The organism is Aliivibrio friggae, assembly GCF_057368515.1.
In genome coordinates, this window is the sequence record NZ_CM170649.1 from 461,371 (window position 1) to 576,713 (window position 115,343).

The window sequence follows — 115,343 nt, forward strand, 5'->3', positions numbered from 1 at the left end:
ATAAAGCAGTTGAAAATAATTTTTTTGCCTCAAATAATGATGAGTTTATTGGTCCTCTAGATAACGCTTCATACCCTACAAGATTTTGTTTTTTGGTATCATATATACCTTGTAAATATGGAGTTATTAATCTATTATCTATAATCTTTTTTAATTCACCAGTGGCTTTAGATTTAGAGCGTGAGAACTTAGATTTTTTTATATTCAAATCCTGCATTGTTAGGTTTTCGTCAAAATTATATTTGTATTCATAACTAATTAATTCTATATTTGTTAACCTGAAAATTGATAGACTAAATTTATCTTGAAAAAATTTAGACACAGAATTATGAATATTTAATTCGACGTCTTCAATGTTATTAGTCTTATTAGTTAAAAATAATTCTCCAGCATCATATACCTGTTTTTGTAAAAAACCTCCAGTAATCGATGGTATACAGATAGCTAAATCTTTCCATACTTTTCGACAGTAGGAATCACCCAGAAGGTCTATAATTAAAGGCCAGTTAGTTAGCTTTATTTTTGTTGTTATTTTCATGTTTTCCTTATTAAATCCAAATGATTAGTAAGATATTTCAATCTTAGTTATCGTTTAGTAATATTTTCATTATGAGTTACATTTAATGAAAATACATCGCATTAAGTGCAACAAATACCGTTTTATATGCAAACAATGTTGCGTATAAGGTTGTTGAGTTACTATGTATGAACTATGAGAAAATAATCTAGCATCGTGATTATTTAGTAAGTACATAAATGCCGAACTATGCCTATGAGAAATCAAATCATGAAAGTATGATTACCTCTCATTTATTGAAACGATAATTTAATGTTTTGGCACGGTGATGCCACTTACATTTGGATTGGTACAAGGTGGACTTATTTAGCTGTTTTTACGAAAATTGACTGTGTGGTTATTATGACTTTCACCAGATAGTAATCTTATAAATAAAGAATTTTCAATAGCTTGATAATGACGAAGAAAATCCATTAAAAATACCAATGTATTAATTTTGTTTTAAGCCTAAGAGGCAAGTCATTAAAGAGGGGAATATTCTGAAATATCTTATAAAAAAGAGCGACTCTCAGTTGGAGTCGCTCTTTCATTTGTGTATTAATTAAAGTCGGTAATTAACGAGTCAAATATGCCGCAACAAAGCGCGTAATGTCTACCATATCTGATACTTTAATGAACTCTTCCGTAGTATGAACTTTCGCCATACCTGTAGAAAGGTTAACCGTTGTTAAGCCCCTTTCATTAAATACGTTTGCATCAGAGCCACCACCTGTTGGTTTAGTAAATGGGTCGATGTTAATGCTTTCAAACGCTTCTTTAATGCTAGCTACGTGTGGGTTTTCATCTGCAATTTTGTATGCGTTGTATGCTCGAGTTGAAATGATTTCAATTTCAGCACCGTGTTTATCTGCCGCTGCTTTAAAGGTTGATTCCATGTGCTCAACTTGTTTCGCGAGCTTTTCATCATCTAGAGAGCGAGCTTCACCTTCAATGTACAGTTCAGGCATAACAATGTTTGTCGCTTGACCACCACGAACCACACCAATGTTAGCTGTTGTTTCTTCGTCAATGCGAGACAGTGTCATGTTAGTAATGGCATCTGCAGCAACCGTTAGGGCATTGATGCCTTCTTCTGGTGCTAAACCTGCGTGTGCTGGACGACCTGTGATGGTTACTTTTAGGTTTTGTTGACCAGGAGCAGAAGTAATAATAGTCCCGATAGGGCCACCTGAATCTAATACGATAGCGTGGTTAGATTGAATGTAACTCATATCAAAGTTTTTAGAACCGTGTAAACCGCCTTCTTCATAAACCGTAAATGCAAGCTCTAGTGTTTTGTGTGCTTGATTGTTTTCTTTAATCACACGTACCGCTTCCATTACAGCAGCAATACCTGATTTATCATCACCGCCAAGGATAGTGTTACCTTTAGAGCGGATCACACCATCTTCAATAATTGGCTCAATACCGTTACCCGGAGTAACTGTGTCCATGTGAGAGCTAAATACAATGCTGCCCTCTAATGAGCCTTCTAATTTTGCGTAAATATTAAAGCCATTTGATACATGCTCAGGTACTGGTAGCTTTGATACCGTAAAGCCTAATTCCCCTAATTGCTCTGCTAATGCTTCTGCAATCGCTTTTTCATTTTTTGATTCGCTGTCGATCTGAATAATATCTAGGAAGTGATTTACTAAACGTTCTTGATTTACTTGAGTCATGACTTCTCTTCTTTCATTGATAGGGAATAATAAGATCACTCTAACTAAAGAAAGTGCAGAAAAAGATGCACTGAATCAATAAATCGTCCGACTTATCTAGCATAGCCATGCGTTATATCTTAATAATTAAAAGTTATAACACATAATTAATAATTGATAACATTTTGCAACTTTCTAGATTCATATCACTCTGATAACTATATTAATAAGAAACCATAAAAGAGGTTGCTATGAAATTACGATTAAAAATCACAACAGTTGCTCTACTGTTCGCTTCATTTTTTGCTGTTATAACAAGTTTCTTTTCTACCGCTGAAGACATGACTCAGCCAATGAAAGGGGACTATGAGGTTGCCACTCTCGCAGGAGGATGCTTTTGGTGTACTGAATCTGATTTAGAAAAATTAGATGGGGTGGTGGATGTCGTTTCAGGCTATTCAGGGGGAGATCTTGAAAATCCAACCTATAAGCAAGTGTCATCAGGAAAGTCAGGCCACATTGAAGTGATTCAAGTGACGTTTGATCCAAAGATCGTAAGTTATGAGCAAGTGCTTGATCAGCTATTTAGGCATATGGACCCAACAGATAACCAAGGCTCATTTGTTGATAGAGGTCCACAGTATCGCCCTGCTATCTTTTTCCATAATGAAAGTCAGCAAGTAATTGCTCAAGAGTTTATGAATGCGATTGATGCAGCGAAAGTCTATCCAAAGCCTTTAGCTACAGAATTAATTGAGTTTAAAAAGTTTTGGCCAGCAGAAGATTACCATCAAGATTATTACAAACGTAATCCAATTCGTTATAAGTATTATCGTAATGGTTCAGGCCGTGATAAATATCTAGATTCGGTATTTGGTGAAGACAGAGAAGATAAACCAAAAACATTACGTCAGTACATTGATGAGCAAAAAATGGCTCAAAATGTTAAGCCATATGCCAAACCATCAGAATCAGAAATTAAGAAGATGCTGACTGAACAACAATATTACGTAACACAAAAAGAAGGGACAGAACGTCCATTTGATAATGCGTATTGGGACAATAAAGCCGAAGGGATTTATGTTGATATCGTCAGTGGTGAGCCGTTATTCTCATCAACAGACAAATATAAATCAGGAACGGGTTGGCCAAGTTTTACCAAACCAATCAATAAAGCGTACATTACCGAAGAAGATGATTTTGCATTATTCAGTAAACGCACCGAGATCCGCAGTAAATTTGCAGATTCACACTTAGGCCATGTATTTAGTGATGGACCTAAACCAACAGGACTACGTTACTGTATGAACTCAGCTGCAATGCGTTTTGTTCCAAAAGCAGATTTAGAAAAAGAAGGCTATGGAGAATACCTTCCATTATTTGAGTCTTAATAAATACAGAAAATAGTAATAAAAATCCGGGTCATTCAGTGGGTGATCCGGATTTTTTATTTAGCAGTTATAAATAGGAATAAACTTATTTATTTTGCGCTGCAATGTGAGTAGCAATTGCATCCATTAACGCTGGAGATAGGCAATCGTAAGTTGGAAGGCCTAGTTCAACAAAGCGAGCACGGATAGCATCCATGTCTTTAGGATCAGTGCCTGTTTCGATAATAGATGAAACAAATGCAGCGAATTGTGGCGCAGAGAAACCTGCATCTTCAGACAATTCAGTGTGAACGAAATCTAAACCAAAGAATGGGTGATCTTGGTTATCAATACGGCCGTACATGTGAGTACCACATTCTTTACAAGCGTGACGTTTGATTGTTGCTGCTTCATCAATAACCACTAATTTTTCAGCGTTTGCAATCACTTCAACGTTATCACGTGAAATTACCGCTACTTGAGAGAAGATCGCGCCTTCTGGTTTCCAGCATTTAGAACAGCCACATGCGTGGTTATGTGCAGTTTGAGCTGTTAGCTTAACGGCTACTTTATTTTCTTTACATTGACAGTGTAATGTTCCGCCTTGGAAGTTTTCATTAGTAGCTGCGAAGCCGTTATCAATAGCTGGGTGTAGTTTTGTAATAGTCATTTTATCTCTCTTAATTAATTTTAATATTTTTGTTATTTGTTTATTCAAGCAGCTTGTAGCCATGGAAATCTCTTAATTAGTTTGATGATTTGATTGCTCAAACGATGGGAGGCATTTTTCGCCTTTCTTGCTCTTCAAACAATACTAAAAACAGTAAATGATTATTACTGCATTGTAATAATGACGTTTTTATTTAGTGCTTAGTTGTAATTTATGTAATCATAAATCAGGTTGAATTATTGAATAACTTATTAATATTTAATGATAAAAATATTTTATGTGTGGCTTTTAGGCTGAGAGAACTGGAAAGAAAAGGAGAATAAAAAATAGATCTTGCAGTGAAATATGTTTCATCAAATGAAGACGGATAAGTAGAAAGTTATTTCGTTTGGAATAAATATTATAACTTTCTGTTTATTAAACCTTTTCATTTAAAGGTTCAATCTATTCTTTGCTGAAAGGTAAGTTATAAATCGAGTTTATGATGTAAATCTAATTTTTGATAGGTTTTATAAATCACAGCTATAAGTACAAGCGATTATCTCTTATTCTCTAAAGTGTTTATTCTATCCCCACAGTATTTTAGGGGTTAAAGAGAGAGTATAGTGAAGAGTGTATTAGTCGTAGAAGGCGGAGCAATGCGTGGCATTTTTGCTAGCGGTGTTTTGGACACTTTTATGAAGAAAGAATTTATGCCTTATGATTTCGCCATTGGAGTCTCTGCCGGAGCATCGAATCTAATAGGGTATCTTTCTTATGCTCCTCAACGTAGCTTTGATGTCATTACGAAACTTGCAACCCACAAACGCTTTTTTAATCCAGCACGATTTGCTCGCGGTGGTGATCTTGTTGATGTTAAATGGTTAATTGAGGAGTCGAACAGAAGACATCCCTTAGATTCTGAACGTTTATTTTCTTCTATTCCTATGTATGCGGCAGTAACTAATATTGATAGTGGTAACGCCGATTATTATCAAGTAAAAGAAAGTAATTTAAATAATGTTCTTGAAGCAACAACCGCTTTACCTATCGCTTATAAATCAACACCTTGTTTCTCTGGCGGTTGTTATACCGATGGTGGCGTAGCTGACTCTATTCCGGTAAAAGAGGCTTATCGTCGAGGGGCGAGAGATATTACGGTGATCTTATCTCACCCTTTAAGTTATGAGATGAAACCTGCACGTTCACCTTGGTTAATGACTAAACTATTAGCGCGATATCCTCAAATAGCACAAGCAATGTTAGTTCGTGCTGAAAATTACAATCAATCATTGGAATTTATTCGCAATCCCCCTGAAGGAACGATGATTCGAGTGATAGCACCACCTGAAGATTTTGCTGTTAAGCGTCTTTCTATGAAATCTCCTACACTGATTGCAGGATATGAAATGGGAGTGTCCGCAGGCGTTGATCATTTATCCAGCCGTGAGGGAACTTTTGGATTAGATATAGAAAACTGTCACTTTTGCTTATAACCCTATTTTATAACAGTTTTTTCGTGAGCTTTATTACTATATTAAGGAATGAATAATGAGTAAAAAATTAACTACAGCAGCAGGTTGTCCTGTTGCACATAACCAAAATGTTCAAACTGCGGGTAAACGTGGCCCTCAATTATTGCAAGATGTGTGGTTTTTAGAAAAACTGGCGCATTTTGATCGTGAAGTGATTCCAGAGCGTCGTATGCACGCAAAAGGGTCTGGTGCTTACGGTACATTTACGGTTACTCATGACATTACAAAGTACACAAAAGCCAAATTGTTCTCTGAAATTGGTAAACAAACTGAGCTATTTGCACGTTTTACTACCGTAGCTGGTGAGCGTGGCGCAGCAGATGCAGAGCGTGATATCCGTGGTTTTGCGCTAAAATTCTACACAGAAGAGGGTAACTGGGATTTAGTGGGTAACAACACACCCGTATTCTTCCTGCGTGATCCTCTTAAATTCCCTGATTTAAACCACGCGGTTAAACGTGATCCTCGCACAAATATGCGAAGCGCGAAAAATAACTGGGATTTCTGGACATCATTACCTGAAGCGCTTCACCAAGTAACGATCGTGATGAGTGATCGTGGTATTCCTGCTACTTACCGTCATATGCATGGTTTTGGTAGCCACACGTTTAGCTTTATCAACAGTGATAACGAGCGTTACTGGGTGAAATTCCACTTTGTATCTCAGCAAGGCATTAAAAACTTATCAGATGCTGAAGCGGGTGCAGTGATTGGTAATGATCGTGAAAGTCATCAACGTGATTTGTTAGAAAGCATTGATAACCAAGATTTCCCTAAATGGACATTGAAAGTTCAGATCATGCCAGAAGCAGAAGCGGCGACGGTTTCTTATAACCCATTTGATTTAACCAAAGTATGGCCACATAAAGATTACCCATTAATTGAAGTGGGTGAATTTGAGTTAAACCGTAATCCACAAAACTTCTTCGCAGAAGTAGAGCAGTCGGCATTTAACCCTGCAAACGTGGTTCCGGGTATCAGCTTCTCTCCAGATAAAATGCTACAAGGTCGTTTATTTGCGTATGGTGATGCTCAGCGTTACCGTTTAGGTGTAAACCACCAACACATCCCAGTGAACGCACCTCGTTGTCCTGTACATAGTTACCACCGCGATGGCGCAATGCGTGTTGATGGTAACTTTGGTAGCACATTAGGTTATGAACCAAATAATGAAGGTCAATGGGCAGAGCAGCCAGATTTTTCTGAGCCACCACTAAACTTAGATGGCGCAGCAGCACATTGGGATCACCGTGAAGATGAAGATTATTTCTCACAACCGGGCGATCTATTCCGTCTAATGACCGCTGAGAAACAAGCTATCTTATTTGATAACACAGCGCGTAACTTAAACGGTGTGCCAAAAGAAATTCAACTTCGTCACTTAAGACATTGTTATAAAGCCGATCCTGCTTATGGCGAAGGTATCGGTAAATTACTTGATATTGATGTGAGTGAATTTAACTCGTAATTTATCCTATTAAGTAACTATAAATCAAAGCGTTGAGTATTACATTCAGCGCTTTTTTTATGTCTGTTTACATTGTAAATTTTAGCTCTCTTGCTATTTGAAAGGTGATTATTTTATTATTTGATTCAATTTGGTTAGAAAAACCACAAAAACTGTCGGTATTTGTGTCGATAGACCTCCGTTATACTCCCCGCACTATTATAAGCCGCTAAGGCAAATACTCATTGCTCTGGATTTACGATCCAGCCTCGCAAAAAAGGAAAGTTACCCATGTCTCAATATATCGTTTGTGCGTTATACAAATTTGTTTCATTAGAAAATTACACCGATATTCGTCAACCATTAACTCAGGTATTAGAAGATAATAATATTCGCGGCACATTGCTGCTAGCAAGTGAAGGTATTAATGGCACGGTTGCTGGCTCTCGTGAAGCGATTAATACGCTACTTGCTTGGTTTAAAAAAGATGCTCGATTAGCAGATGTCGTTTACAAAGAATCAATTAATGACGTACAGCCGTTTAACCGTACCAAAGTAAAGTTAAAAAAAGAAATCGTTACTATGGGCGTAGAAGGTATTGATCCCCTTCATGTGGTGGGTACGTATGTTAAACCTGCTGATTGGAATGCACTTATTTCTGATCCAGACGTGCTATTGGTTGATACTCGAAATGATTATGAAGTAGATATCGGCACATTCAAACATGCTGTTAACCCAAAGACAGAAACGTTCCGCGATTTTCCTCAATACGTTGCTGATAATTTAGACCCTGAAAAACATAAAAAAGTAGCGATGTTCTGTACTGGTGGTATTCGTTGTGAAAAATCGACAGCGTATATGAAAGAGCAAGGATTTGATGAGGTCTACCATCTTGAAGGCGGCATCTTAAAGTACCTTGAAGAAGTACCAGAAGAAAACAGCTTATGGGAAGGCGATTGTTATGTATTTGATGGCCGAGTTGCCGTTAATCACCAATTAGAGAAGAGCCATTACGACGTGTGTAATGCGTGCCGTTTGCCAATCACAGATGAAGACAAACAATCTGATGCGTTTGAAAAAGGCGTTAGCTGCCCTAAATGTATTGATCAACACAGTGATGAGCAAAAATCTCGTTTTCGTGAGCGAGAAAAACAAGTGCAACTTGCGGACGAAAGAGGTGAAACTCACGTAGGTGGAGATGCAGCCAAACTCATTGAGCAACGTAAGCAAGAAAAGAAAGAGAGAAAGCAGCAACAAAGAAGTACTAAGTAACTCAGATTTTATGGTGATAGGAGTTATAAATAATGAACTGACTCGAAAGAATATAATGTGTTTTCATTTAACTCATTATTAGATGGAAAGCAGATAACAAATGCGTAAATAAAGCGCTTATTTGTTTCTATTTTTATCGTCAATTCATCAATCCTTGCTAATTTTATAAACGAAAGTGGGGCGTTAATCGCCTCATTTTTATTGTTTATAAACAAGGATGAAATCATGAAAAATAAAATAAAAATCAGTTCGTTCACTATTGCCTTTGTTGGTACATTATCATCAATGGGAGCGCAGGCTCATGGCTGGGTCGAGTACCCGAGTGCAAGACAAAATACGTGTTATTTAGATGGAGGATTTTGGGATAACACTATTCCAAATCAGGCATGTCAGGCGGCATATGATGAATCAGGAGCGTTTCCTTTTGTTCAACGTAATGAGGTTGCGGCTAATGTTCCAAACTATAAAGACATGGCACACGTTCAAGCCATTGTTCGTGATGGTAACTTATGTTCAGCAGGGGATAATGCAAAAGCAGGCTTAAACGTAGGTTCTTCTCATTGGCAAAAAACGGCGGTTACCTTAGATGAGAATAATCAGATTGAACTTATCTTTAATGCAACAGCACCTCACAACCCTTCTTACTGGCAATTCTATTTATCTAATTCTAATTACGATCCAACCGTTCCATTAACATGGGGTGACTTAGATCTAATTGATACCGCAGGCAATGTGCCTGTAGGGGAAGATAAGAAATACCGTATTAATATTACTCTTCCTGCAGATAGAGCAGATTCGGCCGTCCTTTATACTCGCTGGCAGCGTGAAGATGCTGCTGGTGAAGGCTTTTATAACTGTAGCGATATTTCATTTGATGGAACGGGAACTGCACCTCCAGGACCGACAGATCCAGTCGACCCACCACCATCATATTCTGATTTAGGTTATTACATTAGCCAAGGATTTGGGCCAGTAGAATCAGGCGATACGGTTCGGTTCCGAACGTTTGATGCGACAGGGGCGGAAACAACAGACATCAGTTTAGCCATTAATGTGAATAATACGGCTACATGGTCAGCGGAACTGGCAGGGCAATTTAATCAGTTAAAAAATAAAGAATGGTTTATTGGTATTTGGCATCAAGAAATGAATCATTATATGTACGATACCAATAATATTTACGCAAACCGAGTTTTTGCACCAAGTGCAGATCTTAGTTATCAACTTTCTTTAATTAAAGCGGATACAACACCACCGGTAGAGCCGCCAGTTGAACCAACAAACGTATGGAAATCAGCTTCAACTTATAATACTGGAGATATAGTTAGCCATAATAATAGAGAATGGATAGCACAGTGGTGGACAAAAGGGGAAGAACCAGGAACAACCGGAGAATGGGGTGTTTGGCGTTAACAGAAGATAACAAATGGATACTCACTTAAACTGGTATTTATAGTATTTAAGCCCTAAATCTAATTTAGGGCTTTTTTGTGATAAGTAACACTTATAAATGTAATAACGAGAGCTGTTTAGTCTTAATACACTTAATTTCATATTATTTACTCAACGACTAAGAACACGAATTCATGGATGAAATCATTATTATTATTTTAAATGAGAGTAATTATGAAACTAGTACTAAAAACCCTTCTTGCAGCTTCACTGTTATCTTCAACTGCCCTTTATGCTAATGTTTTAGAAGGTCATCGAATTGGATTAGGCTTTAATTCAACCAGTATTGATGATATTGCTTTTGATAGTAAATATTCAACAAGCGGCTTTACTTTGGCTTATGGTTACGACATTAACGACATTGTTGGTATTAATGTTTCTTTAAATAAAGGCAGTGGTACGGATTCTCCTTTTGATATTGATACATCAACTTTTAAGCTAGATACTGATATTGGTTATACGTTCCATATGCAAAATGCATCGATTAAGCCTTATGGTGTATTAGGTTTTGCAAAATTTAAAGAAGAAATTAGTGTTTTTGGGTTAGATGCTGGGAAGTGGGATGACTCAACTATTTTTGTAGGTATTGGTACAAGGGCCACGTTCAACCAGCATTTCTATACCGACTTAAGATTGGATTTTATTAACTTAAAAGAGAGTGGTGATGATATTTTTGCTGATCAATTCTCTTTCACTGTCGGTTATAAATTCTAATTAATGGTTCTTTTTTAGCATCACTACGACGTTAAATACCATCATAAAGCTCTGGATTTCTCTGGGGCTTTTTTATTGGGTATTAAAACATCATATTCCTCGACATTGTGATCAAGATCTCTGTATAATCCGCGGCTAGATTTTCTCATTCATCATACTTTCGTCCTTCATCTTGTGGCTTTCTATAGCCAAATCATGACTTGTCAGTAAACCCTAGGAATTATTTCGTTGATACAATCAAACAACATCACAATGCAATTTGGCGCAGAGCCTTTATTTGAAAACATTTCAGCAAAATTTGGCAACGGCAACCGTTATGGTTTGATCGGTGCGAATGGTTGCGGAAAATCAACGTTCATGAAGATTCTTAGTGGTGCATTAACTCCTAGTTCAGGCAACGTATCAATGACGCCAGGACAGAAGTTAGGCGTATTGAGTCAAGATCAGTTTGCGTTTGAAAAATACAACGTAGTTGATGTTGTTATCATGGGTGACAAAAAACTATGGGAAATCAAACAAGAGCGTGATCGTATCTATTCACTACCAGAAATGAGTGAAGAAGATGGCATGAAAGTAGCCGAGCTTGAAAGCGAATTCGCTGAAATGGATGGCTACAGTGCAGAAAGCCGTGCTGGTGATCTCCTAATTCAAGCTGGTATTGATGAATCACTTCATTTTGGTTTAATGCAGCAAGTTGCTCCTGGTTGGAAACTGCGTGTGTTACTAGCACAAGCACTGTTTGCAAACCCAGATATTTTGCTACTTGATGAACCAACCAACAACTTGGACATTAATACGATCAACTGGTTAGCAGAAGAGCTAAACAAGCGTAAATGTACAATGATCATCATTTCGCATGACAGACACTTCTTAAATTCTGTATGTACCCACATGGCAGATATCGATTACGGTGAATTGCGTATTTACCCAGGTAACTATGAGTACTTCTTAGAAGCATCAAGCCTGATCCGTGATCAACTACTAGCAGGCAACGCGAAAAAAGAAGCTGAGATTAGTGAGCTACAAGACTTCGTAAACCGTTTTGGTGCTAACGCATCTAAAGCGAAACAAGCAAGTTCACGAGCAAAGAAAATGGACAAAATTTCACTGGATGAAGTGAAATCATCAAGTCGTATGAGCCCATCAATTAACTTTGGTGAAGGCAAAAAACTGCATCGCCAGGCACTAGAGCTTGAGAACTTAGGTCACGGCTTTGATGGTGAAGTTCTGTTTGAAGGCGGTAATTTATTACTAGAGGCTGGCACTCGTCTTGCTGTTATCGGTGAGAATGGTGTGGGTAAAACGACATTCTTACGTTGTTTAGTGAATGACCTAGAGCAAAACGAAGGTATTGTTAAGTGGTCTGAAAATGCATCTTTTGGTTACTGCCCACAAGACAGCACAGCTGATTTTGATAATGATCTAAGCATCTTTGATTGGATTTCTCAGTGGCGCACAGTGAAGCATGATGACTTGATGGTTCGTGGTATTTTGGGTCGTCTACTATTCACAGCTGATGATACAAACAAACAAGCTAAAAACTGTTCTGGTGGTGAGAAAAACCGTCTGTTATTTGGCAAGTTAATGATGCAAGACATCAACGTACTTGTTATGGATGAACCAACGAACCACATGGATATGGAAGCGATTGAAGCATTGAACGAAGCATTAAAAGTGTACACTGGCACATTAATCTTTGTAAGCCATGACCGTGAGTTTGTTTCTTCTCTAGCGACACAAATTATTGATGTTAAAGATAAGAAAATAGTGAACTTCCAAGGTACTTATGAAGAGTACTTAGATCACCAAGTTAAAATGCTTCAGGTTAATATCGCTAAATAAGCGTATTTCTAAGCAATAAAATAATAAGCATATTTCAAAACGCGAGACTGGTTATCAGCTCGCGTTTTTTGATCGAAGTCTATATGCTTTGTTCCATTACGATTAATCTCTCTCACTTCTTATTTATTATTTGGAAATCATTTGTGTCAGTAATTAGCGCTAAAAAAACAGCCCCAGCAAATACCGTCGTTGTACTCGATTTCGAAACCACAGGCTTATCACCAAACCAAGGCGATCGTGCAATAGAAATTGGTGCGGTTAAATTAGAAAACGGCGTGGTAGTTGATCGTTTTCAAGGTTTGATGAATCCGGGCTTTAGAGTGAGTTCGTTCATCGAGAACTACACTGGTATTTCAAATCGAATGCTAGTTGATGCAGCTAGCTGTGATGTTGTTATGCATGAGTTTGCTGACTTTATCCAAGGCTGTAATTTAGTCGCTCACAATGCCTCATTTGATAAACGTTTTTTAGATGCCGAACTCGAGTTGATTCAGCGTGGTTATGAAGGTGATTTTGCTTGTTCATTACTGGTATCAAGACGATTAACTCAAGAGGTTTCATCGCATAAACTGGGTGACTTAGTGGCGTATCATCAAATCGATAATGATGGTGTATTTCACCGAGCGTTAGCCGATGCCGAAGTAACCGCTTCACTATGGTTAGTGCAACTAGAAGCGTTAGAGCGTGATCATGGCATCACTAACCCAAGTTTTGAGTTGATGATGAAAATAGGAAAAACACCAAAAGCAACAATTGAGAATTTCTTGAAAAAGAGCCGTTAATAAGAAGATTAGCGTTCTGTTTTAAAAACAGACGGCTTACAATTGTGTGATAAATGGATCGTAATTTACTGAGTGGTAAAATAATGGACTTAAATTTACTCAAAACCTTTGATGTAGTGATGAACACGCTCAGTGTTAATGAAGCGGCGGAAACATTAGGAGTCACGGCTCCTGCTGTGAGTCACACCTTAAATCGTTTACGTGAGCAGTATCAGGATCCATTATTTGTGCGTCAAGGAAGAGGAATAGCACCGACGAACTTTGCGACAGAGCTACACGCTGAAATTCAAGAGCCACTTACTCGACTATTAAATGGCGCGAAATCTCGTCAAGCATTTGATCCAAAAACCAGCAAGCGAACCTTTCGTATATCGAGCCATAAAGATTTAGATTTAATGGTCGTCCCCCCGCTAATCTCTTATCGAGATCAATATGCGCCAAATGTAAAATTTAAAGCGGATATTGAACACTTAAATGAGCAAGATAGACAAACAGATTTGAGAATGCGTAAGGTTGATATAATTCTTGCGACAGTGCCATTGGAAGATCACGGCTATCATAATAAATTGCTATTTGAACAACAGTTAGTGGTGGTGTGTAGAAAAGATCATCCAAGAATTAAAGACAGTATTACTCAAGCTCAATTCTTTGCAGAGCAGCACTTATTGTGGCAAACCCAAAGAATGAATAAATACACAATGGAATCTGTAGTAAAAGAGAAACTGCCAAAAAGAAAAGAAGCATATACAACCGATTCAATTTGTAACTCACTTATGATGGCAGCTCAAACGGATTGGTTATGCGTTACCAGTGTTTGGCATGCCAAGATGCTGTCTCAAATGCTTCCTTTAACTATCCTTCCATTGCCTTTTGAATCACAACCATTTCCCGTTTATATGACATGGCATCACTCACAACAATCGGATACAGGGCATCAATGGCTCAAAACTGTCTTTGAACAGGTCACGCAAAACTTAACCGACTTAGAACTATAAAAATAAATCCAATTATAATGTGGATTAAATAAAGCTAAATCCACTTTTAAAAGTGACGCTATCGATCGTTTAACTGGCTCACCTTATTATTTCTCTATCGACGAACAAGATGAGTTGTTCGCACTTATAGAGAGATGAGTTATGTTATTTAAAAAAACCATAGTATCACTTGCGGTAATTACAACATTGGCTCCAGCGCTTGTATTTGCTGCACCAACAACTAACCAACCAAAAGATGCAACGGAATTCACCGTTCAAAAAAACGATCAGCTAAAACAATATCTAGATTTTGATAATAAAGCAGATTTTGAAAATGCCTCCCGTGGTTTTATTGCTACTTGGCCAGAAAAAACCATTAAAGATGCACAAGGCAACGTGATTTGGGACTTCTCAAAATTTGATTTTATTAATCAAGATAATGGGGTAGAAACCATTAACCCATCGCTTCTTCGTCAAGCTAAATTAAATAATATCAATGGCCTATTTAAAGTAAAAGACGGGGTATATCAAGTTCGTGGATTTGATTTATCAGTCATGTCGTTTATTCGTGGTGACGATGGTTGGATAGTTATTGATCCTCTTATTTCTCCAGAGACGGCTGCTGCTGGTCTTAAGCTGTTAAAAGAGAAAGTGGCAGATGTACCAGTGACTGGCGTTATTTTCACTCACTCTCATGTCGACCATTTTGGTGGGATATTAGGTGTGACAACGCAAGCAGACATCGACAATGGTGATGTAACGATTGCTGCCCCAGAAGGCTTCTTTTCGCACTCAATTGCAGAGAACTTAATGGCAGGCACAACCATGTCGCGTCGCTCATCTTATATGTATGGCAATCTTCTTGATGCTAATAATAAAGGGATGGTTGATGGTGGTTTAGGTAAAACGACCTCATCTGGCTCGCCAGGTATTGTGAAGCCAACAGAAATTGCAAATCACACTGGTCAAGAAATGACAATTGATGGTGTTGATTTAGAAGTTATGATGGCTCAAGAGTCAGAAGCACCTTCTGAGTTTATGTTCTATTTCCCTCAATATAAAACCATGATGGCTGCAGAGGTGATGACTCATACTATTCACAATATCTCGACCTTACGTGGTGCAAAAACTCGTGATGCTTCTTCATGGGCGACTTATGTTGATCAAGCTCTACACACTTATGGAGATAAGGCAGATACGATGATCGCTTCTCACCACTGGCCAACATGGGGCCAAGAGAACATCAAAGGCCAGCTAGCGAAAACTCGTGATATGTATAAGTATGTACACGATCAAACGTTACGCTTAGCAAATAAAGGTTATACGCCTAACGAGATCTCAGCGACCATTAAACTGCCGGATTCATTAGGCAAAGAGTGGTACAACCGCGGCTATTACGGCACCGTTTCACACAATGCTCGTGCAACCTATGATTACTACTTTGGCGCATGGTGGGATGGTAACCCTGCAAACCTAAACCCATTAACGCCAACAGAAGAGGGCACCAAATACGTTGAAGCGATGGGCGGCGAGAAAAAAGTGGTTGAACTTGCAGAAGCGGCGATCAAAAAAGGTGAATATCGTTGGGCTGTGACACTGCTTAATAACGTCACTTTCTCTAATCCTAAAAATATGGATGCGCGTTATTTAGAAGCTGATGCGATGGAACAACTTGGCTATCAATCTGAATCAGGCCCTTGGAGAAACTATTACTTAGGCGGTGCTAAAGAGCTACGTAATGGGATTAAACCGGTAGCAACACCAAATACCGCAGCGATTGCAGTGAACATGCCATTCAATCAATTCATGAAGTATCTTGGAGTGACAGTGAAGCCTGATGTTGCGAAAGGTATGAACATGAAGGTAAATATCGATGTGAAAGGCGATGGTAAATACTCAATGGATTTAAGTAATTCAGTATTGAAGTCTTACACAGATACTCAATTTGAAAATGCAGATTTAAACATTACTTTGTCTCGTCAGGCATTTGAAAACATGATGACCAAGAAAGCAACATTGAAAGATGAAATGAAAACGGGTGAGTTTAGTGTGTCCGATCAAGCGAAGTTCCAGCAACTAATGTCGATATTTGATCAGTTTAATCTATGGTTTGGTGTAGTAACTCCATAGCAAAAAGATGAAATAATGATAGGACAAGCCCCGTTGAATTAAGGGATTCAATGGGGCTTTTTTCTAGGTATCTCTTGGAATAAAAACACTAGTGCTAGCAGTCATCAGTTTCAATAATAACTATTGGGCCTGTAGACGGAGTAGGAGGAGTAGATTCAGGGTTCTCATAACGAATGTGACACTTGAACCTAACGCCTTTATTATCATAATCTGAAGTGAAAAAGATAAATATTTGATTGTTTCTTGTTGATTTATCAGTAAAAAAAGGAGCTGCATTTCTATCTTTACGTGCGGTATTTCTATCAACAGAATCTATATCTAACCAAGCTTTAACTTGCTGATTAATTTTTACAAAGTTATCGCTACCACGCACAGAGGGATAGCCATTGTATAAAGGTACTTCTACACCATTAATAATAATTGTAGTGTTACCATGCTCTTTATTTTCAATGGCTGCTTGTGAATTGAGGAGCATTAATGCACTTTTCATTGCCGCTCCTACACCTTGAAGGCTTTGATTTTTTGAATCAGTTTTCAAAGATAAGAACTTAGGGGCTACGAAAATAGAAAGAATGGCAAGCAGCACAATCGCGACAATGAGTTCAATCAGTGTAAATCCTTTACTTTTTGTTTGAATCATTATTATCCCATCCAGAGATTAAACTTATAATTAGAATGACATACTATCATTGATATGGGAATACTAATTTAGTACTAATTCACTGTTGATAATTTTTTTTGTAGAGGGCTAAATTTTAATTATTACTGTCTCTTATTACTGTCTCTTATTACTTGCAACTAGGCAGAATTGCTTCATACATTGTTTTAAACCCTTTAAGCGAAAGGGTAATTTTCTCTGTGCTGTTAGTATCACCAAGTAAAGTGACGGATAACGAATTGCCGTTAATAAATTCTTCCGATTTTACTCGAGATATAGTGTTGGTATTCATCTAATATCGTAGGCATAACTTATTGCTAGAGAAAATGGCACCTTTTCATGGCATCAATCAATTTTTTTTATCGTGATGACAAGACAAAATTGTTTTACATGAATAAAAGTGAGGCCTATTTTATACATTTGAACTGCTATGATTCGTAAGTGTCTTTATTACGACAGAGATCGACTAGAATAATTGCTACCAAGATCTTAAAACGATAATAATTATCTCAAAGTTAAAAGTATTATGGCTAATTATCCAATAGAAAATGCTACTATCCTCGTGTTTAGATTGGAAGCTAAAATACAATAAATTCAATTGAATAAAGAGTGTTTACTATTAATGTTTCGCGATTTGAAAGTTATGTCATGAAGTCACATTGGCATCATTAATAGTAAACAATCTACCATATGTATGGAGCAACAAATGAGTGAGCAAATTCTCACACTATCACAACTAGGCTGGCGTCCTTATTTTCAACAACAACTGACTCTAGATGATTTAACTGACTTACAAACAGGTCGAATTATCGAGCAGCACCGAAGCAGTATTATTGTTTTGAGTGAACAGGGCCAAGTAAGCTTATTACCACCATCAGGCGATGATCGTGTTTGTGTAGGTGATTGGGTATTGTTTGATGAAAATCTACGAATTCAACGCGTATTGGATAGACAATCTCTGTTTGATCGCAAAGCACCAGGGTCAAAAGTTGCAACGCAATTAATTGCAGCGAACGTAGATAGCGTCATGATTGTATGTTCATTAAATAATGACTTTAATTTGAGTCGTATTGAACGTTACCTTGCTATTGCAAAAGAAGCCGAAGTAGAACCAGTTGTAGTACTAACTAAAGCGGACTTATGTGACGATACAGATGATAAGCAAGACCAAGTTCAGAAACTGAATCGTATGATGAGTGTTTACAGTGTAAATGCCCTTGATACCAATGATTTAGTTGCTCTACATAGCTATTGTAAAAACGGACAAACGATCGCTTTCTTAGGTTCATCAGGTGTAGGTAAATCAACACTGGTAAACGGCTTACTTGGTTTTGAAGCGTTGAAAACGGGTGATATCCGTGAAGATGACAGCAAAGGTCGCCACACGACGACACACCGAGCACTTAAATTGATGCCACAAGGCGGTCTATTAATGGACACTCCGGGAATGCGTGAGCTTCAATTAAGTGATTGTGAGCAAGGCGTAAGCGCAACGTTTAGTGAGATTACTGATCTTGCTGAAAAATGTCGCTTTGGTGATTGTACTCATATTTCAGAGCCAGGCTGTGCCGTATTAAAAGCGGTAGAATCAGGTGAGTTAGAAGAGCGCCGCTTAGTGAGTTACCAAAAATTAATGCGCGAACAAGCGATTAATGGTGCGACGTTGGCAGAGCAACGTGCAAAAGACAAAGCATTTGGAAAAATGGTGCATGGCGCTATTGCTGATGCTCGTTCTCGTAAAAAAGACTATGAGTCAAACGCCTACTAATTTAGCGATATAACATCAAGTTCATGTAATAAGCCGCCCGTCTTTGATTGGCGGTTTTTTTGCGCTTGTTATTAAGCGATTTCCCTGCGTAATAAATAGATTATCTAATTAATTTCATTGGTATAAACTAAAAGCAGCTCTTACTTTTTAGTAAGGGCTGTTTTTTTATCTGTAATAGCATGTATAAAGGTAAAGTTAACTTAATATTTATACAGAGTCAGGGAGTGAAAAATGTTGAATGAAAAAACACTACTAACCATTGGTTCACTATCTGAGCGAAGTGGCGTAGCACACTCTGCCTTGCGTTTTTATGAAACAAAAGAACTCATAGCCTCTATTCGAACTTCTGGTAATCAACGTCGTTATCACCCCTCAATGCTTCGTCGAATTGCTTTGATTCAAGTGGCACAACTTGTTGGTTTTACATTAGAAGAAATAGCCAAAGAGCTTGAAGAGTTACCAATGAAAAAGACGGCCACGAAACGTGATTGGGAAAAGGTCGCTAATAAATGGCAAAAGGATCTCGATGCTAAATTACAGCAAATTAAATTACTCAAAGAGAACCTAACAGGCTGTATAGGCTGTGGTTGTTTGAGCATGGAAAAATGTCAGTTATTGAATCCAGATGACATTTTGCATGAAGAGGGTAGTGGAGCCCAGCGAATTTTACCTGAATAATAACGGGATAGATTTTAATGAAGTGGTTGTGAATAATAAATACGTAGGCAAATTAGTATTAAGAAGATTAAAACCGGAGTGACTTTGCTTGCTGATAAATTCAAGTTTCAATTTTCTCTGAATCTAGTTAAAGTAGCGCCCATAGAAACGGCGTAGCCAAATTGTTTAGTTTAGTAAGAGAATACAAATATGACGCAAGAATTAGAGATGATCACCAACTTAGAAGATCTAGAAACATTTATCGTTGCCGCTGAAAATGGTGGTTTCGGTTTAACTAATGTTGCAGGCATTGCAATGGCAACAAATAATAAAGATGGTCGTCGCTTTGTTGCCGTACTGGATGATAAACACCAACTATTATTATCTCGTTGGGTAACAGAAGAAGTATTCCAAACAGGGCAAGATTTAGTGCGTAATGGCTCAAGCCGTACCACCCACTAATTCAATTGTATTAACTCTATTGTTTCTAATTAGATATTTGCTTTTAAACTATAATTAGGAACAATAGAGATAAATTATTCCGCAGATAAATAAAAGAAATGTCACCCCTTCTACAATCCATTCTTTGTCATCCCAACCAAGCATCTTAATTTCTGATTGAGTGAAATTCATTTCTAAATCTTCAAAATCATCATTCAAATCGCACATAAACAATCTTTCATCTGAGTAAGTTGAGGTAAAGTTATCGTGATTCAATGTTTAGTTAAATTGAATAATATAAAACAAGCGTTTAATTTTTCTGTCCATATGTCAATGATGTTTACGGTAATACTACATTCAGGTGCTTGATATACTTCTCGATAAAGTAAGGTGGTATAACAAAGACGATAAGATAGAAAGATTGCTCTAAGAAGGTTGATGCAATCTGTGTCTCTTGATTTACGTAAGCAAATAAAGCAAAGATATTTAATAGAACATAAAGTGCAACTAAAGCCGTTAAAGCAACTAAGATCAAACCAAGAAGGTCTTTTTGAAATACTTTTGATATAGTCATTTTTATTCCCTCAAAAACGTAATGTACATTTTAATCTACGCCTAATTAGCAGGTGCTTTTTTGAGCTATATCAATGTTTGGTTTGGGAGAAGATGAAAAGTAATATTTACAATTTAATCATTAAAAGTAAAAAGGGCTAAGATACTTTTTATAAAAAGATCTTAACCCTTTTGGTTTTCTATAAGAAATAAAGGTTTCTAATTTAGAATATTAATTAATGATTGTGTTCAGCATTGTCACAATGTTTAGCGTCATAGTGTTTTGCTAATACTCTTGGTGCATTATCCATTGGTTGTGTTATTGAGCGTTCAAGTTTATTTCCACCTTGCAGGGTATAGATTGGCTCAAGTGTTGGTTTACTTATCGCTATCGAGTTAAGCTCCTTGCCATCACACACAACAGAGGCAGATACTGGGTTTTCAGAGCGAGCAACGTTCACATGAAATTTGTTCATATTATCTGCATTACGACGGTTGTTCTTCAAAGCAAATTTCTGAATCTCACCATTCTTCATGTTTACTTCTAATGCACAGCTATTTGCGATTAAGCTTGCTGAGTCATCAGGATAAACATAACCATAAGAACCGTGCATTGCAGGGAAAATATAACTATTTAATGTGTTTTGAGGATCGTAATAGCCTACTAATGTCGTTACCGGAACACCAAATAAACTAGGACGAATAACTTTGTTTTGTTCATACTCGCCATTTTGGATCCAAGTTTCCCCGTTAGAGACAAATACCAAACGGCTACCGTAGTTAACAACAATATTTTCACCATTGATGGCTAAGTTAGAGTTGTAACCTGCATCAGAATTAAAGGTAAAGATCTTACCCTTGTTCGCTGATGATGCAGTAGGTACTGACATATCTCGTGCCCAATGACCGTTAAATGTTGAAAGTTCCACTTTATCGTAATGGCTCAATAACGTATCAATATGGTTCGCATTCGCTTCCCATGGATTAACTGATGTGATTTCTAAAACATCGATAGAGTGTGTGTACTCAACCATTGTTTCTGTTGCTTCATCCCACTTTCTAAAGCCTGTTGATGAGGTTTCATCAAAGACGGCTTTGCTTTCTAAATTCTTTTGAATGAAGTGCATTGAATAAGGTGTATATAGCGTGAATCGTTGCGCGCCATACATTGCTCCCCCGCTCGCCATTGAATCAAAACCAAAGCTGAACATGCCATTAAATGATTCAACACATTGACCTTCAAAACAGCTTTCCACGCCGTTACTTACCGGTGAAAAGTTTGGAATAAAGACATCACGCTCAGAATCCCAACCCCAAGTAGAGTTAGTCATGTTTGAAGGTTTGTGAATAGAGCCTTCAAATCCCCCAGGGTAGTGACCTAAACCGTAGTTATGACCAACTTCATGGCTAAATTCGTTCCCGATTGAGCTATCAAGTGTCACCATACCTGCGCCACCAGAACCACCATGAACTTGCACGCCGTTATTGTAGTTTCCGCGAGTATTATGAGCCGTTAATTGAGCCGCTAAATATGGATTTTCACCTTCACCAACGCCAGCCGTTGAATGGATACCATAGTTTGCGTTATTAATACCGATAGAGAATAATTCTTTACCAATTCGCTGACGCATAGTCCCCGAATGCCAACCGCCGTCACTTGGGTCAAGATCGGTTAGCAACGTGCCATCTGGCAGCATTACTTCTGTTAAGTGTACTGGTTCATACTCACTCACGATCATTTTACTAATTGGAGCTGTCTCAAAATATTCGCGTTGTGCTTCTTTATCTGTTTGGAAATGGAATGCATTGCGAGGCTCAACAAGCATACCTACATCAATGGTGTGAAGTAATAATTCAGTAGGTGCGCCTACTTTTATTTGTGTTAATGTCCCCGTGTTTCCTTGATTTTCAAACGATAGTTGTAGGCCCGCATTCAGCCACTCTTTCGGTAACTCTGCTGACCAGAAACCGTCGGCATAACCGATCTCATTAAAAATCAAATCGTCTTGAAGGACCCATGTTCCTTTAACGTTTTTAAATACAGTTGAGGTTCCATTTACAATCGTTTTAGAGCGTAGTGGGTAGTAACTTACATTTGAGTTATAACCAGCGCTTGAGGTAAAGATAACTGTTTTCCCATCAAGTTTAGGGTTATTTTGTTCAAGAGCGAAATCTCTGTTCCAATGGCCATCACTCGTGCGAAGTTGTACTACATTGTGGTCAGTAAGGGCGTCTGAAATAGCGTCACTTGATACTTCACGGACATTAAATACCGCTTCAGGATCATAACTGAAATCAATATTGCTATCGGTGATCTCAGAAATAGCCATGACATTACGCGCTAATTCATCAGGGCGTTTCATCTCTATTGATCCTAGCATTTTTCCATCACGATCCGTTGCTGTTACCCTGACTTCAGAGTACGAAGGAAAGGCTTCTGTCGGTTTAAACATGACTTTTGTGGCACGCTGAGCCACCAGATGCATGCGTTTTTCTTGCGATTCTGTTTTTGCTGGAATGATGTGTGCTTGAGCAAATAACACGCCACCAGACAATTTACCAATAAGCATATTGTCTAATTGATTGGTATTAAATACGATGCTTGGCTTTTGGACTATATCCGTACAAGCAGAGGTATCTAAATGGGTCGTCATGTCACGTTCCCATATATAATTGCCTTCGTTATCTTTCGAGCCTCTCATTGCTGAGTAAAGACCGAAAGTACATTTTTCAGCGGTATAGAAACCTTCAGGGAAAATATCGAAACCACCGTCGTACGAATATTTTTCCCATGTCTTAGGAAGAAAATCAAATACGGTTTCAAATTCAGATTCAAAATCCATGAAATCAAATAAAATATTACCGTCATAATTGATTCTTAATTTTTTATCTTTATACACTAGATAGCTGTATTCGAACTCTCCCTTACTTTCTACGATTACATTGTTTGGGTTCGTGGCGAGCACTGCCAGTTCCGCCATTTTTTTTGTAATTTGAAGACTGGCGTCTTCTAGCGGATGCGGTGTTGCATATGCATTTGCTGCTAGTGTTGCTCCAATGATCACGCCTAATATTTTCTTTTTCATATAACTCTCACTGTTTTATTATTATTTTTAATAAGCAAGGGTACGATAGCTCGCCCTCTCATTTTTAAAGCTTATAAATTAAAGCTTAAAATAAGATATTTAAATAAATTGAAAGTAAGAGATCTATTCCAAATATCAATATAGAAAATGAAATATTAGGCAGCAATATCGCTATTTATTCCCTTTAATCCTCGCCACAATAAAATCAACCGCCGCCTTCACCTTAGGGGTTGAATACGCTAATTTTTGATACAACATATATACCCCAAGTGTTTGGTTTTGTGTGATATTTAATGGCTCATTAAAGTGTAACTCAATGAGTTCATTACGCTCAAAATAAGGCTGTAAAACCCAGCGGGGCATCATGATTATTCCATCGCCCTTTATCGCTTTATCTGCCAACCACTGACCATTATTTGTTGTGAGTAAACTTGGTGCAGAGACGTCTTGCCACTCACCGTTTATTTCACTTAACCAAGGCGTGGGACCGTGCGGCGTTTTGAAGAACAAGCCTTTGTGATTAGGTAACTCTTTTGTGCTCTTAGGGTGACCATATTGCTTAAGATAAGAGGAAGCAGCAGCAGGAATAAACTGATTATCCATAAGATGAATCGCAACCACACGCTCATCTGGAGCAAAACCACCACGAATAGCGATATCTACGTCGTCCCTATCTAACTTAGAGAGTTGATCGTTTAGCTCTACATCTAAAACAATATCCGGATAGCGAAGGGTAAATTCATCCAAAATCGGGGCAAGAATACGCTCACCAAAACCCACCATTGAGCTGATTTTAAGCGTGCCTGTTGGAATGGTTTGGTAATCTTTGACTGCTTTATCGCATTGCTCTAATTGCTGAATTAGTGTCGTGACTTGATTGTAGTATTGCAAGCCAACCTCAGTGAGAGAGACGGTTCGAGTGGTTCGTTTCAATAATTGAGCACCGAGTGACGCCTCTAGATCGGCAATGCGACGCGAGACAGAAGAAGCAGGAACATCAAACTTTTTTGCCGCCGCTGAGAAGTTACCAGCCTCCACCGTAGCGGTGAAATATTTTAACGCACGTAATTGATCCATAATTTCATTATTGCCTTTTTAACAATAGACTTTCCTATATTACCCCCCTATATCTAATGAAAAACATAAGTAATACTGTAATCACTCGCACAAATACTAACAACAAAAAGGAAATGTTATGAGTCAGTACACTGAAATTCAATTGAGCCAACGTCCAGATGGAAACCCAATCGGCCCACAGCTGTTTGAGGTGGTAAAAAAAGAGATCCCAATGGCTGGCCCAGGACAAATTCTGATCAAGCAAACTTATATGTCTTTAGATCCTGCAATGATGGGTTGGATGAGCCCTGACACCAATAGCTACATTCCGCGTGTCGAGTTAGGTCAAGTGATGCGCTCAAGCGGTTTTGGTGAAATCGTTGAATCAAATCATCCTGATTTTGTTGTTGGTGATTCCGTCATGGGGATGATGGGCTGGACAGAATATTTAGTAACCAATGGGCAAGGCATTAATAAAGTTCAAGCAGGTGTAAGTGCTGAGATGGCACTGGCTGTGTTCGCACTTCCGGGTTTAACAGCAACACAAGGCTTGTTTAATATTGCTAAGCCACAAGCGGGTGAAACCTTAGTTGTTACTGGCGCAGCAGGCTCTGTTGGTTCAATTGTGGGTCAATTAGCCAAAGCAGATGGTTTACGTGTCATTGGTGTTGTAGGCAGTGATGAAAAAGCCGATTGGATAGTGAATGAATTGGGCTTTGATGGCGCTATCAACTACAAAACAGATGATTTAGAAGCAAAATTGGCAGAACTTACGCCAGAGGGTGTAGACGTGTTTTTTGAAAATACAGGTGGCCCAATTCAACACCATATTTTTAATCGTATGAACACGCACGGACGAATCGTTGTATGCGGTATGATAGCGGATTACACCGCAACAGAGCCGGCACCAGGACCAAACTGGATTAACCTGATTAAGAAACGCGTGATGATCCAAGGCTTCGCTATGCCAGATCATCTAGGCAATGTTCCTGCGCTATTAGAAAAGTTAACTCCATATGTGATGCAAGGAAAAGTGAAATACCGAACTCACCAATTGGATGGCTTAGAAAGCGCAATGTCTGGTTTGAATATGTTCTTTACGGGTGAAAATAAAGGCAAATTGCTCGTTAAACTGTAAGACAACCGTTATCTTATTTGAATAAAAAATCCGAGAGTGATTATGCTCTCGGATTTTTTATAGCGATATAAACGTAAATATAGAAGAACAAGTGATTTTCCTGCGTAATAAATAGAACACCTAATTGATTACATTGGTATAACAAATTGATGTGGTTGAGTTTTCACTATGATTACAAACAACAAAAACCTTACTATTTATAGGGTAAAAGTCTGGTTTCATCAAATGGAAGTGGTAGCATTATCTTGTATGTTATTTAAGGAACAGAAAAATGGTTACTACCACTCCAACGCGTTTTAAGGTGAAAGTGAACACACATAAAGGAAGTTCTTATTGGACACTTAGCGGTTCCACAACCATTTTTGAAGATGCGGTTGTATTTACTATGGAATCCATGCCTGACTTCTTTAGGCAATCACTTAATCAGGATTCTATTGAGTTACTACCTGTTGAGTAAAATCGTGTGAATCTAAATTGAATATCAGTAATAACCTTGTTCGTTTTTTCTGATTAATTAAGGGCATTTAGCATCTCAGAACATTGCTTTGGCATAACGGGTGCAGATGCTCTTTTTTTCTTTGGTGTTGGGTTCAATCGCCAGCTTTGCGCCTCGTGTCCACAACCATCCCCTTCTGGTGGCTCAGCTTGGTTAATACAGCTTTTATCCTCTTTAGGACAATTAAGGCGCACATGCATATGAGCACTGTGTCCCCACCAAGGACGCACCTTGCGTAACCATTCTGTATTCTTACTTTCTTCTTCACACAGTTTTTCTTTGATTGCAGAGTTAACAAATATACGAGCTACTCTTTCATCTTTTGCTGCCATTTTAATTAATTCAAAGTGTTCTGGTTGCCAGTATTGCTCTTTAATTGTTGTCGTTGGTTTATCTACCAGACTAATCGAGTAGGGCTTTTTCAGCTCTTTTTGGGTCAACGGTGTATTTAATAAGCGTAGCCAAATATCAACATCAAGTCCTGTCTGATGGCTGGAATGGCCGTGAGAAAATCGCCCTCCTTGCGGTAAAGACATATCAGCAATTAACAACTGTTTATTGAGATCCTTTTCTGAAGAGATAGCGAGATCTTGAATAAAATGGATGGTATCTGAATGAGCGAAATAACGCTTACGTTCACTGCGAACCACTTGATAACCTTTTCCGCTTAAAGGCAAAGCGTTTGCACCTTCAAGACAACCATTGGCATAACTACCAATAGATTCAATTGCTTGATTAGTTGGGGATTGCATTGATTCCCAAGATGTCGCATTTACCGAAAAGCTATAGCAGATAACATAAAAAGTAATGAGGTAGTAACGCATTGGTTTATCCCTAAACTACATTGTAATTTACAATATATTAACCTAAATAAAGCGAGCATACTCATGGTAATTTCTTTCTTAACTACTCTTAGAATTCATTGAGAAATAAATGGCTACATAATTACTTACACGTAGTTGATAAGGCCGCTATTTTATATTTATTGGAAATATAGACCTATAATTAACACTTATATTAGTTAATTTGGCTTCAGATCTCATTCTGGAAAAGAGAACTTCTTAACTCGGCGGTTTGAGACTTGCGTATCAAATGGAGAAGTGACCAGATGATATAAAGACCAAAATACACCTACAAAAAGTAGGTGTTAATGATGTCATTATGATTCTGGAGTAGTAGTATGCAAGACAGTAATGCACGATTTCCCACGATAGCTAAAATTCTCATTCTTAGACAATTTTTATGGGGTGCCGCCTTTTATGGTGCCTTTGTTCTCTTAACTAAGTTCTTCCTTAATGATCTTAATTACAGTGAAGCCGACACTATTATGATGATGGGGGCGTTTGGTGCAGTTGGGCCTGTATTTTCAGCGGTTGGTGGTTTTTTAGCGGATAAATTTATTGGTGCGTTTCGTGCGGTTTATATTGGTTATGCGACCTATTTAGCGGGTTTTTTACTGCTAGGGGTGGGAGCAAGTCAATTGAATATACCAATGAGTATTTTAGCCATCGCTTTAATTGGCTTTGCTCGCGGTTTATCGGCAACTTGTCCAACAGTACTGTTTGGTAACTCTTATTCAGAGACGAACCGTGAAGCTTTCCAGCAAGGTCTTACGGTTAACTATTCAATTAATAACCTTGGTTCTTTTTCTGCTAAATACCTTTTTCCTTTTTTAATCACTTATCTGGCATACCAAGGTGTTTTCTTCGTATCGGCTATCTTAATGGCTCTGAATTTATTGATGTTTTATAAGTATCGTAAAGAGTTGGCAAGTGTGGGTAATGATTTAGATAAAGCGCCATTATCATTAAAAACGTGGGCTCTATTTTTTGCAGGCTCTGCGGCAATGCTTGCTTTAATATTCTGGATTTTCTCGAATCTTGATACTGGTAAATACATTCTTTATGCATTAGGTTTTGGGGCTATTGGTTACTTCATTTATGAAATTACAAAAGCGACGCGTGCATTCCAATATAAAATGGTGGCAGTGCTGATCACCGTTTGTATCTTAATCGTGTTCTATTTTTTCTATGGTCAAATGTTTACCTCAATGAACATGTATGCCATCAATTTAATGGATGACACCTTACTTGGCTTTATTCCAATTCACCCTGAATCAAATATGGCGTTCAACCCGCTGTGGTGTTTTGTGCTTGGTGGACCAATGATCCAACTTTATGCATGGTTAGATCGTAAAGGCTACTCACCAACTATTCCAACTAAAATTGCAGGGGCATTTATGCTCACGACTATTGCGTTTGGTTTATTAGGGTTCTCGGCAGGCACAATGGGCGAAAATGGAAAAATCTCAGCAGACTGGATTTTATTTGTTCACTTTTTCCAATCAGGTGCAGAGCTTATCGTTGGAGCACTAGGTGCTGGATTTATTTTTGAAATGGTGCCACGTTACCTTGCTGCATTCTCGATTGGATTACGTGCTGTGGCTATCTCATTAAGTGGTATCTTAGCTGCGGTAATAGCAACAAAAATCGCGTTGCCTAAAGATATCGTATTTACACCAGAAGTGGTTGAAACGGTATATACCAGTTATTTTTATATGCTAGCGCAAGTGGCTGCATTTATGGCGGTATTGACGTTAGGGTTATCTAAAGTGATTCAAAGATTAATCGCTCGTGGAGAAGCGTTAGAAGCCGAAGAAAAAGCTGAAGCAACAATGAAACCCAAAGTGATTTAATGAACATCACTCTCTAATTTTTGATAAAAGAAAAGGGCTATTATGGCCCTTTTCTTATTTTTCAATTATAAAGAATGAGGTTGTTTAATTTCCTTTGCGTACTTAACAATTTGCTCTTCTGATTTAGGTTGATACATACGTAAGATCCCTGTCCATCCAGCTTCTACATCAATGTTATTTATTGCTGTATCGCCACAATTAAAGTTTACCGTGTACGAACCATCTTTATTGGCTTGTAATTCATCCTTACGACTTGATAACGCAAAGTTCTCAGTATGAACATAGGCATCAGAACCATAGGTTGTAATGGAGAAAAAGCCTTTTTCTGTTAGCGGTGGAGTGTTGAAAGTCATCGTTTGGCAAACGCCGCTTCGGTCATCAGCAAGTAATACTTTGTAGAAAGCATGTTCGCTTGATAAACCACCAAAGCCCATTGATGTTAACCCACGAGCATGAAATAGCTCTACTTGACGATCTTTAAGATTTTGAACGGGTTTAATCGCCTTCTCTTCTGGTGCGCCCATTGCTTTGGTAAAATCGAGTTTTAGTACATCATCTTCAAGTGATAATCGTACGTTTTCTCTTGTTACCTGATCAAACCCCTTTGGTATATAAAGATTATCTGAGTTCGCAGTGCCCTTGATCATATCTTGTTTTTTGTTGCCGTCTTCTATTGCTCTCGGTGTATTTGAGTCCACCTGAGTTCGAGCTATCGTCCAGACATGTTGGCCAGAGCTGAGCATATCAGGAGTGATAGTAATTTTGTTTTTACCTTCTTCAGCATAAAGAACGGCGATGCTACGATGGTTCTCATCAATGACTTGTAATGTTTGGTATGTATCAAGAATTGGAAGCTCAAAAGTTACGCCTCCAGATGTATCCCAAATTGACTTAGAATATAGTGTATCTCTGTTTTGACGAACAACGGTTTGCGTATCCATTGTTAGTAGAATGCGATCATGAGTGAAATGATTAATACCTGACTTTTCTTGTTGCTCAAAGAAGTATTTATCAGACTCTGCAGCAATAAAATTATCTTTAGTTACTTGAATCGTTCCGCCATTTTCAAGCTGTAGAGCCGTTGGTTGCCCTTTCTTTGGTAAGTTATCACCAAGGTCATGAGCTGATACAAAACCTGAAAAAAGACCCGTTGCAAGAATCGCTGAAAGAATAATATTTCGTTTCATAATAAACCTCTAATACGTAAAAATAATTTTTTGTGACGCCACTGTTTGTGTCGATAGAATAAGGATAGGTATAAATGAATCTCTTTATTGATAAAAGATAAGTTCATTTTTGAGGTTGGTACTGTTTCAGAGTAATGAGTAGAATAAAACTAGAGGTATGTAACGTTCGTTGGGAGTGTTGAAAACTATTTGGTGGGACGATTAATTAAACTATATCTTAAACACCGAGTGAGGTATTTGTGCAATTAGAATAAAAGGGCGAATCTCGCCCTTTGATCTACCATTAAAATCGTCCAAGATAAGCTTTACCAATAAGGTCGTTATCTTTCTTTAGTAAATGGTTGTTAATATGAGGCAATGTGCTTGATTTAATCTCATGTAATGTCCCTTTCATTGATAATAAATTTGAGCCATGCGTGCTATCAATCAACAAACTGTCATTGTCTAAAGTTTCTAATAAAAGTTTCAACTCTTCTAGAAGTTCATAAGGGTCGAGCAGTTTGAAATCGCCCTTAGTGACTTGTCTAAACAGTGCCGTTCCTTCCATCGGTACTGTAGTTAATAAACCCAATAAATACGGGTTCATTTGGTTAATCAACTGAGCGGTTTCTAACGCATGACGTTTGGATAGTTCAGGGCTACCACCAAGACCAATCATCACCATAGCAACCAGTTTAATGCCAGCTTCTACAATATTTTGACCTGCTGCGAGCATTTCTGCCGAGTTAACCCCTTTACGAACCGCTTTTAAAACCTCATCAGAGCCAGATTCAACACCAAGGTAAGTCATGCTTAACCCTGCTTTTTTCAGTTGTTTGAATTCATCTAATGTTTTATCAAGCGTGCTTTGTGGCCCTGCGTAGGTACTTACATGTGTCAACTTTGGAAAAGCCGAATAAAGTTCCGATAAAATCTCTAACAGCATCTCTGTTGGTAATGAAATCGCATCACCATCACTTAAGAATACTTTTTCGATTTTATTCCCGAATGCCGCTTTCGCCATACGGATATCTTCTTTTAAGTCCTCAATAGGACGAACTCTATAACGAACATCTTTGTACATTGAGCAATAGGTACATTTATTGTAAGAACAACCAATCGTACATTGCAAAATATAAGCATCAGCCTCTGGCGGCGGACGATAAATATCACCTTCGTATCTCATGAGTTACCTTCACAGTATTATTTTAGTGGTCAACTATAATTAGCCGCCAATACGACGGCTAATAATGGAGTGATTTAATTTTATTTAGACAGTTCAGCCGCCGTATCAACAAAAATACCTTGAATGTCTTTTGCTTCACGCTCTGTTTGTCCGCCATGTTTTAAAAATGCAGAGATAATAGCGGCTGTTTTTTGCTCTTTAGCACGTTCTAAAAAGTAACGTAACTCTAACTCTGCACCCGCGTCTTCATCTTTAATTGATGCAGCAATGATCTCTTTGTACATCACAATATCACGCACTTCTAATGTACTAATCACACCTAAAGTCATTGCTAAAAAGTTATCCATTTCCGCTTTAGGTACAAATTGAGTAATGATATTTAAGTTCTCAGCTTGTTGCGCTGTGAAATCGTTACCCAATAATAGAGCTTGTAATGCTTTGTTTTTGCCCATTCTTCTTGCGAACTGAACCGCACCTTGGCCGCCAGTAGGAATATTCACATGAACTTCTGGTTGAGCAAATGCTGCATTTTCAGTGCCGTAAGCAAGGTCACACGCCATAACAAACTCATTACCGCCCCCACGAGCCACACCATCAACCAAAGCAACAGACACTTGTTTCATCGCCTTGATGTTCATGATCATGTGATTGAACTCAATAGACGCTGCTTGGCCGCCTTGCGTGCCGTTAATCACATTCAGATCAAGATGCGCTAAAAAGAAGGTTTCATGCAGTGATTTAAACACCACAACTTTAGTTTCTCGGTCATCTTTTAAAGAAAGTACATATTCATTAATTTCGTTGATTAGATTAATGGTTAATACATTCACTGGTGGATTGTTGATAGCAACCGTTGCGATACCATTTTGGTTAGTGATTGATAATGTTTTCATAATGTACTTCCTCTAAATCGCCTATTGGCTAGTTAAATATAATTACGTTGAGAGGACGTCCTCTCCGTCAGTGAGATAACTATAAGCAATCCATTAGGTGATAAAAATACCGTTAATGGCATAAGATTGATGCTAATATTGCACCAATGCTGTTTTTATTTATTCTCATGAGGCTCATATGGACTTTTCTAATCGCTTACTTTTATTGTTGGAAGTTACTGAACTAGGCTCTTTTACTAATGTTGCCGAGCAAAAGAACCTAGATCGCTCTGTTATTTCAAAGCAGATAAGTCGCTTAGAAGAAGAGTTAGGGGTTCGTTTACTTAACCGCACCACGCGCTCGTTATCATTAACAGCAGCAGGCAATGAAATGGTGAGCCAAGCAAAACTGTTACGTGACTTATTGAATAACACGCACCGTTTAGCGCAAAACTACCATTCAGAGCCTAGAGGGATATTAAAGATCACCAGCTCAATGATGTTTGGCCGTCAGTACGTTCAAGATGCGATCTCTGTTTTTCAGAAGCAATACCCAGATGTGAAATGCGAACTGAGATTAGAAGATAGAGTGGTTGATATTGTGCAGGAAGGCTTTGATATTGGTTTTCGTATTGGTAGACCAAAGAACTCCAGTTTGATCTCTCGTAAGATTGCTCGAAGTCGTTTATTAATCGTCGCCTCTCCAGATTTCATTCAGGAACACGGTCAGATAGAGACAATTGAAACGCTGGAATCACTTCCAGCGACGATTTATGCCGCGCCTGGATTGTTCATCAATAAATTCAATTATCTCGATGAGAACAATATTGAACAGCAATTTCAACTTAATGTTGCTTATAAAGTGAATGATGTTGAGATGGTAGTAAAAAGCGCGGTGGCTGGTAATACGCTTGCTGTGGTAACTGCTCAAATGATTGAGAATGAAATCACTGAAGGGAAGCTAATCCCGATCATGACGCATTTGAATCTTGAAGATTTTGGGACTTTTTATGCCGTATACCCACATCGAGATGCGCCTATCAAAACCAAGTTATTTATTGATGTATTAAAGTCGATCATTGGAGAAAGCTCCCCTATTTGGGAGCAGAATATACCAGGTTTCGCCAAATTATACGGCGGTACGAAGTAGTTTGTCGGTTTAGCTTTGAGCTGTTTTTAAGTGTTAAGGTTTCTCGCCATCTTCTCTGCAATACGCTTAAATTCAGCGATCTCTTCATTAGAGAGATCCATCGACACCTTTTCAAACATACTTTTATCAATCCCCGAGATTTTTTTTATGATCTCTTTGCCACCTTCAGTGATACGAAGGCATTGGCTGCGCTTATCTTCAGGATTAGGCTCTTTAATGATGAGATCTTGTGTAAGTAAACTGCTTAAAAGGCGTGTGACTTGAGCTTTATCTCTATGTAAATAATTAGCAATATCAACGGCTGTGCAATGTGGTTTGTGGTTAATGATCTTGATAACACGCACATGCATAGGCGTGATCCCAAGCGCTAACTCTTCAATTTGGTCATGCAAATTACGCTTTAACGTATGTACTAACGTGAACAAGCTATCTAATGATTTTCTATCAGACATAAATATTACCATTTAAAAGTGGTTGACATTATCAACTAAAAATATATAGTTGATATTATCAACTTAATTGAGCGTTCTTTCAAGAGGAAGTTCAAATTGGTTTGCTGTTGAATATGATGTCATCAAGACTATTAGAAGGTAGAACTATGATCCCTAAAATTAGAAAAGATAAGTGTTACCGAGTGACCATTGAAGAGATAACACCAGAGCAAGAAATAGCTCAAACATTGGCGTTTGAATTTCAAGATCGTGAAGATGTATTTAATATTGTCGATAAACTAAAACAAAAGAGTGGCTTAGAGCCAGAGATTGCAACAAAGGTAGGTGTTGCATTGCGTTTATTAGGTCCAGTGATGATGGCAAACCGTAAACATGAATTGTTTGTTGATTTTATGCCGCACTTTAAAACCTTTATGCAAAACTTGAAGAGTAAAGTGAAAGGCAAATAAAAAAGTAATACTTTAAGAACATATTGAAAACCTAAAGCCGAGTGAGGAATACACTCGGCTTTTCTGTGACTGAGTAAAGCCTAGATGAGCTGTATATTCTCTTCATAACTTCCTTCAATTAAACCGATTTAAATCCATTTTTATCTCTTAGAATACTCACCTCATACTGAAAGAGAGTTGTTCTAAAAACACGAGTAAATTTTGTTTTTAATATTACCTGCACAGCATTATTAAAATTACACCGAACTTTGACAAAGTATATGGTAGTAAGAGATAGTTTATAGAGTTGATTTTAAGTCATGCTAAGTATTCGTTAATGTGATTTTTAATCATAACTGTGTCACCTTATAGTTAATTCATCAAAGACAAAATGAGTAATCAAAGATGAATGAGATGAACCCTAAGAGAGAAATTATGAGTCTTAATATTGTTGAAGTGTCAGCAGGACATGATAAAGAGTTAAGCTGTGTTATCAAGCGTGTAGGAGCAGAATACGGTGCAGTAGGTGAGGGCTTTGGTCCATCAGATGCCGAAGTTGATGAGATGAGTGCCTATTACACCAAAGAAAATCGCAGTCATTATTTGGTCGCGTTACTGGATGGAAAAGTCGTAGGAGGTTGCGGTCTTGCTCCTTTTGGTAATGACACAAATACCTGTGAATTAAAAAAACTGTTCTTGCTTGAAGAAAGCAGAGGGTTAGGCCTTGGAAAGCAACTTGCTGTTGCGTGTTTAGCGTTTGGGAAAGAGCAGGGATTTACTCAATGTTATCTTGATACGCTTTCTAATATGGTTGCGGCAGTGCGATTGTACGAAAAACTAGGCTTTGAACATTTACCACAACCACTTGAAGAAACACTTCATGGGGCATGTGATGTTTGGATGCTAAAACAATTGTAAATAAGAACTCAAGGATGAGGTATGAATAACTACAAACTGCTACGCCCGTTATACACCTTGCTACAAACACGAAGTTTGACAGGATCAGCGAAACGCCTAAACGTAACACAATCAGCAATGAGTAGAACCTTAACTCAAATTAGAACCGCCTTTAATGATCCTATTTTGATCCGAGAGGGGAACCAGTTTGTGGTCAGTGCAAAAGGTGAGGCATTACTGAAAAAACTGCCATCAATATTGGCGACTCTTGATGACTTATATGACGTAGAGGTATTCTCTCCTAAAGAATGCAGCCGAGAGTTTACACTGGCTTACACCGCCTTTCTTTCGGAAGCCATTGTTCCCGTTATTTGCAAAGAAATAGTGGCTCAAGCACCTAATGCCTCGTTATATAGTCAGCTTTGGCAAGAGCAACACATTCAAGCGCTGTCTGAGAATAAGATTGAGCTTGTGGCCTCAACATTGGATTATTTCCCTGAGAATATTTATGGGAAAAAATTGATTGATGATGAGTACGTTATCATCATGGCTGATTCACATCCCTTAGCTAATCAAGCGGTGAGCCAAGACGTTTACTTTGAATCAAAGCACGTATTGGTTCATGGATTACGAGAAATGAAGCAGTATGTAGGAGATCTATTTCAGCAACATAAGAAAAAAAGAAAAGTACTCGCAAAGACCCCTTCATTTACTTCAGCCATAGAGCTTATATGCCAGACAGATGCGCTTGTGACTGCACTACTGCATATCGCTGGTCAATTTATCGATAAACTGCCAATTACCATTAAACCGTTACCGTTTGAGCTACCAGTTCATAGTTATTATTTACTTTGGCACAGTAAATTCCAGAATGATCCTGCTCACCGTTGGTTTAGAGATCAAAGTTTCTTGCTGTTACAACAGCATCTAAAAGAGACCTATGACGTGGGTAAGCTGAATCATCATGTAATGGATTTTAAATAGCGCTTCTCTGCTTACGCTCTGCGCTTTTTAAATGCATACCAACCTGCACTTAGTAGAGTTTTAAATACCACACCAAAGGCACTTAATTGAGGATCGGCCTCTTTTCCATCAGCAATACGCCACATTTGGTGTTCATACCAAACAAGCCCAACCATCGCCATTTTATCTAATGCCGGTTTGCCCGTTGTTGGTTCGGCTAGTGGCATGCCATGGCTTGGGTCTTCAATTAGTTTATTAGGAAAATCAGGGTCAACCGCCATGGTTCGTGCAATGCCAATGAAGTCAGTTGCAGAAGTATTTAATGCTTCATTCATTGCAGGAGCAGTACGAAAACCACCAGTGACAACTAAGGGTGTCTTAACCAGTTTTCTTACTTTCTCCATGTAATCCATAAAGTAAGCTTCACGTTTAACGGTGCTTTCTTTTACAGGCTTATTTTTATCTTTGGCTCCCATCATTGATGGACTCTCGTAAGTACCGCCGGATATTTCGATTAAATCGATGCCGTTATCACTTAGAGTTTGTACAACCTGCATCGACTCATCTTCTGTGAACCCACCTTTCATAAAATCGGCACTGTTAAGCTTAATGCCCACCGGAAAAGCATCACCAACTTCTTTACGGATAGCGCGATACACTTCGAGAACAAAACGCAGTCGATTCTCTAATGATCCACCCCATTTGTCGCCTCGTTGGTTGTGTCTTGAGGATAAAAATTGGCTGATAAGATAGCCATGAGCCCCATGAATTTGCACGCCAGTAAAGCCAACTTGTTTTGCTAGTTTGGCACTGGTGGCGAACTTATTAATGATCTCATGGATTTCATTATCAGTAAGTTCTCGTGGGGTATTAAATCCTTTTTCTAATCCACGCTCTAGTGAGATAGCTGAGGGAGCAACAGGATCTGCACATAAGAATTTAGGAATTTGTTTACCTGGGTGATTAAGCTGCATCCATATGTGTGAGTCGTTTTGTTTTCCGGCATTCGCCCACTCAGTAAATAACGTAAGGTCACTTTGTTCATCTAAAACCACATTCTTAGGCTCACCAAGGGCAGTTCTATCCACCATGACATTCCCCGTCATCGATAAACCAATACCGCCTTTAGCCCAACGTTGATAGAGGGTTGCTAAACCAGACGTGGGGTTATGCTGCTTATCGCCAAGCTGTTCACTCATTGCTGATTTGAACAAACGATTTTTAATCACTTGGCCATTGGTAAGCGTAAATGGGTTACTGATATTTATCGAATTCATGTGTGCCTTATAGTTATATTTTTATGTGTTTGATCAGTATGCCCTATTTGTCGATGCGAACATAAACATCATCCAATTTGTATGCGTAAATAATAATTAGATAATAATGCGAGCTCTAATTCCTGCAACCCATGTACTGTCTTCATTTGAAAAGGCAGGGTCTTTAATATATTGAAGATTAGGTGTAAGTTCGACAAATTCACCCAATGCCATTTTGTAATATAATTCGCTGGTTAACTGAGAATGACTTGAGTCTGAAACCGAGTTAATGCTTTTCATTACATTAGAGAAGTCATTGTTTACTTCACTCCAGTTAAACGCAAACCCTAAGTTATTTTTTGCATTCCCTAAGCCAAAATATCCGAGTCCAGCCGTTACTGATTTATCGTAGAGTGCGACATCTCCTTCAGAAAACCCTCCTCGTATAAACGGCATAATTTGCGATGTTGCCATAAAACTGGCTGAAAAGTTAACCCCTTGGCCGCTTCCTCCATCGACGAGACTATGTTGAGTTCCAGAGTCTAAATGCCAAAATGTTAGGTGAATATTATCGGTGTAAATTTGCTCTTTAGAGGCAGTCCAACCCAGCTCAAATGTCGTAAACAGTCGGTGATCATTAAATAAAGTATCAAAACCTTCTAATGGTTCATCAGATTTACCTTTACCATCAGCCACACCCGCAATGGTGTAAACATTATCAGTAATCATATGCCCTACAGCGAAGCCAAGAATGCCATCATCCGGTAAGCCAATCGCACCAGCACCAGTACTAAAAGCAAGGTTAGTAAATCCATTCCATGGGCTTGCTAACGCATAGACATCGACATAGTCAGTGGTATCTAAATAACCGACCATAAATGATGTATTACCGTTATTGAGTTTTTGCTTCCAGTATAGGTTGGTTAATCGAGTACCTTGATCGCTGTAAGCTGGACCTATCATTCCTCCGTAACCAATGCCGTTGCCAGCCCCAGTAAAATTGCCTTGGAAAGCAAGTTCTTTTGGTGTCATGTCAGAATAGCCGTGGCGGTGTTCTACTTTCCATACGACTCCTCCGGTATTACCTGTTTCTAACCCGACAAGATTCCATGAACCATAAAATCGTGCGACACCAGAAGATGCTTTATCTTCCCCGCCAGATACGGGGTCAGAAGCACTTAGGCCAAGCATTTGATAATCAAGCCCAAAAGTGAGATTGTGTTGCTCTGCTAAGTTTTCTCGCCAACTCTTTTTTTGTCGAGTATTTTCGGCAAGTGTATTATCGACCGTATCAGGACTGCCAAAATTTGCGCTCGCGAGTAGGGAGGAAGAAAATAGAGCAACAGCAATACTTACCCCTAACGTACTGACTTTTAATAAAGAAAAGTGACGATTAATTTGAATCGGAAAAGGTTGTTGCAAGGAAGCGGTGTATTTATTCATAGGACCTTCCTAAAAGAATGGTTAAAAAGCTATTATGGCTAATATCCCATTTTAAAATTGTCATTTTGCGCCAATTGAAGTGAACAACTTAAGATTTACAGTATAAAGCTAGCGTGATTGATAGAAGCAAGAGATGAAAAGAAACGCCGCCTATTTGTGCATTACTGGTAGTTTTTAGGCGACGTAAAAATAGAGACTTAGAGGTTCATTACCAAGTCTGTTCCCAAACTCTCATTAAGTTTCCAGAGTACATTTTTAGAATATCTTCGTTTTTATAGCCACGCTTCCAAAGCTCATCCGTTAAGGCTGGTAAAAACTTAGCAAGCTCAGCACCGCTGTCAGCACCACGATCAAAGGCATCAATCATGTAGCCAAAGTCGTTGTAGCTTTGGGGACTATTTTTGGCGAATGTTTTTACCAATGCAGTACTAAACATATCATCAGTAGCAATACCTACATGATCTATGCCGACTAACTTGATGTAGTATTCCAGCATATCAGCGGCTTGTGCAGGAGTGATATCGTCAGGGAAGATGCCATCTAACATCCACTCGGTAAATGTTGGGCTGACAACACCGCCCATCTTCGCTACACGGATAGCTTGTTCATCAGTAATTAAGCGATAACAAGGAGCTAGTGCCTCTTTCTTGATTTTTTCTTTAGGGCTACATTCGTATAACCCTGCAGGACCTGAGTGAGTAAATACAGCAGGGACACCAGGATGTTTTTCTTCCATGTAGCTCATGATATCCATTGTGGTTTGATATGAGGTATGGCTCATGTCGACTAAGATGCCATTTTTAACCATCTCATCAATGAGTGAACGACCCCAATCAGATAAGCCGATATCATCATAATGGAGTGCTTCGATTACGCCTAAACCAGTACGATAACGACCGTTATAAACGAGCTGCATGGTATTTACCCCCATGGCTTTAACGGTTGCTACTTTATTAAGATCGCCATTTAAAATGGTGGGTGTTTGTGAGTTCCAAATGAATACATATTTGCCATTTTCTTTGGCTTGTTTAATGTCTTCAACGGTATACCCAACGGTCATTGTGTCTGGGTGTTTATTGATTACACTTTGCCACTTATTACGCTCGGCTTCGAACTGTTCAAATGTATAATATGTTGCCGCCAACGTTGCACTTACCCCTGAAATTCCGGTATCAATAGCGCGTTGAATATAGTCTTCCATTTGTTTATCTTCAGTCCAACCTGCACCATAAGGTGAGGCAAACATGTCCATAACTAATGATTCTTTTACAAATGCCTGTGCTTTTTTAGAGGCATCCCAGCTCTTACTTTCTTGGCTGGCATATGCACTGCCTGAGGCTAATGCTATCGAGATTAATGACACTGATAATTTTTTAAGCATATCCTTTACCTTTAATTATAGAGTTCTACTGAAGTTGCTAGCATGGTGTAAGCAGTATCGACTTCTGCGATACCATCTGATAATTGAACGTCTGATTTAGTGTTACTTGCGTTTAACTCTCCTTCTATCCACACTGGTGTATACAAGCTAATTAATTCAACGCCTTCTTTTGGGGTGACTAATACAATTTGGTTGGCTGGTGGTGGTGGAGTGTGGATACAAGCTCCGGCTGTTGGTACAAGCAAAAATTGAGTGACTAGCATACCGTCCATTTCTAATGGCACTATGTAGCCAGGCAAGCGTCCTGTTTTACCAATTAAGCTTTTATTTATTGAGTTTTGGGCGGAGTTACGTTGTTTTGCGATTTCAGCGCGCTGTTTTATTAGCTCTAGAATGTCGATGTTTGAATCGTTAAAACGTTGAATTGCAATTTCATAATTTGCTTTAAGTTCAGGAGCGTTATCACTATCTAAATAAGTCATAACATTATATAAGTCGTATTTCTGCATGGAGGAAAAACGCACAAATGGGTCAATGAAAGATTTTGATTCTTCTGAGACTAAATCGCGCCAAGTCCACTGCTCCGAAGCATGGCTGTTCGTGCTTAAAGATAAGCAAACAACTAAAAATAGAAGACGTGAAAATGAAATCATAAAGCGTTCCTTCGCTATGTTTTTATTCAATAATACTGATTTAGCTATTATAGTTATGGGCAAATCATACTATTCATTTTACTATTAAGTTTATTAAATGTTAACTCCTAGTTAATTAATTTAGCATAGTAAATGTAAATATGTAACCAACTCAGTATTGCTTTTTGGCATCTTTAATATCAACAGGTTAGGCATAGGGTTTATCTATATGCAGCATTTACAATCTGGACTCTCTATGACTAAAACGATTCCGCTTATCCATAAAACAGCCGCAATAATGCAATTAGGCATACTGAAGCAATATGTAGATGATATGTGGCCAATAATTAATGAGGCTCAGTTACCCATTTATTTGGATTCTACCTCTGCGCAGTACATTCCTTTTCGAACGTTTGCGAAGTTTTTACAGGCTGTTTTTGAGCGCCTCTCATCACAAGATTTTATCACCTTTGTGCAACAGGGCGCTGAGCGGTATTCCAAGGAAATTGCTCCCATTAAACAAGCAAAAACAATGCAGATATCACTTGATGCTTTGGGGTTACTTCTTCCTATTCAAAGCGCTAAACTTTCATTGGCTTTTCTCAATACAAAGTGTTTACAACATTGCCTTGAATTAACATTAGAGGATATTAAATCCTTTGGTTTCGTCAGTGAGCTTTATACTATTTGTGTTGCACATCATTACTTAACTCAGCACTGTTCTGATATCAAAGTACCTTCAAAATATCATGTAGTATCACAAGAAAAATCCGGTTTAGATAAGCTTCAAATTTCAACGGACACTCCTCAATTTATGGGACAAATGAGTACAGCCATTTTTTATAACTCTACTATTGAGACATCAGCGAGTTCGCAGCAATTAACTTGGGAAAAAACAAAGCCCCCTTTTTCTAAACAACTTTCTAATGCGCTTGAAAGTTACATTGGGCGACAGGATTTAAGCTTGGAGGCGTTTAGTGACATCATTGGCATTCCGGTGCGGACTATTCAGCGTCACTTGGCGCAAGATGGTTCTAGCTACAGAAAAATAAAAGAATCGTTAAATATAGCATTTGCTAAGCGAGTAATGGTTGAAAGGGAGGTGTCGATTTCTGATATCTCTGGACATCTGGGCTATACAGATCCTTCCCAATTTATTCGTGCCTTTAGAAAAATAGAAAACATAACCCCACTTCAATGGCGTAAGCAAACGAGGACAGGAAGAAAATCCTAACTGTCCTGTGCATATAAAAATGCCAACGTTAATGTTGGCAAAAAATGAGTTACGCTTTAGGTGTCCAAGTTTGTTGGTAAACACGCATTAAGTTACCAGCGAAGAGTTTCGTCAAATCTTCATTTGAATAACCCATCTTCCATAATTCATCCACAACGCCAGCAATATGCTTAGACAGTTCTGCACATCCTGTCGATCCTTTACTAAAGGCATCAACCATGTATCCGTTATCGGCATACTTATCGGCATTAGCCATCGTAAATGGAACTACTTTAGCTGTCGTCATCATATCGTCAGTCGCAATGCCTACATGATCAATCCCCGCAACTTTTACTGCACCATCAATCATTTCAGCGAACTGTTTTGGCGTGATACCTTCAGGCCAAACGCCATCCATCATCCATTCAGTTGCTGTCACTGCTATTACACCACCCATTTTCGCCACAGTTTCAGCTTGCTCATCAGAGATCAATCGGTAACACGCAGCTAAACGATAATCTGGATGATCTTTTTGTAGGTTTTTCTCGGCCATTCGTTGCTTTGTTTCGCTGAGAGTTTCATGTGGCTGACAATTATAAGTCGAAGCAATAGGGGAGTGTGAATAGATAACCGGAACCCCTTTATGGTGCTTCTGCATATAGTCTGTAATATCTTCGGTTGTGTAATGAGATGTATGAGATAAATCGACAGTAATACCATGTTTAACCATTTCATCAATGACTTCTTTACCAAAATCAGTTAGACCAGATTTATCTCCATTTATCATAGAGATAACGCCCGATCCCGTTAGTTCGGTTTCATTGTAGGTCAATTGCATTGTTTTAATGCCATATTCTGCCATCACAGCAACGTTTGAAGCGTCCCCTTCTAAAGGCATTGTTGTTTGGCTTGCCCACATGATGGCATATTCACCATTATCATGAGCCAACTGGAAGTCTTCTACGCTATTAACATAACGGATAGGTGTTTTTGCCGAAGATGATGCTTTTTTCCATTTTGCGTGTTCAGATTTAAATGCAAGCATATTGGGGGTATGAGGAGCTGCAATGGTAACTGAAGCACCAGTTACGCCACGTTCATGAGCTAAATCAATGTACTGTGCAACCTCTGAATCAGCAGTAAAACCTACCGCGCTAGGAGAGGCGTAGAAATCTAATACTAGGTTATCTTTCACAAACTCTTTTGCTTCAGGAGAAGCGAATTCATACCAATCTTTGGTTTCAATTGATGCTGCAGCTGTTGTTGATAGTGATGCGATTATGGTCGCTAGGAATATTTTTTTCATTGTATTACCTCATACATTATTTAACGATTTAGCCCGTAGTTGATGTAGAAGATAATAAGAGAATTAACACCTTTAAATGTGCATTTTACGCCAGTGATGGTATTTGCCTGAGTCTTCGTGATAGTTTGATATAAAACAGTCAAGGTAAAATAATCATAGTGATGACTAGGTAAAGGACTTCACGTATAAATATATACTCTGAATATAAAAAATAACCCCACTTAAATAAGCAGGGTTATATGATTTATTTTTTGAACTCTAACTAGTAAGGCAATTACGCTTGATACTCAGGGTAATCTGTTAAGCCTTGCTCTGCACCGCCAAATAACGTATTTGGATCATGTTGGGCTAGAGGATAACCGTGTTTAATACGAGTCGGTAAATCAGGGTTAGCAACAAATGGACGACCAAAGCTGATCATGTTTGCTAAACCACTGGTTAATGCTTGATCTGCTTTTTCGGTATTGTAGCGACCAGCATAAATAATAGTGCCTTTGAATGCGTCACGAATTGCTTCTTTGAATTCTGTAGGTGTCTCAGGTGCATCATCCCAATCTACTTCAGCAATGTGCATATAAACCACATTGAGTTTATTTAATAACACAGCAGCAGCGGTGTAGGTTTCAGTTGGAGTCTTATCAACAGTCCCATTTAATGAAGTAAACGGAGCAAGACGAACGCCGACACGGTCATGACCAATAGCGTCAGTCATTGCCTCAACCACTTCGCCTAAAAAGCGCAGACGATTGTCGATAGAACCACCATATTCATCGGTACGATTATTGGCTTCAGAATCAATGAATTGGTTAATTAAATAGCCATTTGCAGCATGAAGTTCAATGCCATCAAAACCAGCTTCTACTGCATTTAGCGCCGCTTGACGATACTCTGCAACAACATCAGTAATGTCTTGCTTTGTCATTTCACGAGGTTCAACCACATCAACAAAGCCCGGAGCATCAGTGCCATTATCAATAAACACTTTTACGTTTTCTGCTTTTAGTGCAGACGATGAAATAGGCTGTTGTCCACCAATATTATCAGGGTGAGTAACACGGCCAACGTGCCAAAGTTGAGCAAAAATAGCACCACCTTTTGCGTGCACAGCGTCAGTGACTTTTTTCCAACCTGCAATTTGTTCTTGAGAGTAGATACCAGGAGTCCATGCATAACCTTGGCCCATTTCTGAAATTTGAGTACCTTCAGTAATGATAAGCCCTGCAGTTGCGCGTTGTGCGTAATATTGCGCCATCATGTCGTTTGCAATGTTACCTGGTTGGGTAGCACGAGAGCGAGTCATTGGTGGCATAACAATACGGTTTTTAAGCGTAAGATTACCCAGTTGCATTGGTTGAAATAGTGCATTTGTCATGGTAAATCCTCTTTTTGCTTATGCGAAGGTTATTATTATCTAATTAGTGGAAGCGATGTGGTGCTTCCCTTTGCCTAGCTAACGGTTGTTATTTTGTATGGGATTAAGATATACAAAAAAGAGGGTTACATGAAATTATGATTGCTTATTATTTTAATAACAAAGTGTAATGATCTATTGTGGGGAGTGCAGATATTTGGAATAGAGCCTGAATGTCGATGTGATTAAGATAAGAGCTTTGGGTGCAGCGAGTAAACTAGGCTATCATTCATTACCTTCTAAATTTGGTTGATGTTGTTATGCCTACTTTCTCTTTTTCAATGATCCCGACAGGGGTTAGATTTATGTTTCTTTCTGCGCTTGGATTTGCGCTCATGTCGGCGTGCGTAAAATACGTGAGTAATTACGGCATTCCAGTATTTGAAATTGTGGCAGCAAGGGCATTAGTTTCTTTGATCATTAGCTATGCAGATGTGAAACGAAAAGGCATTTCGATATGGGGAAACAACAAACCCTTACTTCTTGCTCGTGGGGCAGTAGGCACAGCAGCGCTTATGTGTGTTTACTACGCAGTGACGACCTTACCTCTGGCTGAAGCAACCATCTTACAATACGTTCATCCTATCTTTACCGCATTGCTCGGCGTCCTATTTCTTAAAGAACACATTCAAAAATCAACCATGATATGCATTGCGTTTTGTCTTGTAGGCTTATTTGTTATGGTTCAACCAAGCATGAACAGTGGGAGTACAAGTGAACTGCCTGTTTTTAGTATCCTTGTTGCGTTGTGTGGTGCATTAGGAAGTTCGATTGCCTATGTGATAGTAAGAAAACTCAGCCAAACAGAAGACAGCTCTGTGATCATATTTTATTTCCCATTAGTGGCATTACCTATCTCAAGCATACTGATTTGGAATGACTTTGTATGGCCAAGTCTGTTCCTTACCATGATCCTGATTTTAATCGGTATCTTCACGCAAATTGGACAATATGGGCTGACCAAAGCCATGCAAACCCAAGCCGCGGGTAAAGCGTCTGCGTATTCCTATGTTCAGATTGTCTTTTCTGCGCTATTAGGTGTTTGGGTATTTAATGAGATCCCATCAATGTGGACTTATATCGGTGGTGGTTTGATTGTGACCGGTGCGCTTATTAACGTATTTGGTAAGCAGTCAGTCTCTACTCCTAAGAAAAGTAATTTGAAATAAAATCAATAAACGCACGAATGCGTTGGGGTTGGTGCTCACTATCTTTATAGACCATATACATAGGTAACTTCACCGTTTTATATTGTTCTAATATCTGCGTTAGTGAGCCCGATTTTAATTCGTGTTCTACCATCCATTTTGGCATTGCCGCTATGCCTTGTCCTAGTTTTGCCATTTGAACCAGCATCTCTGGGCTATCACTTCGTACTTGTTCTTTTATCTTAACTTTTGTCTCTTGCCCATCATTGAAACGCCATAGGTTCGATGGTGTCGATAACGAATAAGTTAGGCATTGGTGTTGTGCTAAATCGTCTGCAATTTCGATAGGAGGATGTTTTTCTAAATAGTCAGGAGAAGCAAAATAGGCGAGTTCATTATCCATTATCCATCTTGCTTTTAGCCCTGAGTCTTTGAGGTAGGCCGCTCGAATAGCAATGTCTATGTCGCTCTCAACTAAATCAACAAACTTATCCGATACCGACACATCAACAGAAAGCTCTGGGTGTGAATTTAGGAATTCATTGAGTGGCTCAGAGAGCTTTTGAACACTAAAAGCACTAGGAACAGACAGCTTTAAAGTGCCAGATATGGAGGTTTGTTCCTGTCGTAATTGAGATTCAACAAGGTTCATTTCGTCAGTAAGTTTCAGCGCTAAACGTAAATATTGTTTACCACCTGTTGTTAGGCTGATCGCTCGGGCATGACGGTGAAATAAGGTAATGCCTACTTGCTTTTCAAGCCATGCAATCTTTTTACTGACCGCACTTTGGGTTGTATTGAGTTCATTCGCAGCAGCAGTAAATGTGCCTAAGCTAGCGACACGACTAAAGACTTTTAAACAATCAAACTTATCCATAAGTATTCCTATTTGGAATAGTAATAAGCCCAATATTAGTATTCTTCTGTTCTAATTGGAATGCTTTAATAGCTCTATTGTTTATAGAGGAGTTACATCATGTTATTTATCCAAGGGTTATTAATCGCGTTTTTCTTGTTTGCTAGCTCAGTCAAAATGTTTGGTTGGGTAAAGGCGATATTTGAACCACAACTTGCCTTCTTTCATCGTTATGGCCTTAACCGTGCGGCAATGTTTGCTGTAGGTGTTATTGAAGCCACAGGTGCTGTTGTGATGCTAGTGGGAATGTTTACAGCAAACCCAGTATTAAGTGCGATGGGTGCTAGTTTAATTACGCTAACTTCCATTGGGGCGATGTTCTTTCATTTTCGATTTGATACTTGGAAAGACGCGGTTCCATCAATGGTGACGTTAGTGTTGTCTCTTATTATTGCGTTACCGTTATTGGAGAGATTGATTTAGAGGGATAAGAAACGGTGCGACACTGCCGCACCGTTTGAGTTATTTAATAGTAATGCTCTAATTAAGAGTGTCGTAAGATGTGATGGCTTGCTTTAGTTGCTCAAAATCAGGGCTGCATAAATGCGGTTTGAGCGCATTGAATTTATCAGTAGGCCAATCGTAAACTTTAAAAGACAACAGCTCTTCTATCACGGAAGGCTCAAAGCGATATTTCACGTGTTTTGCTGGAGAGCCTGCAACCACGCTATATGGTTCAACATCTTTGGTGACGACACTATTTGCGGCAATAACGGCTCCTTCTCCAATCGTTACGCCGGGCATGATCATTGATCTCATGCCTAACCAAGCGCCGTCATGAATGTGAGTGTCTCCTTTGCTTGCATAAGAGTCGTCGATAAAGTCCATAAATGGGTATAAACAAAACCAATCTGTTTTGTGGTTATGGTTTCCGCCCATTAAGATAATAACTTCAGCGGCGATACAGACGTAGTCACCAATATGAAGCTTATCGATTTCCCATCTTGGCTCCCATTGACGGCTGATTTTATCTCCGTGTAAATACCGAACAACAGAGTCTTCAAAGCCGTTATCCCAGCAATCACTGTAGTAGCTATGGGTGCCTTTAATGTGAATGTTTTTGTTGGTTACGACTTCATGAAGTAACTGAAACTTTGACCAGTGCTTTTCTTGCATAATAAACCTTTAAACTTATATAAAAATAATGGAGTTGGCATTAATTTAAAATAAGTCAGTGGATTCTAGGCTGTTTCAGTAGGGGGATAAGCTTCATGATTATTGTCCTTGCAATTTGAGGGGATAATAACACATTGAGTTGTTTTATGGAGTACTTCTGATATTTAGAAATATCGAGAGATAAAAACAAAAAAGGCATTAGCAAATTTAACTCTGCTAATGCCTAGAATTTGTATGTTGAGTGTTATTAACGCTTATTCAACGTCGCAATCAGTACAGCTTTGTAGGGCGATTTCGTGCTCAAATACCGCTACCTCGTTACCGTCTTTTAGCAACTCAGCGATTTCATCTGCAACTTCTTTCTCATCATCTGCTTCAATTTGGTCTTCTAGTTCTTCTTCAGAGTAACCGTAGAAATTCAGTAATAAGTAATCACGAGCTTCAGCTTTAGTACAAGTCACGTTTACTGAAAGATCAGCTTCAACGCCTTCTTGCTCGATAATTGCAGCCGCTTGGGCTACGACATCATCTTTCATTGTTGCTGTTAACCAACCAAGATCAGTGTTTACTTTGGTTTTTTTACAGTTAAAACAAGGCAGTTTGTGAAAGTAATATTGAAAGTTAGTCATAGGTAATTTCTCTTTGAGTGTTGTATAGCAAGATTATGCGTATTTTGGAGCAAAATACTATCTTAAATTAGGTTATTACCACGAAACTAATTTTCTGCGGATCAAAGATAAGTAGGTGAGCCTTTAGGGCGTTAATCTAAAGATGCCGATACTTTACTGTGACACTTTCATCCAGAAAAGTGTCACAATTAAAAGGGTATCTGTCATGAATAGGTTTGAAATCCAACTCTATACCGAGTGAAGATAAAAGAGATTGTTAAACAAGTGTATCAAATTCACTTTATTCAGGGCTTCTCAAAGAACAAGCAGGATGCGACAAACTCACGCCCTGTTCGGCTTCATATACCTACGCCATGCTCAGGAATAAAAAGCTTGCTGAGCTATAAACAATTTGTTACATATAAGATATGAATCGAAATTATGTAATCGCATTTAACACAACTACCACCACCACGATAGATCTCGGGGGGTAATTTTTTGCGTCTTAAAAAACCCTCTGAGCGAAACCGCCAGAGGGTTTTTTTATACCTGAAATTTTACATTTTTGAGCTATTCAAAATAGAGCGATCTTTACTAGGAGTAGATATGAAATTAGCAAAGAATGAAAAAATAGATAATGTAGGTTTGCAGTTATCTGGTGAAGCAAAGGCATTTGAAGGGGCAACAGAAATAACACCAGTCATCATTTATGGAAAGCGTCGCATCAAGAGTGACATGTTAGAAGAATTTAAGATCCAGTATCAAGAGTTTTCCAAGTCTATCTACGAAGCCAATCCAGATATTAAGGCTATATTTGCATTTCCAGACAAAGAAGATCCATTTGTTTACTGGCATGTTATCTGGATTAAGAATGCAAATTCTTTTGCGAACTATTGGAATCGTCCAACTGAGAGTGAACCGTTATGGGCTACCTATAAAAGTACATCTGAAGACCCAGATACCCTGACTGTATATGGAGGTTGGGACAAGGGTGCACTTGCTGAAACTCAGGATATTCCATCTGTACGCTACGATTTTAAGAAAAGTATGGCTGGTTTTATTAAGACTGATGGCGGAGGAGAAGAGGGCCCTGCATTATTCGGATTTACTATGCGATATGTTAAACCTGACCAGATGAAAGCGTTAGGGGCTTCTTTTCAAACAGTCTGTAATTTATGGTATGAAAAAATTCCTGGGATTCTGATGGCTGCGGTATTTCCTGATGAAAAGACTCCGAATTTAGTCCATGATTTAAGGATTTTTGCAAACCATAGCGCATTTTTGGCGCATGTAGATAAATCAGATCAAGAGTTAACAGAGGCAATGGGGATATGGTTCGAAAACTACGACACAAGCATTCCATTCTCTGGTCAGCTTTATGCCGCTAACACAAAAGATGATGCATTGCATACAAGCTCAATCAAATCCAGTTCAACACCGCGAGCCCAGCTAGAAACATTCCATTTTGGGGAGCCTGATATGTTGGGTGTGATGCCTAACATGACGAGAAATGACTTGTAGGCAGTCAATTCTAATAATTAGCAATGCAGTGCCAATGTTACTATGTTTTATACTTTTACATTGGCAATTGTGCTATGCGCCAACCATAATAGAGCCTGCTTTCTCAGAAGTTTGCATAATAATACAACCTTTTGACCAATCGATATTTCCTTCCAAAATTTCTCTTTAACTCGTAGTTCTACGCGAGAGCACCAAACAAGATCACCCCCCAAAAAATCATCACAAGAACACAATAAAACTGAAGCATAACTGTCATCTTCTATCCCTACTATGAGCATCACATTAACGGTTACTCATACTAAATTCATTAGGGAATAAGATGAAAAAGCGATTGATAACAGGTGTTCTAGCGTCACTACTTTCTACGACAACCATGGCAGAAACCAATATAACGTGGTGGCATGCAATGAGTGGTCAGCTAGGCGAAACAGTCAATACTATTGCTCGTGATTTTAATGCGTCACAAGATGAATACAAAATTACCCCAGTGTTTAAAGGCTCATACGTAGAAACCCTCACCGCAGGCATTGCCGCTTATCGTGCCGACCAAGCGCCGAACATTCTGCAAGTGGCCGATGTGGGTGCCGCAACCATCATCAATGCCCCTGGGGTTGCAAAACCTGTCGAAGATATTCTTGTTCAATCTGGCTATTCATTTAATAACAAAGACTACATTGCAGGGGTTCGTAACTTCTACGCAGACAGCAATGGCAAAATGATCGGCATGCCATTCAATAGCTCAACTCCAGTGCTCTATTACAACAAAGATATTCTTGCAAAAGCAGGGGTAGAAGCACCTAAAACCTACGAAGAGCTAGAACAAGTCGCGAAAAAATTAAAAGCGCAAGGTTACGCCACTTTCTCACAATCTTTAACGCCTTGGATCATGTTCGAAAACTTCAAGTCTCGCCATAACCTTCCCGTTGCTAATAAAAACAATGGCTTTGATGCGCCTGCGACCAACATCATGATTAATACGCCAGACATGGCAATGCACTTTAACAAGCTAAAAGAGTGGTCAGACAAAGGGTATTACAAGTATTACGGCTCAGATTGGGATGCAAACCAACAACCATTTGAGAAACAAAAAGTAGCAATGTGGTTAGGATCATCAGGCTCGTTTGGTGGGTTACGTAACCGTGTTGATTTTGAGTTGGGTACAACGTATCTGCCATATTGGAAATCAGTCAATAAAGAAGCTGGCCGCACCTTTATTGGTGGCGCTGCCTTATTTGCCATTGATGGTAAGCCAAAAGAAGAAGAGCAAGCTGTTGCTGCCTTTTTTAGTTACTTAACAAGCCCTGAGACACAAATGTTTTGGCATAAATCAACGGGTTATGTGACGGTTACCAAAGCTGCTTATAACATGACTAAACAATCAGGTTACTACCAAGAACAGCCAGATGCAGAAGTGGGCGTAAAACAGTTGAGCTTACCGGGTGGCGAATGGACGCGTGGTTACCGCTTAGGTTTCTACTCACAAATCCAAGAGGTAATGCATAGAGAGTTTGATAACGTATTTGCAGACCGAATTACGGTAGAAAAAGCACTCGCAAACATCGATAAAGAAAGCCAAGTGATGCTAAACCGTTTCGCACGCTCAGTGCGATAACAAGGATTCACTGTGGTTGATTTCGGTTAGCCACAGTGATTTTTTTCTTTTTAATGTAGTAGGTTATAACAGTGGAACAACGACAACAATTTACCCACTCGGCATTACCTTATGCGCTTTTAGTGCCCCAAATCGCCATTATTGCAGTGTTCTTTTTCTATCCTGCAGCCGAAGCGGTTTATCTCTCCTTTATGCTAGAAGACCCTTGGGGGTTATCATCAACCTTTGTCGGTTTAGAGAATTACGACATTATTTTTAGCTCGGCAGAGTATTTAAGATCGATCTTTTTTACGGTTGGCTTTGCCATTGTTGTGTCATTTTTATCATTAGCCATCGCGCTTTTACTGGCGGTGAAAGCCAATAATATTTTGCATGGTAAGAGTGCTTATAAAATCACGCTCACTTGGGTATACGCGGTTGCTCCTGCGGTAGCCGGTATTATGGGTGGCTTTATTTTCAATCCTCATATTGGTGTTTTTACCGATATTTTTGCCAGTCTTGGTTGGGATTTTAGCTTATACACCAGTCCTTTTGATGCGACGTTAACCTTGGTTTTGGTCTCGGTGTGGAAGCAAGTCTCAGTTAACTTTATCTACTTTCTTGCAGGGCTACAGTCTATTTCCTATGCGGTGAATGAAGCGGCAATGTTGGATTGTGAAAGTGATCGCCGTCGCTTCTGGACCATCACTTTTCCACTGCTTGCTCCTACAGGCTTTTTCTTATTAGTTATCAACTTAACCTATGCCTTTTTTGAAACCTTCGGCGTTATCGATACCTTAACGTCAGGCGGTCCGGGTGGGGGAACGACCTCATTGGTTTATAAGATTTATCGTGATGGCTTCATCGGGACAGACATTGGTGGCAGTGCCGCGCAATCGGTGGTGTTACTGGTTTTAGTCTTAATGCTGACTTGGGTGCAATTTAAGTTTATTGAAAAGCGTGTGCACTATTAATTCAAAGAAATGTATTGGTACACAGCAATGATGAGAATTTTATTATGAAACAGAATCAATGGTTCGATCATGTGATCCTAATAGCAGGGGCGCTTTTTATGATCATCCCTATTTGGCTAATTTTCGCCAGCTCTACCCACAACCCAAACACCATTATTAGTGATGGATTGCAGTGGTGGCCGGGCGGTAACCTTTTTGAGGTTTACGGTGAAGTGTGGGACAAGAGCATCGGCTTTAGTACGGATGTGAATGCAAAATCGATGATCATTAACTCAATGGTGATGGGACTTGGCTTTGCAATTGGCAAGATCATTATTTCGATGATGGCAGCTTATGCCTTGGTCTATTTTCGTATGCCTTTTGCTTCGCTGTGGTTTTGGCTGATATTTGTCACGCTATTGTTGCCATTAGAAGTGCGCATCATTCCTTCTTATGAGGTGGTTGCGAATTTAGGGATGTTGAACAGTTTTTCGGGACTCATTTTACCTTTAATCGCTTCGGCGACAGCGACGTTTTTCTTTCGTCAATTTTTTAGAACCATTCCAAATGAATTACTAGAAGCAGCGCAACTTGATAACGCGGGACCAATTCGCTTTTTTATCGATATTTTATTGCCGTTATCAAAAACTATGATCGCTGCGATTTTCATCATCATGTTTGTGGTGGGTTGGAACCAATATTTATGGCCAATCATGATGACCACCGATGAAAGTTACAACACCATCGTCATGGGCGTGAAGCAGTTATTGAGTGACATAAGCCAAAGCAGTCAACCGCGTTACGACCAAGCCTTTGCTCTGGTTATCTTCGCCATGTTGCCACCGATTTTAGTGGTTATTATTTTTCAGCGTTGGTTTGTGAAAGGCCTTGTTGAAACCGAGAAATAACAGTGCAGATGCGGTGATGAAACTGCATTGCCAATACCTAATTTGTGAAGAGATAGAATATGTTAGCACTTAAAAATTTAGTAAAAACCTACGATAATGGTCACCAAGCAGTAAAGGGCGTTTCTGTTGATATTAAGCAAGGCGAGTTCATTGTATTGGTTGGTCCGTCGGGCTGTGGTAAGTCATCCATTTTGCGCTCTATTGCAGGGTTAGAGTCGATCACTGGTGGCGAAATTGAGTTAAATCATCGCCGAATTGATACTGAAAAACCAGCCAGCCGTGATATTGCGATGGTGTTTCAAAACTACGCTCTGTACCCCCACATGACGGTGTATGACAACTTGGCTTATGGACTAAAAAACCGTGGTGTAGATAAACAAACCATTGCTGAAAAAATTGGAAAAGTGGCAGAAACCCTCAAGATCGCAGATTATCTCGACAGAAAGCCTGCAAAGTTATCGGGTGGGCAGCGTCAACGTGTTGCAATGGGACGAGCGATTGTGCGTGATCCGCAGTTGTTCTTGTTTGATGAGCCGTTATCTAATCTAGATGCTTCACTGCGCGCCCACATGCGTTTAGAAATTAAAAAGTTGCAACGTGAGCTAGGCGTAACCAGTGTGTATGTGACTCATGATCAAGTGGAGGCGATGACCTTGGCGGATCGCATTATCGTGTTAAACCAAGGCGTGATTGAGCAAATTGGCACGCCATCAGAGGTCTACCATCAACCAGCAAGCACCTTTGTGGCGAGTTTTATTGGTAGCCCTGCGATGAACTTCCATCAAGGCGAGATTATGAATGGGGTGATTAAGTTTGATCAGCAAAGTGTGTTTTTGGCTGAATACGCCCATCTACCAACTCAGACAATACAGCTTGGAATTAGACCTGAACACGCCTTGTTAGATCCAGTAAATACAGGGTTAAGCTTTCCATTAAGTGTGCAAGCGGTTGAACCGTTAGGGCCGAATCAGTTAGTTCATGGTTTGGTTGGAGGAAAAACATTTACCGCGTTAACGCCAGAGTTAGACTTTGCCACTCAAGAATCTTTGACGCTTAACGTTGCAAAGCAGCACTTGCATTTGTTTGATGAGGCGGGGAAGCGCTTATTGGCTGATACCAATATGTTAGCGCAAGCAAGTTAGATCATTCGTTTCAGATTAGCTCACTTTAGCTGATGGTAGAGTGAGCTTAACAAAAATAGGACTTTATTTTTTCTCGTAACCACCGCAATGCAATTACTAGTAGCAACCATGGACATTAGCGACACAAGAGACGTACATTCAACCGCTCTATTGTGGGTAATGTAATGCCAGTCAGTTAAGTTGACTGGCATTTTTTTAGTTTGATGAAGCAGAGAGAGGCGCTTATTGGCGATACGAATATGTTAGTGAAAGCAAGTTGGATCTCTCGTTTCATATTATCGAACTATAGTGTTAACTTAGGTTGAATAAAATCAATAAATGCTGAGATACGTTTTGCAACAGATGATGATTTATAGAACACCGCATTAATTTGTTCTCTCCCTGTATTTGTCAGCTTCTCACTCTCTAATAGCGTAATTAACCGTCCTTCTTCAATATCTTTCTTAACCATAAAACCTGATAAACAAGCGATACCATTACCAGCTAAAGTTAGTTGTCGAACCGTTTCTCCATTACTCGATGTCAGTATGGGATTTAACGATTCAAAACCTTTCAAAGGCCAGACATTGAGAATTTTAGGCCCTGCAAATCCAATTGTGTCATGCTTAACTAAATCACTGCATTTCTTTGGAATCCCCCTATGTGATAAATAATCAGGAGTAGCAACAATATATAATAAACTGCGTCCAAGTAATCGAGCGTGAAGTGTCGAGTCATTGAGATCACCAATTCTAATCGCTAAGTCGGTTTTCTTTTCCAATAGGTCAACAAAACCTTCATTAGAAGTGAGTTCCAAATCGATATGTGGGTATTCTTGGTTAAATGCTTGTATTAGAGGTATGAGCTGATGGAAAACAAATGGACTGGCCGCATCTACTCGTAAGCGCCCTCTTGGTAACTCGCCGCGAGTGATGATCTCTTCCTCTGCTAGTTGGATCTTAATTAATCCAACTCGTACCGACTCTACAAATTGACGCCCTTCGTCGGTTAACTCTACTCGCCTAGTTGTTCGGTTAAGAATCGAGACCCCAAGTTGTTTTTCTATCTTACTCACCGCTCTTGATACACGAGCAACTTGAATATCTAATGCCTCTGCAGCTGCCGTAAATCCGCCACTATCGACTACCGTCAACAATATTTCTAAATCGTCAGACCGAGTTCTCATATCATTCCTTTTTCTGTGTTTTGCTATCTTTTATTGCATATATAACAAATATCTTTTGTTAAAACCTCTATTTTTCTCAATTATCATTCCAAGCATAATGACTCCATTGAAACAGAGCGCGGTATTACAGGTAATCAATTTCACCTCTATCGCTCTATATAATACTAAATATAAGTGAGTAAATTATGCCCTTAGCACTTCTTGCATTGACGCTTAGCGCCTTTGCTATAGGAACAACAGAGTTTGTTATTGTTGGGTTGCTTCCAACAATGGCTACCGACTTAAACGTCTCTTTACCATCTGCAGGGCTTTTAGTTAGTCTTTACGCCCTTGGTGTTGCCATTGGCGCGCCAGTTTTAACTGCGCTTACGGGGAAATGGAATCGAAAGCACGTATTACTAAGCGTCATGTCTCTCTTTGTCGCAGGTAACCTACTCGCATGGCAAGCTCCTAGCTATAACACCTTAATCGCAGCCCGAATTTTGACAGGTCTAGCACATGGTGTGTTCTTCTCTATTGGTTCAACTATAGCTACAGGTTTAGTTTCTAAAGAAAAGGCGGCCAGTGCCATTGCTATTATGTTTACAGGTTTAACTGTAGCATTAGTCACTGGTGTTCCACTTGGTACTTATATCGGTCAAGCTTTTGGTTGGCAGTCAACGTTCCTTATTGTGGCCGTTTTAGGTTTAGTCGCGTTAATTGGTAGTGCTTTCTTAGTACCGAATAACCTTAAACAACCTCCAGCGTCAAAACTATCTTCACAACTGAAGGTACTAACACAACCACGATTACTATTGGTCTATGCCATCACGGCATTAGGCTACGGTGGTACATTTACTGCATTTACGTTCCTTGCCCCTATTTTAGAGCAAGTGTCAGGGTTCAACCCTAGCGCTATCAGTTTAATTATGTTGGTGTATGGTGTTTCTGTCGCTGTTGGTAATATTTTTGGTGGGAAAATGGCCGATAAAATTGGTCCAATCAAAGCGCTGACTATCATCTTTTCTGGTTTAGCTGCTATCTTAGTCGTATTTAATTTTACTGCAGTTCACCCTATCGCAGCAGTGGCGACTATCTTAGTTTGGGGAGCTTTTGCCTTTGGTAATGTTCCAGGGCTGCAAGTGTATGTCGTAAAACTAGCAGAGAAACACACTCCTGATGCTGTTGATGTAGCTTCTGGACTTAATATTGCTGCTTTTAATGTGGGTATTGCTCTTGGTTCTTGGGGAGGGGGCTTGATTGTTGCGAAAGCAGGACTTATGCATACGCCATGGGTTGGCGCTGTTATTGTTCTTATAGCACTAGCTCTCACCCGTTATAGTGGTCGACTAGACCGTCGTAACGAAGAAAAATGCGAAGCACTTAAATTAGCGTAAACAAAATTCTTCAAATTTGACTATCGTTTGTTGTTAGTTTTGCAAGTGGAGTATGAGGAGGTGTTCCATTTTTAGTGGATAACAACTCTAAGCTATTTTGGGGCAGTAGCAAATCAGCTATTACCCCAGAACTTAAATCGTATTAACCCTAAACTTCTCTAGCCACCGCACATTGGCCTTCAATTACTACCTTCTTCTCTAGCATCTCAAACACAATCAGCAACACAGCAGCTATAACTGCACCAACAAAGCATAAATACAGTGCGCTGTAGTAGTTGTATAACTCACCCACCACACCCACCATCACGCTTGATACCAAGACACTGATGTTCAGCATGTTTGAGAACAGGGTAGAGGCCGTGCCTAATCGGTCTTTCATCATATCTTGCAGTGCGACCATTCCTAACGTTGCACACACACCAATGAAGAATCCATTAAGTATTTGAGCAATCAGCATACCTGTAAAACTGGTGGCTGATAGCATAACAAGAAAGAACATGGCACCAGATATTACACCAAGCGTCATTACTCTGGTTGTGCCTAGTTTTTCAGCCATTTTACCTGCTCCAAGCATCACTGGGATCTCGCAAGCTGCCGCCATACCAAACATTAAGCCTAACCAACTGACATCGACTTGCAGCTCTTGTGAAAGATACAGAGGCATACTGGTGATGTATAAATTGTTGGCAGAAAACGCACATACAATGATGAAACAATAGAGAATCACCATACGACCTAGTGGTTTATGCTCAACAATGGTTGCAGTTCGTTCTTCTTTTGTCACCACGTTATCAGGAATCAACTTAGCGATGATGAGTATTGCGATAGAGACCGTAATCGCAGAGACTGCAAACGCTGCACTAAAGCCAAATTGTGCTTTAAGCATGAACGCCGCAGGTGGACCAAATACCCATGCAATGGCAAGGCCTGCACGCATCTTGGCTAAAAAACTGGTGCTGTTAGCGACGTGTCTGTCACCATATTCTCGACCTAGAGCAAACAGTTGACCAAAAGAAGCGCCACTGACACTACCAAACACTACGGCCATGGTAATTGCTAACCAATAATCACGAATAACGGTAAAACTGGCGACCAAAATTAAGTAACTTGCTAAAGAGACAATCAAAATGGTTTTACGGTTCCAATGCGTGTCTGAGCGTTTGGCAATAAACTGAGATACGATCACAGAGCTGCTGACAGCGAGCGTCATATACAGGCTTAACATCATTGGTGATGCGCCCAACTCCTCTACAATAAATAAACTTGATAGTGGGTAAAAAAACGCACTACAAAGCCCAGTAATAAAGGCGATAAAAATAAACAAAAATGTCTTCTTGTTTTGCGGCATAGTGAAGCTCCAGTGTACGAAATAGAAAGTGGCTGAACCGTTTTATTTAGGCGTAGTCTACTCAATGATAGGGAAGGTGAGTGATGTTATTCGAGCTACCTCTAATACTATTCAGTCATTTTGATATCTTTCTTTGACAGGTGACGCTTACACGATTAGCCTGAGAGTGACTTATTTAGAGTGGTATTAACCGTTAAGGCCAAGAATGAAACCATTTAAAGAACACGTGCAAAATGTGCCTAGTTTTGATTGGATAGTAAGAGAATTTCATTGTCGTGTAGAAGACAATGAGTTTGCGTGTTCTTGGCATTATCATTCTGAATATGAATTGGTGTTGTATCTAGACCCTGATGAGGCATTTCAAGGCAGTTATTTTGCAGGGGATGCGATTGGCGATATCCATCATAATTCTCTGCTTCTTTATGGGCCGGGTTTGCCTCATATGGTGGCAGGACGAAGCGTAAAATTAGAGCAGTCGAAGCATCACACCTTAATTATTTGGTTTGCTCATCATTGGGTTGAGCGTTTTATGGTACTGATCCCTGAAGCGAGAAACCTCAAGCGGTTATTAGATAATTCTGCTTATGGCTTATCGTTTAGTCCAGAAGCTGCACACAAGATGTCAGAATTATTAAAACACGCCAATACGCTAGATCGTCATTTGCAGGCGATAAAAGTGATTGAGATATTAGTCAGTCTTTCTGATGATACGAAGGCAAAAAAGCTATCAACCACACCTTATCGAATTAAGTCGCTTACGGATGATTCTGAATTAAACCATCGAATTGAGCGAGCAACTCGTTATATAGAAACGTATTATGGTGATGCAATTAAGATCTCTGATTTATGTAAGCGACTTCATATGAGTGAGAGTTCGGCTTATCGAATGTTTGAGAAGCATTATGGAATGAGTTTTTCTGATCATCTAAAGCAATATCGTATTGGTAAAGCGTGTGAGCTGTTAGCGAGTACTAACTTTCCTATTGCATTAGTGGCAGAAAAAACGGGATTTAAAAATATATCTAACTTTAATCGCCAGTTTAAAGAGTTAAAAATGATGACGCCGACTGAGTTTCGACGTCGATTTAATTAGATAAGAACGTTGGGCGCAATAGGTAAACGGCGCATCTTGATTATCTTCAGCATGATTAAATTAAGATTATAAAAAAGGCCGCAAGTAGCGACCTTTGAATAGATAGGGTAACAGTTAGTGCCCAGAAGAAAGTAGATCTGGATTAGTCACTAGGTTTCTTACACCATGTGCGTGATCTTCTTTAAAGTCATTTTCTGTTAACCATTCAGCGACAGAACTAATATTAACTTTAGTTACTTGCGGTCTAACGCTCCAAGTTACTTGTAAAGGTGATCCTTGCTCATTATAGCTAGGCCCTGTTGTTGAACCTGCGTATTGAATTGGCTTTCCTGTATTAACTGGAATGTTCACTGCTTGGTAATACCCCGACTTTTTAGCGTATTCAGTTAAATACTCAAAATCCTGAGCTGAGTTATCATTAACTAAAACATACACTTGTGTTTCTACACGTAATTGTGGGTTGCCAATTGAGTCAGATAAACATGCACCAAGTGTTGGGCCTGGTTTAACGTTAGCCGTGGTATGAACATAATGCACTTCAATGGTGTCACCAGATTGCAGTGTACTATTTTTGTGATTAAATGGTTTTAGTTCTGCTTTACTTAGCTTGCCGTTATACGCATAGCCAGTATTGCTGCCTTTTCCATCGCCATTGCCAACGTAGGTAGTAAATTCGCCACCTTTATGTTCCGCATTTTTATGGAAATGAATATTACATAAATTCATTTGAGTATATTCTGGCGCTAATCCAAATAGACGTTGATTATTGCCAGTTAAGTTATCGATATCTCTAGGAGATTGAGGACCAAATCCTTTTCCATCAGTATTCTTTGATAGAGCCGCTCTCTGTTCAGTAATGACATTATCATTAACTGCTTTATTAGTGTCTGTAAAGGCTGCGGCAGTAGTGCTCATAAAAACAAGTGAAGTAACCAGTAGTTTTGCTTTCATAAAATAGATACCTTATCGTGATAACATTATCAAAATAAATTTACATAAGAATTAGATATTATAAAACGAAAAGAATGTAACATTAGTGTACGCAATGTTACAGATGTAAGTGATTTGATGATTACCTCTTATTTGCAAATATATTTCTATATAAAATACATACTTTGTTGTAAATAGTTCATTATTTTATAAAAAATACCAATGCTAATAGAGTGCTTATGTCGATTAAATCGAGATATCGAGTAGGGAAGCGAAATGAATTTAAACTTTATCAAACATTTTTTAGCGGTGTATGACTTTGGTAGCGTGACAAAAGCCGCTGATCATTTGAATATTACCCAGCCTTCAATGAGCAGTGCGATTAAAAAATTTGAAGAGAGTTACGGGCAGCCGCTATTTTTAAAAGTAGGACGCTCTCTTGAGCCAACAGATGCGGCTCATTCACTGGCCTATCAAGTGCGTCCGATAATGGAGCAACTTGTGGTGGCGTTGGGATCTCCACGCTGTTTGATAATTAGCGCGCCAGAAATCGTATTGCAATCTCTGCCTGATATGGCCGATGCTTTGCTGACAGAAAGTCCCGCGGTTGAGTACCAAATGCTTGATAAAATTCGCTCAGGTGAAGTTGATATTTTGATTGATGATATTACCGTGACTGACTACACCTTTGTGAGTGAGAGTTTAGGTAAATTGGATATCGCTTTTGCGTGTCGATGCGATCACCCAAGCATTACGGGTAATTCATTAAGTTTAGAGCAATTTAACCAAGCTGAGCATGTCATGCTTAAATTGAAAAACGAGAACATGGGCGTATTTGAAACCCGTCCTGATGAGATATTTGAGCGCAATATCGTTCGTGAAGTGAGTGGGCCATCTAATTTATTGTTAAGTGTTAGACACACGGATGCGATCTGCATTGTGGCTGAAAGTATGTTTGGCTTAGCAAAAGAGCTCGGCCTAAAAGTATTGGAGTCACCTTTTCCACTTCAACCGTATGAAATTAAGCTCATTTACCATCGCCGTAATATAAGCAATAAAACACATCAATATGTACGTGAGCAGATTAAAGCTAGACTAAGGGAACTGCATCAATAAATGCATAGATAAAAACTATGTATCGAATAGTCAGTGACCGATAGTTTCTCGTTATCAAGCATCATAGTATTACCTGATTAGAGTCTAATTCATTCATCTTTAATGAAAAATTAGATTTATTTGAATGATAGGTAAACTGGAGTTATTTGATGAAATTTGATAAAGATGTTGTTATTCCTCGTACACTGATTGCCGCTATTGTTGCTGTTTTAGTTATTGCTCCTAATGTGTAGTTGAGCGAGATATAAATACACTGCCAGCGGTACAAGTATCAGTTAGTGAGCTAACGAACTCCTCTACTTGACCGCTAAATCTTCTTTTTTTATTTATCTTGAAAACCTTTCTTTATTGACTCACTGATCATCAGTTTTAACCAGCGATGAGGTGAGCTAGTTAATGTTCTTCTGTGTTCAATTAAGTAAATATCAACAGTATATGGTTTGCTATCAAACGCTTTAATTACTTTAAAACTTGAATCTAAAATTGAGTCTTTTTCTAATAAATGCCCACCAATAATAAGGCGATCGGTGCCTTTAATCGATTCTATTAGGGTTGATAACTGCCCTGATTTAAGTGCGATATTTCTGTATTTCCCTTGTTTTCTTAGCTCTACATCTATGGGATTAAGATACTCACCTTCCGATCGAATATCGAATGATAAATCCACAAATGAGTATTCAAGGCAATCATCTATAGTGATGTTTTCTTTTTGCAATAAAGGATGATCTGAAGTGCCATAGATAACAGGGTAGGTATAACCGATCTTCTCTGAGTGATATTCATCGCTAACGATTGTCTCTTTGATATGTATTGAGAAATCTACGTGGCCCTCTTTTAATAACAAAATAGGGTCAATGGCAGAGGGATACTCTTCAAGGGTTACTTTTGGTGCGGCATCATAAATTGCTTTGGCTAATGGTGCTATTAGCAGCTTACTCATGAGTGGTGGTGTTGATATGCGAAAGGCTTTTTCACACGACTCAGCAGAAAAAGTGGAGCTGTTCACTAAATTATCAATCGAAAATAAAATTGCATCAAGCTGCTCCTCTAACTCTAATGTTTTAGCGGTAGGTTGTAAGCCATTTGATTCACGATAAAACAGAGGATCATCAAATAGCTCTCTAAGACGGCCTAAAATTCGACTCATTGCAGGCTGAGAAAGAAATAGTTTCTCGGCTGCTCGCGATACGTTTTTTTCTTTAATTAACACACTAAGCGAGACGAGTAAGTTGAGATCAATTCGAGAAAGCGTTTGTTCAAGTGTTTTCATTCTTACACCTCAGGGTATTAATATTTAATAAAGATATTACATCACAGCATATCAGTTATGTGATCTTATGATTTCTATAAATGTGATTTGCAGTCTATTATTTAATCAATCCAACAGAATTGAATAACAGCTGAGGAGCTATTAAATGAAACTTTCTCTAATTACGAAAAGTGTTTTACTAGGTGCGGTGGTTACGGCAACTTGCGTTTCGGCTTCTCAGCCTACGACAAGTCTAGATGGTTTTTTTACTGCTGATGGAAAAATGGTGACAGCGCAGACGTACCCAACCGATGAAACGGCTCACCAAATTTTGAAGAATCAAGATCTTGTGGGGGTGAACGAGTTTTTACATAAACGCCAACTTACACCAACAGATGCACAGCCTGTGGTTCGGATGAACCGTGATACCTATTATTCAATGGCCGTTGTTGATGTATCAAGAGGGGCTACAGTGACAATGCCTGAGCTACCAGAAGGGAAATACATTTCAGTGCAACCGATTACAGAAGACCACCATATTCAACCAATGTACTACGGCGGTGGCACATTTAATTTATCGACTCATAGAGGTAAACATCTTTATTTAGTGATCCGTCTTGATGCTACTTTTACTGAAAAAGAAGCGGCGATGTATCAAGACCAAATGAAAATTAATGCCAATAGCGCAGAGCTGTTTACTTCTGAAAGTGTAAATCAAGCGTCATTTAAAAAAGTGGAAGATGAGTTGAAAGCTAAAATGCCAATGATCAATAAACGTGATGGCAGCGCAGCATTAACAGGCATGTTTACTGGCTTTAATGATGAATCGACAAAATTGTTTACTCAAGAGAAATACGAAGTTGGGGCTGCGATTGGTTGGGGCGGTGCTCAAATGATTGATAATATTTATGAAGTGTCAGGTAACTACCCGATAGATACTTGTTATCAAGCAACGTTTGAAGATCCTAAGAATAAAGCGTTTTGGTCTATCACTGTTTATAACAAAGCGGGCTTTATGTTTAATGACGTGGCGAACGTAAGCTCGAATACGGCGACGGCAAACGAAGATGGAACCTACACGGTAAGCTTTGGTTGTGGTGCAGATGCGCCGAACAATATTGAAACCGCGAACGATTCGGGTGTATTTAACTTAGGTATTCGTCATTACCAACCAAGCGATAAAGTTCGAATCGATGGTTACCGTATTTTACCAATGGTGAAAGCGCAGTAATTGAAATAAAGTAAAGAAGTTCGTAAGCCGTTAGATATTCTCTGACGGCTTTTTATTACTCTTATCGTGACTAAATGTAATGTTAGGAATATTCATATTTTTTATTCATTGATAGCAATAAGATTTTCTTGCTCTAACGGGCATTCCACATCAATTAATAATTCACTAAGTTCCGCGGGGCACAGTATATCTTCTTTAGCTACTGAGAACTTAGCAACCATGATTTGATTAAAAAGATTCCAATGTTGCAGTAACAGCTTTTCGTGGTTATCTGCAAATTTCGGCCAGGTTTCAGACATCATTGGAGTTAAGCTTGATGCACCATGAGCAAAAATTAGCATTTGCCACTTGGTTTCCCAAATATCGAGTTTTCCATCAGGGTTGGCTTCATTGTATTCTTCAAAAAGATCTTTAAATATCGCTTCAAACTCGCACTTAGTTTTTAAGAAGTACTCAAGTAATGCGTTGTCGTCTTGGCGAATGGCATCGGCGATCATTTTAATTGGCTGTGGGTTCATCAAGGTAAACGCAGACAACTTAATAATGAATAGATAAATGCGATAGCTGGGTGTTTTATCGGTTGGTAGTGACTCGATAATGGCATCTAAGTAGCTCTGCATATGTTTATCACAGGCATCACAAATTGCCTTCCAAATCATATCTTTACTACCAAAGTGATGACGAATAAGACTGTGGGAAACGCCCGCTTTTTCACTGATGTTACGCAGTGATACACGCTCGTAACCTAGCTCGCCAAACATCGTTGCCGCAACCATTAAGATTTGACATTTTGTTTGTTCAGCAGCTTCGGTACTTCTTTTTCCCTGCTTTTTCTCTGTCATTATTCACCCTTAGTTTGTGCTCTTAATTACCAATATATACGTATTAAGTGTTGCTAATCGCTTTGATTTCTGAACAGCCGAATGCGTATTGATGGCCTAAGCATACCAAGTTCAGCGCCTAACGCGTACTTAAAAATGCACTTTTCAACTATTTTACTGCACGGGTGTAAAATATATTGATCTACTTCAAATTAAAACTATACTGCACAGGTGTGTAATAAATAATATGAGTGGAGATACTTGTGCGAAAACTAAATATAAAGCGCACATTCCTAGGTGCTGTAATGGCATTAAGTCTGTCAGGAATGCTAACTGGTTGTGAAAAAGCGATATCTGAAACAACAGATATGACAATTAAGCCTGTAAAACTATTGTCGGTAAAAGATCTCGCTGTTGCTGATTCTGATGCGTTTCTTGCGCGTATTGATGCGACATATCGAGCACAATTGTCATTTCAAGTAGGTGGTGAAGTCTCTGATATCAAAGTTAAAATGGGACAAGCGGTAACTAAAGGTGAATTATTGGCATCACTAGATCCAAACGATTTACAACTGGCATTGGATGCAGCGAAAGCACAGTTCTCACTAGCGAAGACACAATGGAGTCGCGCTAAAAGTTTGTACGGTAAGAAGCTTATTAGTACCAATGATTACGATCAGCGTGAGACGCAATATCAAGCGGCATTGGCAAATTACGAACAAGCAAAAACGGATTTAAGTTATACCGAAATTCATGCGCCGTTCTCTGGCATTATTTCGTATACCTACGTAAAACCACATCAAATTGTGGGTGAGAAACAAGAGATTTTAAATTTGATTGATAACTCAACATTGGATGTGTCGGTAACCTTACCTATTAGCTATGTAGATTCAGTTTCTATTCCGGCATTAATCAGCAGTGATATGTGGGTAACCATGGATAATGAACCTAACAATCAAATTCAAGGTAGATTTAAAGAGATCTCAACGCAGCCTAATTTAGACACGAACAGTTATGAAGCGATTGTAACGATGGCTTTGCCAGAAGGGCGTAATTTATTAACGGGCATGACGGGACAAGTTCATATTCCAAAACAGAAAAGCTCTGATTATTTGCAACTCCCCCAAAGTGCGTGGGTAAATAAAAACACCAATCAAGGGCAAGTGTGGTTAATGAATGATGAAACAAATACGGTTACTAAAGCGACGTTACCGTTAAACGAGCAAGGGTTGGTGATATCTGGTTTAAATGCAAATGACTATGTTGTGATTGCTGGCGTTGATAGCCTTGTTGAAGGTCAAACAGTAAAAGCATGGCAACGTGAGGAAGGTATTTAATGAAGCGTTCATTATATTCATTATTGGTTCTGAGCCTTTTTATGTTAACGGGTTGCCAAGAAGAGGTAGTAACAGAAACCAGTGAGCCACTTTATATATCTGGCTTTACAGTTGGTACACCTGTGACCCAACAATTTCGCTCTTTTAAAGGCCAAGTGGTTCCTGCTGAGCAAACCCCTATTGCGTTTCGAGTAACAGGTGAGATCCAAGAGGTCTTAGTTAAAGCCGGAGATGTGGTTAAACAAGGCCAACTCATTGCAAAACTAGAAGATAGTAAGGTAAAACAAGCGGTTAATGATGCTAAAGCACAGTATTCGTTAGCGTCAAAACAGTACCAACGCGGTAAAGAATTGAATCGTCGCGCTATGATTTCAAAAGCGGAACTTGATGAGTTATTTGCGAATAGAGAACTGGCTCAAGCGACGTATCGTTCAGCAAAAAACCAATTAACTTATACTCATCTTGTTGCGCCATTTAGCGGCAAAGTGCTTGATGTTTATAAAGAGCAGTTTGAACGTGCAGCGGCAGGCGAGCCAATTCTGAATTTGTATCAAAACGATAAAGTGTACGTGCGTATTGATCTTTCAGATAACGTGTTAGCCATGATAAATCCTGAAACCAATCGAGACTCTTACCATCCGGTGACCACATTTGTAGGTTTATCCGATTCTTATTCTATGGAGTACTTAGAGCACACTAGTGAGCCAAATGCTCAAACTCAAACCTATGAGATGTACTTAACCATGCCTCAACCGAGTACTGAGATTTTGCCTGGTACCAGTGCCACGGTGAATGTGGACATGGTAGAAGCCGGGATCACCTCAATTGATGGCTACCATGTTCCAGTGACGGTATTGCAAGCGGGTCAAAAAGCAGGTCTGTTTTATGTGTGGATCATACGTGATGGGCAAGCGGTTAAAGTGCCAGTAACCATTCGCCAAATTAACGGTGAAGGGGCAATTGTGGCTTCTGGCATTACTCAAGGTGATGTTCTTGCCAACTCAAGTTTACGAAAATTACGTGAAGGTAAAAAGGTAACGTTAGTGGAGAATCAACAATAATGAACATTGCTGAATATTCAATAAAAAACAAAGTCATTAGCTGGCTATTCATTGTTATTTTAACCATTGGTGGTATCACCTCATTTTTAGATTTAGGCCGTTTAGAAGACCCAGCTTTTACGATTAAAGATGCGATGATCATCTCGACTTATCCGGGGGCTACCTCAAAAGAAGTTGAAGAAGAGTTAACGTACCCGTTAGAAAAAGCGATCCGTAAATTACCTTATATAGATAAAATCACATCGACGTCGTCTAATGGGATGTCGCAGATCATGGTGAGCATGAAGATGGATTACGGTCCAGATGAGTTGCCACAGATCTGGGATGAAATGCGTCGTAAAATTAATGATTTGAAACCAACTTTGCCTCAAGGGGTTCAATCTTTACAGATCATTGATGATTTTGGTGACGTGTTTGGTGTAATGATGATGCTGACGGGTGACGATTATAACTATGTAGAGTTAAAACGTTATGCCGATACATTAACGCGTGAATTAGAGTTGATTGATGGGGTAGGTAAAGTCTCTATCGCGGGCGATCAACAAGAAATGCTGTTTGTTGAAATATCACTCGATCGTTTAGCCGCACTGAACCTAGACATGAACACCGTGGCTGGCCTATTAAACCAACAAAATAACGTGGTTCAGGCGGGTGAAGTATTGGTGAATGGCGAGAGCTTAACCATTCGTCCAAGCGGTACGTTAACCACGATTGAATCGTTAGAAGACTTGATTATTCATGGTCGTGATACGGGTAATCTAATTCGTTTAAAAGACGTCGCAACCATTAGCCGTGGCACGCAAGAGAAACCAAGCAATGTGATCCGATTTAACGGGAAAGATGCGTTAAATATCGGTTTATCGTTCGCTTCTGGTGTAAACGTGGTTGAAGTTGGTCAACGTGTACAAGACGAATTAGCTTATCTAGAATCGATCAAACCTGCGGGACTTGAGCTGAGTTATTTCTATAACCAAGCGCAAGAAGTCGATACGTCAGTTCGTGATTTTATCATCAGCTTAGGTGAAGCGGTCGCGATTGTTATTGTGGTTCTACTGTTCGCTATGGGTATGCGAAGCGGCCTAATTATTGGTGTGGTGTTACTACTGACCGTATTCGGCACGTTTATCTTAATGAGCTACAACAACATTGACCTTCACCGTATCTCATTGGGTGCATTAATTATTGCGCTAGGGATGCTAGTAGATAATGCCATTGTAGTGGTTGAGGGGATTTTAGTTGGTCTTAAAAAAGGACGCACCAAGGTTCAAGCAGCAGCGGACATTGTAAAACAAACACAATGGCCTTTATTGGGCGCAACAGTAATAGCGATTGCCGCATTTGCTCCGATTGGTCTGTCTGAAGATGCTACTGGCGAGTTCATGGGCGACTTGTATTGGGTGTTGTGTTACTCACTGTTTTTAAGTTGGGTAACGGCTATTACAATCACCCCATTCTTAGCTGACTTGCTATTGAAAGAAGAAGATAAAAACACAGGTGAAGCAGAAGACGCCTACAAAGGGTTCTTATTTACTGCGTTTGGCTCATCACTTAAGTTGGCTTTACGTTTCCGTTGGGTAACCGTTGCTTCGTTAGTCGGTTTGCTGGTGGTAGCTGTAATTGCTTTTGGTAATGTGAAGCAGCAATTCTTCCCAGCATCAAACACGCCGATGTTTTACGTCGATATGTGGATGCCAGAGGGCACTGATATTCGTGAGACAATTAAGCAATCAGAAGCGGTTGAGAGCTACATTAATAAGCAAGACAATATTGAGTTTGTCTCAGCCTCGATTGGTCAAGGCATGCAGCGTTTTGCGCTTACTTACCAACCAGAAAAAAGCTATGAAGCGTATGCACAGTTTCAGATCCGAACCACAGATCGTGAATCAATGTTTAGCTTGTTAGAAAACTTAACCAACTCATTAGATAAGCGCTTTGAGAAGCCTACCTTCCAATTCAAAATGATGGAATTTGGTCCTTCTCCTGCATCTAAGATCGAAGTTCGTATTTCGGGGCCTGATCCTCAAATTCTGCGTGATTTAGCGACCGATGTTGAAGACATTCTCGCGACAGATTCAGGTTCAAGAAACATTCGACATGATTGGCGTGAACGTACTAAAGAGTTAACGCCTGAGTTTAATGAATCGAAAGCGCGTCGTTTAGGGATCTCAAAAGAAGACTTATCAAATACGCTGCAAATGGCATTTGGTGGTAATACATTAGGAATGCTGCGTGATGGCACACATACTCTACCAATTGTGGCGCGTTTGCCAGAAGTAGAGCGTGTGGATTTTGAGTCACTGCAAAACGTGAAGATCTGGAGTCCATCACTACAAAGCTACATACCAGTAGATCAAGTGATTGATGGGGTGAACCTAGATTGGAGTGAGCCTCTTATCCAGCGTCGCGACAGAAAACGCACTATTACGGTAATGGCTGATCATGATTTATTAAGTGATGATACGCCTGCAAGTTTGTTAGCGCGTGTTCAACCAAAAGTGTTGGAAATGCCGTTACCTGAAGGGTATGAAATTACCTGGGGTGGTGAATATGAATCATCAAAAGATGCACAAGAGTCTCTATTTGGTTCATTGCCAATGGGTTACTTGTTCATGTTTATCATCACAATGTTGTTGTTTAACTCGTTTAAAAAGCCGTTAGTGATTTGGTTTACGGTTCCGCTGTCTATCATTGGTGTCGCGTTTGGTTTGTTAAGTACCAATATGCCGTTTAGCTTTACTGCGTTCTTAGGGTTATTAAGTTTAAGCGGTATGATTTTGAAAAACGGGATTGTCTTGCTTGATCAAATCAATATTGAATTGGCCTCAGGAAAAGATCCGTACATTGCGATAGTGGACAGTGCGATCAGTCGTGTGCGCCCTGTGAGTATGGCGGCGTTAACGACAATACTAGGGCTTATCCCATTATTGTTTGATGCCTTCTTTAGCTCAATGGCAATCACTATCATGGCGGGTTTAGGTTTTGCGACCATTCTGACCTTGATTGTAGTGCCAGTAATGTACGCGATTTTATTTAAGATTAAGCCAGCAGAACAAACGATTTAATTACTGCTATTTCAGATAACCTATCTGGCCAATCACTGTGTCGTATTATTCGCAGTGATTGGTTTTTTTGTTTAAGGCTTGCGCTTAATTCACTCTCTTTTAATGAAAAGCAAGACACTCCGATTTACTGGTTCCTCGTAATGCCATGATGGTGTTGCCTATTGCTGGTTTATTAAATGCATCGTCACTTAGAGTCGCATTATTAAAGTCAGCACGATAAACATCAGCGCGAGATAAATCGACATTCAACATTTGTGCATTACTGAAATCTGCATTACGTAAATCGGCATCTCTAAAGTTTGCGTTGTTGAGGTCGGCTTCTTTAAATATCGCATAAGTAATGTCAGCATCACTCATATCTGAACCGCATAAGTTAGCGCTAGTGAAGTTAGTTCGAGTCAAATTTGCGCGATGTAGAACCGCGCCTTCAAGGTTAAGGTGACTTAAATCGGTATTGTTTAAAACAGCACGTTCGCCCCCTTGGTGTTGTAACCAAAGAGAGTGTTGTTGAAGAACATAATTAAGCTCAGTTTGAGTGAGCTTTTTCATTATTGTACCTACTCATTTAATTTTTTCTGCCATGTTTCAGTATCTGCCCCTAATACGCACTCACCATTTACTCGAAGTGATAATCGTAATACGCAACGTCTGGTCACTTCTTCAAATTCATCTTTTGGTAAAAAACGAACCGAATCGACCAGTGCTTTACAGTGAGGAGCTGCTTGTTCTTTTAAAGTATAAAATACCCATTTGCCTTTCTTTTGATGGTTAAGCAACCCTGCTCGATAAAGCATTTTCAGATTACGTGAGACGTTATATTGAGTGTCACCAATGATATCTAGCGCTTCAGCGACTGCGATACATTCATCGACATGAAGGAATAACCAAAATAAACGTAACCTATTTGGTTCCGATAATGCCTTTAACGCATCGATATATTTTTCATCCATTATGATTACTGCCTTTTATGTTAATCATTGCGCCACTGATATTAGTGGCGCGATGTGTTTATATTACGTATTGGAAGATGGCACCACCGACAATCGCGGTAGTTAATACTATCCCCACAAAAGCGATGACCGCTTTTCTTTTTAGAACTGCTGATACTAGCGCAATTTCAGGCAAACTGGCACCAGTACCGCCAATAATTAATGCTAATGCAGCACCAAGTCCCATTCCTTTAGCAATCAATACATTAAGTAAAGGAATTGCCATTTCAATACGTAAGTAAAGTGGAATACCAATCAGTGAAGCAATAACGATTGATTGGAATCCGTCACCACCAACATATTTCTCGACTAAGTCAGCTGGCAGGTATGCTGCCGAGAACCCACTAATGGCTGCACCCAGTAGAACGTATGGAATGATTCTTTTAAATAAAGAAAATGCGCCATCCATTGCGTTTCGTATTCTTGATTTTGAAGACGGCGCAGCACCGCAAGTGTTGGGTTTATTTCCACTGCATCCTTTAGCTTTAGTATCTTCTAATTCATCTCCACGTTTAATCTCATTTCTCCAAGGAGATCTAGAAATTAAGAAGCCACCAAGAACAGCGGCAGTGAATGTGATCAAAAAGTAAACGACAGTGATCTTAAAACCAAATGCCGCATAAATCATCGCTAATACAATGAAATTACACAGTGGGGCTGAAATGATGAAGCTCATTACGGTACCAAGTGAGGCTCCCATTGATGCCATCGCCATTGTGACCGGCACAACAGCGGCACTGCAAAATGGTGTCAACATGCCGAACAAGGCGCCTAATAGGCTTCCCCATTTATCATGTTTAGTTAACGTTTTCTGAAGCTTATCTTGAGGTATATATTCGCGCATTAAGCCTGTTAATACTGACACAATAGCAATAATAACGACTAAGCCTTTAGCAACATAAAAGAACTCGTTTAAAGCAATAGCTAGTTTCGCATCCAAAATTTGAATCTCTAACAAGTGAAAGAAATGCAAATATAAGTACATATGCGCATTTGTGCAAGTGTTTTGTTTTTAAAAAATGGATAGGTAACACACGTGTCGATTTGTTTTCATGTGTTAATACTATATTTTGAGTGATAACCCTGTATAATCCGCCGCCTATTTACTGGTAATATTATTGTCTCTCTAAGACAATCATTCACGCGTTAGTTAAACTTAGGAATTCGTTATGACTGAAGAAGAAAGAATTGAACTGCAACAGAACAACCCATTACACGGTCTTAAGTTAGAAATTTTACTGCAAGAGTTGGTTGATCATTACGGATGGGAAATTCTAGATACCGCAATGCGTTTAAACTGCTTTAACACAAACCCGTCAATGGCGAGTAGTGTTAAATATCTAAAGAAAACACAGTGGGCAAGAGATAAGGTTGAAAACTTCTATTTGTACCGTTTTAAACGTATGCCTAAAGCGTCTGATCTTGAATATCAAATGCCTCCACGTTCACGCACATTCGCTCATGGTCTTGAGCCTCGTGAACCAATGGAATTGACCGTTGAATCGATTCTGCTTTCTCAAGCTAAATCAGCGTCAGCGCACCAAGCCCGTTCTCAAAACCGTGGCGGTAACTATCGTCGATAAATATTAATATAATTTACTAACAAAAATAATTATATTGATTAACATATATAAAGCCAAATAAGATTTATTTCTTATTTGGCTTTTTTTTTAATAATTATTTTATAATTGATAGTGTGTTTAAAATATGTTTATTTTAAATTTAAATTAAGTCTGATGTTAACTTAATTTGTTTATTACTAATTAGCGATGACAAAATTAATATATTTTAGAAAAATATATTAAATAATAATTTGTGATTAAGATCATAAGTAATAAATATTATTAATAATAATGAACTATGCTGGATTGCCTACTTAATACTTTAGGAGTAGATTTGAGTGAAATTCAGTTTATAAATTGTTCTCTTATATGCTTGATCTTACATCTGGAAAAGAAAGAATTATTCAAGAGTTTGTGCCTGGTAAGCAGGTGACTTTAGCGCATCTGATTGCAAATCCAACGGAAGAACTGTGTGAAAGAGTTGGAGTAGAGAGTCAAGGTGCTATTGGTATATTGACGCTAACTCCCGGAGAAACGTCGATAATAGCAGGGGATATTGCAACAAAATCGGCTAACGTTCATATTGGGTTCCTTGATAGATTCTCCGGTGCATTGGTAATAACGGGATCTGTCGCAGCGGTTGAGGAATCGCTGAAGTCGGTATGCGATGTATTAAATAGAACCTTGTCTTACAATGCTTGCCAAATAACAAGAACCTAATCTATGAAAAAAAACTTAGATAATGTTGTTTTTATTGGAGAGGTAGATGCAGGTAAATCTGCTCTGGTTGATAAGTTAGTCAATATTGATATTAATACTGGTAAAACACAAGCGCCTATATTTTATCCAGGGAAAGTGATTGATACTCCTGGTGAGTTCATTGATAAAAGATCTTTAAATGGTGCATTGCTTACAACCGTCTGCAATATAAAAACTATTGTCCTATTACAACCTGCGAATGGAAAAAGGTTTGCTCCGCCAAGTGGGTTGTTAAATGTTTATCCAAATAAAAACATTATAGGCGTAATTAGTAAAATTGATGAATCTGACGCAGATATAGAACACGCAAAAAAATTATTTAAACAAAATAGAATTCCAGAGCCTTATTTTGAAGTCTCTATTTTTGATCAAGATTCGATAGATAAGCTTTCTCACTATTTATTATCACTTCAGTAGTGTTGCTGAAGTGGTGTTGTGAAAACGGATAAGGAAGTGACGTTATGAAACAGCTAATTTCTGCTGCGGATATTCGACAAGCAAAGTCTGATAAAAAGACTTACCTTGTGGCACCTATTAAAGATTTTATTATTACCCCAGAAGCTCGTGAAGTGGCAAAAGTTGAAGGCATAGAGTTGTTAGATTCAGTGCCAGTTGTGGTTGAAACTGTTGTGCCTGAATCTAAATGCAAAGCATCAGAATCAACATGTTTGAAGGATCAAACTTCACGAATTCAGGCTGAAATTGAATCACAATTACCTCATGTAGATGCTGAAAAAAGTGCGCATATTCAGCAATTAATCGCAGCTGCAATGGTTGATTTTAACCAACAACTACCTGCATCTCCTCGTCAAATTAATGATGATGGCATTGTTTTGATCCACGGTAATGCGGTGAAACTCGATGTATTTGATGGTGCTCCGGGTAAGAACATTGGCTTAACTGATGTGATTGGTGCTAAAGAAGGCAGCAACATGGGAGTGGGCTACATGGGATGGGAGAATGCATTTTTCCCTTGGACATTAAATTATGATGAAGTGAATGTGGTTCTTGAAGGTGAACTTCATGTGAAAACGGCATCAGGGACAACCATTGCGAAACCGGGTGAAATCATCTTTATTCCTAAAGACAGCACTGTCGAGTTTGGTACACCAACCCATGTACGTTACGTTTATATCACTTACCCTGTTGAGTGGGCATAAGTATGAGCACGCGCAGTATACCTAACTTTATTACTGAAGATTATCTCAAGCAGTATTTTGGTATGCGACAAAATGGTGAAATTCAGCTAGAAATTGGCACCCGTTTTACCCCTGCCGCTCAGCAAATGCTGACAGAGAAAAAAATAACGGTACGTTGGCACGATGACAAAGGCCAAGTCTTTGTAGAAACAGAATCTGTTGATCCCGTGACGCCAAAATTTGAACGTGTGCACCCACTGAAAAGCAACAATGTTCGTCCTGAAAATAGCTGTATGTTATGCCATTCAAGTGTCGATGAGAAACCGTCATTAATGACACATCTTGACGACAGAGTACTTGTGCCTAAAACGCATCCTCGTATTTTATTACGAGGCAAGTTAGACAGCTGTATTAGCTATTGTGTTGTTGTGCAATGTGCAATGAATAAACAACCTGAAATAGTAAAATGTTTCATGGCAGATATTCGTTCGTATTTAGGGCAAATTTTACAATCAGAAGTCACTAGCCAACCCTTACCTGAACTTAATTTGGGTGAGTTTGATTCTACCGTTATTCATCAATGGTCACATAATCCATTAATGCATCTTGGTCATGATCATATGCTACCTGATGCAAATTATGGAACATTAGTGGCAGAGCTGAATTATTTACGTGCACAAATTCGTGAATTGGAACTGACAGCGATAACGACGTTTCTTGATCCTAGCATGCAACTCACAAGCAATGGCGTAAATCGTGAAGACATTATCGCAGGTCTCAATCGTCTTTCTAGCGCCGTGTACGTGGTAATGATTTTGGTATGGCAGTACCAGAACGGGCATGAGATCGTATTGAAAGGTATTTCAAAATGACGTTATTGGATAAGTGCCGAGAAGCTTGCTTAAAACAGCCAAAGCGCATTGTTTTTCCTGATTGTAATGACGTTCGTTTGCTGCATGCGGCGAATGATTTAAAACGCGCAGGTTTAGCGGAACCTATTTTATTGGGTAGTCCGCATCTACTGCGTGATTACGCTCATAACAGCGGTGTTGCGATGCCATGTTTAACTGTGTTGTCACCAGAATTTGCAGGCTGTTTTGATGAAATGGTCGCACGTTATATAGCAAAACAACGTAAACCAATGGAGAGAGAGACCGCCATTGACTTGCTTAAACAGCCATTGAATTTTGCCATGATGATGGTGGACCAAGGGTATGCGGATATTTGTATTGCGGGTAATCAATCCTCAACAGGAGATGTGATTAGAGCCTCTTTACGTGGTGTTGGTATTGCTGAACAAAGTAACACGGTATCGAGCTTTTTTATCATGCTGTCACCGGATGGTCAAAATACGTTTGCTTTTTCAGATGCGGGAGTGATCCCACTTCCTACAGCAGAACAATTGGCTGATATCGCTATAGACACCGCGCGTAATTATCACCGTTTAACCGGTATTGAACCCCGTGTTGCCATGTTGTCTTTTTCAACCAAAGGCAGTGCGCAACATGCCACCATTAATCACGTTATTGAAGCCACGAACATAGTGCGAGAGCGTGAGCCAAATTTGATCATTGAAGGTGAAGTGCAATTTGATGCAGCAATAGTTCCTGCCATTGCTTCTCAAAAAATGCCGGGAAGTAAATTAGAAGGTAGCGCAAATGTGTTTATTTTCCCATCGTTAAATGCGGGAAATATCGCCTACAAAGTAGCTCAGCGTTTAGGTGGTTACATTGCACTAGGCCCAATGCTACAGGGGCTTGCTGGTTCGGTTCATGATTTATCAAGAGGGTGCAGCGCTGACGATATCGTTGATATCTCACTACTTGCCTCTAATCTTTAATGTTAAGTAATTAAATGACTGATATTTAAAAGGAAATAAAATGGAAGCTCTAGGTATTATTGAAACAAAAGGTCTTACAGCATTGATTGAAGCATCAGATGCGATGGTAAAAGCGGCACGTGTTGAGTTAGTTGGCTACAAACAAATTGGTTCTGGCATTGTGTCGGCAATTGTTCGTGGTGACGTAGCCGCATGTAAAGCAGCAACCGATGCAGGTGCAGCAGCAGCGCAACGTTTAGGTGAAGTGGTAGCAGTACACGTTATCCCTCGTCCACACAGTGATTTAGAAGCGATTTTCCCTATTAAACTAGAAGAAACCGCCTCAGAAAAAGAAACAACCGCGGCTAAATCGGCTCGCAATACAAAATAGATATTTTAGAGAAGGGTAGAAAAATGGATGCATTAGGTATTTTAGAAACCAAAGGGTTAACGGCGTTAATTGAAGCGTCAGATGCCATGGTGAAAGCTGCTCGTGTTGAATTGGTGGGTTACCAACAAATTGGCTCGGGTTATGTCGTTGCCCTTATTCGTGGTGATGTTGCGTCATGTAAAGCCGCAACGGATGCGGGTTCTGTGGTTGCTCAGCGTTTAGGTGAGTTGGTTGCGGTACATGTTATTCCTCGTCCATCAAAAGATTTAGAAAAAGTATTCCCTATTACCCCTAAATCAAAGTAATGGCTTGCCCTTAGATTCATGGTGGATCTAGGGGGATACCTTTTAGTAAGGAGATCTCATGAGAATTGCTCGTGTTATCGGTCATGTGATTGCAACCGTACGCAGTCGAAATATGCAAATGGATAAGTTGTGTTTAGTTGAGTTTGTTAACCCTCAAGGTAAGGCCACAGGTGAAGTTCATATTGCGATGGATCAGCTCGGTGCTGGTGAAGGCGAATGGGTAATGGTGGTGTCTGGTAGCTCAGCAAGAACAGCTTATTCTGGCTCGAATGATGGGTCTCCAGTTGATCTTTGTGTTGTTGGTATTATTGATGAAGTTACCGCAGGCGGCGAGCGTTGTTACGGAAAGTAACCCTAGCAAGAGCGGTGGAGTAGTGAACATGGATCCAAAACAAATTGAAGAAATCGTAAAGCAGATTGTATTACAGCTGAATGGTAATACTCACACTGCTTTGGATCAGAAAATCAACACGGAAAAAGGGAATTACGGCGTATTCCCAACCTTAGACGGTGCCGTTGCTGCAGCAACAAAAGCTCAAAAACAGATCAGAAGCGTTGCGTTGCGTGATGAAATGATCACTGCCATTCGTCGTATGGCGAAAAAACACGCACAAGAGCTGTCGGAAATGGCAGTGGAAGAAACGGGATTCGGTCGTGTTGAAGACAAAATTAAAAAACATATCTTAGTTTCTCAGCGTACGCCGGGTACTGAGATTTTGTCGCCTCAAGCTGCTTCGGGTGATATGGGGATGAGCTTGATGGAAAATGCCCCTTGGGGGGTGATTGCCTCAGTGACCCCAAGTACTAACCCAAGCTGTACAGTGATTAATAACGCGATCAGCATGATTGCGGGTGGTAATGCGATTGTGTTTGCACCGCACCCCGCAGCCAAAAAAGTATCTCAATATGCGATTCAATTAGTCAATAGAGCTTGTGAGAGTGTTGGTGGCCCTAATGCTATTTGTACCACAGTAGAAACACCATCACTGGAAAACGCAGAAGCCCTATTTGTTTACCCTGGTATACATTTGTTGGTGGTTACTGGTGGCGATGCTGTGGTTGAGGCGGCTCGCCGTGTTACTGATAAGCGATTAATTGCCGCTGGTCCGGGAAATCCACCAGTAGTAGTTGATGAAACAGCAGACATTGAACGTGCGGCAGTTTCTATCGTTCAAGGTGCCTCGTTTGATAACAACATTGTGTGTGCAACAGAAAAAGAAATCATTGCCGTTGACGTGATTGCTGATGATTTAAAAGCAGCAATGTGTCGAAATGGTGCGTATTTATTGAGCCTAGATGAAGCCGAAGCCATCGCTAAAGTGGTGCTAAAAGGTTACCCAGGCGATAAGCCATCAGCCAACCCACAATGGGTAGGTCGTGATGCGTCTAAGTTGGCAGCCGCTGCCGGTATTGAGGTGCCAGAAGAGACTCGTTTGTTGATTTTTGAAGCTGAGAAATCTCACGTATTTGCAGTGACAGAGCAAATGATGCCTATCTTACCGTTAATCCGTGCTGCAAATGCGGATCAAGCAATTGATTGGGCGGTTGAGTTAGAGAACAAAAATCGTCATACCGCAGCAATTCACTCTAAAAACATCGATGTGTTAACACGCATGGCATATGAAATGGATTGCAGTTTATTAGCGAAAAACGGTCCTTCTATTGCTGCGATTGGGGCTGGTGGCGAAGGTTGGACAACTATGACTATCTCGACCCCAACAGGCGAAGGCGTAACCAATGCGCTGACCTTTACCCGTAAACGTCGTTGTACCGCAGTAAATTCATTTAGGATTGTATAAACCATGAAGACGGATTATCTAGCTAAAGCTAATGAAAACCTATTGATCATTGATGATATCGTGAATGACGAAACGCCATTTATCGCTCCAGAAACGATCTTTATTGGCGTTGATTTAGGCACAGCAGACATTCAAACCGTCGTCATTAATGATCAAGGGACGCCAATTGCGGCGTTCCTAGATTGGGCGGATGTCGTAAGAGATGGCGTGGTCGTCGATTACGCAGGTGCGTGTCATATTGTGCGCAGTCAACTAAACAAAGTTCAACAGAAGTTAGGCATTGAACCAAAAGAGGTGATTACCTCTTATCCTCCGGGAACCGATCCTAGAATTTCAATCAATGTAGTGGAATCTTCAGGTGTCGTAGTAAGTCATGTAATTGATGAACCTTGCAGCGTAGCGGCACTTCTTCATATTAAAAATGGAGCAGTCGTTGACGTAGGAGGAGGTACAACAGGGACGGCCATTATTGAAAATGGTGAGCTTCAATTATCTTTAGATGAACCGTCAGGCGGTCGTCACGTAAGCTTAACGATTGCAGGTGGTTTAGGGGTTGATATGGAAGAAGCTGAGGTATGCAAACGCCGCAGCCATGAAGATCCAATGATAGCTGCAATGGTGAGACCTGTGATTGAAAAAATGTCAGACATTGTGGCTGGTCACATTGAAAACCATCAACCTGAAGCGATTTATCTGACGGGCGGTGGCACCTTAATAAAAGGGTTTTCTGATATTTTCAAACACACCTTTCCAACCATTGAAATTATTGAATTGTCTCGTGCCTTGTACTTAACGCCGTTAGCGATAGCAAGTTACGGACTGACCTTGCAAGAAGAGGCATAAATGATGACAACGCTCACTCCCAATACGATCGCAACCATAGTGACTCAAACGTTACAGCAATGCCATTTTACTACGGGTTTCACTTTTCGCTCTCCAGCGATCACCGTAACTGGACCGTATTGTATTAACCAACTTGGTTCGGCATTGAATGAACTTGGGGCGAAGCATGTTTTATTGGTTGCCGACAAAATGGTGTGGCAATTAGGGTTAACCGCAAGCTGTGAAACTGCCATTCGATTAGCGGGGCTAACGTTAACCTTATTTACGGATATTCAAGGCGAACCAGACAGCGAGTTGGTCGCTAAAGGTATCGGAATCTTAAATGAAAGTGGTGCTGATTTTGTTTTAGGTTTAGGTGGTGGTTCAGCGTTAGACACCGCAAAAGCGATTGCTGTGTTGGGCGATTATAATGGCGCATTGACTGAGTTTAAGGTCGGTGGTTTGGCTTCTCGTCATGTGGGGTTAGGTGCCATTCCTACCACTGCAGGTACCGGTTCAGAAGCCACCGATATTACCGTTATTAAAGACGTGATTAACAACATTAAAGTGCCAATCAAGGGGCCAGCATTAGTGCCAGATCTAGCCTTGCTTGATCCTGCATTAATGCTAGGCGTGCCTTCTCACATCACAGCAGCAACAGGGATAGATACTTTAACACACGCCATTGAAGCCTATACCTCAAGACATTCTAATCCATTAGCTCAGGCTTATGCATACCACTCGATTGAGATGGTAGTAAAAGCGCTACCTACTGCGGTTGGGTGTGGCGACGATATGGATATGCGCTTAAGCATGGCGATTGCCGCTTATAAAGCAGGTTTATCATTCAGTAATGCTGGGCTTGGGTTAGTTCATGCAATTTCTCATCAAGTTGGGGCGTTTTATCATATCCCTCATGGTGTGGCGAATGCCATTTTACTGCCTTATGTGATGGTGTTTAACCGTTTATGTTGTGAAAACACCTACGCTGAAATTGCAAAAGCATTAGGGGTTGATCGCGACATAATGACACCAAGAGAGCGTTGTCAGGCAGCCATTCTAAAAGTAAGACAATTGATCTCGGATTTAGGGCTACCAAGCTCATTAGCTGAGTTTAATGTTAACCCAAGTGATTTTAGTGTTATTGCAGAACAAGCCATGTCAGACATTTGTTTAACGGGAACGCCTCGCCAAGTAAATGCAACTCAAATTGTAACGTTACTTGAACAAGCATTAGTGGGTGACTTGAGAATGGAAGATTAATCATGGAAAGAAAAATCATTCACAGCGTAGGTATTGATATTGGCACCACGACAACACAAGTTATTTTTTCTACCCTGACAGTGGTTAACCGAGCACCTGCGTCACAAGTGCCTATGTATGAGTTTATTGACCGTGAAATTAGCTACCAAAGCCCAGTGTCATTTACTCCAATTGCGCACGATGGCGTGATAGACGTAGTGGCACTGCGCCAGTTTATTGATCAGCAAATTGAACAGGCAGGATTTGATGCGAAAGGGGTTGAAACGGGGGCTATCATCATCACAGGTGAAACAGCAAAAGCCCATAACGCACGTGATGCCATTATGGATTTATCACATCAATTAGGTGATTTTGTGGTCGCTACCGCAGGTCCTAATCTAGAGTCGATCATTGCGGGTAGAGGGAGCGGTGCTCAAGAATTTTCAGAAAAAAATCATGCGAAAGTAGTCAACATTGATATTGGTGGTGGAACATCAAATTATGTGGTGTTTAACAACGGAAAAGTAGTGGATACCGCGTGCTTAAACATTGGTGGACGCTTGGTTGAGCTGAATGCACAAGGCGAAGTAAGTTACTTACATAAGCCTGCTATTGCCGTTATTAATGATTTATTTGGTGAAGCGTTAAACCCAAGACAGATCAGTCGTGATCACTTATTACGTATTGTGGCACGTATGGCCGATTTAATTATCGAGCAAATGAATGGCAAGTTAACGGAGTTATCCGCGCGCTTATTACAAACACCAGAACTAAAAGATATTACCGATATTGATGCCGTGTTTATTAGCGGTGGCGTCGGTGATTGTTTCTATCTTCAACAACAAGAAGAACAAGATATTACGGAATTTGGTGATGTTGGGCCATTGCTGGCTCGTGCGTTATTACGCCATCAAGAATTAGAAAAATTCACGATAAAAAAACCAAATCAAACGGTCAGAGCCACAGTGATTGGAGCGGGTGCTTATTCATTAACGCTCTCTGGCTCAACGATTTGGTTGAACTCAGATGAATTGCCTTTAAAGAACATTCCTGTAGTGCATCCATCGGTTGATTGGCAACAAGTTACGCCTGAGATCTGTAATGAAATTGTTCTTGCTGCAGAAAGAATGGATCTGGCGTTATCACATGACCATTACGCCATCTCTTTTGACGAAACCATGCCCATAACTTATCAAGCAGTGCAGCATGTCGCCCGAGAATTAGCGGCATTTTATGACAAGCATGGTAATCACCATACGATGTTTTTAGTGATCCTGCATAACGATATTGGTAAAGCGTTAGGCATGGAATTACAGCCTTTATTAGCAACAAATGCGTTAAGTGTTATTGACGAGGTAGCCACTCACGAAGGGGATTACATCGACATTGGTAAAAGTTATTTCGGTGGGGAGATTGTACCGTTAACCGTTAAATCTCTTGCCTTTCCATCTTAATTAGGAAGTATTTTTATGAAATTGAAAACGAACCTGTTTGGTCAAAGCTATCAATTTAGGGATGTAAAAGATGTGTTAGCAAAAGCATCAGAACTTCGATCAGGTGATGTATTGGCAGGGGTTGCAGCAGAGACAGCCCAAGAGCGTATTGCTGCAAAACATGTATTATCTGAAATGACACTTAATGACTTACGTGAAAACCCAGTCGTGAGTTACGAATCAGACATCATTACGCGTATTAACCAAGACAGCTTGAACCGCTCTGTTTTTGAAAGCATTAAAAACTGGACGGTGAGTGAACTGCGTGAATACGTATTGTCTGATGATCCAACCAAAGAAGATTACCAACGCCTACGTAAAGGCTTAACCGCAGAAATGGTGTCGGCAACGGCTAAATTAAGCTCAAACAGTGATCTTATGTATGGTGGTAAAAAACTTAACGTAGTCACAAAAGCGAATGCAACGGTAGGCCTTCCGGGTCGCTTTAGCTGCCGTCTACAACCAAACGACACGCGTGATAATGTGGGTTCTATTTTAGCGCAAACGTATGAAGGGCTGTCTTTTGGTTGTGGTGATGCGGTTATTGGTATTAACCCAGTGACCGACAGCGTTGAAAACACCACTCAAATGTTGAATTCGATTCAAGAAGTGATCACCAAGTTTGATATCCCTACGCAGCCCTGTGTATTAGCGCACATTACGACCCAAATGGAAGCGGTACGTAAAGGCGCACCTGCGGGTCTGTTATTCCAAAGTATTGCAGGCTCAGAGAAAGGGCTTAATGAGTTCGGTGTTACGGTAGATATGCTGGATGAAGCGTATGAAATAGGTAAGCAATACAGCAATTTAGCCGGCGATAATATGATGTATTTTGAAACGGGTCAAGGATCTGCTTTATCAGCAAATGCACACAACGGCGCTGACCAAATGACCATGGAAGCCCGCTGTTACGCATTGGCTCAACGTTATAATCCACACTTGGTGAACACCGTTGTTGGCTTTATCGGTCCTGAGTATCTATACAACCATCAACAAATCATTCGTGCAGGGCTAGAAGATCATTTCATGGGGAAATTATCAGGCATGCCAATGGGGTGTGATGCCTGTTACACCAACCATGCAGATACTGACCAAAACTCAAATGAAAACCTATTGGTATTGTTAGCGGCATCCGGCGTGAACTTCGTGATAGGCATGCCACTGGGTGATGACATTATGCTGAATTATCAAACAACGGCATTTCATGACACCGCAACGGCTCGTCAGCTATTGAACTTACGCCCAGCGCCAGAGTTTGAAGCGTGGATGGAAACCATGGGATTAATGGAAAATGGTCGCTTAACATCGAAAGCGGGCGACCCGTCAATTTTCTTTAAGTAAGGAATAGGTAATGAACGATCAAAATATTCAAAACATTGTAGCGACGGTATTAGCTCAACTTGGTGAAACGAATATACAGTCTTCCACTATTACTAAAATTGTTGACGATTCTGTTAATGCGATTCAATCCCCATCAATGGATGAGGGTTCGTTGCCAGACCTTGGTGAAGTTCGTTTTAAAAAATGGAATGGAGTGCAAAACGCTGCAGATCCAAAAATCATTGACGATCTAATGAGCCAAACGAACGCTCGAATGGGGACTGGTCGTGCAGGCCCTCGCCCTCGTACTGTGGCGTTATTGCGATTTTTGGCGGATCACTCTCGCTCAAAAGACACGGTAATCAAAAACGTGGAATCTTCGTGGTTAGAAGAGCGCGGTTTGATGGAAGTGCAAACATGCGCAATAGATAAAGACCAATATCTAACACGCCCAGATCTTGGTCGTAAGTTAAATGATGAAGCAAAATTAATCATAAAAGATAAATGTAAACAAGCGCCTCAAGTGCAAGTGGTCCTATCGGATGGATTGAGCCTAGATGCGGTGACCAGTAATCACGGTGAAATTCTTCCTGCGTTACTAAATGGTCTTAAAAATGCGGGGTTAGATGTAGGTACGCCTTTCTTCCTGCGTTATGGCCGAGTAAAAGCGCAAGATGAAATTGGTATGTTATTGAATGCACAAGTGAACATTCTATTGATTGGTGAACGTCCGGGGCTTGGTCAATCAGAGTCACTTAGTTGTTACGCCATTTATAATCCAACAGAAAATACAGTGGAATCCGATCGTACTGTGATTTCAAACATTCACGCCGGCGGTACACCACCAGTGGAAGCGGCAGCAGTGATTGTTGACCTAGTAAAAGATATGTTGGCGAAGAAAGCCAGCGGCATTAATTTAAAGCGTTAGCAGGAGAGTAACATGGCTATTTATGACAAGATCCAACCCGCTGTTTTAGCAACTCGCGTTATTGCTTCTGTTGACCCAGTATACAAAGAAAAATTGGGGCTAGCAGCACACCATAACAGCATTGGTTTAATCACGGCTGATTGTGATGATGTGACATATTGTGCGTTAGATGAAGCGACAAAAGCGGCCAATGTCGATGTGGTTTACGCCAAATCTTTCTATGCGGGTGCTGCGCACTCTTCAGGTCCAACATCGGGTGAAGTGATTGGCATTATTGCTGCCACCAACCCTGCAGATGTGATTGCTGGGCTTGAGCGAATCAAAGCCTTCATTGAATTTGAAGCGGGCTTTCAATGTGCAAATGAAGACGGCGATATTGCGTATTTTGCTCATCTTGTGTCATCGACTGGAACTTTCCTATCTCAAGAAGCGGGCGTTGAAAAGGGCGAAGCGCTGGCGTACTTAATTGCGCCGCCGCTTGAAGCCATGGTGGGGCTAGATGCCGCATTAAAAGCGGCTGATGTGAAACTGGTGAATCTATTTGCTCCACCTTCTGAAACTAACTTTGGTGGTGGTCATTTAACGGGTTCTCAAGCAGCGTGTCGTGCGGCTTGTGAAGCGTTTGAAGCAGCAGTGATTGATGTTGCTCGTAACCCAATTTCTAACTGAGTGTAGGAGTAGTCGATGAATCCGTTGTTAAAACAGGTTCAAGACAGTGGTGTGATTGGCGCAGGTGGGGCAGGGTTCCCCACCTACGTTAAACTAGACTGTCAGGTGGATCTTATCTTAGCCAATGGCGCAGAGTGTGAACCATTATTATATAAAGATCAGGTTCTTATGCAGCGTTGGACAAGAGATCTTTTTGGCGGAATGCTGATTGCGATGAAAGAAGTCGGTGCAAGCCGTGGTGTGATAGGTATTAAAAAGAAAAACGCTGATACCATCGCTATTTTAGAAGCCTCATTACCAGAAACCATTGAGCTATGTTTGATGGAGGACGTATACCCTGCAGGTGATGAAGTTGAATTAGTTTATGAAGCGACAGGTAAGCGCATTCCATCAGGTGGTTTACCAAAAGATATTGGTGTCATGGTGAATAACATTGAATCCTTTATCAATGTATACCGTGCATCAAAAGGCATCGTCACAACTGAAACGATGATCACAGTACATGGAGAGGTATCAAAGCCTTACACGGCGTGGTTGCCTGTGGGTATGAGTTACCAAGAAGCGATTGATTTAGCGGGTGGGATCACTTGCCAAGATTACGTAATTGTAGAAGGTGGCCCCATGATGGGCTCTGTGACAGAAGATCTTTCCTTACCAATTACTAAGATTTCCAGTGGTTTACTAGTATTGCCAAAAAACAATCGAGTCGCTCGTATTAAATTACGCAGTGAACAGGATTTATTGCGCATTGGAAAAGCGGCGTGTGATCAATGTCGTTTGTGCAGTTCCATGTGTCCAAGAGGGTTACTCGGCTACCCCATTCAACCGCATTTGGCCATGCGTTCATTGCAAGTTTCTGGCGTGAATAACTTGCCTGATGCATTGGCGGCTCAAGCGTGCAGTGGGTGTAATTTATGTACGATGTGGTCATGCCCAGAGGGGTTAGATCCAAGTCGAGTCTGTGGCATAACTAAAAGAACCCTGCGAGATAATAATCAACTACAAACGCCAGCTCAATTACAAGCGAAAACGATAGATGTGCATCCATTAAGAGAGTATCGAGGCGTGCCAACTAAGCGTTTGGTTCGTCGCTTAGAGTTGACTGATTATATCTGTACCAAAGCGGAATTCATGGAGTTTGATGCCTTATTTAGTGCCGCTTTATCTCAAAACTCTAACTTCATGAAGCAGGTGTCTATTCCTTTATCTCAGCATATAGGTAAGCCAGCATTAGCAATGGTAAGCGTGGGTGATGAAGTTAAAAAGGGGCAAATGTTAGGACAAGCAGCACCAGATGGGTTAAGTGTTGCTGTGCACTCAAGTGTTAATGGAACTGTAGTTTCTGTTGGCAATAGTATTGTTATTGAACGAATTTAAGAAAGAGAATGTGATGTTAAATTCAATAGGTTGTATCGAATTAAATTCTATTGCTCGTGGTTTTTTAGTCTCTGATGCGATGCTAAAAGCAGCCAGTGTTGAGATTCTATTTAATCGCACTATTTGTCCTGGGAAATTCATGATCATGGTAGGGGGCGACGTGGCTGCGGTGAATGCCGCCGTTGAAACTGGACTTCGAATAGGTGGCGGAGAAGTGGTGGATGACTTGATCATTGCTAACGTTCATCCTGATGTTTTCCCTGCTATATCAGGTACTCGCATTGTTGAACAAACAGGAGCGTTAGGAATTGTAGAGACTTTCTCTGTTGCTGCCATTGTTGAAGCAGCAGACGCCGCGGTAAAAGCGGCTAATGTTGAATTATTAGAAGTTCACATGGCAATGGCAATAGGTGGCAAAGGATTTGTAACGTTAACAGGAGATGTCGCGTCAGTGCAAGCCGCAGTCGATGCCGCAGCTGAGAGAATAAAAGGAAAAGGAGTGTTGGTGGATAAAGTAGTAATAGCCCAACCTTCTAAAGAAATATTGCAAGGTACGATTTAGTTTAATAGTGATTAACACTTTGAATATTCATCAGTGAGTGAATAGAATTTTAGGGAAAAAATATCATGAATGACATTATTATATACATTATGGTCGGCTTTATGGTTCTTGGTGCAGTGGATAAAGCACTTGGAAATAGGTGGGGGTACGGAGAGAAATTCGATGAAGGCTTTATGGCAATGGGGGCATTAGCCTTAGCCATGGTCGGTGTCGTGAGTTTAGCGCCTGTGCTTGCAACATTACTTAGTCCTGTTGTTGTGCCTTTATACACCGCTTTAGGTGCTGATCCTGCGATGTTTGCTGGTACTTTATTAGCAAATGACATGGGTGGTTACCCACTAGCGATGAGCATGGCTCAAACACCAGAAGCGGGTAACTTTGCTGGTCTTATTTTAGGCTCAATGATGGGACCAACGATTGTATTTACTATTCCTGTTGCTCTTGGGATCATCAATAAAGAAGATACCCCATTTTTAGCTCGTGGTGTGTTGATTGGTTTAACGACTATTCCAGTAGGTTGTTTGGTTGGTGGATTATTTGCGGGGTTCGATTTTGCAATGATCTTAGGTAACCTGATCCCTATCGTTATTGTGGCTGGTTTAATTGCTGTAGGTCTATGGCTTAAACCGGATGCTATGATCCGAGGTTTTGAGATCTTTGGTAAAGGCGTTATTGCCATTATCACATTAGCTTTAGCCGCAATTGTAGTTGAAACACTAACAGGTTTTGTCGTCATTCCAGGTATGGCTCCAATCTCTGATGGTATTGAAATTATCGGTGCCATTGCTATTGTACTTGCAGGTGCTTTCCCAATGGTTCACTTCATTACTAAGCACTTTAATAAGCCGTTAATTCAGCTTGGTCGTGCTATGGGCATGGGTGAAACCGCTGCGGCTGGTTTAGTGGCAACCCTCGCCAACAGTATCGCTATGTTTAATATCATGAAAGATATGGATGACCGTGGAAAAATCATTAACGTTGCCTTTGCGGTGTGTGCGTCTTTTGCTTTTGGGGATCATTTAGGTTTTACAGCAGCGGTAAACAGTGAGCTTATTTCTGCGGTAGTATTAGGTAAATTGGTCGGTGGTGTAACAGCACTCTTTATTGCGGTATACATTACTCGCAATATGAGCGTTGCAGACAAGCCAGATACAGAAGAAAAGGTTGAAGAAAAAGTAGCATAACGGTTTACTTATTTTGTTATTTTTACTATAAAAAAGCCAAGTTAGGAAACCCAATTATTAGGTTACCCAAGCTTGGCTTTTTTGTGTTTATTATTGACTACTTTTTATAGCATCAAGTAGTTAGTACCAACTATGGTTGCTGCTTTGTTGGAGCAAGTGCAATCTCACGGATACATACGTTTTGAGGTTGTTGGTAAGCAAAAGATACTGCGCGTGCGATATCGTCAGCAGCTAGAACGCCACCCATGCTTTCTTTCCATTCGCCGTAACCGTCTTTGATCTCTTGAGAAGTTGTATGAGACAGAAGCTCAGTTTCAACTGCACCCGGTGCAATCGTAGTTACACGAACGTTTGATAAAGCCACTTCTTCACGTACATTTTCAGAGATAGCGTGAACCGCAAATTTAGTACCACAGTAAGCCGCATGGCTTGGGAAGGTTTTCTTACCAGCGATAGAACTGATGTTGATGATAGTACCTGTGTTGCGCTCCATCATAGGCGCTAGAACCGCTTGCATACCATTTAGAAGGCCAATAACGTTTACATCAAACATGGTCTTCCACTCTTGTGCGTCTTGAGTGTCGATTTGACCAAGAAGCATAGCGCCTGCGTTGTTGATTAGTGCATCAACAGGGCCGAATTTTGCTTCACCTTGAGCGATTGCAGCATCAAAAGACGCTTTGTCTGTAACGTCTACTTTTACTGATAGAGAGTTTGGTAAGTTAAGCGCTTCAAGACGGTCAACACGACGAGCAAGAAGAAGCAGAGGATGGCCTTCATCGCTTAAACGACGTGCGATTGCTTCACCAATACCAGAACTTGCACCTGTAATAACAACTAATTTTTTCATCTTCTATTTCCTCAATAAATTCAATGAACAATCGAATGCAGAACCCTGCTTCGTTGCGATGGAGGTATATTACTGCGACTCGTATTGTTGATATATAGTCATTTACTTGAAACTCTGTTGCTGTACTGCAACAATAGGCCATCTTTACTTTATGATGCCTAAATTATGATTAATCATATTAACCTTACCGATATCCGATCTTTTGTTCTTATTGCTCGTTTAGGCAACTTTACTAAAGCGGCTGAAACCTTAGATGTTTCTCGTTCACATGTATCACGCCAAATAAGTAGCTTAGAAAAGCAAATGGGCGTGACCTTATTAATACGAACAACACGCACACTTCGTTTAACTGAGGCCGGTAAGCACTTTTATCATCAATGCGAGCAAGCCCTACATACTATAGATCAAGCGCTGTTATCTGCCGTCGATGATGTAGAAAAAGTACAAGGCGAGATAAAGATAAACTGTGTTGGTGGTTATTTAGGTGAGGTGTTTCTTGCGGAATTAGTAAATGATTTTATGCAGCAATACCCAGATGTTTCTGTCAGCTTAGATTTCAGCAGTAACCGTGTTGATTTAATCGAAGAAGAGTTTGATATTGCGTTTCGTATGGGCTCACTTGAAGACTCAGGTTTTATCGCTAAAAAACTGTTGAATATTGAAATGGGAACGCTAGCAAGTCCCTCTTATTTGGCTCAACATGGAAGACCAACGCACCCCAAAGAGTTGAATCAACACTATTGTTTAACAGGTTCAGTGCGAAAATGGCATTTTCAATCTCTTAAAAATAAAGATCATTATGACGTTACAGTGAAAGGTAATTTACAGTGTAAAAACGGGCGAGTATTGGTTTCAGGTGCGCTAGCGGGCAATGGGATTATTCGTGTTCCACTAATTTATTGCCAACAAGAGCTAGATGATAATAAGCTTGAGCAAGTATTTGAAGAGTGGGGAATTCCAAGTGTCGATTTCTCTGCTCTTTATCATCGTGACCGTTACCAGCCAAAACGATTAAGAACCTTCATTGAGTTTATAGCTAATGCTTGTCAATTCTAGGTGTTTTACTATTTGTTATTGATGGGTAAGATCCTACTTTCTACCAATTAAAGTTGATATTGTGCACTTTATTAATAAAGAATTTTGGCATTTTTTTTTATAACGCCTACTATTCACTATAATGAATAGTAGTAAGGTCATGGATGATATGAGTGTTCGATTAAAATTAGCGTTATATTTGTTGGTATTGTTCTCTGTATCTATTGCAAGTTCGATGTTGACCTTTAAGTTAGAAGCTTATAGCGATGAAAAGCTTGAGTGGGTTATTCATACCAATAATGTGATAACAAGTTCAGAAAAACTATTAAGTAGTCTTAAAGATGCCGAGACGGGCCAAAGAGGATTTTTATTAACTCATAATCTCAGTTACCTTAAGCCATATTATGTTGGGAAATCAGAAGCTAAAAATGTTTTAGACCGTTTATATCAGCTAACTAGTGATAATAAAGAACAGCAAAAAGCCCTTGATCATCTTTCCGGTGTAATGCAATTGAAATTTGATGAATTAAGATCAACCATTGAATTAGCTCAAAATAATCAACAGACTGAAGCGTTAGCCATTGTTAAAGAAGACAAAGGTAAAGTGTATATGGATGACTTAAGAAAAGACTTAACTCAATTCATAAATATTGAGTTGTTATTATTAGAAAAGCGTAAGGGTGATTATAAAGAGAACCGTAGCCAGCTAGTGACCTTCATCAAACTGCAAATGGTTTTTCTCGTCTTTTTAGCCATTGCAACGATCTTCTTTATGAAGCGAAATCTGTTCGACCCACTTCATCTATTACTCTCTAGTACTAAAAAAATGCAACAAGGTGAAAAATTAGATATTTCTGATATTGTTGAAAAAAATGAGATGGGCAATCTTTTATCTGCATTCTTTACCATGAATGAAATTGTTCATGAGAAAACAGAAACTCTGACTTATAAAGCACACCACGATGAATTGACAGGCCTTAAAAACCGCAGCATGGTGAATGATGATCTTGAGTATGCGCTTCAACATGCTAAACGTTCACACTCTAAAGTTGCAGTGTATTTTATTGATTTAAATAAGTTTAAAGAAATTAACGACACGCTAGGTCATGATGTTGGTGATGAAGTTTTGGTTAAAACATCGCAATTATTAACTAAAACAGTGCGCAGAAGAGATAATATCTATCGTTTAGGGGGAGATGAGTTCTTGATCATTGGTCAAGAAATCACTCAAAACTCAGGTATAAAAAGATTATCTTCAAAGTTGTTAGCGCAATTTAGTGTTCCTATGATGATAGGTACGGAACCGATGGATGTATCGCTAAGTATTGGGGTGGCGATTTATCCCGATCACGCTCAACAGGGGGAGGAGTTGATTAAGTATGCCGACATTGCCATGTACGAAGCTAAAAAAGACGAAGGCACGACATGTTGCGATTTCACTCCCTCTATGCTTAAAAGAGAGAGTGATTAAAGAATAAATTATATCGATACCATTAAGCGATATGGTATCGATTTTTTCCTGATACTTTTGCGCAATACATTGCTTTATCTGCCTTGTTGAGTGCGGCTTTGACACTTAAGTCTTCATCTGCTTTCCAATAATACACACCAATACTTGCTGAGATCGTCGGCTCACAATGATTAATAATAATTGGTTGATTAATCGTATCTAAAATTCGATTTAGAACGGTATGTATATGGTTATGAGTTTTCTCTTCATCATTTTTCAAAGTAAATGCTAATAAAAATTCATCTCCAGCTAAACGAGCGACTAAATCTTCTTTCAATACACAATTTTTCAACCGTTGTGCAATTATCTTAAGTAGATCATCACCACACTGGTGACCATAAGTATCATTCACGGCTTTAAAACCATCTAAATCAAGAAATAAAATATAAACCGATGTGTTGTTTTGGTGGTATTTAAGTAAGCTTCTGTAAGCCTTCTGTCTATTGGCTAAATGCGTTAATGCGTCATGATTCGCTTCAAACTTTAATTGCTTTAATTTTACATCTTGTGTTTTATCACTAATGGAGACAACAAAAGACTCTATTTTGTTTTCACTATTTTTAATGATTTTAATGGTAATTAAGCAAGGCAGCCACTCTCCACAACTAGACACATCTGCTTTGATTTGAAAAGAACCACGAGTGAGTAATTGCTTTAATATGCGATAAGAAAACTCAAGAGGATTACGAATAATTAGTTGATTTAAATCATTAATATCACCAAAATTGTGAATAAAGGAGGTATTCTTAGTTTCAACTGTCATATCTCGTAAAAGAACCACGACAGAGCTTGGGTTCTGATCAAAAATAGTCTCAGCTAATCGTTGACGTTGCTCTGCTGCATAGCGTGTAGTTATGTCTTCAATATGCAATAACGAGCTTTGTTCACCTGAAATTGGGTATGACGAAATTTGATAGCGTACACCAGTAATTTGATGGCGAATGATAACTGGGAGTAAGCGTTTATGGTGCTCAATATGATCGAGTAATTCTGTGATGCGTGCGTTTGGTTCAAATTCATATAGCATGCCGTTAGGGGTGAAATTTCCATTGATATTATTACCTTGGCTTTTAATATCAGGAAAAAGTAAACAGGCAGCAGGGTTGAAATAGGTAATTTCTTGACTTGGCAAAATGACTAATAAGCCTTGCTCAATAGAATCAAGAACTTGGTTAATATAGTGATTTCGATCCTCTAGTTTTTGGAATGCTTGAGTTAATAAGTCGTCTCGATGACTAAGATTATCGAGCATTTCATTAAAACAGTGAGTCACCATACCGAGTTCATCAGGGTGTAAAACATCAAGACGTTTAGTGGTTACGCCTTTCTTAATAACACTCTGCATTGAATGAAATAAAGACAATAAAGGCATGGCAATTAACTTGTGTAATCCATGGGCAAAAAAGAGTGCTAAGATAGACAGCATTATTGAAGTAACTAAGAAAATAACGATGATCTGATTACGCTGTTTAAACATATTATCTTTGGATGCCCATACCGTTAGATTTCCAAGATGTTCATTATCTAGTGTAATTGGATGGGTCACAGCAAAGAAAACAGAGTCAGAGCAATGAATGGCTTTACCCTTCCACTGACAGCTTTCTGGTAAATTATCCAGTTTTGCAAAAGGTTCATTATTTATATGTTCAACGTGAGCAGCAATGATTTCGGGGTCAAAAGAGAGGGCGTTCATTTGATCTAACCCCGTTTCTTTATCATTAAAAATTAAAGCACCAGGTAGATTGCTCGCGATCCCTTGGGCAAGAATGGACGTTCTCGTATACAAATTCGTGCTATGAGTAACCCCAACAAAATGGGAAACACTGGCCCCAAGAATAAGGCTACTAAGTGTTAATAGCGTCCAAATTGGGTAAATGACTTTTTTACGCAAGGGTAATGCACTAAACCAATGATGAATCATAATGACTCCTTATTGATTGCTATTTCTGACACTGAAAGCAGCTGTGAACGAATTGATAGCCCAGTTGGCTTAATATTATTTAAACTGATCAAAGGTTTAATTCTGTTGTTTACTTTAATAAATGCAATCATCCCGCCAGATTGCACAAATGGCTTTCCGTCACCGATGAGCAGTGCGTGTGGTTGCGTCGTTTTTAATTGCTGAATGACATTAGAATTTTGAGTTGAAAGATAAATGATATGACAGTTTTCTTGCTCTAATTCTTTTATTGATGTGTAAGGGGTAAATACCGCTTGTGAAGGTCTTTTCTTAATAAGGGCTTGCAGTGAATGGCTAGTGTCTAGCTCTTTGTCAGAGCAAAAATTGAATTGCTTATTGGTTGGAGCAAACTCACCCCAAGTGGTTAAAAAGGCAAAACGAAAAAGATAGACCGCTTTTAGGTTGTGATCTTGAATGTTGTTATCATTTGCTTTTAGAGGAAACCCGATAAGTAAAAGAAACAGGCAGCCCATGATTTTACAACGTAAGCTGTAAAAAAAAGAGGTCACTGAACTTGCCTGTGCTTTTGTATTTAGCATAGCTATATGAAGTTCCAGCTGATTTCAGCGTAGTATTGGGTACCATTAGCAAAGGAGCCAAATTGTTCAGGATATTCTTTTAGTTGATCGTTACCTAGGTTTTCTGCGCTCACTTTTATGCTTGGCCATGTCGGTTTGTGCTGCCAGTTAACCGACATATCAAGAGTGATTATCTCTGGCCACACTAAGTAATCATCACCATAGTCTTTATAGGCAGCAATGAGCGCGTCATCAGGTTCTGATGCTGAAGTATAGTTAACAACAGATGATACCCAAACGGTTGGATGGATATCCCACATAATATGCAAAGTAGCGTAATGGTTTGGGGTATTTTCTAGATCTAAAATAGGTAATTCATTTGAGCCACAAATAGACCCAGTACAACCCCCTTTAATGGTTTTGTAGCTGTAATTAGCATTAACTTGCAGTACATCAGTAGGTTTCCACTGAGCACTGATTTCGCCACCCAAAGTTTCTTGAGATAGAGGGTCGATAAGCTGAGCAAACATATCATCGATAATGGTGCCATTAGAGTGTTCTGATCCATTAGGAGTAAAGTACTGGTTACCTCCTAGGCCTTTATAGGCACGAACATTGTCATGCTGACTATAAAACAGACTAATACTTAACTGAAACTGACTATCTTGCCAATAACGGTAGCCAATCTCATAGGTGTCTATCGATTCTAGTTTTAGATCTCGATTACCAAGGTAGTGATAGGACATCATATAGTCATAGTAATTTAAACTGCCATCAGGATTGACGGTATAAGCACAACTACTGCAATAGCTATTCTCTTGAAGTTGGGTATCTAACTCTAAGCGAGAAGGCGTAATCACTGCGCGACCCCAGCCCATCCATAGACGTTGATTATCTGTTAACTTTTGCAGTGCACGCACTTGTGGTTGTGAATACCACTCTTCAGTAATGTTTGCATATTGAATGCGATTACCAAGAGTAACTTCTGTACTGTCAGTTACGTTAATGCTCCAGTTTGTGTAGATACCATAACTTTGGTTTAAGAACTCATGATCTTCGATTGTGCGTACATAAGGTGAAAAATATTGCTCTTCTTGAGAGAAGGTAGCGTATTCTTCATCAATAATTCGAGCGTTAATACCTAGAGTTAAAATGCCCCATTCTTGAGTATTAAAGGTATAGCGACTATCGAGATCCAAACGAGTAAAACTGGCGGGTTCATTGGTACCGTCTGATTCACTATGAGTTAACCAAACTTGATTTTCCCATTGGTCGCCATCCAACTTTTCGTGCAAATATTGAAAGCCAGCAAACAGCTCTTGAGAGTTCATTTCTGTAAAGAAAGCGTCGTAATCATTTTGATGTGATGCTGGGTCTAAAAAGGCGGGTGTGTATTGCAACCATTGGTAGTCTTCACGAGAGCTGCTCCCACCAAATTGCATTGAAACGGTATTTTGTTGGTTTTGATAATCAGCTCGCATACCAAAACGTTCGGTTAATACTTTTAAATGGCGAAGCTCTTCAAAGTGAGGGTCTTCATCAGTAAATGGTGAATGTTGTAATGACTCTATATAACCAGACAAATGGGTATATTCATTGAGTTGACCACTATGATGAGCTTTAAACTCTTTATAATCATAATTACCGGCAGCGGCACTCACTTGTGCTTTTGGAGCGTCTTCTGCATCTTTAGTGATGATGTTTATTACACCGTTAACCGCGTTTCCTCCCCAGAGGGTACCGACTGAACCTAATACCACTTCAATACGGTCAATATTATCTAGGCTTACGGGCAAAGTATCCCAATTTACACCAGAGTACATCGGATTAATGGCACTTCTTCCGTCAATCATTACTAGTAATGTATTGTTTTCTCCTTGGTTTTTACTACGAGCAGAGACTGTCCAGTCATAATCTGAAAATTTAGCGACATGAAGGCCCGGAGCAAGAATAAGGACATCAGCAATCGAGCGTGCACTAGAGCGTTCAATTTCTTTTGAGGTAATAACATGCACAGAAGCTGGAACATCCGATAAGCTTAAGGAGGTTTTGGTTGCAGTAACGACTTTTGTTTCAGTCAATGAATCGAGAGGCATATTTAACAGTGCATCAAGCTCATCAAACTCTTGCTCTATGTTTGCAATTGCGGGAAAAGACATAAAGACACATACAGCATATAGGAGTGATGCTCTAGGACGAATTAACATAATATCTAACACACCACATATGGAGAATGAATGAACGGTACTAAGTAAATACCTATTTTGTATATTTTGATTCAATTCTTAGATTTAAGATAACACTAGGAAACATATTTACGACTTAACTCTATATTCGTGTAATTTATTTCATCTCATTGCAGTATTGTGATGCCGAATGCTTAGGTAAGAAAATAACATTATTGGCTAGTAAAAGAAGAATGGTGATTTCGATCACTTAAGATATGAAAGGGAATTCGTATTTAGCAGAAATAAAAGAAGTTATTTATCACATATTTTGAAGTGTCAATCACCTAAGTGTGATTAATGTCTTAATTAAAAATTTAAAAGAAAATTACTGAAACGTGTTCCTTGTCTTACTTTCTCTATTGCTATGTAGTTAAAACAAAATTTGTTCTTATATTACTTTCTATATTTGAGGTAGTGGTTCTTTATATTAGCTTGACTGAATGAAAAGTGTGGCTTATTTCACAATATTCAGTCTATTGCTGAAATACCTCATTTATATTGATAATAACAACATCAAATACAAACCAAGAAGAAGGCTTGCTCATGCTATACGATTTAATTGATCATGATTTAATTGATGTTGTTAATCATAATATTGATGCGTGGGAAGACGCAGTAAAAACCACAACACGTTATTTAGAACAAAAAGGATACGTTACGGCAAGTTATGCTGATGCCATTATTCAATCCACATATGATAATGGTCCATATTACGTACTTTGTCCAGGTATTGCCATGCCTCATGCTCGTCCTGAAACTGGAGTATTAAAAACAGGATTAGGTATTCATATATTCCCATCAGGCATTGAATTTGGCTCAGATCTTGGTCCTGCCAATATATTACTTACCTTAGCCGCAAAAGATTCAGATACCCATATTGAAGTTATTCAAGCATTGAGTGAAATGCTAGTAGATGAAGAGAACATTGCCAAATTAACCGCAGCTACTTCAAAAAAAGAAGTGCTCGATATTATTAAAGCATATTAAGAAAGGATATCTCATGAACGCTAGAGCAAAAGTACAGGCCTTCGGGGGTCATTTGACCGCGATGGTACTGCCAAATATAGGGGCCTTTATTGCATGGGGCTTTATTACTGCGTTATTTATTCCAACGGGTTGGATGCCAAATGAACAGTTTGGTGAAATTGTTGGACCTATGATTACTTATTTATTGCCACTACTTATCGGCTATACCGGTGGTCAGCTAGTCGGTGATAAGCGTGGTGCTGTTGCTGGTGCTATCGGTACAATGGGTGTCATCGTGGGTGCTGATATTCCTATGTTCGTTGGTGCAATGATCATGGGGCCTGTGAGTGCGTGGGCGATTGTTCAGTTTGATAAACGAGTTGAACATAAAATCCCATCAGGTTTTGAGATGGTAGTGAATAATTTCTCGCTTGGCATTATCGGTATGATCTGCTGTTTGATTGCGTATGAAATTGTTGGCCCAGCGGTCACTGCCGCTAACTTGTTTGTAAAATCAGGCATCGAAGCATTAGTAGCAACAGGTTTCCTTCCTTTACTTGCGGTAATTAATGAGCCTGCAAAAGTTCTCTTTTTAAACAACGCTATCGATCAAGGTATTTATTACCCACTTGGCTTACAAGCGGCCGCTGAAACTGGTAAATCCATCTTTTTCATGGTGGCATCTAACCCAGGACCGGGTCTAGGTATGTTGCTGGCTTATGCGAAATTTGGTCAAGGGTTAAGTAAACGATCTGCACCAAGTGCCATTATCATTCACTTCTTTGGCGGTATTCATGAATTGTATTTCCCATACGTTCTTATGAAGCCAGTAATGATTGTTGCCATGATTGCAGGTGCGGCAACAGGTATTGCAACATTCAACCTACTTGATGCTGGTTTAGTTGCTGGTCCTAGTCCGGGCTCTATTTTCTCTTATTTAGCTTTAACACCAAAAGGCAGCTTCATGGCTATGCTTGCGGGTGTTGCAAGTGCCACAGTTGTTTCTTTCCTTGTAGCAAGCGCAATTCTTAAAGTGAGTAAGAAAGAACAATTAGAAGAAGAGTTCGAACAATCTGTTATCGATATGAAAGAAATGAAAGCTGAAGGTAAAGCACAGCCTCAAGCATCAGTAGAAAAAACGGATGCGCTACCAATTAAATTTGTCGCTTTTGCTTGTGACGCAGGAATGGGTTCAAGTGCAATGGGAGCGTCAACCTTTAAGCGAAAACTGATTAAAGCAGGTTATGACGTAGAGGTTAAAAACTTCGCGATAGAAAAAGTACCAAGTGATGCGGATGTTGTGGTGACCCATGAAAGCCTAGAAGAACGTGCAATTAAAGCGACGGGCTTACCTGTAATTACAATTACTAACTTCCTTAATGACCCTGCGCTTAATGAGTTACTCAGTACTATTGAGACCCAACAGGCCTAACGATATTTATTTCTGGGGGATCGTATATCCCCCAAGTAGGAGAAAAAATTATGGTACAAACAACAGCTGCGGTTATTTGTGGTGAGAAAGACATCCAATTAAGAACATTTGAATTACCGTCAATTTCTGCCGACGAATTACTGGTAAAAAATATTTCAAACAGCGTATGTTTATCAACATATAAAGCGGCATTACTTGGTAGTCAACATAAGCGAGTACCAGAAAATATTGATGAAGTTCCTGTTATCACAGGTCATGAATATGCAGGAATAATTGTTGAAGTTGGTGAAAATTTAAGAGATCAATTTAAAGCGGGTGATTCTTTTGTACTTCAACCAGCAATGGGTTTACCAACAGGTTATTCTGCGGGTTATAGTTATGAAACTTTTGGTGGAAATGCAACGTATTCTATCATTCCTAAAATTGCTATCGATTTAGGCTGCGTATTGCCTTATGACGGTTCATATTACGCCGATGCTTCTTTGGCTGAGCCAATGTCATGCATTATTGGTGCTTTCCACGCAAGTTATCACACCACGCAGTTTGTGTATGAGCATCATATGGGTATCAAGGAAGGGGGAACGCTGGCGTTACTTGCTTGTGCGGGGCCTATGGGGATAGGTGCGATTGATTATGCGATTAATGGGTCAGTAAAACCAAGACGAATTGTGGTTACGGATATTGATGAAGATCGCTTATCCCGTGCTGAAAGTTTGATCCCTGTTAGTGCAGCAAAAGCACAAGGTATTGAACTGGTTTATGTCAACACGATAGAGATGGAAGATCCGGTTACTTATCTTAAATCCCTGAACGATGATCAAGGGTATGATGATGTAATGGTATATGCTGCGGTTGCACAAGTGTTAGAGCAAGCCGATGCCCTTTTAGGTAACGATGGTTGTTTAAATTTCTTTGCAGGACCTACGGATAAAGAGTTTAAAGTGCCATTTAATTTCTATAACGTGCACTATGAATCAACGCATATTGTGGGAACATCAGGCGGTTCTACAGGTGATATGGTGGAGTCTTTAGAATTATCAGCTAAAGGTAATATTAACCCTTCGTTCATGATTACTCATGTTGGAGGCTTACAAGCTGCGCCCCATACCATTTTAAATCAGTTGGATATTCCAGGAGGTAAAAAGCTGATTTATCCACATATTGATTTACCACTAACAGCCATTGATAATTTTGCTTCACTTGCAGATCAAGACTCATTTTTTGCTGAGTTGGATGTGATTTTAGCGAAGAATAATTATGTGTGGAATCAACATGCAGAAAAAGCATTACTAGAATTCTACGACGTGAGCTTAAGCGTTTAATTCTATTAACTTTATGTGGTAGCCTCTAGGGGTTACCACATACAGAGAGGTTTAAGCCTTGTCACAAAAAGTTGAATTGTTAGAAGCGCTAGATGATTGTGAGGATGCGACCTCTTTTCTTGTGCTGTCTAATCAATTAGTTAATCTCAAATTAAAAGCATTACTCCCTAAAGTCTTTGTTCAAGATGAATTGGTTAGGGAGCATGCGGTCGAGCCACTTTTAAAAGAAGATGGTCCGCTTGTGACAACTGATGTGGTATCTAAATTAGTCTTGGCGATGGGAAAAATCTCAATACAAACTTATGCAGACATAGGCTTGTATGCACAAGTTTTAGAGTATGCACAGAGTCAGCCTAATCACGTATCATTTGGTGATGATATGATTTATGACTTCATTAGTAATCAAGCGGTATTATCAACACAGCAAGACAGCTTTTATCTTGAGTCAATCAATCAGTTAAAGTTTTCTTCTTTTGAAGTCTTTTCTCAAATGAGATATGAATCTCTAATAAAAACCGTTCTCAAGCTTTCTTGTGAAATGTTATTAGAAAAAATTGAAGAGGAAATCACTCAATAAGGTTTCGTAATGAAAGTGAATTTAAACGTTAGTGGTTTTGATACAAAAGCATTTTTCCCAGATAAAGACATTACTAAGATTCATAAACCGTTAGTCGAAAAATTTACCCGTTTGTACCAAGAGCAAGAAGAGCGAGTCATTATTTTTCTCTGTGCGCCTCCGGGTAGTGGTAAGTCAACGTTAGCCGCATTTTGGGAGCACTTATCTCATCAACTTCCAAATGTAGAACCATTACAAGTGTTGCCTTTTGATGGCTTTCATTACACCAATGAAATCTTAGAAAGCAATACCGCACAACGAAATGGTGAAACGGTTTCATTAAGAAGTATTAAAGGTGGATTTGAAACCTTTAACTTAACCGACTTGATCAGTAAGTTGAAAAGGTTAAAAACTCAATCGCCAAAGTGGCCATATTATGATCGTAACTTGCATGATCCGGTTGATGATGCGATTCAAGTTGAACAGAATATTGTGGTGGTAGAGGGCAATTGGTTATTGCTCAATGAGCCAGTTTGGTGTGATTTACATAAGCTTGCTGACTTTACTGTGTTTATTGATACTGATCCGAATTTCTTAAAGGACAGGTTAGTTAATCGCAAAATACGAGGTGGAGTATCAGAAGAAGAGGCTTTAGCTTTTTACGAGGATTCAGACGCGGTAAATGTAGAGAAAGTATTAACGCATTCAGTTAAAGCGAATTTAAATTTGTATATGCATCAAAATGGATCGTTTGAAATTCAGTAGGAGAGCATCATGAATATCGTTGTAGACACTCATACCCATACTCTTGCGAGTGGTCATGCTTATAGTACGATCATTGAAAATGCACACTCTGCGCAGAACAAGGGGCTAAAACTTCTTTGCACCACTGATCATGCTCCAGAAATGCCGGGTGCCCCCCATTACTGGTATTTCAATAATCAGAGAATTTTGCCCCGCTTTCTTCATCACGTCGGTATTCTTCGTGGTGTTGAGGCGAATATATTAAATGTGAAAGGTGAAATAGACCTCCCACTCTCGTCAGATCAACACCTCGATTGGGTTATTGCTAGCTTTCATGAGCCTGTATTTGCTCCAGCGAGTGAAGCTGAACATACGGCTGCTTTGATTAATGTGATTAAAAGTGGGCGTATTGATGTGCTTGGTCATACAGGAAACCCTAATTATCCATTTGATATTGAACGAGTGCTACAGTGTGCAAAAGAGTATAATGTTGCGATAGAGGTAAATAATACGTCGCTAACAGGGAAAAGCCGTAAAGGAAGTGATGTTCGTTGCGATAAAATTGTAGAAATAGGCAAAGAGATTGGTGTGTATTTTACAACAGGCTCTGATGCTCATTTTTGTGAGGAAATAGCACGGTTAGATCTTGCGATAACATTGCTCGAAAAATACGAGATTACGGAAGACAAAATCATTACAACGTCGACGCCTCGCTTTCTTAACTTTCTTTTATTAAGAGGAAAGTCAGCGATTCCAGAGTTTGAAAGCCTGTATTAATAGATAAGTCTAACAGGCAACAAAAAGCCGATACATATACCCACATGGGTAGTATCGGCTTTATTGTTAGTGTTGTCTAAAAACGTATTTATGCGGTTTGTAATTTCAGCCTTTGTATTGGCTTATCATTAATTGGTAAGTGAATTAATGCTGCACAGAAAGCAAGAACAACCGTAGACCACCAAATTGGTTCGTATGAGCCATAGTAATCATAAATACGACCGCCAGCCCAAGCGCCTAAAAAGCTACCAACCTGATGAGTAAAGAAAACTAAACCATACAGAGTTGATAAATAACGAGCGCCGAAGATCTGACGAACCAAACCAGAGGTTAATGGCACTGTCCCTAACCAACAGAAACCAATTGCACCACCAAAAATAGCCGCTGTGTGTTCAGTAACTGGTAGCGTTACAAATGCACCAATCACAATAGTACGAACAAAATACAGTGCAGACATTACGTGTCGCTTACTGTACTTATCGCCCATCACACCCCAGAAGTATGAACCGAAGATATTAAAAATACCGACATAAGCCAATGCCATTGCCGCACTTGAAGCAGGGAGATCTTTATCGGCTAAGTAACTAGGTAGATGCGTAGCAATGAACATCACGTGAAAACCACATACAAAAAAGCCTGCGTGGATTAACCAGTAACTTTTGTTAGCAAATGCTTCTTTTAGCGCTTCAGTTAATGTTTGTGTATTTTCTTCTTCTGTTTGTTTTTCTGATGGATTTGCTGTTTTCATAAACAGAGCAAAGGTAATAATAAGCGTACATAGCATAGCGAATATTTGTAATGCAAACTGCCAGTTAAAATTATGCATTAAGGTTTGAGCGCCAGGAATGACCGCAAACATACCAAAAGAGCCAGCAGCCGTTGTTAAACCAAACGCTTTTGCTGCGTGTTCAGCAGGAACGACTTTAGCGACGGCCCCTAAAATAATTACATAACTGGTGGCACTTAAACCAAAGCCAACTAGTGCGCCAAGAGATAAATACAACATGCTTGGCTCAGTCGCTACCGATGTGAGAGCAAGCCCTAAAGCATAAGCGACAGCGCCTAACATGATAATGCGCTTAGAGCCCCACTTATCTGATGCCATGCCAACAAATGGCTGGAAAATACCAAATAATAGGTTTTGTAGTGCAATAGCAAAGCTAAAAAATTCACGTCCAGTTTGGAAATGGTCTGAAATTGGCATCATAAAAATGCCGAATGATTGTCTGATCCCTAGACTGATAATTAAAATCCCGATCCCAAGCCATACTAGTGGTGGAAAGCGAAAAATACTCATAATGTGCTCTTAATGGTGGTGATGAGAATGGTGGTGGTTATCGTCTTGACCTGTTTGCTGATGACACCCACTATTTACTGCTTGTTGAGCTAATAAATTCAACAAAGCAGGTGAGTTATGAACGGCAATAAGGGATAAAACTAATAACACACTCATTCTGACCAATTGAGCGAAAATGGATTGTGAAAACATGCTGCGCTCTTAGGGTTAAAAATAAGAGCGCGCATAGTAGGGAAAGGGGGACTATGAAGCAAATGACTATTTTTCAGTGAGTCTATGATTTTTATGCATATATTGATTTAGATTAAGAATAAATAACGTTGTTAGTCTGTAATTTCACCAACAATGACATCTTCAACTTTGCTATTTAAAAATAGATTACGTTTAATTATAGGATCGACAGCGGCTAGTGCAGCAGAAGAGCCTGCCCAATGGTCAGTATGAGCAGCAAGTTCAACATAAGCAACGTTGTTTTTAATTCTAAAGTGGGTGACTTGACCTGCACTTTTATAGTTCGGTAGTAAGATTTCTTTTGCACTTCGTTCAGCAAGTTCTTTAAAAGAGGTTTTATGGATACACTGGCTCACAAATGTCATTGAGTTAAGTGGGCTCTCTCCTCCTATTTGAGAAAATTCAGCCATAGCATGACGGTAATCTGGAATATCCTTTGGCAATGATAATAAGAATTCATTATTACTACACTGGACTGTATTTTGCTCTACATTACTATCTAATTGGCAACCACCAAGAAGAGTCAGTAATGAAAATAATGGAAGTACTGGCTTCATAAAAAGAGGCTCTATCTATCGTTACTATTATTAATAATTATGAAGACTAGTGTATAACGTAGAAGACAAATATGGTGTCTTTATTTTGATAAATGTTGAAACAGAAGTATTTATCATATTAGATCAATAAGTAATTATTACGTCCCGCTTTTTTTACTTTATAGAGCTGTTTATCGGCAATCTGGCTAAGTTGGCTAAAGCTTTCAATTGATGAGGCTTGGTTTAATTGTGCATTAATACCGCCAATCGATAAACTTAAGCGATCAGAATAGCGTGACTTTGGGTTCTGTACATTAGCTTGATGTAAAGAATCTCGTAAGCTGCGTATTTTTGTTTCTACTGCATCTGAGGTCTGATCGAAAGAGATGATCAAAAACTCATCACCCCCATAACGGAATAAATAATCATTACTGTCGCTGAATGCATTTTTCATTAATTGACTGATAACTTTAAGGATATTATCACCTGCAATATGACCATACGTATCGTTATAGGTTTTATAGTCATCTAAATCCAACATCAAAACAGCAATATTGGTGTTTTCTTTTAGTGCTTGTTCGACTAATTTTGGTGTAATTTTATCTAGTTGATAACGGTTGTATAATCCCGTTAATGGCTCCGTTTTAGAGAGTTGTTCTAATGTTTTATTGGCATCTTCTAACCGTTGTCTTTGTTTTTGATTTTCTAATGATACCGCGATAAAACTGGCTAAATGTTCTATCAGATGACGATGGTGTTCATGGTATTGATTCGCATTATGATGTTGAACGGATAATAAGCCAAGTACGTCATCTTTTAAAATAATAGGCGTCAGAATAATAGAATGCACCGCAGGGCTATTTTTACGCACAACCATGTCATTTTTTTTACGCTGCTCGTTATCAACAAAGGGAGCGAGAGCATCATCTGTCACGGTATTTAGATGTACCGTAGCACGATTTTTAATAACGTAAGTACCAACGGTTTTATGCTGTTGACAGTTAATTGTTAGAAGAGGTACTAAGCCATTTGTATCAACAAAATAGCGATAATCAAGATCATGAGTTTCTTTATCATATAAGGCAATACCGAACTCGAAAGTTGGTAAGATAGTGTTTATTTTAGCCAATATTTCTGTAAGTGATGCAGTTAAATCTGGTGTTGTTGCTATATATTGACCAATTTCGGTAATCGCTCCCATGTGCTCTTGCATGTCGCTTAATACTTGCTGTTGCTGGTTGTCTTCAATCACATCTACATTTTTTATGAGCGCTTTATTTTGCTGTTGTTTTAATGCGTCTAATGTCTTTTCTGCTTTTTGGATATGCAGTTTTTGATGGGCAATTAATTGAGGCCACTGTTGTTGTTTTTCAATCAGGTTTGCTTGCACATTGGCATATACACTATAAAACCCATAATTATTAGCGGATTGTAGTTTCTTTTCTATTTGTTTACACAGTAATAAAGCATCATCGTTATGGTTAATGCTTTCTAAGTATTGAGCGAAAAAGATACAGTTTTCTAATTGGTTATGCTTATCGTGAATATCAGTGTAGAGAGCTTCTGCTTTTTTAAAATACTCAATGACAAGCTCTTGTGAGGCATTAGGTTGTTTAGCCAATATCTGAGCTAAATAACCATAAGAAAGAGCCATAATACGACTAGAATGGTTCTTTTTGGCGATATTTTTTGCTCTATGGATAATGCTTATGGCTTTTTTAAACTGCGATAAGTGCCCGTAGGCATAACCAATATTAAGTAGTGAGATGGCTTTGTTCTGTAAATTATTTGAATTTTTAGCCGCAGTGACACCTTGTTTTGCATACTCAATAGCTTGTTCATATTGATCTAAACATAAATACATATCGCTGATATTACAGTAAATCAGAGAACGAATATTATCATCAAGTAGATGTATGTTTTCTAAAACTTCTTTATACAGAATATAAGCGGTTGTGTAGTTTTCAGCGTCAATATAAATGGATGCTAATAATGCATTTATATAAATACGAAGTGGCAGTTCATCATCAATTAAAGATGATAAACAGAGGTTATAAGCAACAACTGCCGATTTAAGTTTATCTTCTCGATCAAATGTATAGGCGTTGAGAAAGAGTTCAATAGATTTAGGGCAAGGGTAATTACTTTCTTGGCAGATAAGATCCACCTTGGACTTAATCTGTTCCAGTCCATCTAACCCTGGGTAGTTTTGAACCCTAGTAACGATTCCCATTAATTGAGAATAAACCTTATCACTCATGCTGCATCCTCAGATATTGATGCCGTATCTTAGCGGTATCAATATCTGATATCAAACAGTATCGCTATCTGTTTGTTAGTTTAATGGGAGATAATTCTATTTTAAAAAGAAGATCCTGGTTGAGTTAAAAATTCAATCTCTTCAGGTGTACTTTCTCTATTTAAAATGGTATTTCGGTGTGGATAACGACCAAACTTATCAATGATGATTTTATGTTTTACTTCAAATTCGTAGTTGCCTTCGCGGCCTAATGATTTAAATAATGTTAGGGCTTCTTCATGAATTAGCGGAGATTCACTGTGCATAAAAGGCATATATAGAAAGCTACGTTGCTCTTCTGATAAAGATTGGTCAGCCTTAAGTGAGATGGCTTCTTGGGCCAGAGCTAAAGCAAGGGTATCTTGTGCAAAGGCTTTTGGGGTGTTGCGATAGACGTTACGAGAGAATTGGTCTAATACAATAATTTCAGCTAAACGTCCCAATGGCTCTGCACGCCATGTAAATAGCTCTGCTTGTGAGGCTTGTTCAAGTACTGAAAGAAAGCGAAGTTTTATGTTGTTATCAACGTCATCACTACTGACAAACCAATCTTTAGGCTCTAATTCTTCAAACCAAAATTTAATTATTTCTTGATACATATAGACTTCCTTCATATTTTTATTCATCCGAGTATAGATGATAAAGATAAAACCTACCTTATCTAGTTATTACTTCCTACACTTAGAGAGATGTTATCGAGAAATAGGATGAAATATGAAAGGGATTATTTTTTCAGAGTTTTTAGAGTTAGTTGAAGATACTTTTGGTTTAGAAGTTTGTCAGAAAATGCTGGACGATAGTAATGATGAAGGTGCTTATACCTCTGTGGGCACTTATGATCATAAAGACTTAGTGAAGCTGATTATCTCGTTAAGTAAATTAACGAATATCAGCATTGAAGATTTACAACAGGTGTATGGAAAATCTGTCTTTCTTACTCTCTACAAAAGTATGCCAAGTTTAGAAGGAAAATCGTCGAATACCTTTGATTTTATTAAGCAGGTAGAAAGTTATATTCATCTTGAAGTTAAAAAATTGTATGCAGAAGCTAGCCCTCCAGAGTTTATTTTTATTTCGAATACTGAATCTGAAATGGTGATGGACTATATTTCGGCACGTTGTTTTTCTAATGTTTGTTTTGGCCTAATCCAAGGGTGCGCAGAGTACTTCAATGAAAATATAGATATTCAAATGCAGGCGATACAACAAGATGGTTCTCAAGTTCGTTTTACTTTATTGAAAGTATAATTTCATTAAGGGGATAAAGATGGATAGCGAGAAAATGATTGAGCTACTGAATAAAAAAATTCAGCGAGAGAAACAAGCTCGAAAAGCAGCTGAAACATTACTTGAAAAGAAAAGTAATGAGTTATATTACGCCAAGAAATTGGTAGAAGAAAGCTTGCTGATAGTTCAAAAACAGTCTGAAAATGATGTCGCTTTATTGAAGTTTAAAAATGATCTTGATGCTATATTGCTAGAGTATAGCCAACGATTATTGCAAGAGAAATTAGTCAAAGGGCTGTTAACTAAACTCCTCGAAGACTTGCTTAATCTTGAGTTAATACAAGCTATCCACCTTTCTTCAAATGTCGCTACACAAGAGCAAGATATTCGTGTTTTTAGATTAGATAATGGCATGTTATTTAGTGATTTATCTCTCTCTGAACACTCTCTTAATTGGAACTCAGATCATACTCAATTAGTTGTTTTTCTTCATCAAGAGGATCTGCGCTGTGGTTCCTTACATTTTATTTTCACTCGAATTCCTAACTCTACTTGGTATGACATGATTGAAAAGCAATTTAGTTTATTTTCTGAGATGATCAGTTCTGCTTTTGAAAGACAGAAACTATTGGAAGATACGCTGAAAGAGAAACAAAGAGCGGAAAAATCAGAACGAGCAACTCGTGATTTTGTTGCTATGATCAATCATGAATTACGAACGCCTCTCAATGGATTATTAGGCTCTGCTGAGTTGATGGAAGATACAGTCATTACGTCATATCAACAAACCTTGCTCAACACCATACATCAGTCAGGGGAGATGCTTCGGGTTATTATTAATGACTTACTTGATTTCAGTAAAATGAGTGCAGGAATGCTAGACCTTAAAGTGGATAGCTTTGAACCTAATCGATTAATATCGACCGTTCAGCAAATTTTTACGCAACAAATTGAAGAAAAAAGATTGGCTTTTGACGTTAATGTGACAGATAACATACCCGATTTATTGCAAGGTGATGTAGATAGAATTCAACAAATTATCGTCAATTTAATTGGTAACTCAATTAAGTTTACTAAAGAAGGCACGATAGTATTCTCAGTATCTTGGATTGATAAAAATCTACAAATAATCGTTTCAGATACTGGGTGTGGCATTCCTAAAGATAAGCAAGCAAGTTTATTTGATCCTTTTACACAGGTAGATAATTCGAGCCAGAGACAGTTTGAAGGTACTGGTCTTGGTTTATCTATTTGTCAGTTTTTGGTTTCAGTTATGCATGGGGAGATTTCTCTCTCAAGCCAAGAGGGTATAGGTTCTAGTTTTACCGTTTTAATTCCACTCAAGGAACCTTCAATTCAGCAAGGTGATAATGATAATGAGGTGGACTTTCCTTTTCCGGTTGAACAATTGTCTATTTTGGCGGTAGAAGATATTAAGATGAATCAAATAATCTTAAAAATGATGCTAGCTAAAATAGGGGTTATTCCAGAATTTGCAGATAATGGTCTACAGGCAATTGATTTTCTTAGTGAAAATGAAGTTGATATCATCCTTATGGATTGCAGAATGCCGATCATGGATGGGTTTGAAGCAACAAAAGAGCTTAGAAAATCCGGTTATCGTAAACCGATTATTGCATTGACCGCTGGGACTACGACAATGGAAGTTGAACAATGTATTACTGTTGGAATGGATGATATTTTGAATAAGCCCTATAAGTCGGAAGAGCTTCAAAGGATGTTGCAGCGATGGGGGCATAATTGTCAAACTTAAAAAGCCTTACTTTATCGATAAATAAAGTAAGGCTTTGATCTTAAAATTATAATTTCTTGGTTATGCTTCTTGTTCTTTTAGAGCCGCAGCCTCAGCATGCTTGCTACTTTCAAGCATCTTACGAATAATGAATGAAGCAATAAAAGCAACAGCAACCATAACAACAGCAAGTACAGTCAGTAGTTGGAAGTAATCGCCATAAACCGTTTGTACGAACTCTTGAGTGATGACTTGGCCTTTCTCTTGAGCGATTGAGGTTGAGAATACCGCACCAACAATACCACTTAATGCCATCGCAACAGAGAACAGACTTACTGAGAAGCCTTCAATATGTTTTGGAGCCACAGATAAGATGAATGCAACGACCAAGCTACCTACAATAACTTCTGCAAATGCTTGGAAGAAGTGAATAAGTAGGAATACTTCTGGACGAATGATTACATTTTCACCAACACTCATCACTGCCATGGTTAAAATACCAAATGCAATAGCTGTTAGGATAAAGGCAAAGCCAATCTTCGTTGCTGTTGAAAAGTGAATATCACGTTTCTCAAGAGCAGAGAATATCATTGCAATTACAGGGCCTGCGATAATACACCATAATGGATTCATCGCCATTGATGCTTCTGGTGCGATAGGGATAAGATTGAATAGATCACCACGCATAGTATTGATAGTTACCATGGTCATTGAGGTCATCATTTGGCCGTAATACACAAAGAAAGCAGTGGTCAATGCCGTTACGATAAGGATCGTTCCCATTTTCAGTGCATCTGATTTCTCAGATTTAACCATTAGAAGTATGAAATAACCAATCGCTGCAAGGCCAATCGCATAAACAATGTTCTGACCGATATCCATGTTTGAGAACATGAAGAATACAAGTCCAATCATGGCGGCAGAGGTGACTAGAAATGCAATCCAGTTTTTAGTGCTTACTGGTTTCTGATCAATATCTGCACCAACTGTTAATAATGATTTACGGAAAATCACTAATGTTGCTAATGCAAAGAAGGCAAGGATTGCAGATAACATAAAGCTTCCGTGGAATCCTAACACAAGAACAAACATAGGGAATAAGTATTGCCCTAATAATGCACCAACGTTGTTAACAGAGTAGTTTACAGGGTAACAGTTTTCAAAATGTTCTTGAGTATCAAAGGTTCGCTTGTAAAGGCTTGGGTAAGAAGGTGACATTAAGCCACGTCCATAACTTGCTAATGCGATACCACATAATGCCATTGGAACATTGGCGGTGTATGAGCCTAGAACAAGTAAAGCGTAACCCACAGAGAAACCAAGATAACTAATGGTTAATGAACGGTAAGCGCCTAAAAATTTATCGGCAATAAAACCACCAGCAATAGCAAATAGAGGGCCAATTGATGAAAAGGCCCCGACTACCATCATGGTATCAGCTTCGCTGTAGTTAAGTTCTTCAAGGAAAAATCGAGTTAATATAACCATTACGCCATAAAATGATAAGCCAAACATCATTTGGCAAAACATCATGGACTTATTTAGTTTGTTCCACATAAGGGTTCTCTTTTAGATAATTACTCTAGGTATTTTACCATTAAAAGAATGTAACAAAGTACGGATTTATCAAGGAGGCATTGTGGAAATATTGTAACCAAGGGTATGTTTTAGCAGTATATTTTATTGGTTATTAATAATTCTATATATTACACTTTTGGTGGTTAGAAAGTGTTCAATATGTTGATAGGAAATAGATGAATCATTCAAAGTGTAAACTTTTTGACTAGAATCATCTATTTCGCAAATAGAACGGAGTGTGTATTATTTTTGAGCTAATAAGTACTCTACACCACCAACAATGGCAGCAACTTGAGCATCGTTACACTCTTGCGCAGTGACTTTATCGCTATCAGGGTAGACTTCAGTTGTTGATACAAAATCAGCATCGGTTAGACCTGCACATAGGCCTAGTTTTTTAGTCGGATATTCAATAACACCTTCTTGCACGACATCAGATCCAATAATTTGGTTATTTGCATCAGGTGGGGCAATGTGCGTAACAGTACGAACTGAATCAATGATTGCTGTTTGAAATGCCGTAGCTGGCTTTTCGGTATCGCCCACAGTATAGAAGCCATCAGGAATATAACCTTCGATGTATTCTAAGCCATCGCGTGCGGCTAACGCAGGACGAAATTCTGTCTCATCACTGTCTGTCGTTTCATGCAGATCGATATGAGCAAAAATAGGTGTTTCAAGTGATGCTACTAATGCCATTAATCCTGCCGACTCTTCAGCAGGGCTATCTGCATAAAAAGAACGGTTTGGATCGGTCGCTGTTGGGTTCCAGCGATTAATCACTTCATAACCCCACGGGCTAACACAAGGGGCAACAACAATATTAAACCATTGGCTATAGTGCTCAGCTTTTGTGTCTACAAATTGCAATGCACCGTGAACGCCTGAAGTTTCATAGCCATGAACACCACCACTGATTAGTAGTGTCGGTTTGGCATTATCCCATTGGCGAGTTTTAATACACAATAATGGAAAGCGCGTTTCGTCATACGATAGCGCACCATATTGAGAGACATCGAAGCGATCAGAAAGCGCATGAATTTTAGTTGCTACTTCTTCTTGGTAAGAGCGCTTTACTGTTATGCTTGCAAGCCAAGCCGCTTTTTCTGCTTCGCCCCAAGGTTGGCCTTTTGTTCCAATTGGGTAGCTGTAATCGTCTTTCATGATACTTCCTTATTAATTATGGCTATCTGTATGAACTTAGTTGGTTTGTTCATGACTCCATATAATACGATCACTTCCGCGATAAATCCCAAAATGAATGGTCGCTTTAATGAAATCCTCAAAAGAATCATTATTATCTTGGTCTTGTTGCAGCCAAGGTAGGTTAACTAATGACAAGGTAGGAATGACTTGCCCTTGATTTCCGTTTCCAGGTGCAGTGAAATTCATACTTGTTAATCCATTTTTAACTTGAGTACTGGTTAAACTCGCTGTTGTCGTGCCGTTTTTAACTGGAAGTGCATCTGGATCTTTTCCTACATCAAATGAAAAGTAAGGCATTGCGAGTACTGTGCAGGAGTCAGCCTCATTACGAATGAAGCGACCAAAATCGTAATATTCAGTTTCAATTCTTGATTGAAGATCATTTAACTCTGAGCCATAGGCATCTTCCATTGTAATTCGTCCCCACTCTTGCTGATGCTCTGGTGTGGCAGGGAAATTATACTCAAGGCAGTTTCCTGTCGCGTTAGTTTTGTAGCAAACTTTATCTTGGTCTTTCGTATCTTCAGCACTAAGCGTTAAAGTGATGGTGTCATTCGTTGGTGATATCGGTTCAAATGGTTTGTTATAACGCAATTTGGCATTTTGCAGTTGTACTTTATTTTGTAGAGGTAATTTATCTACGCTACCTGATGTTGCAAATCCATCTCTACGACCAAGGATAGAACGTGAGTCACTGTCTATTACTGCAATGTTGGAAGGTAAAGCCGAATAGGTTCTTAAATCCCATGTATTGTTATAGCGCCACCATGGACCAATATTATAGTTTTGTAATTGACCACCAGTGTAGGACAGCGGTGTTAACTCTAATGTTGGTAAGGTATCAAACTCGAACGTTTGGCCCATGTACGTAAAATCACCACAGGCATCTTTTATTGTTGGTTGCACCGCAGATAAGTCAAAATAAGCGGGGGTAAATCGACCAATTGAGCCGGTATTGGCGGCTTTAATTTGGAACGCATTGCTACCTAAATAGCCAGCAGGTGGTGTTACTGAAATATCGAAAACACCGACTTCACTGATACTTTGCTTAAACGTATTTGTGCTGCCTTGTTTTGCCGCATGATTATAAGTATTAATTAATAAGTTACCTGTATTGCCTCCAATTTTTTGAGAAGGGGCGACGAGAGTATGATCTAGTATTAAATTATCTTGAGCATAGTTCGGTGTTACCAGATTATTAGCTAGATCAGAATCGTTATCCTTTTCCCAAGCGTGAGCCTTAATGATAAAGTTAAACTCTTCACCAGCGCGAGCAAAAATGGAGCAATTCGTGTCTTCTGATTGACAAAGACTGTTAGAACTTGAATTGTTTTTATCGCTTACTGACGCACTTAAGCCAACTGGAAAACTGACAAATTGATCACTGCCTTCAATGTCTTGATTATACGATTTTGTGTATCTAGCATTGAGTTGCAGTTGCCCTGCATCAGCGTAATTTATGGTAATTTGTGCTTCATTGTTGGTAAAATTTAACGCAAAGGTTGTTGGAGATGCTTCTTGTTTCCCTATCTCATTCCATGAATCATTAATGAGTCCATATAAGCTTGGTGAGCCAATAATATTTGTTTTGCTTGGTGAAATATAATCAGACCATAATTGAATGTTTTTTGTACCAGTAAATGTACTTCCACAGCCTTTAATGGTTGCTGTAACGGGTTTATTGGCAAATTTATCAGGGACAACAACTGTTAACCCCTCCGATTTAAAATTGAGAGTACAGTTTTGACTACTTAATGAACCGCCATTGATACTACATAAAGTGTTACTGAAGGGTTTTGTTGAAGGAGATGAGCTATCAACGTTTAGTCCTACATTCCCTTGAGTCGGTTTGCCTATGGATAGATTCGCAATACCATTTCTCATTGTTATGTTGTTGCCGTTAAGCCAATAACCATCAGTCCCTAAGTTACTGGTATTAAGTGTGACATCAATCTCATCAGTAAATAAGCTTGAACAAGAGGCATCAGCACACGCTCGTAATGTTACGTTAGATACATCACAAGTAGAGCCTTGCCCTGAGTGGTCAAACTCAAAATGGTCAATTTGTTCACCAATAGGCTTTGAATACAAAGCACACATTTTGAAATTATCAATTTCATGGGTGTTATACAGCTGGCCAGTAGAACCGGTTAATGACATGATGAAATTTTCAGGAATATCATCTTGATTGTATTGAGAGCTTAAGACATTGATTGGACCAATGATTTTGCTAAAGCGAGGAGTACTTCCTTTATTCTCAACACTACGCTCAACCGTTACATTAGCGGTATTATGACTTCTTGAATCTATGGTAATACGATAGCGATGAGTTTTGCTATTACCGTTATTTCCATCAATATTGGGGCTGACTTTATTACCGCTAATGTAATTATATCCGGAGTATTGTTGGCCTGAACCTCTGAGTACAACAGATTGATTGGTAGAGTAAGAATTGTGGTTTTTTGAACCGCCTTCTTTAGAGTAGTTACCATATTCATCAAGACCAATACCAAGCCAACCACCCGCAAAACCAGGCTTTGTTGCTTCTGAATTTCTCTTAAATCCATAGCCTAAAGGCC

General features: G+C 39.3%; 105 protein-coding genes (2 of these 105 only partly in view). 64 read left to right on the forward strand and 41 right to left on the reverse strand.

Annotation, left to right across the window (positions count from 1 at the left end; all coding sequences use genetic code 11):
* Both AC2INI_RS15505 and AC2INI_RS15510 read right to left on the reverse strand, forming a co-directional pair.
* Nucleotides 1–538: the 5' end (the start) of an EAL domain-containing protein gene (locus AC2INI_RS15505; RefSeq protein WP_486306331.1), read on the reverse strand. The gene continues 551 nt to the left of window position 1, outside the view; 538 of the gene's 1,089 nt are visible here — the first part of the coding sequence; the start codon lies at nt 536–538; its stop codon lies off the left edge, out of view.
* 593 nt (nt 539–1,131) lie between these two features.
* Nucleotides 1,132–2,238: a M20/M25/M40 family metallo-hydrolase gene (locus AC2INI_RS15510; RefSeq protein ID WP_486306332.1), complete on the reverse strand. Its 1,107-nt coding sequence runs from the start codon at nt 2,236–2,238 to the stop codon at nt 1,132–1,134.
* A 230-nt stretch (nt 2,239–2,468) separates the two neighbouring features.
* On the opposite strand from AC2INI_RS15510, the gene msrB reads away from it, so the two are divergent.
* Entirely contained in the window at nt 2,469–3,608 is a 1,140-nt protein-coding gene (msrB, locus tag AC2INI_RS15515) for a peptide-methionine (R)-S-oxide reductase MsrB (protein WP_486306333.1), read from the forward strand.
* An 85-nt stretch (nt 3,609–3,693) separates the two neighbouring features.
* On the opposite strand, the gene gfa is transcribed toward msrB, so the two are convergent.
* Nucleotides 3,694–4,257 carry an S-(hydroxymethyl)glutathione synthase gene (gene gfa / locus AC2INI_RS15520; RefSeq protein WP_486306334.1) on the reverse strand — a complete coding sequence of 188 codons (564 nt, stop codon included), beginning with the start codon at nt 4,255–4,257 and terminating at the stop codon, nt 3,694–3,696.
* A 602-nt stretch (nt 4,258–4,859) separates the two neighbouring features.
* Between gfa and AC2INI_RS15525 the strand changes: the two genes are divergently transcribed.
* From AC2INI_RS15525 to AC2INI_RS15565, 9 genes are all read left to right on the forward strand, one after another.
* Nucleotides 4,860–5,732: a patatin-like phospholipase family protein gene (locus tag AC2INI_RS15525; RefSeq protein ID WP_486306451.1), complete on the forward strand. Its 873-nt coding sequence runs from the start codon at nt 4,860–4,862 to the stop codon at nt 5,730–5,732.
* Nucleotides 5,733–5,787: 55 nt separating this feature from the next.
* Entirely contained in the window at nt 5,788–7,239 is a 1,452-nt protein-coding gene (gene katE2, locus AC2INI_RS15530; protein WP_122032344.1) for a catalase KatE2, read from the forward strand.
* A 270-nt stretch (nt 7,240–7,509) separates the two neighbouring features.
* On the forward strand, nt 7,510–8,490 hold the full coding sequence (gene trhO / locus AC2INI_RS15535; RefSeq protein WP_486306335.1) for an oxygen-dependent tRNA uridine(34) hydroxylase TrhO: 981 nt from the start codon (nt 7,510–7,512) through the stop codon (nt 8,488–8,490).
* A gap of 225 nt (nt 8,491–8,715) precedes the next feature.
* Nucleotides 8,716–9,903 (forward strand): lytic polysaccharide monooxygenase, encoded by a 1,188-nt coding sequence (locus tag AC2INI_RS15540; protein ID WP_486306336.1) that lies wholly within the window; start codon nt 8,716–8,718, stop codon nt 9,901–9,903.
* Nucleotides 9,904–10,116: 213 nt separating this feature from the next.
* A complete protein-coding gene (locus AC2INI_RS15545) occupies nt 10,117–10,656 on the forward strand; it encodes a porin family protein (protein WP_122032347.1) in 540 nt (179 codons plus the stop codon).
* Nucleotides 10,657–10,884: 228 nt separating this feature from the next.
* Entirely contained in the window at nt 10,885–12,498 is a 1,614-nt protein-coding gene (locus tag AC2INI_RS15550) for an ABC-F family ATPase (RefSeq protein ID WP_486306337.1), read from the forward strand.
* A gap of 143 nt (nt 12,499–12,641) precedes the next feature.
* A complete protein-coding gene (locus AC2INI_RS15555) occupies nt 12,642–13,280 on the forward strand; it encodes a 3'-5' exonuclease (protein WP_122032349.1) in 639 nt (212 codons plus the stop codon).
* 83 nt (nt 13,281–13,363) lie between these two features.
* A complete protein-coding gene (locus tag AC2INI_RS15560; protein ID WP_486306452.1) occupies nt 13,364–14,275 on the forward strand; it encodes a LysR family transcriptional regulator in 912 nt (303 codons plus the stop codon).
* 141 nt (nt 14,276–14,416) lie between these two features.
* Nucleotides 14,417–16,384, forward strand: coding sequence for an alkyl/aryl-sulfatase (locus AC2INI_RS15565; protein ID WP_486306338.1), 1,968 nt, complete (start codon nt 14,417–14,419; stop codon nt 16,382–16,384).
* A gap of 94 nt (nt 16,385–16,478) precedes the next feature.
* On the opposite strand, the gene AC2INI_RS15570 is transcribed toward AC2INI_RS15565, so the two are convergent.
* On the reverse strand, nt 16,479–17,024 hold the full coding sequence (locus tag AC2INI_RS15570; protein WP_486306339.1) for a prepilin-type N-terminal cleavage/methylation domain-containing protein: 546 nt from the start codon (nt 17,022–17,024) through the stop codon (nt 16,479–16,481).
* Between the two features lie 724 nt (nt 17,025–17,748).
* Between AC2INI_RS15570 and rsgA the strand changes: the two genes are divergently transcribed.
* From rsgA to AC2INI_RS15585, 3 genes are all read left to right on the forward strand, one after another.
* Entirely contained in the window at nt 17,749–18,810 is a 1,062-nt protein-coding gene (rsgA, locus tag AC2INI_RS15575) for a ribosome small subunit-dependent GTPase A (protein ID WP_122032362.1), read from the forward strand.
* A 231-nt stretch (nt 18,811–19,041) separates the two neighbouring features.
* Nucleotides 19,042–19,488, forward strand: a complete 447-nt coding sequence (gene soxR / locus AC2INI_RS15580) for a redox-sensitive transcriptional activator SoxR (RefSeq protein WP_045103403.1) — start codon at nt 19,042–19,044, stop codon at nt 19,486–19,488.
* A gap of 189 nt (nt 19,489–19,677) precedes the next feature.
* On the forward strand, nt 19,678–19,929 hold the full coding sequence (locus AC2INI_RS15585) for a hypothetical protein (protein WP_122032363.1): 252 nt from the start codon (nt 19,678–19,680) through the stop codon (nt 19,927–19,929).
* Between the two features lie 319 nt (nt 19,930–20,248).
* Here AC2INI_RS15585 and AC2INI_RS15590 read toward each other — a convergent pair whose 3' ends face one another.
* From AC2INI_RS15590 to AC2INI_RS15600, 3 genes are all read right to left on the reverse strand, one after another.
* On the reverse strand, nt 20,249–20,482 hold the full coding sequence (locus AC2INI_RS15590) for a D-fructose-6-phosphate amidotransferase (protein WP_122032364.1): 234 nt from the start codon (nt 20,480–20,482) through the stop codon (nt 20,249–20,251).
* A gap of 214 nt (nt 20,483–20,696) precedes the next feature.
* Nucleotides 20,697–23,546, reverse strand: coding sequence for a M66 family metalloprotease (locus AC2INI_RS15595; RefSeq protein WP_486306340.1), 2,850 nt, complete (start codon nt 23,544–23,546; stop codon nt 20,697–20,699).
* Between the two features lie 171 nt (nt 23,547–23,717).
* Nucleotides 23,718–24,623, reverse strand: a complete 906-nt coding sequence (locus AC2INI_RS15600; protein WP_486306341.1) for a LysR family transcriptional regulator — start codon at nt 24,621–24,623, stop codon at nt 23,718–23,720.
* Nucleotides 24,624–24,741: 118 nt separating this feature from the next.
* On the opposite strand from AC2INI_RS15600, the gene AC2INI_RS15605 reads away from it, so the two are divergent.
* Together AC2INI_RS15605 and AC2INI_RS15610 are read left to right on the forward strand one after the other, a co-directional pair.
* Complete coding sequence (locus AC2INI_RS15605) at nt 24,742–25,740, forward strand: NADP-dependent oxidoreductase (RefSeq protein ID WP_486306342.1); 999 nt, start codon at nt 24,742–24,744, stop codon at nt 25,738–25,740.
* 271 nt (nt 25,741–26,011) lie between these two features.
* Nucleotides 26,012–26,197, forward strand: a complete 186-nt coding sequence (locus tag AC2INI_RS15610; protein ID WP_045103419.1) for a hypothetical protein — start codon at nt 26,012–26,014, stop codon at nt 26,195–26,197.
* 53 nt (nt 26,198–26,250) lie between these two features.
* On the opposite strand, the gene mepA is transcribed toward AC2INI_RS15610, so the two are convergent.
* Complete coding sequence (mepA, locus tag AC2INI_RS15615; protein ID WP_486306343.1) at nt 26,251–27,060, reverse strand: penicillin-insensitive murein endopeptidase; 810 nt, start codon at nt 27,058–27,060, stop codon at nt 26,251–26,253.
* Between the two features lie 356 nt (nt 27,061–27,416).
* On the opposite strand from mepA, the gene AC2INI_RS15620 reads away from it, so the two are divergent.
* Nucleotides 27,417–28,931: a peptide MFS transporter gene (locus AC2INI_RS15620; RefSeq protein ID WP_486306344.1), complete on the forward strand. Its 1,515-nt coding sequence runs from the start codon at nt 27,417–27,419 to the stop codon at nt 28,929–28,931.
* Between the two features lie 65 nt (nt 28,932–28,996).
* On the opposite strand, the gene AC2INI_RS15625 is transcribed toward AC2INI_RS15620, so the two are convergent.
* From AC2INI_RS15625 to AC2INI_RS15635, 3 genes are all read right to left on the reverse strand, one after another.
* Nucleotides 28,997–30,118: a DUF1254 domain-containing protein gene (locus AC2INI_RS15625; RefSeq protein ID WP_122032370.1), complete on the reverse strand. Its 1,122-nt coding sequence runs from the start codon at nt 30,116–30,118 to the stop codon at nt 28,997–28,999.
* 283 nt (nt 30,119–30,401) lie between these two features.
* Entirely contained in the window at nt 30,402–31,283 is an 882-nt protein-coding gene (locus tag AC2INI_RS15630; protein WP_486306345.1) for a B12-binding domain-containing radical SAM protein, read from the reverse strand.
* An 80-nt stretch (nt 31,284–31,363) separates the two neighbouring features.
* Entirely contained in the window at nt 31,364–32,176 is an 813-nt protein-coding gene (locus AC2INI_RS15635; RefSeq protein ID WP_122032372.1) for an enoyl-CoA hydratase/isomerase family protein, read from the reverse strand.
* 178 nt (nt 32,177–32,354) lie between these two features.
* On the opposite strand from AC2INI_RS15635, the gene AC2INI_RS15640 reads away from it, so the two are divergent.
* A complete protein-coding gene (locus tag AC2INI_RS15640) occupies nt 32,355–33,305 on the forward strand; it encodes a LysR family transcriptional regulator (RefSeq protein ID WP_122032373.1) in 951 nt (316 codons plus the stop codon).
* Between the two features lie 26 nt (nt 33,306–33,331).
* Here the strand turns inward: AC2INI_RS15640 and AC2INI_RS15645 are convergent, their stop codons facing one another.
* Complete coding sequence (locus AC2INI_RS15645) at nt 33,332–33,757, reverse strand: MarR family winged helix-turn-helix transcriptional regulator (protein ID WP_486306346.1); 426 nt, start codon at nt 33,755–33,757, stop codon at nt 33,332–33,334.
* 146 nt (nt 33,758–33,903) lie between these two features.
* Here AC2INI_RS15645 and AC2INI_RS15650 point away from each other — a divergent pair, with 146 nt between their 5' ends.
* The 3 genes from AC2INI_RS15650 to AC2INI_RS15660 all read left to right on the forward strand — a co-directional run bounded on the left by AC2INI_RS15650 (nt 33,904) and on the right by AC2INI_RS15660 (nt 36,066).
* Complete coding sequence (locus tag AC2INI_RS15650; protein ID WP_486306347.1) at nt 33,904–34,206, forward strand: DUF3861 domain-containing protein; 303 nt, start codon at nt 33,904–33,906, stop codon at nt 34,204–34,206.
* 414 nt (nt 34,207–34,620) lie between these two features.
* Nucleotides 34,621–35,103, forward strand: coding sequence for a GNAT family N-acetyltransferase (locus AC2INI_RS15655; protein WP_122032828.1), 483 nt, complete (start codon nt 34,621–34,623; stop codon nt 35,101–35,103).
* Nucleotides 35,104–35,124: 21 nt separating this feature from the next.
* Nucleotides 35,125–36,066, forward strand: a complete 942-nt coding sequence (locus AC2INI_RS15660) for a LysR family transcriptional regulator (protein ID WP_486306348.1) — start codon at nt 35,125–35,127, stop codon at nt 36,064–36,066.
* Between the two features lie 11 nt (nt 36,067–36,077).
* Here the strand turns inward: AC2INI_RS15660 and AC2INI_RS15665 are convergent, their stop codons facing one another.
* The 4 genes from AC2INI_RS15665 to AC2INI_RS15680 all read right to left on the reverse strand — a co-directional run bounded on the left by AC2INI_RS15665 (nt 36,078) and on the right by AC2INI_RS15680 (nt 40,778).
* Nucleotides 36,078–37,322, reverse strand: coding sequence for an NADH:flavin oxidoreductase/NADH oxidase family protein (locus tag AC2INI_RS15665; RefSeq protein WP_486306349.1), 1,245 nt, complete (start codon nt 37,320–37,322; stop codon nt 36,078–36,080).
* A gap of 96 nt (nt 37,323–37,418) precedes the next feature.
* A complete protein-coding gene (locus AC2INI_RS15670) occupies nt 37,419–38,744 on the reverse strand; it encodes a carbohydrate porin (protein ID WP_486306350.1) in 1,326 nt (441 codons plus the stop codon).
* 208 nt (nt 38,745–38,952) lie between these two features.
* Complete coding sequence (locus tag AC2INI_RS15675; protein ID WP_122032378.1) at nt 38,953–40,125, reverse strand: dipeptidase; 1,173 nt, start codon at nt 40,123–40,125, stop codon at nt 38,953–38,955.
* Between the two features lie 11 nt (nt 40,126–40,136).
* The gene (locus AC2INI_RS15680; RefSeq protein ID WP_486306351.1) at nt 40,137–40,778 is read right to left on the reverse strand and encodes a DUF3299 domain-containing protein; all 642 of its coding nucleotides are present in this window, start codon (nt 40,776–40,778) and stop codon (nt 40,137–40,139) included.
* A gap of 208 nt (nt 40,779–40,986) precedes the next feature.
* Here AC2INI_RS15680 and AC2INI_RS15685 point away from each other — a divergent pair, with 208 nt between their 5' ends.
* Nucleotides 40,987–41,991: a helix-turn-helix domain-containing protein gene (locus AC2INI_RS15685; protein ID WP_486306352.1), complete on the forward strand. Its 1,005-nt coding sequence runs from the start codon at nt 40,987–40,989 to the stop codon at nt 41,989–41,991.
* A gap of 49 nt (nt 41,992–42,040) precedes the next feature.
* Here AC2INI_RS15685 and AC2INI_RS15690 read toward each other — a convergent pair whose 3' ends face one another.
* Together AC2INI_RS15690 and AC2INI_RS15695 are read right to left on the reverse strand one after the other, a co-directional pair.
* The gene (locus AC2INI_RS15690) at nt 42,041–43,276 is read right to left on the reverse strand and encodes a dipeptidase (protein WP_486306353.1); all 1,236 of its coding nucleotides are present in this window, start codon (nt 43,274–43,276) and stop codon (nt 42,041–42,043) included.
* Nucleotides 43,277–43,550: 274 nt separating this feature from the next.
* Nucleotides 43,551–44,648 carry an alkene reductase gene (locus AC2INI_RS15695; RefSeq protein ID WP_486306354.1) on the reverse strand — a complete coding sequence of 366 codons (1,098 nt, stop codon included), beginning with the start codon at nt 44,646–44,648 and terminating at the stop codon, nt 43,551–43,553.
* Between the two features lie 299 nt (nt 44,649–44,947).
* On the opposite strand from AC2INI_RS15695, the gene AC2INI_RS15700 reads away from it, so the two are divergent.
* Entirely contained in the window at nt 44,948–45,856 is a 909-nt protein-coding gene (locus AC2INI_RS15700; RefSeq protein WP_486306355.1) for a DMT family transporter, read from the forward strand.
* Here AC2INI_RS15700 and AC2INI_RS15705 read toward each other — a convergent pair.
* Complete coding sequence (locus AC2INI_RS15705; RefSeq protein WP_486306356.1) at nt 45,834–46,712, reverse strand: LysR family transcriptional regulator; 879 nt, start codon at nt 46,710–46,712, stop codon at nt 45,834–45,836. The two genes, AC2INI_RS15700 and AC2INI_RS15705, sit on opposite strands and share 23 nt — an antisense overlap.
* 99 nt (nt 46,713–46,811) lie before the next feature.
* On the opposite strand from AC2INI_RS15705, the gene AC2INI_RS15710 reads away from it, so the two are divergent.
* Nucleotides 46,812–47,174, forward strand: a complete 363-nt coding sequence (locus tag AC2INI_RS15710; RefSeq protein WP_045103445.1) for a DoxX family protein — start codon at nt 46,812–46,814, stop codon at nt 47,172–47,174.
* Between the two features lie 57 nt (nt 47,175–47,231).
* Here AC2INI_RS15710 and AC2INI_RS15715 read toward each other — a convergent pair whose 3' ends face one another.
* Together AC2INI_RS15715 and AC2INI_RS15720 are read right to left on the reverse strand one after the other, a co-directional pair.
* Entirely contained in the window at nt 47,232–47,867 is a 636-nt protein-coding gene (locus tag AC2INI_RS15715; RefSeq protein WP_486306357.1) for a CatB-related O-acetyltransferase, read from the reverse strand.
* 254 nt (nt 47,868–48,121) lie between these two features.
* A complete protein-coding gene (locus AC2INI_RS15720; RefSeq protein WP_300176663.1) occupies nt 48,122–48,496 on the reverse strand; it encodes a hypothetical protein in 375 nt (124 codons plus the stop codon).
* 585 nt (nt 48,497–49,081) lie between these two features.
* On the opposite strand from AC2INI_RS15720, the gene AC2INI_RS15725 reads away from it, so the two are divergent.
* The 5 genes from AC2INI_RS15725 (at nt 49,082) to ugpC (ending at nt 54,590) form a co-directional block, all read left to right on the forward strand.
* A complete protein-coding gene (locus AC2INI_RS15725; RefSeq protein ID WP_486306358.1) occupies nt 49,082–49,996 on the forward strand; it encodes a hypothetical protein in 915 nt (304 codons plus the stop codon).
* A gap of 319 nt (nt 49,997–50,315) precedes the next feature.
* Nucleotides 50,316–51,608 carry an extracellular solute-binding protein gene (locus AC2INI_RS15730; RefSeq protein WP_486306359.1) on the forward strand — a complete coding sequence of 431 codons (1,293 nt, stop codon included), beginning with the start codon at nt 50,316–50,318 and terminating at the stop codon, nt 51,606–51,608.
* A 71-nt stretch (nt 51,609–51,679) separates the two neighbouring features.
* Complete coding sequence (locus tag AC2INI_RS15735) at nt 51,680–52,561, forward strand: ABC transporter permease subunit (RefSeq protein WP_065592334.1); 882 nt, start codon at nt 51,680–51,682, stop codon at nt 52,559–52,561.
* A 44-nt stretch (nt 52,562–52,605) separates the two neighbouring features.
* Nucleotides 52,606–53,448 (forward strand): sn-glycerol-3-phosphate ABC transporter permease UgpE, encoded by an 843-nt coding sequence (ugpE, locus tag AC2INI_RS15740; RefSeq protein ID WP_045104504.1) that lies wholly within the window; start codon nt 52,606–52,608, stop codon nt 53,446–53,448.
* Nucleotides 53,449–53,507: 59 nt separating this feature from the next.
* On the forward strand, nt 53,508–54,590 hold the full coding sequence (gene ugpC, locus AC2INI_RS15745; protein ID WP_486306360.1) for a sn-glycerol-3-phosphate ABC transporter ATP-binding protein UgpC: 1,083 nt from the start codon (nt 53,508–53,510) through the stop codon (nt 54,588–54,590).
* 283 nt (nt 54,591–54,873) lie between these two features.
* On the opposite strand, the gene AC2INI_RS15750 is transcribed toward ugpC, so the two are convergent.
* Nucleotides 54,874–55,755 carry a LysR family transcriptional regulator gene (locus AC2INI_RS15750; RefSeq protein WP_486306361.1) on the reverse strand — a complete coding sequence of 294 codons (882 nt, stop codon included), beginning with the start codon at nt 55,753–55,755 and terminating at the stop codon, nt 54,874–54,876.
* A gap of 185 nt (nt 55,756–55,940) precedes the next feature.
* Here AC2INI_RS15750 and AC2INI_RS15755 point away from each other — a divergent pair, with 185 nt between their 5' ends.
* A complete protein-coding gene (locus tag AC2INI_RS15755; protein ID WP_486306362.1) occupies nt 55,941–57,131 on the forward strand; it encodes an MFS transporter in 1,191 nt (396 codons plus the stop codon).
* A 148-nt stretch (nt 57,132–57,279) separates the two neighbouring features.
* Here AC2INI_RS15755 and AC2INI_RS15760 read toward each other — a convergent pair whose 3' ends face one another.
* Nucleotides 57,280–58,479 (reverse strand): sugar efflux transporter, encoded by a 1,200-nt coding sequence (locus AC2INI_RS15760; protein ID WP_486306363.1) that lies wholly within the window; start codon nt 58,477–58,479, stop codon nt 57,280–57,282.
* Between the two features lie 205 nt (nt 58,480–58,684).
* Between AC2INI_RS15760 and AC2INI_RS15765 the strand changes: the two genes are divergently transcribed.
* Nucleotides 58,685–59,572 (forward strand): helix-turn-helix domain-containing protein, encoded by an 888-nt coding sequence (locus AC2INI_RS15765; RefSeq protein ID WP_486306364.1) that lies wholly within the window; start codon nt 58,685–58,687, stop codon nt 59,570–59,572.
* Nucleotides 59,573–59,686: 114 nt separating this feature from the next.
* Here the strand turns inward: AC2INI_RS15765 and AC2INI_RS15770 are convergent, their stop codons facing one another.
* On the reverse strand, nt 59,687–60,523 hold the full coding sequence (locus tag AC2INI_RS15770; protein ID WP_486306365.1) for a delta-class carbonic anhydrase: 837 nt from the start codon (nt 60,521–60,523) through the stop codon (nt 59,687–59,689).
* A gap of 255 nt (nt 60,524–60,778) precedes the next feature.
* Here AC2INI_RS15770 and AC2INI_RS15775 point away from each other — a divergent pair, with 255 nt between their 5' ends.
* Nucleotides 60,779–61,618: a LysR family transcriptional regulator gene (locus tag AC2INI_RS15775; protein ID WP_486306366.1), complete on the forward strand. Its 840-nt coding sequence runs from the start codon at nt 60,779–60,781 to the stop codon at nt 61,616–61,618.
* A gap of 322 nt (nt 61,619–61,940) precedes the next feature.
* On the opposite strand, the gene AC2INI_RS15780 is transcribed toward AC2INI_RS15775, so the two are convergent.
* Nucleotides 61,941–62,888 (reverse strand): LysR family transcriptional regulator, encoded by a 948-nt coding sequence (locus tag AC2INI_RS15780; protein WP_486306367.1) that lies wholly within the window; start codon nt 62,886–62,888, stop codon nt 61,941–61,943.
* Nucleotides 62,889–63,033: 145 nt separating this feature from the next.
* Here AC2INI_RS15780 and AC2INI_RS15785 point away from each other — a divergent pair, with 145 nt between their 5' ends.
* The gene (locus tag AC2INI_RS15785) at nt 63,034–64,098 is read left to right on the forward strand and encodes a DUF1214 domain-containing protein (RefSeq protein WP_486306368.1); all 1,065 of its coding nucleotides are present in this window, start codon (nt 63,034–63,036) and stop codon (nt 64,096–64,098) included.
* A 101-nt stretch (nt 64,099–64,199) separates the two neighbouring features.
* Here AC2INI_RS15785 and AC2INI_RS15790 read toward each other — a convergent pair whose 3' ends face one another.
* Complete coding sequence (locus AC2INI_RS15790; protein WP_486306369.1) at nt 64,200–64,940, reverse strand: TetR/AcrR family transcriptional regulator; 741 nt, start codon at nt 64,938–64,940, stop codon at nt 64,200–64,202.
* Nucleotides 64,941–65,182: 242 nt separating this feature from the next.
* On the opposite strand from AC2INI_RS15790, the gene AC2INI_RS15795 reads away from it, so the two are divergent.
* The 3 genes from AC2INI_RS15795 to AC2INI_RS15805 are packed head-to-tail and all read left to right on the forward strand — an operon-like array spanning nt 65,183 to nt 70,379.
* Complete coding sequence (locus AC2INI_RS15795; RefSeq protein ID WP_122032396.1) at nt 65,183–66,256, forward strand: efflux RND transporter periplasmic adaptor subunit; 1,074 nt, start codon at nt 65,183–65,185, stop codon at nt 66,254–66,256.
* Nucleotides 66,256–67,317 (forward strand): efflux RND transporter periplasmic adaptor subunit, encoded by a 1,062-nt coding sequence (locus tag AC2INI_RS15800; protein ID WP_486306370.1) that lies wholly within the window; start codon nt 66,256–66,258, stop codon nt 67,315–67,317. The genes AC2INI_RS15795 and AC2INI_RS15800 overlap by 1 nt, the downstream gene beginning before the upstream one ends.
* Entirely contained in the window at nt 67,317–70,379 is a 3,063-nt protein-coding gene (locus tag AC2INI_RS15805) for an efflux RND transporter permease subunit (protein ID WP_486306371.1), read from the forward strand. The genes AC2INI_RS15800 and AC2INI_RS15805 overlap by 1 nt, the downstream gene beginning before the upstream one ends.
* Nucleotides 70,380–70,478: 99 nt before the next feature.
* On the opposite strand, the gene AC2INI_RS15810 is transcribed toward AC2INI_RS15805, so the two are convergent.
* Genes AC2INI_RS15810 through AC2INI_RS15820 form a run of 3 tightly spaced genes read right to left on the reverse strand, consistent with a single transcriptional unit; the run spans nt 70,479 to nt 72,308 of the window.
* On the reverse strand, nt 70,479–70,928 hold the full coding sequence (locus tag AC2INI_RS15810; protein WP_486306372.1) for a pentapeptide repeat-containing protein: 450 nt from the start codon (nt 70,926–70,928) through the stop codon (nt 70,479–70,481).
* Nucleotides 70,929–70,936: 8 nt separating this feature from the next.
* The gene (locus AC2INI_RS15815) at nt 70,937–71,332 is read right to left on the reverse strand and encodes an ArsR/SmtB family transcription factor (protein ID WP_122032400.1); all 396 of its coding nucleotides are present in this window, start codon (nt 71,330–71,332) and stop codon (nt 70,937–70,939) included.
* A 55-nt stretch (nt 71,333–71,387) separates the two neighbouring features.
* A complete protein-coding gene (locus AC2INI_RS15820) occupies nt 71,388–72,308 on the reverse strand; it encodes a permease (RefSeq protein WP_162922430.1) in 921 nt (306 codons plus the stop codon).
* 229 nt (nt 72,309–72,537) lie between these two features.
* Between AC2INI_RS15820 and AC2INI_RS15825 the strand changes: the two genes are divergently transcribed.
* From AC2INI_RS15825 to eutH, 19 genes are all read left to right on the forward strand, one after another.
* Nucleotides 72,538–72,951, forward strand: a complete 414-nt coding sequence (locus AC2INI_RS15825; RefSeq protein WP_486306373.1) for a VF530 family protein — start codon at nt 72,538–72,540, stop codon at nt 72,949–72,951.
* Between the two features lie 348 nt (nt 72,952–73,299).
* Entirely contained in the window at nt 73,300–73,650 is a 351-nt protein-coding gene (gene eutS / locus AC2INI_RS15830) for an ethanolamine utilization microcompartment protein EutS (protein ID WP_122032402.1), read from the forward strand.
* Nucleotides 73,651–73,653: 3 nt separating this feature from the next.
* The gene (locus AC2INI_RS15835; RefSeq protein WP_486306374.1) at nt 73,654–74,106 is read left to right on the forward strand and encodes a EutP/PduV family microcompartment system protein; all 453 of its coding nucleotides are present in this window, start codon (nt 73,654–73,656) and stop codon (nt 74,104–74,106) included.
* Between the two features lie 44 nt (nt 74,107–74,150).
* Nucleotides 74,151–74,849: an ethanolamine utilization acetate kinase EutQ gene (gene eutQ, locus AC2INI_RS15840; protein ID WP_486306375.1), complete on the forward strand. Its 699-nt coding sequence runs from the start codon at nt 74,151–74,153 to the stop codon at nt 74,847–74,849.
* A 2-nt stretch (nt 74,850–74,851) separates the two neighbouring features.
* A complete protein-coding gene (gene eutT / locus AC2INI_RS15845) occupies nt 74,852–75,700 on the forward strand; it encodes an ethanolamine utilization cob(I)yrinic acid a,c-diamide adenosyltransferase EutT (RefSeq protein ID WP_122032405.1) in 849 nt (282 codons plus the stop codon).
* A complete protein-coding gene (gene pta / locus AC2INI_RS15850; RefSeq protein WP_122032406.1) occupies nt 75,697–76,668 on the forward strand; it encodes a phosphate acetyltransferase in 972 nt (323 codons plus the stop codon). The genes eutT and pta overlap by 4 nt, the downstream gene beginning before the upstream one ends.
* Before the next feature lie 40 nt (nt 76,669–76,708).
* Nucleotides 76,709–77,038 (forward strand): ethanolamine utilization microcompartment protein EutM, encoded by a 330-nt coding sequence (gene eutM / locus AC2INI_RS15855; RefSeq protein WP_486306376.1) that lies wholly within the window; start codon nt 76,709–76,711, stop codon nt 77,036–77,038.
* A 23-nt stretch (nt 77,039–77,061) separates the two neighbouring features.
* Nucleotides 77,062–77,343, forward strand: a complete 282-nt coding sequence (gene eutM, locus AC2INI_RS15860) for an ethanolamine utilization microcompartment protein EutM (RefSeq protein WP_122032408.1) — start codon at nt 77,062–77,064, stop codon at nt 77,341–77,343.
* Nucleotides 77,344–77,401: 58 nt separating this feature from the next.
* Complete coding sequence (locus tag AC2INI_RS15865) at nt 77,402–77,695, forward strand: EutN/CcmL family microcompartment protein (RefSeq protein WP_122032409.1); 294 nt, start codon at nt 77,402–77,404, stop codon at nt 77,693–77,695.
* A gap of 28 nt (nt 77,696–77,723) precedes the next feature.
* Nucleotides 77,724–79,142: an aldehyde dehydrogenase family protein gene (locus tag AC2INI_RS15870; protein ID WP_486306377.1), complete on the forward strand. Its 1,419-nt coding sequence runs from the start codon at nt 77,724–77,726 to the stop codon at nt 79,140–79,142.
* A 3-nt stretch (nt 79,143–79,145) separates the two neighbouring features.
* Nucleotides 79,146–79,985, forward strand: a complete 840-nt coding sequence (gene eutJ / locus AC2INI_RS15875; protein WP_122032411.1) for an ethanolamine utilization protein EutJ — start codon at nt 79,146–79,148, stop codon at nt 79,983–79,985.
* Nucleotides 79,986–81,227 (forward strand): iron-containing alcohol dehydrogenase family protein, encoded by a 1,242-nt coding sequence (locus tag AC2INI_RS15880; protein WP_486306378.1) that lies wholly within the window; start codon nt 79,986–79,988, stop codon nt 81,225–81,227. It begins immediately after the preceding gene.
* Nucleotides 81,228–81,229: 2 nt separating this feature from the next.
* Nucleotides 81,230–82,660 (forward strand): ethanolamine ammonia-lyase reactivating factor EutA, encoded by a 1,431-nt coding sequence (locus AC2INI_RS15885; RefSeq protein ID WP_486306379.1) that lies wholly within the window; start codon nt 81,230–81,232, stop codon nt 82,658–82,660.
* A gap of 15 nt (nt 82,661–82,675) precedes the next feature.
* Nucleotides 82,676–84,040, forward strand: coding sequence for an ethanolamine ammonia-lyase subunit EutB (locus AC2INI_RS15890; RefSeq protein WP_486306380.1), 1,365 nt, complete (start codon nt 82,676–82,678; stop codon nt 84,038–84,040).
* A 10-nt stretch (nt 84,041–84,050) separates the two neighbouring features.
* The gene (gene eutC, locus AC2INI_RS15895; protein ID WP_122032415.1) at nt 84,051–84,947 is read left to right on the forward strand and encodes an ethanolamine ammonia-lyase subunit EutC; all 897 of its coding nucleotides are present in this window, start codon (nt 84,051–84,053) and stop codon (nt 84,945–84,947) included.
* Nucleotides 84,948–84,959: 12 nt separating this feature from the next.
* A complete protein-coding gene (gene eutL / locus AC2INI_RS15900) occupies nt 84,960–85,616 on the forward strand; it encodes an ethanolamine utilization microcompartment protein EutL (protein WP_486306381.1) in 657 nt (218 codons plus the stop codon).
* 15 nt (nt 85,617–85,631) lie between these two features.
* Nucleotides 85,632–86,993, forward strand: coding sequence for a 4Fe-4S dicluster domain-containing protein (locus AC2INI_RS15905; protein WP_486306382.1), 1,362 nt, complete (start codon nt 85,632–85,634; stop codon nt 86,991–86,993).
* Nucleotides 86,994–87,006: 13 nt separating this feature from the next.
* On the forward strand, nt 87,007–87,555 hold the full coding sequence (locus tag AC2INI_RS15910) for a BMC domain-containing protein (protein ID WP_122032418.1): 549 nt from the start codon (nt 87,007–87,009) through the stop codon (nt 87,553–87,555).
* A 65-nt stretch (nt 87,556–87,620) separates the two neighbouring features.
* Entirely contained in the window at nt 87,621–88,739 is a 1,119-nt protein-coding gene (gene eutH / locus AC2INI_RS15915) for an ethanolamine utilization protein EutH (protein ID WP_122032419.1), read from the forward strand.
* 130 nt (nt 88,740–88,869) lie between these two features.
* On the opposite strand, the gene AC2INI_RS15920 is transcribed toward eutH, so the two are convergent.
* The gene (locus tag AC2INI_RS15920) at nt 88,870–89,589 is read right to left on the reverse strand and encodes an SDR family oxidoreductase (RefSeq protein WP_122032420.1); all 720 of its coding nucleotides are present in this window, start codon (nt 89,587–89,589) and stop codon (nt 88,870–88,872) included.
* A 165-nt stretch (nt 89,590–89,754) separates the two neighbouring features.
* On the opposite strand from AC2INI_RS15920, the gene AC2INI_RS15925 reads away from it, so the two are divergent.
* Both AC2INI_RS15925 and AC2INI_RS15930 read left to right on the forward strand, forming a co-directional pair.
* The gene (locus AC2INI_RS15925) at nt 89,755–90,645 is read left to right on the forward strand and encodes a LysR family transcriptional regulator (protein ID WP_486306383.1); all 891 of its coding nucleotides are present in this window, start codon (nt 89,755–89,757) and stop codon (nt 90,643–90,645) included.
* A 148-nt stretch (nt 90,646–90,793) separates the two neighbouring features.
* Nucleotides 90,794–92,095 carry a CHASE3 domain-containing protein gene (locus tag AC2INI_RS15930; protein ID WP_486306384.1) on the forward strand — a complete coding sequence of 434 codons (1,302 nt, stop codon included), beginning with the start codon at nt 90,794–90,796 and terminating at the stop codon, nt 92,093–92,095.
* 22 nt (nt 92,096–92,117) lie between these two features.
* On the opposite strand, the gene AC2INI_RS15935 is transcribed toward AC2INI_RS15930, so the two are convergent.
* From AC2INI_RS15935 to AC2INI_RS15945, 3 genes are read right to left on the reverse strand one after another with little or no spacing between them, the layout of a single operon-like run.
* Nucleotides 92,118–94,055, reverse strand: coding sequence for a diguanylate cyclase domain-containing protein (locus tag AC2INI_RS15935; protein WP_486306385.1), 1,938 nt, complete (start codon nt 94,053–94,055; stop codon nt 92,118–92,120).
* A complete protein-coding gene (locus tag AC2INI_RS15940; RefSeq protein WP_486306386.1) occupies nt 94,052–94,633 on the reverse strand; it encodes a YfiR family protein in 582 nt (193 codons plus the stop codon). Before AC2INI_RS15940 ends, AC2INI_RS15935 begins: the two co-directional genes overlap by 4 nt.
* Nucleotides 94,634–94,635: 2 nt before the next feature.
* Nucleotides 94,636–96,819: a TonB-dependent receptor plug domain-containing protein gene (locus tag AC2INI_RS15945; protein WP_486306387.1), complete on the reverse strand. Its 2,184-nt coding sequence runs from the start codon at nt 96,817–96,819 to the stop codon at nt 94,636–94,638.
* Nucleotides 96,820–97,383: 564 nt separating this feature from the next.
* On the opposite strand from AC2INI_RS15945, the gene AC2INI_RS15950 reads away from it, so the two are divergent.
* The 6 genes from AC2INI_RS15950 to AC2INI_RS15975 are packed head-to-tail and all read left to right on the forward strand — an operon-like array spanning nt 97,384 to nt 102,637.
* Nucleotides 97,384–97,827: a PTS sugar transporter subunit IIA gene (locus tag AC2INI_RS15950; protein WP_122032425.1), complete on the forward strand. Its 444-nt coding sequence runs from the start codon at nt 97,384–97,386 to the stop codon at nt 97,825–97,827.
* Nucleotides 97,828–97,840: 13 nt separating this feature from the next.
* A complete protein-coding gene (locus tag AC2INI_RS15955; RefSeq protein WP_122032426.1) occupies nt 97,841–99,238 on the forward strand; it encodes a PTS mannitol transporter subunit IIBC in 1,398 nt (465 codons plus the stop codon).
* A gap of 50 nt (nt 99,239–99,288) precedes the next feature.
* On the forward strand, nt 99,289–100,560 hold the full coding sequence (locus tag AC2INI_RS15960) for a zinc-binding dehydrogenase (RefSeq protein ID WP_486306388.1): 1,272 nt from the start codon (nt 99,289–99,291) through the stop codon (nt 100,558–100,560).
* Between the two features lie 58 nt (nt 100,561–100,618).
* Nucleotides 100,619–101,137, forward strand: coding sequence for an MltR family transcriptional regulator (locus AC2INI_RS15965; protein ID WP_122032428.1), 519 nt, complete (start codon nt 100,619–100,621; stop codon nt 101,135–101,137).
* A gap of 9 nt (nt 101,138–101,146) precedes the next feature.
* Complete coding sequence (locus AC2INI_RS15970) at nt 101,147–101,881, forward strand: nucleoside/nucleotide kinase family protein (protein WP_122032429.1); 735 nt, start codon at nt 101,147–101,149, stop codon at nt 101,879–101,881.
* A 9-nt stretch (nt 101,882–101,890) separates the two neighbouring features.
* Complete coding sequence (locus AC2INI_RS15975) at nt 101,891–102,637, forward strand: phosphatase (protein ID WP_122032430.1); 747 nt, start codon at nt 101,891–101,893, stop codon at nt 102,635–102,637.
* A gap of 88 nt (nt 102,638–102,725) precedes the next feature.
* Here AC2INI_RS15975 and AC2INI_RS15980 read toward each other — a convergent pair whose 3' ends face one another.
* From AC2INI_RS15980 to AC2INI_RS16000, 5 genes are all read right to left on the reverse strand, one after another.
* On the reverse strand, nt 102,726–103,934 hold the full coding sequence (locus tag AC2INI_RS15980; RefSeq protein WP_122032431.1) for an MFS transporter: 1,209 nt from the start codon (nt 103,932–103,934) through the stop codon (nt 102,726–102,728).
* Between the two features lie 9 nt (nt 103,935–103,943).
* Nucleotides 103,944–104,126 carry a hypothetical protein gene (locus AC2INI_RS15985; protein ID WP_060991969.1) on the reverse strand — a complete coding sequence of 61 codons (183 nt, stop codon included), beginning with the start codon at nt 104,124–104,126 and terminating at the stop codon, nt 103,944–103,946.
* 131 nt (nt 104,127–104,257) lie between these two features.
* Complete coding sequence (locus AC2INI_RS15990) at nt 104,258–104,722, reverse strand: hypothetical protein (protein ID WP_122032433.1); 465 nt, start codon at nt 104,720–104,722, stop codon at nt 104,258–104,260.
* Between the two features lie 118 nt (nt 104,723–104,840).
* Entirely contained in the window at nt 104,841–106,961 is a 2,121-nt protein-coding gene (locus AC2INI_RS15995) for a diguanylate cyclase (RefSeq protein WP_486306389.1), read from the reverse strand.
* Nucleotides 106,962–107,062: 101 nt separating this feature from the next.
* Nucleotides 107,063–107,599, reverse strand: coding sequence for a DUF924 family protein (locus AC2INI_RS16000; RefSeq protein WP_486306390.1), 537 nt, complete (start codon nt 107,597–107,599; stop codon nt 107,063–107,065).
* 115 nt (nt 107,600–107,714) lie between these two features.
* On the opposite strand from AC2INI_RS16000, the gene AC2INI_RS16005 reads away from it, so the two are divergent.
* Nucleotides 107,715–108,248, forward strand: coding sequence for a heme NO-binding domain-containing protein (locus tag AC2INI_RS16005; RefSeq protein WP_486306391.1), 534 nt, complete (start codon nt 107,715–107,717; stop codon nt 108,246–108,248).
* Nucleotides 108,249–108,267: 19 nt separating this feature from the next.
* A complete protein-coding gene (locus tag AC2INI_RS16010; protein WP_486306392.1) occupies nt 108,268–110,001 on the forward strand; it encodes an ATP-binding protein in 1,734 nt (577 codons plus the stop codon).
* 60 nt (nt 110,002–110,061) lie between these two features.
* Here the strand turns inward: AC2INI_RS16010 and AC2INI_RS16015 are convergent, their stop codons facing one another.
* From AC2INI_RS16015 to AC2INI_RS16025, 3 genes are all read right to left on the reverse strand, one after another.
* Nucleotides 110,062–111,537: a peptide MFS transporter gene (locus AC2INI_RS16015; RefSeq protein WP_486306393.1), complete on the reverse strand. Its 1,476-nt coding sequence runs from the start codon at nt 111,535–111,537 to the stop codon at nt 110,062–110,064.
* A 264-nt stretch (nt 111,538–111,801) separates the two neighbouring features.
* The gene (locus tag AC2INI_RS16020) at nt 111,802–112,722 is read right to left on the reverse strand and encodes a M14 family metallopeptidase (protein WP_486306394.1); all 921 of its coding nucleotides are present in this window, start codon (nt 112,720–112,722) and stop codon (nt 111,802–111,804) included.
* A 36-nt stretch (nt 112,723–112,758) separates the two neighbouring features.
* On the reverse strand, nt 112,759–115,343 hold the 3' portion of the coding sequence (locus tag AC2INI_RS16025; RefSeq protein WP_486306395.1) for a DUF6701 domain-containing protein. Its footprint extends 1,831 nt past the window's final position; the window shows 2,585 of its 4,416 coding nt (coding positions 1,832–4,416); the start codon falls outside the window, past its right edge; the stop codon is at nt 112,759–112,761.

Excerpts from the sequence above, each read along its gene's own strand:
- AC2INI_RS15650 (WP_486306347.1), top strand. The coding sequence starts at position 33,904 with ATGATCCCTAAAATTAGAAAAGATAAGTGTTACCGAGTGACCATTGAA.
- AC2INI_RS15670 (WP_486306350.1), bottom strand. The coding sequence starts at position 38,744 with ATGAATAAATACACCGCTTCCTTGCAACAACCTTTTCCGATTCAAATT.
- katE2 (WP_122032344.1), top strand. The coding sequence starts at position 5,788 with ATGAGTAAAAAATTAACTACAGCAGCAGGTTGTCCTGTTGCACATAAC.
- AC2INI_RS16020 (WP_486306394.1), bottom strand. The coding sequence starts at position 112,722 with ATGAAAGACGATTACAGCTACCCAATTGGAACAAAAGGCCAACCTTGG.
- AC2INI_RS15920 (WP_122032420.1), bottom strand. The coding sequence starts at position 89,589 with ATGAAAAAATTAGTTGTTATTACAGGTGCAAGTTCTGGTATTGGTGAA.
- eutT (WP_122032405.1), top strand. The coding sequence starts at position 74,852 with ATGAGCACGCGCAGTATACCTAACTTTATTACTGAAGATTATCTCAAG.
- AC2INI_RS15780 (WP_486306367.1), bottom strand. The coding sequence starts at position 62,888 with ATGAAAACACTTGAACAAACGCTTTCTCGAATTGATCTCAACTTACTC.
- AC2INI_RS15540 (WP_486306336.1), top strand. The coding sequence starts at position 8,716 with ATGAAAAATAAAATAAAAATCAGTTCGTTCACTATTGCCTTTGTTGGT.
- AC2INI_RS16005 (WP_486306391.1), top strand. The coding sequence starts at position 107,715 with ATGAAAGGGATTATTTTTTCAGAGTTTTTAGAGTTAGTTGAAGATACT.
- AC2INI_RS15910 (WP_122032418.1), top strand. The coding sequence starts at position 87,007 with ATGTTAAATTCAATAGGTTGTATCGAATTAAATTCTATTGCTCGTGGT.
- AC2INI_RS15710 (WP_045103445.1), top strand. The coding sequence starts at position 46,812 with ATGTTATTTATCCAAGGGTTATTAATCGCGTTTTTCTTGTTTGCTAGC.
- AC2INI_RS15620 (WP_486306344.1), top strand. The coding sequence starts at position 27,417 with ATGCAAGACAGTAATGCACGATTTCCCACGATAGCTAAAATTCTCATT.
- AC2INI_RS15990 (WP_122032433.1), bottom strand. The coding sequence starts at position 104,722 with ATGAAGCCAGTACTTCCATTATTTTCATTACTGACTCTTCTTGGTGGT.
- AC2INI_RS15635 (WP_122032372.1), bottom strand. The coding sequence starts at position 32,176 with ATGAAAACATTATCAATCACTAACCAAAATGGTATCGCAACGGTTGCT.
- AC2INI_RS15785 (WP_486306368.1), top strand. The coding sequence starts at position 63,034 with ATGAAACTTTCTCTAATTACGAAAAGTGTTTTACTAGGTGCGGTGGTT.
- eutL (WP_486306381.1), top strand. The coding sequence starts at position 84,960 with ATGGCTATTTATGACAAGATCCAACCCGCTGTTTTAGCAACTCGCGTT.
- AC2INI_RS15720 (WP_300176663.1), bottom strand. The coding sequence starts at position 48,496 with ATGACTAACTTTCAATATTACTTTCACAAACTGCCTTGTTTTAACTGT.
- AC2INI_RS15705 (WP_486306356.1), bottom strand. The coding sequence starts at position 46,712 with ATGGATAAGTTTGATTGTTTAAAAGTCTTTAGTCGTGTCGCTAGCTTA.
- AC2INI_RS15805 (WP_486306371.1), top strand. The coding sequence starts at position 67,317 with ATGAACATTGCTGAATATTCAATAAAAAACAAAGTCATTAGCTGGCTA.
- AC2INI_RS15905 (WP_486306382.1), top strand. The coding sequence starts at position 85,632 with ATGAATCCGTTGTTAAAACAGGTTCAAGACAGTGGTGTGATTGGCGCA.
- AC2INI_RS15770 (WP_486306365.1), bottom strand. The coding sequence starts at position 60,523 with ATGAAAGCAAAACTACTGGTTACTTCACTTGTTTTTATGAGCACTACT.
- AC2INI_RS15935 (WP_486306385.1), bottom strand. The coding sequence starts at position 94,055 with ATGATTCATCATTGGTTTAGTGCATTACCCTTGCGTAAAAAAGTCATT.
- AC2INI_RS15940 (WP_486306386.1), bottom strand. The coding sequence starts at position 94,633 with ATGCTAAATACAAAAGCACAGGCAAGTTCAGTGACCTCTTTTTTTTAC.
- AC2INI_RS15665 (WP_486306349.1), bottom strand. The coding sequence starts at position 37,322 with ATGAATTCGATAAATATCAGTAACCCATTTACGCTTACCAATGGCCAA.
- AC2INI_RS15585 (WP_122032363.1), top strand. The coding sequence starts at position 19,678 with ATGACGCAAGAATTAGAGATGATCACCAACTTAGAAGATCTAGAAACA.
- AC2INI_RS15750 (WP_486306361.1), bottom strand. The coding sequence starts at position 55,755 with ATGAGAACTCGGTCTGACGATTTAGAAATATTGTTGACGGTAGTCGAT.
- AC2INI_RS15690 (WP_486306353.1), bottom strand. The coding sequence starts at position 43,276 with ATGAAAAAAATATTCCTAGCGACCATAATCGCATCACTATCAACAACA.
- AC2INI_RS15695 (WP_486306354.1), bottom strand. The coding sequence starts at position 44,648 with ATGACAAATGCACTATTTCAACCAATGCAACTGGGTAATCTTACGCTT.
- eutQ (WP_486306375.1), top strand. The coding sequence starts at position 74,151 with ATGAAACAGCTAATTTCTGCTGCGGATATTCGACAAGCAAAGTCTGAT.
- AC2INI_RS15595 (WP_486306340.1), bottom strand. The coding sequence starts at position 23,546 with ATGAAAAAGAAAATATTAGGCGTGATCATTGGAGCAACACTAGCAGCA.
- AC2INI_RS15755 (WP_486306362.1), top strand. The coding sequence starts at position 55,941 with ATGCCCTTAGCACTTCTTGCATTGACGCTTAGCGCCTTTGCTATAGGA.
- AC2INI_RS15725 (WP_486306358.1), top strand. The coding sequence starts at position 49,082 with ATGAAATTAGCAAAGAATGAAAAAATAGATAATGTAGGTTTGCAGTTA.
- AC2INI_RS15885 (WP_486306379.1), top strand. The coding sequence starts at position 81,230 with ATGGAAAGAAAAATCATTCACAGCGTAGGTATTGATATTGGCACCACG.
- AC2INI_RS15590 (WP_122032364.1), bottom strand. The coding sequence starts at position 20,482 with ATGACTATATCAAAAGTATTTCAAAAAGACCTTCTTGGTTTGATCTTA.
- AC2INI_RS15730 (WP_486306359.1), top strand. The coding sequence starts at position 50,316 with ATGAAAAAGCGATTGATAACAGGTGTTCTAGCGTCACTACTTTCTACG.
- AC2INI_RS15945 (WP_486306387.1), bottom strand. The coding sequence starts at position 96,819 with ATGTTAATTCGTCCTAGAGCATCACTCCTATATGCTGTATGTGTCTTT.
- AC2INI_RS15660 (WP_486306348.1), top strand. The coding sequence starts at position 35,125 with ATGAATAACTACAAACTGCTACGCCCGTTATACACCTTGCTACAAACA.
- AC2INI_RS15510 (WP_486306332.1), bottom strand. The coding sequence starts at position 2,238 with ATGACTCAAGTAAATCAAGAACGTTTAGTAAATCACTTCCTAGATATT.
- AC2INI_RS15765 (WP_486306364.1), top strand. The coding sequence starts at position 58,685 with ATGAAACCATTTAAAGAACACGTGCAAAATGTGCCTAGTTTTGATTGG.
- AC2INI_RS15995 (WP_486306389.1), bottom strand. The coding sequence starts at position 106,961 with ATGAGTGATAAGGTTTATTCTCAATTAATGGGAATCGTTACTAGGGTT.
- eutJ (WP_122032411.1), top strand. The coding sequence starts at position 79,146 with ATGAAGACGGATTATCTAGCTAAAGCTAATGAAAACCTATTGATCATT.
- AC2INI_RS15835 (WP_486306374.1), top strand. The coding sequence starts at position 73,654 with ATGAAAAAAAACTTAGATAATGTTGTTTTTATTGGAGAGGTAGATGCA.
- soxR (WP_045103403.1), top strand. The coding sequence starts at position 19,042 with ATGTTGAATGAAAAAACACTACTAACCATTGGTTCACTATCTGAGCGA.
- AC2INI_RS15970 (WP_122032429.1), top strand. The coding sequence starts at position 101,147 with ATGAAAGTGAATTTAAACGTTAGTGGTTTTGATACAAAAGCATTTTTC.
- AC2INI_RS15810 (WP_486306372.1), bottom strand. The coding sequence starts at position 70,928 with ATGAAAAAGCTCACTCAAACTGAGCTTAATTATGTTCTTCAACAACAC.
- eutM (WP_486306376.1), top strand. The coding sequence starts at position 76,709 with ATGGAAGCTCTAGGTATTATTGAAACAAAAGGTCTTACAGCATTGATT.
- AC2INI_RS15760 (WP_486306363.1), bottom strand. The coding sequence starts at position 58,479 with ATGCCGCAAAACAAGAAGACATTTTTGTTTATTTTTATCGCCTTTATT.
- AC2INI_RS15890 (WP_486306380.1), top strand. The coding sequence starts at position 82,676 with ATGAAATTGAAAACGAACCTGTTTGGTCAAAGCTATCAATTTAGGGAT.
- AC2INI_RS15545 (WP_122032347.1), top strand. The coding sequence starts at position 10,117 with ATGAAACTAGTACTAAAAACCCTTCTTGCAGCTTCACTGTTATCTTCA.
- AC2INI_RS15605 (WP_486306342.1), top strand. The coding sequence starts at position 24,742 with ATGAGTCAGTACACTGAAATTCAATTGAGCCAACGTCCAGATGGAAAC.
- gfa (WP_486306334.1), bottom strand. The coding sequence starts at position 4,257 with ATGACTATTACAAAACTACACCCAGCTATTGATAACGGCTTCGCAGCT.
- AC2INI_RS15630 (WP_486306345.1), bottom strand. The coding sequence starts at position 31,283 with ATGAGATACGAAGGTGATATTTATCGTCCGCCGCCAGAGGCTGATGCT.
- AC2INI_RS16010 (WP_486306392.1), top strand. The coding sequence starts at position 108,268 with ATGGATAGCGAGAAAATGATTGAGCTACTGAATAAAAAAATTCAGCGA.
- eutS (WP_122032402.1), top strand. The coding sequence starts at position 73,300 with ATGCTTGATCTTACATCTGGAAAAGAAAGAATTATTCAAGAGTTTGTG.
- AC2INI_RS15675 (WP_122032378.1), bottom strand. The coding sequence starts at position 40,125 with ATGCTTAAAAAATTATCAGTGTCATTAATCTCGATAGCATTAGCCTCA.
- AC2INI_RS15930 (WP_486306384.1), top strand. The coding sequence starts at position 90,794 with ATGAGTGTTCGATTAAAATTAGCGTTATATTTGTTGGTATTGTTCTCT.
- AC2INI_RS15870 (WP_486306377.1), top strand. The coding sequence starts at position 77,724 with ATGGATCCAAAACAAATTGAAGAAATCGTAAAGCAGATTGTATTACAG.
- AC2INI_RS15560 (WP_486306452.1), top strand. The coding sequence starts at position 13,364 with ATGGACTTAAATTTACTCAAAACCTTTGATGTAGTGATGAACACGCTC.
- AC2INI_RS15775 (WP_486306366.1), top strand. The coding sequence starts at position 60,779 with ATGAATTTAAACTTTATCAAACATTTTTTAGCGGTGTATGACTTTGGT.
- ugpE (WP_045104504.1), top strand. The coding sequence starts at position 52,606 with ATGAAACAGAATCAATGGTTCGATCATGTGATCCTAATAGCAGGGGCG.
- AC2INI_RS15600 (WP_486306341.1), bottom strand. The coding sequence starts at position 24,623 with ATGGATCAATTACGTGCGTTAAAATATTTCACCGCTACGGTGGAGGCT.
- AC2INI_RS15985 (WP_060991969.1), bottom strand. The coding sequence starts at position 104,126 with ATGTTTTCACAATCCATTTTCGCTCAATTGGTCAGAATGAGTGTGTTA.
- AC2INI_RS15960 (WP_486306388.1), top strand. The coding sequence starts at position 99,289 with ATGGTACAAACAACAGCTGCGGTTATTTGTGGTGAGAAAGACATCCAA.
- AC2INI_RS16015 (WP_486306393.1), bottom strand. The coding sequence starts at position 111,537 with ATGTGGAACAAACTAAATAAGTCCATGATGTTTTGCCAAATGATGTTT.
- AC2INI_RS15645 (WP_486306346.1), bottom strand. The coding sequence starts at position 33,757 with ATGTCTGATAGAAAATCATTAGATAGCTTGTTCACGTTAGTACATACG.
- AC2INI_RS15655 (WP_122032828.1), top strand. The coding sequence starts at position 34,621 with ATGAGTCTTAATATTGTTGAAGTGTCAGCAGGACATGATAAAGAGTTA.
- AC2INI_RS15685 (WP_486306352.1), top strand. The coding sequence starts at position 40,987 with ATGCAGCATTTACAATCTGGACTCTCTATGACTAAAACGATTCCGCTT.
- AC2INI_RS15925 (WP_486306383.1), top strand. The coding sequence starts at position 89,755 with ATGATTAATCATATTAACCTTACCGATATCCGATCTTTTGTTCTTATT.
- AC2INI_RS15610 (WP_045103419.1), top strand. The coding sequence starts at position 26,012 with ATGGTTACTACCACTCCAACGCGTTTTAAGGTGAAAGTGAACACACAT.
- mepA (WP_486306343.1), bottom strand. The coding sequence starts at position 27,060 with ATGCGTTACTACCTCATTACTTTTTATGTTATCTGCTATAGCTTTTCG.
- AC2INI_RS15570 (WP_486306339.1), bottom strand. The coding sequence starts at position 17,024 with ATGATTCAAACAAAAAGTAAAGGATTTACACTGATTGAACTCATTGTC.
- pta (WP_122032406.1), top strand. The coding sequence starts at position 75,697 with ATGACGTTATTGGATAAGTGCCGAGAAGCTTGCTTAAAACAGCCAAAG.
- AC2INI_RS15865 (WP_122032409.1), top strand. The coding sequence starts at position 77,402 with ATGAGAATTGCTCGTGTTATCGGTCATGTGATTGCAACCGTACGCAGT.
- ugpC (WP_486306360.1), top strand. The coding sequence starts at position 53,508 with ATGTTAGCACTTAAAAATTTAGTAAAAACCTACGATAATGGTCACCAA.
- eutC (WP_122032415.1), top strand. The coding sequence starts at position 84,051 with ATGAACGATCAAAATATTCAAAACATTGTAGCGACGGTATTAGCTCAA.
- AC2INI_RS15980 (WP_122032431.1), bottom strand. The coding sequence starts at position 103,934 with ATGAGTATTTTTCGCTTTCCACCACTAGTATGGCTTGGGATCGGGATT.
- AC2INI_RS15955 (WP_122032426.1), top strand. The coding sequence starts at position 97,841 with ATGAACGCTAGAGCAAAAGTACAGGCCTTCGGGGGTCATTTGACCGCG.
- AC2INI_RS15950 (WP_122032425.1), top strand. The coding sequence starts at position 97,384 with ATGCTATACGATTTAATTGATCATGATTTAATTGATGTTGTTAATCAT.
- AC2INI_RS15715 (WP_486306357.1), bottom strand. The coding sequence starts at position 47,867 with ATGCAAGAAAAGCACTGGTCAAAGTTTCAGTTACTTCATGAAGTCGTA.
- eutM (WP_122032408.1), top strand. The coding sequence starts at position 77,062 with ATGGATGCATTAGGTATTTTAGAAACCAAAGGGTTAACGGCGTTAATT.
- msrB (WP_486306333.1), top strand. The coding sequence starts at position 2,469 with ATGAAATTACGATTAAAAATCACAACAGTTGCTCTACTGTTCGCTTCA.
- AC2INI_RS15640 (WP_122032373.1), top strand. The coding sequence starts at position 32,355 with ATGGACTTTTCTAATCGCTTACTTTTATTGTTGGAAGTTACTGAACTA.
- AC2INI_RS15975 (WP_122032430.1), top strand. The coding sequence starts at position 101,891 with ATGAATATCGTTGTAGACACTCATACCCATACTCTTGCGAGTGGTCAT.
- rsgA (WP_122032362.1), top strand. The coding sequence starts at position 17,749 with ATGAGTGAGCAAATTCTCACACTATCACAACTAGGCTGGCGTCCTTAT.
- AC2INI_RS15565 (WP_486306338.1), top strand. The coding sequence starts at position 14,417 with ATGTTATTTAAAAAAACCATAGTATCACTTGCGGTAATTACAACATTG.
- eutH (WP_122032419.1), top strand. The coding sequence starts at position 87,621 with ATGAATGACATTATTATATACATTATGGTCGGCTTTATGGTTCTTGGT.
- AC2INI_RS15790 (WP_486306369.1), bottom strand. The coding sequence starts at position 64,940 with ATGACAGAGAAAAAGCAGGGAAAAAGAAGTACCGAAGCTGCTGAACAA.
- AC2INI_RS15800 (WP_486306370.1), top strand. The coding sequence starts at position 66,256 with ATGAAGCGTTCATTATATTCATTATTGGTTCTGAGCCTTTTTATGTTA.
- AC2INI_RS15625 (WP_122032370.1), bottom strand. The coding sequence starts at position 30,118 with ATGAAACGAAATATTATTCTTTCAGCGATTCTTGCAACGGGTCTTTTT.
- AC2INI_RS16000 (WP_486306390.1), bottom strand. The coding sequence starts at position 107,599 with ATGTATCAAGAAATAATTAAATTTTGGTTTGAAGAATTAGAGCCTAAA.
- AC2INI_RS15680 (WP_486306351.1), bottom strand. The coding sequence starts at position 40,778 with ATGATTTCATTTTCACGTCTTCTATTTTTAGTTGTTTGCTTATCTTTA.
- AC2INI_RS15825 (WP_486306373.1), top strand. The coding sequence starts at position 72,538 with ATGACTGAAGAAGAAAGAATTGAACTGCAACAGAACAACCCATTACAC.
- AC2INI_RS15700 (WP_486306355.1), top strand. The coding sequence starts at position 44,948 with ATGCCTACTTTCTCTTTTTCAATGATCCCGACAGGGGTTAGATTTATG.
- trhO (WP_486306335.1), top strand. The coding sequence starts at position 7,510 with ATGTCTCAATATATCGTTTGTGCGTTATACAAATTTGTTTCATTAGAA.
- AC2INI_RS15880 (WP_486306378.1), top strand. The coding sequence starts at position 79,986 with ATGATGACAACGCTCACTCCCAATACGATCGCAACCATAGTGACTCAA.